Origin of the sequence: Microbacterium ureisolvens (genome assembly GCF_019511645.1) — a bacterium.
GTDB classification, from domain to species: Bacteria; Actinomycetota; Actinomycetes; order Actinomycetales; family Microbacteriaceae; genus Microbacterium; species Microbacterium ureisolvens_A.
The window spans coordinates 55,427-170,769 of record NZ_JAEUAX010000006.1; the positions used below are offsets into that span (position 1 = coordinate 55,427).

The 115,343-nt window shown below is 70.5% G+C and carries 100 protein-coding genes (1 of these 100 cut by a window edge); 35 read left to right on the forward strand and 65 right to left on the reverse strand.

Features of this window, described 5'->3' with window-relative positions; all coding sequences use genetic code 11:
- Positions 1–1,193: the 5' portion of an NADP-dependent isocitrate dehydrogenase gene (locus JNB61_RS12150; RefSeq protein WP_220291079.1), read on the reverse strand. It extends 1,021 nt beyond the left edge of the window; the window shows 1,193 of its 2,214 coding nt (coding positions 1–1,193); the start codon lies at positions 1,191–1,193; the stop codon falls past the left edge of the window.
- Positions 1,194–1,339: 146 nt separating this feature from the next.
- Between JNB61_RS12150 and JNB61_RS12155 the strand changes: the two genes are divergently transcribed.
- Together JNB61_RS12155 and JNB61_RS12160 are read left to right on the forward strand one after the other, a co-directional pair.
- Positions 1,340–1,792 (forward strand): GNAT family N-acetyltransferase, encoded by a 453-nt coding sequence (locus JNB61_RS12155; protein WP_159846067.1) that lies wholly within the window; start codon positions 1,340–1,342, stop codon positions 1,790–1,792.
- Between the two features lie 160 nt (positions 1,793–1,952).
- The gene (locus JNB61_RS12160; RefSeq protein WP_220339770.1) at positions 1,953–2,921 is read left to right on the forward strand and encodes an acetylxylan esterase; all 969 of its coding nucleotides are present in this window, start codon (positions 1,953–1,955) and stop codon (positions 2,919–2,921) included.
- A 16-nt stretch (positions 2,922–2,937) separates the two neighbouring features.
- Here the strand turns inward: JNB61_RS12160 and JNB61_RS12165 are convergent, their stop codons facing one another.
- Together JNB61_RS12165 and JNB61_RS12170 are read right to left on the reverse strand one after the other, a co-directional pair.
- Positions 2,938–5,073, reverse strand: a complete 2,136-nt coding sequence (locus tag JNB61_RS12165) for an alpha-galactosidase (RefSeq protein ID WP_220339771.1) — start codon at positions 5,071–5,073, stop codon at positions 2,938–2,940.
- Positions 5,070–6,095, reverse strand: coding sequence for a LacI family DNA-binding transcriptional regulator (locus JNB61_RS12170; RefSeq protein WP_220339772.1), 1,026 nt, complete (start codon positions 6,093–6,095; stop codon positions 5,070–5,072). Before JNB61_RS12170 ends, JNB61_RS12165 begins: the two co-directional genes overlap by 4 nt.
- 290 nt (positions 6,096–6,385) lie before the next feature.
- Between JNB61_RS12170 and JNB61_RS12175 the strand changes: the two genes are divergently transcribed.
- From JNB61_RS12175 to JNB61_RS12205, 7 genes are all read left to right on the forward strand, one after another.
- Positions 6,386–7,699 (forward strand): ABC transporter substrate-binding protein, encoded by a 1,314-nt coding sequence (locus JNB61_RS12175; protein WP_220339773.1) that lies wholly within the window; start codon positions 6,386–6,388, stop codon positions 7,697–7,699.
- A gap of 21 nt (positions 7,700–7,720) precedes the next feature.
- Positions 7,721–8,710, forward strand: a complete 990-nt coding sequence (locus tag JNB61_RS12180) for a carbohydrate ABC transporter permease (RefSeq protein WP_220339774.1) — start codon at positions 7,721–7,723, stop codon at positions 8,708–8,710.
- Positions 8,707–9,609 (forward strand): carbohydrate ABC transporter permease, encoded by a 903-nt coding sequence (locus JNB61_RS12185; protein WP_220339775.1) that lies wholly within the window; start codon positions 8,707–8,709, stop codon positions 9,607–9,609. The genes JNB61_RS12180 and JNB61_RS12185 overlap by 4 nt, the downstream gene beginning before the upstream one ends.
- Positions 9,606–12,122, forward strand: coding sequence for a glycoside hydrolase family 2 protein (locus tag JNB61_RS12190; protein ID WP_308291258.1), 2,517 nt, complete (start codon positions 9,606–9,608; stop codon positions 12,120–12,122). The genes JNB61_RS12185 and JNB61_RS12190 overlap by 4 nt, the downstream gene beginning before the upstream one ends.
- Positions 12,119–13,090, forward strand: coding sequence for a glycoside hydrolase family 113 (locus tag JNB61_RS12195; protein ID WP_445299351.1), 972 nt, complete (start codon positions 12,119–12,121; stop codon positions 13,088–13,090). The genes JNB61_RS12190 and JNB61_RS12195 overlap by 4 nt, the downstream gene beginning before the upstream one ends.
- Complete coding sequence (locus tag JNB61_RS12200; RefSeq protein WP_220339776.1) at positions 13,087–14,001, forward strand: N-acetylglucosamine kinase; 915 nt, start codon at positions 13,087–13,089, stop codon at positions 13,999–14,001. Before JNB61_RS12195 ends, JNB61_RS12200 begins: the two co-directional genes overlap by 4 nt.
- 260 nt (positions 14,002–14,261) lie before the next feature.
- Positions 14,262–15,155 (forward strand): endonuclease domain-containing protein, encoded by an 894-nt coding sequence (locus JNB61_RS12205; protein ID WP_308291259.1) that lies wholly within the window; start codon positions 14,262–14,264, stop codon positions 15,153–15,155.
- A gap of 409 nt (positions 15,156–15,564) precedes the next feature.
- Here the strand turns inward: JNB61_RS12205 and JNB61_RS12210 are convergent, their stop codons facing one another.
- From JNB61_RS12210 to JNB61_RS12270, 13 genes are all read right to left on the reverse strand, one after another.
- Entirely contained in the window at positions 15,565–17,394 is a 1,830-nt protein-coding gene (locus JNB61_RS12210) for an ABC transporter ATP-binding protein (protein ID WP_220288469.1), read from the reverse strand.
- Positions 17,376–19,235, reverse strand: coding sequence for an ABC transporter ATP-binding protein (locus tag JNB61_RS12215; protein WP_220339777.1), 1,860 nt, complete (start codon positions 19,233–19,235; stop codon positions 17,376–17,378). Before JNB61_RS12215 ends, JNB61_RS12210 begins: the two co-directional genes overlap by 19 nt.
- A gap of 399 nt (positions 19,236–19,634) precedes the next feature.
- On the reverse strand, positions 19,635–20,144 hold the full coding sequence (locus tag JNB61_RS12220; protein WP_220339778.1) for a methylated-DNA--[protein]-cysteine S-methyltransferase: 510 nt from the start codon (positions 20,142–20,144) through the stop codon (positions 19,635–19,637).
- On the reverse strand, positions 20,141–21,715 hold the full coding sequence (locus tag JNB61_RS12225) for a DNA-3-methyladenine glycosylase 2 family protein (protein WP_220339779.1): 1,575 nt from the start codon (positions 21,713–21,715) through the stop codon (positions 20,141–20,143). The genes JNB61_RS12220 and JNB61_RS12225 overlap by 4 nt, the downstream gene beginning before the upstream one ends.
- A 124-nt stretch (positions 21,716–21,839) precedes the next feature.
- Entirely contained in the window at positions 21,840–22,115 is a 276-nt protein-coding gene (locus JNB61_RS12230) for a hypothetical protein (protein ID WP_220288465.1), read from the reverse strand.
- 4 nt (positions 22,116–22,119) lie between these two features.
- Positions 22,120–24,690 carry a WXG100-like domain-containing protein gene (locus JNB61_RS12235; RefSeq protein ID WP_220339780.1) on the reverse strand — a complete coding sequence of 857 codons (2,571 nt, stop codon included), beginning with the start codon at positions 24,688–24,690 and terminating at the stop codon, positions 22,120–22,122.
- On the reverse strand, positions 24,687–24,980 hold the full coding sequence (locus JNB61_RS12240; protein ID WP_159846094.1) for a hypothetical protein: 294 nt from the start codon (positions 24,978–24,980) through the stop codon (positions 24,687–24,689). Before JNB61_RS12240 ends, JNB61_RS12235 begins: the two co-directional genes overlap by 4 nt.
- The gene (locus tag JNB61_RS12245) at positions 24,977–25,306 is read right to left on the reverse strand and encodes a WXG100 family type VII secretion target (RefSeq protein ID WP_159846097.1); all 330 of its coding nucleotides are present in this window, start codon (positions 25,304–25,306) and stop codon (positions 24,977–24,979) included. Before JNB61_RS12245 ends, JNB61_RS12240 begins: the two co-directional genes overlap by 4 nt.
- A gap of 75 nt (positions 25,307–25,381) precedes the next feature.
- Positions 25,382–25,675: a WXG100 family type VII secretion target gene (locus JNB61_RS12250; protein ID WP_109212292.1), complete on the reverse strand. Its 294-nt coding sequence runs from the start codon at positions 25,673–25,675 to the stop codon at positions 25,382–25,384.
- Positions 25,676–25,796: 121 nt separating this feature from the next.
- Positions 25,797–26,537, reverse strand: a complete 741-nt coding sequence (locus tag JNB61_RS12255; RefSeq protein ID WP_220339781.1) for a hypothetical protein — start codon at positions 26,535–26,537, stop codon at positions 25,797–25,799.
- An 88-nt stretch (positions 26,538–26,625) separates the two neighbouring features.
- Positions 26,626–27,288: an FHA domain-containing protein gene (locus tag JNB61_RS12260; RefSeq protein ID WP_220339782.1), complete on the reverse strand. Its 663-nt coding sequence runs from the start codon at positions 27,286–27,288 to the stop codon at positions 26,626–26,628.
- A gap of 118 nt (positions 27,289–27,406) precedes the next feature.
- Positions 27,407–31,738: an FtsK/SpoIIIE domain-containing protein gene (locus tag JNB61_RS12265; RefSeq protein ID WP_220339783.1), complete on the reverse strand. Its 4,332-nt coding sequence runs from the start codon at positions 31,736–31,738 to the stop codon at positions 27,407–27,409.
- Positions 31,735–32,787 carry a hypothetical protein gene (locus JNB61_RS12270; protein WP_220339784.1) on the reverse strand — a complete coding sequence of 351 codons (1,053 nt, stop codon included), beginning with the start codon at positions 32,785–32,787 and terminating at the stop codon, positions 31,735–31,737. Before JNB61_RS12270 ends, JNB61_RS12265 begins: the two co-directional genes overlap by 4 nt.
- An 87-nt stretch (positions 32,788–32,874) precedes the next feature.
- Between JNB61_RS12270 and JNB61_RS12275 the strand changes: the two genes are divergently transcribed.
- Together JNB61_RS12275 and JNB61_RS12280 are read left to right on the forward strand one after the other, a co-directional pair.
- Positions 32,875–33,630, forward strand: a complete 756-nt coding sequence (locus tag JNB61_RS12275; protein WP_220339785.1) for a hypothetical protein — start codon at positions 32,875–32,877, stop codon at positions 33,628–33,630.
- Positions 33,623–34,315, forward strand: a complete 693-nt coding sequence (locus JNB61_RS12280) for a hypothetical protein (protein ID WP_220339786.1) — start codon at positions 33,623–33,625, stop codon at positions 34,313–34,315. The genes JNB61_RS12275 and JNB61_RS12280 overlap by 8 nt, the downstream gene beginning before the upstream one ends.
- A gap of 14 nt (positions 34,316–34,329) precedes the next feature.
- Here the strand turns inward: JNB61_RS12280 and JNB61_RS12285 are convergent, their stop codons facing one another.
- Genes JNB61_RS12285 through JNB61_RS12300 form a run of 4 tightly spaced genes read right to left on the reverse strand, consistent with a single transcriptional unit; the run spans position 34,330 to position 38,581 of the window.
- A complete protein-coding gene (locus tag JNB61_RS12285; RefSeq protein WP_220339787.1) occupies positions 34,330–34,662 on the reverse strand; it encodes a hypothetical protein in 333 nt (110 codons plus the stop codon).
- Between the two features lie 20 nt (positions 34,663–34,682).
- Positions 34,683–36,287: a bifunctional phosphoribosylaminoimidazolecarboxamide formyltransferase/IMP cyclohydrolase gene (purH, locus tag JNB61_RS12290; protein WP_220288457.1), complete on the reverse strand. Its 1,605-nt coding sequence runs from the start codon at positions 36,285–36,287 to the stop codon at positions 34,683–34,685.
- A gap of 27 nt (positions 36,288–36,314) precedes the next feature.
- Positions 36,315–36,917, reverse strand: a complete 603-nt coding sequence (gene purN / locus JNB61_RS12295) for a phosphoribosylglycinamide formyltransferase (protein WP_220339788.1) — start codon at positions 36,915–36,917, stop codon at positions 36,315–36,317.
- A gap of 41 nt (positions 36,918–36,958) precedes the next feature.
- Positions 36,959–38,581, reverse strand: a complete 1,623-nt coding sequence (locus tag JNB61_RS12300) for a cell division protein PerM (protein ID WP_220339789.1) — start codon at positions 38,579–38,581, stop codon at positions 36,959–36,961.
- Positions 38,582–38,706: 125 nt separating this feature from the next.
- Here JNB61_RS12300 and JNB61_RS12305 point away from each other — a divergent pair, with 125 nt between their 5' ends.
- Entirely contained in the window at positions 38,707–40,182 is a 1,476-nt protein-coding gene (locus JNB61_RS12305; protein WP_220339790.1) for an NCS2 family permease, read from the forward strand.
- A 161-nt stretch (positions 40,183–40,343) separates the two neighbouring features.
- Here the strand turns inward: JNB61_RS12305 and JNB61_RS12310 are convergent, their stop codons facing one another.
- The 8 genes from JNB61_RS12310 to JNB61_RS12345 all read right to left on the reverse strand — a co-directional run bounded on the left by JNB61_RS12310 (position 40,344) and on the right by JNB61_RS12345 (position 46,834).
- Positions 40,344–41,087 (reverse strand): formylglycine-generating enzyme family protein, encoded by a 744-nt coding sequence (locus JNB61_RS12310; RefSeq protein ID WP_220339791.1) that lies wholly within the window; start codon positions 41,085–41,087, stop codon positions 40,344–40,346.
- Positions 41,088–41,122: 35 nt separating this feature from the next.
- Positions 41,123–42,685 (reverse strand): polysaccharide deacetylase family protein, encoded by a 1,563-nt coding sequence (locus JNB61_RS12315; RefSeq protein WP_223214820.1) that lies wholly within the window; start codon positions 42,683–42,685, stop codon positions 41,123–41,125.
- Between the two features lie 2 nt (positions 42,686–42,687).
- Entirely contained in the window at positions 42,688–43,215 is a 528-nt protein-coding gene (locus JNB61_RS12320) for a hypothetical protein (RefSeq protein ID WP_220339792.1), read from the reverse strand.
- A gap of 75 nt (positions 43,216–43,290) precedes the next feature.
- Positions 43,291–43,731: a nitroreductase family deazaflavin-dependent oxidoreductase gene (locus tag JNB61_RS12325; protein ID WP_220339793.1), complete on the reverse strand. Its 441-nt coding sequence runs from the start codon at positions 43,729–43,731 to the stop codon at positions 43,291–43,293.
- 79 nt (positions 43,732–43,810) lie between these two features.
- Positions 43,811–44,521 carry an aquaporin gene (locus JNB61_RS12330; protein ID WP_220339794.1) on the reverse strand — a complete coding sequence of 237 codons (711 nt, stop codon included), beginning with the start codon at positions 44,519–44,521 and terminating at the stop codon, positions 43,811–43,813.
- Entirely contained in the window at positions 44,518–44,925 is a 408-nt protein-coding gene (locus JNB61_RS12335; RefSeq protein WP_220339795.1) for an arsenate reductase ArsC, read from the reverse strand. The genes JNB61_RS12330 and JNB61_RS12335 overlap by 4 nt, the downstream gene beginning before the upstream one ends.
- 83 nt (positions 44,926–45,008) lie before the next feature.
- On the reverse strand, positions 45,009–45,518 hold the full coding sequence (locus tag JNB61_RS12340; RefSeq protein WP_220339796.1) for a GNAT family N-acetyltransferase: 510 nt from the start codon (positions 45,516–45,518) through the stop codon (positions 45,009–45,011).
- A complete protein-coding gene (locus JNB61_RS12345; protein WP_220339797.1) occupies positions 45,515–46,834 on the reverse strand; it encodes an NAD(P)-binding domain-containing protein in 1,320 nt (439 codons plus the stop codon). The genes JNB61_RS12340 and JNB61_RS12345 overlap by 4 nt, the downstream gene beginning before the upstream one ends.
- Before the next feature lie 89 nt (positions 46,835–46,923).
- Between JNB61_RS12345 and JNB61_RS12350 the strand changes: the two genes are divergently transcribed.
- Positions 46,924–47,280 (forward strand): ArsR/SmtB family transcription factor, encoded by a 357-nt coding sequence (locus JNB61_RS12350; RefSeq protein ID WP_220339798.1) that lies wholly within the window; start codon positions 46,924–46,926, stop codon positions 47,278–47,280.
- Between the two features lie 79 nt (positions 47,281–47,359).
- Here JNB61_RS12350 and sucD read toward each other — a convergent pair whose 3' ends face one another.
- From sucD to JNB61_RS12365, 3 genes are all read right to left on the reverse strand, one after another.
- Entirely contained in the window at positions 47,360–48,262 is a 903-nt protein-coding gene (sucD, locus tag JNB61_RS12355; RefSeq protein ID WP_159846156.1) for a succinate--CoA ligase subunit alpha, read from the reverse strand.
- Positions 48,263–48,295: 33 nt separating this feature from the next.
- On the reverse strand, positions 48,296–49,459 hold the full coding sequence (gene sucC / locus JNB61_RS12360; RefSeq protein ID WP_220339799.1) for an ADP-forming succinate--CoA ligase subunit beta: 1,164 nt from the start codon (positions 49,457–49,459) through the stop codon (positions 48,296–48,298).
- 175 nt (positions 49,460–49,634) lie between these two features.
- Positions 49,635–51,218, reverse strand: coding sequence for an FAD-dependent oxidoreductase (locus tag JNB61_RS12365; RefSeq protein WP_220288444.1), 1,584 nt, complete (start codon positions 51,216–51,218; stop codon positions 49,635–49,637).
- A gap of 140 nt (positions 51,219–51,358) precedes the next feature.
- Here JNB61_RS12365 and JNB61_RS12370 point away from each other — a divergent pair, with 140 nt between their 5' ends.
- Both JNB61_RS12370 and JNB61_RS12375 read left to right on the forward strand, forming a co-directional pair.
- A complete protein-coding gene (locus JNB61_RS12370; RefSeq protein ID WP_220339800.1) occupies positions 51,359–52,045 on the forward strand; it encodes a TetR family transcriptional regulator in 687 nt (228 codons plus the stop codon).
- Between the two features lie 62 nt (positions 52,046–52,107).
- Positions 52,108–54,828 (forward strand): cation-translocating P-type ATPase, encoded by a 2,721-nt coding sequence (locus JNB61_RS12375; RefSeq protein WP_220339801.1) that lies wholly within the window; start codon positions 52,108–52,110, stop codon positions 54,826–54,828.
- A 72-nt stretch (positions 54,829–54,900) separates the two neighbouring features.
- On the opposite strand, the gene aztD is transcribed toward JNB61_RS12375, so the two are convergent.
- From aztD to aztB, 4 genes are read right to left on the reverse strand one after another with little or no spacing between them, the layout of a single operon-like run.
- On the reverse strand, positions 54,901–56,118 hold the full coding sequence (aztD, locus tag JNB61_RS12380; protein ID WP_220288441.1) for a zinc metallochaperone AztD: 1,218 nt from the start codon (positions 56,116–56,118) through the stop codon (positions 54,901–54,903).
- Between the two features lie 28 nt (positions 56,119–56,146).
- A complete protein-coding gene (gene aztC, locus JNB61_RS12385) occupies positions 56,147–57,070 on the reverse strand; it encodes a zinc ABC transporter substrate-binding protein AztC (RefSeq protein ID WP_220339802.1) in 924 nt (307 codons plus the stop codon).
- A complete protein-coding gene (locus JNB61_RS12390) occupies positions 57,067–58,305 on the reverse strand; it encodes an ABC transporter (protein WP_220339803.1) in 1,239 nt (412 codons plus the stop codon). The genes aztC and JNB61_RS12390 overlap by 4 nt, the downstream gene beginning before the upstream one ends.
- A gap of 56 nt (positions 58,306–58,361) precedes the next feature.
- Positions 58,362–59,204 carry a zinc ABC transporter permease AztB gene (gene aztB / locus JNB61_RS12395; protein ID WP_220339804.1) on the reverse strand — a complete coding sequence of 281 codons (843 nt, stop codon included), beginning with the start codon at positions 59,202–59,204 and terminating at the stop codon, positions 58,362–58,364.
- A gap of 56 nt (positions 59,205–59,260) precedes the next feature.
- Between aztB and aztA the strand changes: the two genes are divergently transcribed.
- Positions 59,261–59,938, forward strand: a complete 678-nt coding sequence (gene aztA, locus JNB61_RS12400; RefSeq protein ID WP_220288438.1) for a zinc ABC transporter ATP-binding protein AztA — start codon at positions 59,261–59,263, stop codon at positions 59,936–59,938.
- Positions 59,939–59,957: 19 nt separating this feature from the next.
- On the opposite strand, the gene JNB61_RS12405 is transcribed toward aztA, so the two are convergent.
- From JNB61_RS12405 to JNB61_RS12420, 4 genes are read right to left on the reverse strand one after another with little or no spacing between them, the layout of a single operon-like run.
- Entirely contained in the window at positions 59,958–60,347 is a 390-nt protein-coding gene (locus tag JNB61_RS12405) for an MmcQ/YjbR family DNA-binding protein (RefSeq protein ID WP_220339805.1), read from the reverse strand.
- 41 nt (positions 60,348–60,388) lie between these two features.
- Positions 60,389–60,811 carry a DUF1801 domain-containing protein gene (locus JNB61_RS12410; RefSeq protein ID WP_220339806.1) on the reverse strand — a complete coding sequence of 141 codons (423 nt, stop codon included), beginning with the start codon at positions 60,809–60,811 and terminating at the stop codon, positions 60,389–60,391.
- A 7-nt stretch (positions 60,812–60,818) separates the two neighbouring features.
- Positions 60,819–62,567: a Dyp-type peroxidase gene (locus tag JNB61_RS12415; protein ID WP_220288435.1), complete on the reverse strand. Its 1,749-nt coding sequence runs from the start codon at positions 62,565–62,567 to the stop codon at positions 60,819–60,821.
- Positions 62,564–63,502 carry a hypothetical protein gene (locus tag JNB61_RS12420; protein ID WP_220339807.1) on the reverse strand — a complete coding sequence of 313 codons (939 nt, stop codon included), beginning with the start codon at positions 63,500–63,502 and terminating at the stop codon, positions 62,564–62,566. The genes JNB61_RS12415 and JNB61_RS12420 overlap by 4 nt, the downstream gene beginning before the upstream one ends.
- Before the next feature lie 144 nt (positions 63,503–63,646).
- Here JNB61_RS12420 and JNB61_RS12425 point away from each other — a divergent pair, with 144 nt between their 5' ends.
- The 5 genes from JNB61_RS12425 (at position 63,647) to JNB61_RS20395 (ending at position 70,045) form a co-directional block, all read left to right on the forward strand.
- On the forward strand, positions 63,647–64,885 hold the full coding sequence (locus JNB61_RS12425; RefSeq protein WP_220339808.1) for an acyl-CoA dehydrogenase family protein: 1,239 nt from the start codon (positions 63,647–63,649) through the stop codon (positions 64,883–64,885).
- Positions 64,886–64,947: 62 nt separating this feature from the next.
- Positions 64,948–66,099: an AI-2E family transporter gene (locus tag JNB61_RS12430; RefSeq protein ID WP_220288433.1), complete on the forward strand. Its 1,152-nt coding sequence runs from the start codon at positions 64,948–64,950 to the stop codon at positions 66,097–66,099.
- Between the two features lie 173 nt (positions 66,100–66,272).
- On the forward strand, positions 66,273–66,467 hold the full coding sequence (locus JNB61_RS12435) for a hypothetical protein (protein WP_220288432.1): 195 nt from the start codon (positions 66,273–66,275) through the stop codon (positions 66,465–66,467).
- A gap of 406 nt (positions 66,468–66,873) precedes the next feature.
- Entirely contained in the window at positions 66,874–67,089 is a 216-nt protein-coding gene (locus JNB61_RS12440) for a hypothetical protein (RefSeq protein WP_220339809.1), read from the forward strand.
- Between the two features lie 31 nt (positions 67,090–67,120).
- Positions 67,121–70,045, forward strand: coding sequence for an ATP-binding protein (locus JNB61_RS20395; protein WP_275952228.1), 2,925 nt, complete (start codon positions 67,121–67,123; stop codon positions 70,043–70,045).
- 33 nt (positions 70,046–70,078) lie between these two features.
- Here JNB61_RS20395 and JNB61_RS12450 read toward each other — a convergent pair whose 3' ends face one another.
- Positions 70,079–71,656 (reverse strand): aspartate:alanine exchanger family transporter, encoded by a 1,578-nt coding sequence (locus JNB61_RS12450; protein WP_220288430.1) that lies wholly within the window; start codon positions 71,654–71,656, stop codon positions 70,079–70,081.
- Positions 71,657–71,802: 146 nt separating this feature from the next.
- Between JNB61_RS12450 and JNB61_RS12455 the strand changes: the two genes are divergently transcribed.
- Together JNB61_RS12455 and JNB61_RS12460 are read left to right on the forward strand one after the other, a co-directional pair.
- Positions 71,803–72,849: an ATP-dependent DNA ligase gene (locus JNB61_RS12455; RefSeq protein WP_220288429.1), complete on the forward strand. Its 1,047-nt coding sequence runs from the start codon at positions 71,803–71,805 to the stop codon at positions 72,847–72,849.
- Between the two features lie 96 nt (positions 72,850–72,945).
- On the forward strand, positions 72,946–74,115 hold the full coding sequence (locus JNB61_RS12460) for a serine hydrolase domain-containing protein (RefSeq protein WP_220288428.1): 1,170 nt from the start codon (positions 72,946–72,948) through the stop codon (positions 74,113–74,115).
- 42 nt (positions 74,116–74,157) lie between these two features.
- Here JNB61_RS12460 and ligD read toward each other — a convergent pair whose 3' ends face one another.
- The 6 genes from ligD to JNB61_RS12490 all read right to left on the reverse strand — a co-directional run bounded on the left by ligD (position 74,158) and on the right by JNB61_RS12490 (position 78,397).
- On the reverse strand, positions 74,158–75,201 hold the full coding sequence (gene ligD, locus JNB61_RS12465) for a non-homologous end-joining DNA ligase (protein WP_220288427.1): 1,044 nt from the start codon (positions 75,199–75,201) through the stop codon (positions 74,158–74,160).
- Between the two features lie 32 nt (positions 75,202–75,233).
- Positions 75,234–75,839 carry a dihydrofolate reductase family protein gene (locus JNB61_RS12470; protein WP_220288426.1) on the reverse strand — a complete coding sequence of 202 codons (606 nt, stop codon included), beginning with the start codon at positions 75,837–75,839 and terminating at the stop codon, positions 75,234–75,236.
- A 3-nt stretch (positions 75,840–75,842) separates the two neighbouring features.
- A complete protein-coding gene (locus JNB61_RS12475) occupies positions 75,843–76,319 on the reverse strand; it encodes an SRPBCC family protein (RefSeq protein WP_220339810.1) in 477 nt (158 codons plus the stop codon).
- On the reverse strand, positions 76,316–76,690 hold the full coding sequence (locus JNB61_RS12480) for an ArsR/SmtB family transcription factor (protein WP_220288424.1): 375 nt from the start codon (positions 76,688–76,690) through the stop codon (positions 76,316–76,318). Before JNB61_RS12480 ends, JNB61_RS12475 begins: the two co-directional genes overlap by 4 nt.
- Before the next feature lie 88 nt (positions 76,691–76,778).
- Positions 76,779–77,957 carry an SseB family protein gene (locus tag JNB61_RS12485; RefSeq protein ID WP_220339811.1) on the reverse strand — a complete coding sequence of 393 codons (1,179 nt, stop codon included), beginning with the start codon at positions 77,955–77,957 and terminating at the stop codon, positions 76,779–76,781.
- Between the two features lie 23 nt (positions 77,958–77,980).
- The gene (locus JNB61_RS12490) at positions 77,981–78,397 is read right to left on the reverse strand and encodes a hypothetical protein (RefSeq protein ID WP_220339812.1); all 417 of its coding nucleotides are present in this window, start codon (positions 78,395–78,397) and stop codon (positions 77,981–77,983) included.
- Positions 78,398–78,478: 81 nt separating this feature from the next.
- Between JNB61_RS12490 and JNB61_RS12495 the strand changes: the two genes are divergently transcribed.
- The gene (locus JNB61_RS12495; RefSeq protein ID WP_220288421.1) at positions 78,479–79,120 is read left to right on the forward strand and encodes a MerR family transcriptional regulator; all 642 of its coding nucleotides are present in this window, start codon (positions 78,479–78,481) and stop codon (positions 79,118–79,120) included.
- A 10-nt stretch (positions 79,121–79,130) separates the two neighbouring features.
- Here the strand turns inward: JNB61_RS12495 and JNB61_RS12500 are convergent, their stop codons facing one another.
- The 6 genes from JNB61_RS12500 to JNB61_RS12525 all read right to left on the reverse strand — a co-directional run bounded on the left by JNB61_RS12500 (position 79,131) and on the right by JNB61_RS12525 (position 89,440).
- Positions 79,131–81,302 (reverse strand): carboxypeptidase-like regulatory domain-containing protein, encoded by a 2,172-nt coding sequence (locus JNB61_RS12500; protein WP_220339813.1) that lies wholly within the window; start codon positions 81,300–81,302, stop codon positions 79,131–79,133.
- Positions 81,303–81,441: 139 nt separating this feature from the next.
- Positions 81,442–83,904 carry an ATP-dependent helicase gene (locus tag JNB61_RS12505; protein ID WP_220339814.1) on the reverse strand — a complete coding sequence of 821 codons (2,463 nt, stop codon included), beginning with the start codon at positions 83,902–83,904 and terminating at the stop codon, positions 81,442–81,444.
- Positions 83,905–83,959: 55 nt separating this feature from the next.
- On the reverse strand, positions 83,960–84,841 hold the full coding sequence (locus JNB61_RS12510; protein WP_220339815.1) for a CHAD domain-containing protein: 882 nt from the start codon (positions 84,839–84,841) through the stop codon (positions 83,960–83,962).
- A gap of 124 nt (positions 84,842–84,965) precedes the next feature.
- Positions 84,966–85,484 (reverse strand): hypothetical protein, encoded by a 519-nt coding sequence (locus JNB61_RS12515; protein ID WP_220339816.1) that lies wholly within the window; start codon positions 85,482–85,484, stop codon positions 84,966–84,968.
- A gap of 91 nt (positions 85,485–85,575) precedes the next feature.
- Positions 85,576–88,608 carry a hypothetical protein gene (locus tag JNB61_RS12520; protein ID WP_220339817.1) on the reverse strand — a complete coding sequence of 1,011 codons (3,033 nt, stop codon included), beginning with the start codon at positions 88,606–88,608 and terminating at the stop codon, positions 85,576–85,578.
- 85 nt (positions 88,609–88,693) lie between these two features.
- Entirely contained in the window at positions 88,694–89,440 is a 747-nt protein-coding gene (locus tag JNB61_RS12525) for an EAL domain-containing protein (RefSeq protein ID WP_220339818.1), read from the reverse strand.
- A 157-nt stretch (positions 89,441–89,597) separates the two neighbouring features.
- Here JNB61_RS12525 and JNB61_RS12530 point away from each other — a divergent pair, with 157 nt between their 5' ends.
- Positions 89,598–89,942, forward strand: a complete 345-nt coding sequence (locus tag JNB61_RS12530; protein ID WP_220339819.1) for a hypothetical protein — start codon at positions 89,598–89,600, stop codon at positions 89,940–89,942.
- Between the two features lie 31 nt (positions 89,943–89,973).
- On the opposite strand, the gene JNB61_RS12535 is transcribed toward JNB61_RS12530, so the two are convergent.
- Positions 89,974–90,414: a MarR family transcriptional regulator gene (locus tag JNB61_RS12535; protein WP_159846250.1), complete on the reverse strand. Its 441-nt coding sequence runs from the start codon at positions 90,412–90,414 to the stop codon at positions 89,974–89,976.
- Positions 90,415–90,646: 232 nt separating this feature from the next.
- On the opposite strand from JNB61_RS12535, the gene JNB61_RS12540 reads away from it, so the two are divergent.
- Positions 90,647–91,996: a sensor domain-containing protein gene (locus JNB61_RS12540; RefSeq protein ID WP_159846253.1), complete on the forward strand. Its 1,350-nt coding sequence runs from the start codon at positions 90,647–90,649 to the stop codon at positions 91,994–91,996.
- 54 nt (positions 91,997–92,050) lie between these two features.
- Here the strand turns inward: JNB61_RS12540 and JNB61_RS12545 are convergent, their stop codons facing one another.
- Together JNB61_RS12545 and JNB61_RS12550 are read right to left on the reverse strand one after the other, a co-directional pair.
- Positions 92,051–92,845 (reverse strand): ABC transporter permease, encoded by a 795-nt coding sequence (locus JNB61_RS12545; protein WP_223214810.1) that lies wholly within the window; start codon positions 92,843–92,845, stop codon positions 92,051–92,053.
- Positions 92,842–93,909 carry an ATP-binding cassette domain-containing protein gene (locus tag JNB61_RS12550; RefSeq protein ID WP_220339820.1) on the reverse strand — a complete coding sequence of 356 codons (1,068 nt, stop codon included), beginning with the start codon at positions 93,907–93,909 and terminating at the stop codon, positions 92,842–92,844. Before JNB61_RS12550 ends, JNB61_RS12545 begins: the two co-directional genes overlap by 4 nt.
- A 61-nt stretch (positions 93,910–93,970) precedes the next feature.
- Between JNB61_RS12550 and JNB61_RS12555 the strand changes: the two genes are divergently transcribed.
- Positions 93,971–94,993 (forward strand): helix-turn-helix transcriptional regulator, encoded by a 1,023-nt coding sequence (locus tag JNB61_RS12555; RefSeq protein WP_220339821.1) that lies wholly within the window; start codon positions 93,971–93,973, stop codon positions 94,991–94,993.
- 118 nt (positions 94,994–95,111) lie between these two features.
- Here the strand turns inward: JNB61_RS12555 and JNB61_RS12560 are convergent, their stop codons facing one another.
- Together JNB61_RS12560 and JNB61_RS12565 are read right to left on the reverse strand one after the other, a co-directional pair.
- The gene (locus tag JNB61_RS12560) at positions 95,112–97,298 is read right to left on the reverse strand and encodes an alpha/beta hydrolase-fold protein (RefSeq protein ID WP_223214811.1); all 2,187 of its coding nucleotides are present in this window, start codon (positions 97,296–97,298) and stop codon (positions 95,112–95,114) included.
- Positions 97,299–97,544: 246 nt separating this feature from the next.
- Positions 97,545–98,510, reverse strand: a complete 966-nt coding sequence (locus JNB61_RS12565; protein ID WP_220339822.1) for an HNH endonuclease signature motif containing protein — start codon at positions 98,508–98,510, stop codon at positions 97,545–97,547.
- Between the two features lie 137 nt (positions 98,511–98,647).
- Here JNB61_RS12565 and JNB61_RS12570 point away from each other — a divergent pair, with 137 nt between their 5' ends.
- From JNB61_RS12570 to JNB61_RS12580, 3 genes are all read left to right on the forward strand, one after another.
- Positions 98,648–99,595, forward strand: a complete 948-nt coding sequence (locus JNB61_RS12570; protein ID WP_220339823.1) for an SDR family oxidoreductase — start codon at positions 98,648–98,650, stop codon at positions 99,593–99,595.
- An 80-nt stretch (positions 99,596–99,675) separates the two neighbouring features.
- Positions 99,676–100,521 carry a helix-turn-helix transcriptional regulator gene (locus tag JNB61_RS12575; RefSeq protein ID WP_220339824.1) on the forward strand — a complete coding sequence of 282 codons (846 nt, stop codon included), beginning with the start codon at positions 99,676–99,678 and terminating at the stop codon, positions 100,519–100,521.
- Positions 100,522–100,561: 40 nt separating this feature from the next.
- On the forward strand, positions 100,562–101,092 hold the full coding sequence (locus tag JNB61_RS12580; RefSeq protein ID WP_220339825.1) for a DUF1697 domain-containing protein: 531 nt from the start codon (positions 100,562–100,564) through the stop codon (positions 101,090–101,092).
- 1 nt (position 101,093) lies between these two features.
- Here the strand turns inward: JNB61_RS12580 and JNB61_RS12585 are convergent, their stop codons facing one another.
- Together JNB61_RS12585 and JNB61_RS12590 are read right to left on the reverse strand one after the other, a co-directional pair.
- Positions 101,094–101,987, reverse strand: coding sequence for an aldo/keto reductase (locus JNB61_RS12585; RefSeq protein WP_220339826.1), 894 nt, complete (start codon positions 101,985–101,987; stop codon positions 101,094–101,096).
- Positions 101,988–102,105: 118 nt separating this feature from the next.
- Positions 102,106–102,573, reverse strand: a complete 468-nt coding sequence (locus JNB61_RS12590; RefSeq protein ID WP_220339827.1) for a hypothetical protein — start codon at positions 102,571–102,573, stop codon at positions 102,106–102,108.
- Between the two features lie 94 nt (positions 102,574–102,667).
- Between JNB61_RS12590 and JNB61_RS12595 the strand changes: the two genes are divergently transcribed.
- Entirely contained in the window at positions 102,668–103,879 is a 1,212-nt protein-coding gene (locus JNB61_RS12595) for a saccharopine dehydrogenase family protein (RefSeq protein WP_220339828.1), read from the forward strand.
- Between the two features lie 213 nt (positions 103,880–104,092).
- On the opposite strand, the gene mmuM is transcribed toward JNB61_RS12595, so the two are convergent.
- The gene (mmuM, locus tag JNB61_RS12600; RefSeq protein ID WP_220339829.1) at positions 104,093–104,989 is read right to left on the reverse strand and encodes a homocysteine S-methyltransferase; all 897 of its coding nucleotides are present in this window, start codon (positions 104,987–104,989) and stop codon (positions 104,093–104,095) included.
- Entirely contained in the window at positions 104,986–106,257 is a 1,272-nt protein-coding gene (locus tag JNB61_RS12605) for a trans-sulfuration enzyme family protein (RefSeq protein WP_220339830.1), read from the reverse strand. Before JNB61_RS12605 ends, mmuM begins: the two co-directional genes overlap by 4 nt.
- Positions 106,258–106,377: 120 nt before the next feature.
- Here JNB61_RS12605 and JNB61_RS12610 point away from each other — a divergent pair, with 120 nt between their 5' ends.
- Positions 106,378–106,821, forward strand: coding sequence for an Lrp/AsnC family transcriptional regulator (locus JNB61_RS12610; RefSeq protein ID WP_159846281.1), 444 nt, complete (start codon positions 106,378–106,380; stop codon positions 106,819–106,821).
- A 31-nt stretch (positions 106,822–106,852) separates the two neighbouring features.
- Here the strand turns inward: JNB61_RS12610 and JNB61_RS12615 are convergent, their stop codons facing one another.
- Genes JNB61_RS12615 through JNB61_RS12625 form a run of 3 tightly spaced genes read right to left on the reverse strand, consistent with a single transcriptional unit; the run spans position 106,853 to position 110,690 of the window.
- Entirely contained in the window at positions 106,853–108,232 is a 1,380-nt protein-coding gene (locus JNB61_RS12615) for an aspartate ammonia-lyase (RefSeq protein ID WP_220339831.1), read from the reverse strand.
- On the reverse strand, positions 108,229–109,638 hold the full coding sequence (locus JNB61_RS12620; protein WP_220339832.1) for an aldehyde dehydrogenase family protein: 1,410 nt from the start codon (positions 109,636–109,638) through the stop codon (positions 108,229–108,231). The genes JNB61_RS12615 and JNB61_RS12620 overlap by 4 nt, the downstream gene beginning before the upstream one ends.
- On the reverse strand, positions 109,635–110,690 hold the full coding sequence (locus JNB61_RS12625; RefSeq protein ID WP_220288401.1) for a homoserine dehydrogenase: 1,056 nt from the start codon (positions 110,688–110,690) through the stop codon (positions 109,635–109,637). Before JNB61_RS12625 ends, JNB61_RS12620 begins: the two co-directional genes overlap by 4 nt.
- Positions 110,691–110,971: 281 nt before the next feature.
- Here JNB61_RS12625 and JNB61_RS12630 point away from each other — a divergent pair, with 281 nt between their 5' ends.
- Genes JNB61_RS12630 through JNB61_RS12640 form a run of 3 tightly spaced genes read left to right on the forward strand, consistent with a single transcriptional unit; the run spans position 110,972 to position 114,455 of the window.
- On the forward strand, positions 110,972–112,495 hold the full coding sequence (locus JNB61_RS12630; RefSeq protein ID WP_220339833.1) for an amino acid permease: 1,524 nt from the start codon (positions 110,972–110,974) through the stop codon (positions 112,493–112,495).
- A 22-nt stretch (positions 112,496–112,517) separates the two neighbouring features.
- The gene (alr, locus tag JNB61_RS12635) at positions 112,518–113,663 is read left to right on the forward strand and encodes an alanine racemase (protein ID WP_220339834.1); all 1,146 of its coding nucleotides are present in this window, start codon (positions 112,518–112,520) and stop codon (positions 113,661–113,663) included.
- A gap of 39 nt (positions 113,664–113,702) precedes the next feature.
- Positions 113,703–114,455: an IclR family transcriptional regulator gene (locus JNB61_RS12640; RefSeq protein WP_220339835.1), complete on the forward strand. Its 753-nt coding sequence runs from the start codon at positions 113,703–113,705 to the stop codon at positions 114,453–114,455.
- A 12-nt stretch (positions 114,456–114,467) separates the two neighbouring features.
- Here JNB61_RS12640 and JNB61_RS12645 read toward each other — a convergent pair whose 3' ends face one another.
- Complete coding sequence (locus JNB61_RS12645; protein ID WP_220339836.1) at positions 114,468–115,262, reverse strand: IclR family transcriptional regulator; 795 nt, start codon at positions 115,260–115,262, stop codon at positions 114,468–114,470.
- Positions 115,263–115,343: the final 81 nt, after the last annotated feature.

Consider the following 115,343-nt stretch of genomic DNA (forward strand, 5'->3'; position numbering starts at 1 on the left):
GGGTCGAGCGGGCCGTGCGCGATGACGTCGTCGATCACGGTCTGGTAGACGCCCGCGTACGACGAGTCGGGGATGACGGCCAGCGTGTCGGCCTCCCCGCCGTCGGCGCCCCACAGCTTGCCGCCGTTTCGCACGAGCGCGGGCATGGACGCGTCGACGATCACGTCGGACGGCACATGGAGGTTCGTGATGCCCTTGTCGGAGTTGACATACGACAGGCGGGGGGTGTCGGTCGCCGCGGCGAACGCGGCGGCGATCTCGTCGCCGCCATCGACGCCGGCAAGGCCCGCGAGGATCGCGCCCAGTCCGTCGTTGGGGGTGAGGCCGGCCTCGGCGATCTTGTCGCCGAACTTGTCGAACACGTCGGCGTAGTACGCCTTCACGACGTGGCCGAAGATGATCGGGTCGCTGACCTTCATCATCGTGGCCTTCAGGTGCACCGAGTACAGGACGTCCTCCGCCTTGGCGGTCTCCAGCGTCTCGGCGAGGAACGCGTCGAGCGCGGCCGCCGACAGGAACGTGCCGTCGACGATCTCGCCCGGGAGCACCTTGATGCCGGACTTCAGCTCCGTGGAGGTGCCGTCGGCGGCGACGAAGCGGACCGAGAGCACGTCGTCGGCCGGGATGACGACGGTCTTCTCGTTCGACTTGAAGTCGTCGTGGCCGAGCGTCGCGACGCGCGTCTTCGAGCCCTCGCCGAATGCCTTGTTACGGTGCGGGTGCTTGCGCGCATAGTTCTTGACCGACAGCGGCGCACGGCGGTCGCTGTTGCCCTCGCGGAGCACGGGGTTGACGGCCGAGCCCTTGATGCGGTCGTAGCGGGCGCGCACGTCCTTGTCTTCGAGGGACTCCGCCTCGTCCGGGTAGTCCGGGATGTCGTAGCCCTGCGCCTGCAGCTCGGCGATCGCGGCCTTGAGCTGCGGGATCGAGGCCGAGATGTTCGGCAGCTTGATGATGTTCGCCTCGGGGAGCGTCGCGAGGCCGCCCAGCTCGGCGAGCGCGTCGCCGACCTGCTGCTCGGGCGTGAGGTTCTGCGGGAACGCCGCGAGGATGCGGCCCGCGAGCGAGATGTCGCGCGTCTCGACGTCCACTCCCGCCTGGCGGGTGACAGCCTGCACGATCGGCAGGAACGATGCGGTCGCGAGGGCCGGCGCCTCGTCGGTATAGGTGTAGATGATGGTCGAGTCGGTCACCAGTCACGTCCTTCTTGCGGGTCGGCGTTCAGCCTACCGCAAGCACCCGAGATATCTCGACGTCAAGATACTTCTCCGCGTGAACACCGTGTTAATCCGTCGCACGGACGATGCCGGATGCCGTCATCCGGGCTAGCCTGTGGTCCATGGGTGAACTGCGACTCGTCGAACTGTCCGCCGCGACCATCGTGGCGGTCAACAATATGTCGCTCAAGCCCGGCCAGGAGGAGTTCCTGTCGCCGGTGAGCTACGGCATCGCGGCGACGGTCGTGAACCCGCAGACGACCTGGCAGCGTGTCGTGCTCGACGGCGAGGAGGTCGTCGCCTTCGTCAGCGGCAATTTCGACCCCGACGCCCCGCAGGAGCACTTCCGCTCCGTGCTGTGGCGCATCAACGTCGACGCGGACGACCAGGGGCGCGGCGTCGGCCGGTTCGCGGTGGCGGGGCTGCTCGAAGAGGCCCGCAACCGCGGAATGGACCACGTCAACGTCATCTACGAGGCCGGCGAAGGCGGTCCGCAGGCATTCTTCGAGCGCGTGGGCTTCACACCGGTCGGCGAGACCGAGTACGGTGAAGTCATCGCAGAGATCCGTCTCTGACGCAGCGCCGCAGATCTTCCCGAAGACTTCCCCACACAGCGCCCGCCGGGCGCTCAGAGACCGGCGGCGGGGCCTCGAATACCCCTCCCCCATCGAGACCCCGTCGCCCTCTCGGTCCGCGGCGTCGAAACGCTTCCGCGTGACACGCTAGGGTGAGCGCGTGCCGAGATTCGATCTTTCGCCCGCGGAACTCGCGGACTACACCCCCGACGTTCGCGAACCCGCCGACTTCGACGCCTTCTGGGCCGACACCCTCGCGCAGTCGCGGCAGTGGGATGCCGCCCCCGACCTCGTGCGCGTCGACACGCCGCTCACACTGGTGGACATCTTCGACGTCACGTTCCCCGGCTTCGGCGGCGACCCCGTCAAGGCGTGGCTGACGCTGCCCGCGGGCGCCGAGGGCCCCCTCCCTGCGGTCGTCGAGTACCAGGGCTACGGCGGCGGACGCGGTCTCGCAGGCGAGCGCCTCGGCTGGGCCGCCGCGGGTTACGCCCACCTGTTCATGGACACGCGCGGCCAGGGCTCGATGTGGGGCTCGGGCGGCGACACGCTCGACCCGCACGGCACCGGGCCCTCGTCGTCGGGCTTCATGACCCGCGGCATCGAGGACCCCGAGACGTACTACTACCGCCGGGTCTTCACGGATGCTGTTCGTGCCGTCGACGCCGTGCGCGCGCTGCCGCAGGTCGATGCCGACCGCGTCTCGGTGTGCGGCGCGAGCCAGGGCGGTGGCATCGCGATCGCGGCGGCGGGCCTGTCGGACGGCATCGTCGCGACCATGCCCGACGTGCCGTTCCTGTGCCACTTCGAGCGCGCGGTCGGCCTCACCGGCGACGACCCGTACCAGGAGGTCGTGCGTTATCTCGCGGTCCATCGCGGCCGCGACGAGCGCGTGTTCGAGACGCTGTCGTACTTCGACGGCGTGAACATGGCGAAGCGGGCGGATGCCGCGGCCCTGTACTCCGTCGCTCTCATGGACACCATCTGCCCGCCGTCGACGGTGTACGCGGCGTTCAACCGCCACACCCACCCGATGAAGCAGATCGAGGTCTACACGCACAACGGCCACGAGGGCGGCCAGGCGTTCCAGTTCTTGAAGCAGGCCCGCTTCCTCGCCAACCTGATCTAGCCCCTCCTCCGCGGGGTCAGAGGCCCTCGAGGTGGAGCACGAACGCCTGCACGGGCCACAGTGTCGGCAGCTGAAGGCCGACCTCCGCGAGGAGCGACCCGGGCAGCTCGATCTCGCCGGCGGTGAACCATTCCGGCGCGATCCACCCGTACTCCGCCGCTCCGATCTCGCGGCGCACGCGCACGCGGTAGCGGCGCTGCGGATCGAGTCCGGGCACGCGCAGTCGCTCGGCGCGGGCGTCCTCGAGGCTCGCGACCGTCGCGATGATCACCACTGCCGCGTCGTCCGCGACGAAGGCGGTAGCCCGCCACGCGGGATCGCGCAGCTCGGGATGCAGCATCCGTCCGCCGTGCACAATGGGCCGCAGTTCCTTGTAGAGCGCGGCGAAGCGCCTGATCGCGGCGGTCTCGTCGTCGTCGCACGACAGGATGTCCCACTCGAACCCGGCCGACCCCATGAGGCTCGTCGCCATCCGGTACGACAGCGCCGTGGTGCGTCCCGACGAGTGCGACGTGGTCGGGCCGACGTGGGCGCCGACGAGCTCGGGCGGCAGCAGCAGGCCGGTCCAGCGCTGGATGTCCTGGCGTTCCACCGGGTCGTTCGAGTCGCTCGCCCACACCCGGTCGGTGACCTCGAGAATGCCGAGGTCCGTCCGAGCGCCGCCGCTCGAGCACGACTCGATCTCGAGCGACGGATGCCGCGACTTCAGCTCCGCGATGAGCTCGTAGACCGCGGTCATCTGGGCGTGCCCTCCGGGGCGCCCGTCGTGCACGCTCTCGACGAGGTCGCGGTTGTGGTCCCACTTGATGAAGTCGATGTCGAGCTCGGCCACGAGCGCGTCGATCTGCCCGAGGACGTGGGCGTACGCATCGCGGTTCGCGAGGTTCATGACGTACTGTCCGCGCCACGACACCCCGGGATCATGATCGAGGTGACCGGGCTCGTGCAGCAGCCAGTCAGGGTGGGCGCGGGCGACGTCGGAGTCGAGGCTGATCATCTCGGGCTCGAACCACAGCCCGAACTGCATGCCGAGCTCGTGCACGCGCGTCGCGAGCGGGCCGAGCCCGTCGGGCCACACGGACCGATCCACGACCCAGTCACCGAGGCTCGTCGAGTCGTCGCGGCGACCGCGGAACCATCCGTCGTCGAGCACGAACCGCTCGATGCCCACCTCGGCGGCGCGATCCGCGAGCGCCGCGAGCCGATCCGCGTCGTGGTCGAAGTACACGGCTTCCCACGTGTTGAGCACGAGCGGACGAACGGAGGACGGATGCTGCGGCCTGGCCCGCAGCCAGCTGTGCACGCGGTGCGCGAACCCGTCGAGGCCTTGCGCCGTGTGCACGAACGCCGCGCGCGGCGCCCGGTACTCGTCGCCCGGCGCGAGGCGGATCTCGCCAGGCCGCAGGAGCTCGCCGGTGCCGATGAGCGTCACCGCGTCGGTGACGCGGTCCACCCGCGTCGTGAGGTCGCTCGACCACGCCAGGTGCACACCCCACAGTGCGCCGTCCTGCCAGCGCGGAGTCCCGATCCCGGCGATGGTCGCGACGGGGTTGTCGTGCCCGGGGCGACCGCGACGCGTCTGCCGCACCGTGCCGCCCGCGGGCATCGGTGTCACCACCGGACGCTTCTCTCGCGTCCAGCGCCCGTCGAACGTCAGCAGCGTGTCGGTCGTCGACGGCACCGGCAGCGTCGCCTCGAGCCAGTCGACGTCGACGGGCGCCGCTTCCGGGTCGCCTCGGTGCGCGAGCGCGTGCCGCACCCACACCACCCCGCCGGCCTGGATGCCGACCGTGATCGACAGATGTAGAGCGGATGCCGCGTCCTTCGCGTCGACCGTGAACGACCGGTCGTCGGCCTCGATCCCGGTCACGTCCCACCGCGCGTGGTGCACAACGCCGTCGCGGCGCAGCTGCATGCCGGGGCGTCCCGTCCATCCGTCCCCCTCCTGCGGCGACAGCGAGACCTGCCAGGCCGCGTCGAGCGTGCCGGGTCGGGTCTGACGGCTCAGCGCCTTCGCGAGTGCGTCGGCATCAGCATCCGTGATCCCGCCGATCGGCGCGCCCCAGTGCAGCACGTGGGGAAGACCGGGGCTGCGCGCGTCGACGAGCACGCCGACGCCCTCGCTCTCGAGACGGATGAAGCCGGGGGTCATGCGGTGGTCCTTTCTGCGGGGATGCGTTCGCCCGTGCCGCGCTCGACGATCCACGTCGGCATCTCGAGCTGACGCGTGAAGCCCGCAGGGTCCTGCATGCGCTCGATGGCGAGCGTTGCGGCCGCCTTGCCCAGCGCGAGCGGGTCGTAGCTGACCACGGTCACCCCGAGCACGTCGGCGGTGTCGAAGTCGTCGAAGCCGACGAGGGCGGTGCGGCCGTCGTCGTGAAGATCGCGCAGCACACGCAATGCGCCGATCGTCACGCGGTTGTTGCCTGTGATGATCGCGGTCGGCGCGTCGTCGCGGTCGAGCAGGTCGGCGATGAGGTCATCCGCGGGCCGGGACAGGTCGTCTGCGAGTCGCTCCCACGCCGACGAATCGTGGATGCCGTAGGCGGCGAGCGCGTCGCGATACCCGCGGAGGCGCTCGACCTGCGTGTAGACGGATGCCGGATTGCAGATGTAGCCGATGCGCCGATGGCCGCGCTCGAGCAGGCGCGTCGTGGCGTCGAACACCCCGCGGTGGTTCTCGAGGACGATCGAGTCGGCGACGAGATTGCGGGCCGGCCGGTCGATGGCGATCACGGGCGTGCCGAGGTGTCGCTCGCCCTCGAGGTAGGACTGGTCGTCGGCGACCGGAATCAGCAGGAGAGCGCCGAGTCGCTGGCCGAGGAGGGCGTCGGCGACCCGCTCCTCGCCCTCGGCGGTGTCGTCGGTGGTCGCGACGACCAGCGAGAAGCCGTGCGCCGACAGCTCGCGCTCGATGCCGGCGGCGAGCTTGTAGTAGAAGGGGTTGTTCAGCTCGCCCATGATGAAGCCGATCGTGTTGGTCGGTCCACCGCGGCGCAGATTCCGCGCCAGCGGATTGGGCCGGAAGCGCAGCCGCTTCGCGGCGCCCAGTACGCGCTCGACGGTCTCGGGTGCGACGAGGTCACGGTGCGTGAAGACGCGCGAGACGGTCTTCGAGCTCACGCCCGCGAGCCGTGCGACGTCTTCGAGCGTCGCGCGCTGCTGAACCGTCATCGGGGCCTCCTTGCCGTGCCGGGCCCCACGCTAGCACCCTGCATGAAGAAATGTCCACGTGGGACATTCTGAAGACATCGAGACGTCCCATCCATCGTCGATCACAAAATAACCCCAGTTCAATATAACTATTTCCTGGAATAGATACCTTCGGACAGAATAAGACAGCGCTGACATCACGCGCTTGCGGAACCGTTTCGAAGGTGCCTATTCTGACGGCGCGACGAACCACGCAACGGTGCGACGACGCGCACCGGCAGTTCAAGGGCGAACCTGACAAGGAGAATCACATGGCGAAGAAGGCATTTGCGGGCATCGCGCTGCTGGCGACCGCCGCGGTCGCGATCAGCGGCTGCGCGGGCGGCGGCGCCGGCGACGCCGACAACACGATCGACGGCGAGGTCAAGGGCGACATCAAGGTCGTCACGTGGCGCACCGACCTCGTCGAGGACGGCACGTTCCAGAAGTACGCCGACGAGTTCAACAAGAAGTACCCCGACGTGAATGTCACGTTCGAGGGGATCACCGACTACGCGGGCGAGATGCTCACGCGTATGAGCACCACGAACTACGGCGACGTCATCGGCATCCCGGCGATCAAGCCGGAGCAGTACGAGCAGTTCCTCGAGCCGCTCGGCGACACCGCCGACTTCGAGGACACCTACCGCTTCCTCCCCGCGGCGAGCTACGACGGCACCCAGTACGGCATCGCGTGGGGCGGCAACGCGAACGGCGTCGTCTACAACAAGAAGGTCTTCGACGAGGCCGGGGTCACCGCGCTGCCGACGAACGAGGACGAGTGGCTCGAGGCACTGCAGCAGGTCAAGGACAACACCGACGCCATCCCGCTGTACACCAATTACAAGGACGGCTGGCCGCTGACGCAGAGCTTCGGCAACCTGGGCGTCGTCACCGACGATGCGGACGCACCGATCACGATGGCCGAGGACCCGGCCCCGTGGACCGAGGGCACCGACGTCTACGCGATCGACTCGCTGCTGTACGACAGCGTCGCCGCCGGCCTCACCGAGGACGACCCGCTCACCACCAACTGGGAGCAGTCGAAGGTCGACCTCGGCACCGGCAAGATCGCCGCGATGACGCTCGGCTCGTGGGCGATCTCGCAGATGCAGGCCGCAGCCGAAGACAACGGCGGGTCGGCCGACGACATCGGCTACATGGCGTTCCCGGCGAATGTCGACGGCACGCAGCTCGCCGTCATCGGCGGCGACTACAACCTCGCCGTGAGCAAGCACTCCAAGGCCAAGGCCGCCGCGTGGGCATGGATCCAGTGGGTCGTCGAGGAGTCCGGCTACACCGAGGCGCAGGGCATGATCTCGCCGGTGATCGACAAGCCGCTCCCCGACAATCTCGCCGGGTTCGAGGAAGCGGGCGTCGAGCTCATGGAGATCAACCCCGCTCCCGCCGGCAAGGAGGGCCTCATCAACAACGTGGCCGACGACGCACAGATCGACCTCTACGGTCCGATCTACCGTCAGAAGCTCATCGACATCGCCCGCGGCGCCGCCGACGGCGACAAGGAGAGCTACTTCGCCGAGCTGAACGAGCGCTGGGGCGCCTCGGTCGAGAAGCTCGCGGGCTGAGCGGACGGGGACGGCAGCGACATGGCCATTGCGACACCCGGTGCGGCACCGGCGGATGCCCCTGCCGTCCTCTCCGCGCCCATCCGTGCGCGCAGGTTCGGCGGGGGCTCCCGCCGGACCGGCCGGCGCGGCGGCTCAGCCGGACGGAGCGTCCTGCAGCACCTCACGCCGTGGTTCTTCCTGGCCGCGGCGGTGGGGTTGCTGCTCCTGTTCACCTACTGGCCGGCGGTGAACCTCCTCTACTTCAGCGTCACCGACTGGGACGGCATCGACCTCCAGAAGAACTTCGTCGGACTCGACAACTACGTGCAGGTCTTCACCGACCCGCGCATCTTCTCGGTCTTCGGTGTCAGCCTCTACTACTTCTTCGCGTCGTTCGCGCAGATGGCGGCCGCGCTGTACTTCGCCACGCTCCTCAGCTTCTCGACGCGATTCTCGAACCTGTTCCGCGGCATCCTGTTCTTCCCGTATCTGATCAACGGCGTCGCGATCGGGTTCGTGTTCCTCTATCTCTTCCAGCCCGGCGGCACGCTCGACACAGTGCTCAGCTGGTTCGGCGTCAGTGACCCGCCCCAGTGGCTCGGCAACCCCGACGTCGTCAACTGGTCCCTGGCCGGCACCTCGGTGTGGCGCTACACCGGCATGAACTTCGTGCTCTTCCTCGGAGCGATCCAGTCGATCCCGCACGAGCTGTACGAGGCGGCCGAGCTCGACGGCGCCACACGCTGGCAGCAGTTCTGGGCCATCATCTTCCCCGGCATCCGCCGCGTGATCGGACTGTCGTTCATCCTCGCGATCGCCGGCAGCCTCAGCGTCTTCGAGATCCCGTTCATCATGACCGGCGGCGCCAACGGCTCGGCCACGTTCGTGATCCAGACACTGCAGACGGCGTTCAGCTTCCGGCAGGTCGGTCTCGCATCCGCCATGGCGGTCGTGCTGCTGGCGATCGTGCTGGTCGTCACGTGGATCCAGCGAAAGGTGTTCCCCGACGAGAAGGTCGACCTGACATGACCACCACCGAAGACCTCCGCACCATGCCGCAGCGCACGACCCCGCCGCGCACCGCCCGCGGCCGTTCGCCGCTCGAGCGCCTCCACGGCGTCAGCGCGACCACGGCGAAGTACCTGAGCCTGATCGTCGCTGCGGTCGTGACGCTGCTGCCACTGTCGGTGCTGCTGTTCGCCAGCCTCAAGACCGCTCCCGAGTACGCCCAGACCGGCCCCTTCGATCCGCCGGAGAACTGGTTCAACTTCGACAACTTCGTCACGGCGTTCACGAGCGGCAAGATGCTCGAGGGCTTCGTGAACACGACGATCGTGCTGGTGGTCTCGCTTGCCGGAACGATCTTCATCGGCACGATGGCCGCCTACGCGCTCGACCGGTTCGCCTTCCGCGGCAAGAAGCTCGTCTTCGGGCTGTTCCTCGTGGCGACGCTCATCCCGAGCGTCACGAGCCAGGTCGCGACATTCCAGCTCATCAACGGGCTCGGGCTCTACGACACGAAGGCCGCGCTGATCCTGCTCTTCATGGGCACCGACATCATCGCGATCTACTTGTTCATCCAGTTCATGCAGTCGATCCCCGTCTCGCTCGACGAGGCGGCGATGATCGACGGCGCCAACCGCTGGACCATCTACTGGCGCATCGTGCTGCCGCTCCTGCGCCCCGCCATCGCGACGGTCGTGATCATCAAGGGCATCGCGGTGTACAACGAGTTCTACGCCCCGTTCCTCTACCTGCCGTCGGAGGGCCTCATCTCCACGTCGCTGTTCCGGTTCAAGGGACCGTTCGGCGCCCAGTGGGAGGTCATCTCCGCCGGCACCGTCCTCGTCATCATCCCCACTCTCATCGCCTTCCTGCTGCTTCAGCGCTGGATCTACAAGGGCCTCACCGCAGGAGCCGTCAAGTGACCTCTTCCCTCTCCGTCCGTCCGATCGCCTCTGCCGTCTCCGTCCGTCCGATCGACAGCGGCTGGACGCTGCGCGCCTCTGCGGGGCCGGTTCCGGAGGGATCGATCGCGGATGCCACCACCACCGTCCCCGCCAAGGTGCCCGGGTGCGTGCACACCGATCTGCTGGCGGCGGGCCTCATCCCCGATCCCTTCCTCGACGACAACGAGTCCGCGCTGGCCTGGATCGGACTCGTGGACTGGACGTACGCGACGTCGTTCGCCTGGGCCCCGGATGCCTCGGACCGCATCGATCTCGTCTTCGGCGGCCTCGACACAGTGACGACGATCCTCCTCAACGGCGTCGAGATCGGGGCGACCGCGAACCAGCACCGCTCGTACCGGTTCGACGTGAGCGAGGTGCTCGTCGAGGGCGAGAACGAGCTCGTCGTGCGGTTCCGCTCGCCGGTGAAGTACGCCAACGAGCAGAGCGTCGCGCTCGGGGTGCGTCAGCGCCCGTACCCCCTCCCCTATGACGCGATCCGCAAGTCGGCGTGCAGCTTCGGGTGGGACTGGGGCATCGCGACCTACACCAGCGGCATCGTCAAGCCCGTCGGGCTGGAGTCCTGGTCCGTCGCGCGCCTGGCGCAGACGCGCGTGGCCGCCGCCCCGTTGGGCGACGGCGGCACGATCACCGTGGAAGCGGAGCTCGACCGCGCACAGGAGGACGCGGTCACCGTGACCGTGCGTTCCGGCGGGTTCGCAGCATCCGTCGATGTTTCCGCGGGTGAGACCCGGGCGACCGTCGCGCTCTCTCTCGCTCATGCGGAGCGGTGGTGGCCGGTGGGCTATGGCGCGCAGCCGCTGTACGACGTCGAGGTGGAGCTCGCGACCGGCGACGGCACGGTGCTCGATCACGCCGTCCGCAGGGTGGGCTTCCGCGACGTGCGGTGGGACATGACGCCCGACGAGGCCGGCACGCCGTTCACGCTCGTCGTCAACGACCAGCCGGTGTTCGTGAAGGGCGCCAATTGGATCCCCGACGACGCGCTCAGCGTGCGTGTCACGCGCGACCGCCTGCGCCGTCGCTTCGAGCAGGCGCTCGACGCGAACCTCAACCTCATCCGAGTGTGGGGCGGCGGCCTCTACGAGTCCGAAGACTTCTACGAGCTCGCCGACGAGCTGGGCCTCTTGGTGTGGCAGGACTTCCTGTTCGCGTGCGCGGCGTACGCCGAGGAGGAGCCGCTGCGCTCCGAGGTCGAGGCGGAGGCGCGCGAGAACATCGCGCGCCTCGGCCACCACGCGTCCCTCGTGCTGCTGACCGGCAACAACGAGAACCTGTGGGGCTACGAGGACTGGGGCTGGAAGCTGCGCCTCGACGGCAAGACCTGGGGCGCGCACTACTACTACGAGCTGTTCCCTGCGCTCGTCGCCGAGCTCGCGCCGCACGTGCCGTACGCCCCCGGCAGCCCGTTCAGCCCGGGGGCGGGCTGGGACGGCTCCGCCCAGACGGGTCCGCATCCGAACGACGAGCAGCACGGCTCGATGCACCTGTGGGAGCAGTGGAATCGTCGCGACTGGCACACCTATCGAGAGCACCGGCCGCGCTTCGTCGCCGAGTTCGGCTGGCAAGGTCCGCCCGCGTGGTCGACGCTCGTGCGCTCCGTGTCGGACGCTCCGCTCACTCCCGAGTCGCCCGGCATGATCGTGCATCAGAAGGCGTTGGAGGGGAACACCAAGCTCTCGAACGGCCTCATCCCCCACTTCCGGATGCCGGAGGCCATGGAGGACTGGCACTGGGCGATGCAGCTCAACCAGGCGCTCGCGGTGCGCACCGCGCTGGAGCACTTCCGCTCATGGGCGCCCCACACGCAGGGTGCCATCGTGTGGCAGCTCAACGACTGCTGGCCGGTCACCTCGTGGGCCGCGATCGACGGCGACGAGCGCCCGAAGCCGCTCTACTACGGCCTGAAGAACGCGTTCGCGCCACGCCTGGCGACGATCCAGCCCCGCGAGGGCGGACTCTCCGCGGTGCTCGTCAACGACACCGCCGAGCGATGGGAGGGCGAGCTCGTCGCGCGGCGGCTCGGCTTCGCCGGTGAGGAGCGCGCGCAGTTCGCGACCACTGTCTCGCTCGCCCCGCGCGAGACGGTGACGGTGGCGCTGCCCGCCGCGGTCGCTGTGGCGGCCGACCAGGCGTCCGAGCTCGTGGTCGCGGGCGTCGACGACGTGCGCGGCTTCTGGTTCTTCGCCGAGCCCCGGGATTCGACGCTCGGCGCCGCCGAGGTCGAGATCCGCACCGAGCCGGCTGCGGACGGCACGCGGGTCACGCTCACGGCCGCGACGCTGGTGCGCGAACTCACGCTCCTCGTCGACAAGGTCGACCCCGACGCTGTGGCGTCCGATGCGCTCGTGACCCTGCTGCCCGGCGAGAGCACGACGCTCGTCGTGCGGCACCGCGGCGCGGGGCTCGCAGCATCCGTCCTGTCCGATCCGCGGGTGCTGCGCACCGCCAATGAGCTGGTCGTCTCGTGACCGCCGAGACCACCCAGGCACTCGCGCCCTACGTGGCCGGAATGACCTGGGGATGGACGGGGGTGCGCGGAACCTGGGCGACCACCGAGGCTGCTGAGTCGATGCGGCTGATGGCAGACCACGGCGTGAACTGGACCGCGCTGGCGTACTCGGCGCTGCAGGACACCGCGCAGTCGACCGAGGTGCGGTTCGGCGACGAGCCGACGGTGACCGTCGACGAGATCGTGTGGGCGATCCGCGAGGCGAAGGCGCTCGGGCTGAAGGTCTGCCTGAAGCCCGTCGTCAACGTCGCCGACGGCACATGGCGCGCCTACATCGGGTTCTTCGACCAGGATGTGCCGGGTGAGCCGACCTGGGACGAGTGGTTCGCGTCGTACCGCGCGTTCATCGTGCACGCCGCGCGCATCGCCGAGGCCGAGGGCTGCGAGATGCTCTGCGTGGGCTGCGAGATGGTGCGCGCCGACGCTCGCGAGACCGAGTGGCGCGAGCTCATCGCCGCCGTGCGTACCGAGTACTCGGGGATCGTGACGTACAACTGCGACAAGTACCAGGAGGACCGCCTCGGCTGGTGGGACGCGGTCGACGTCGTGAGCTCGAGCGGGTACTACCCCATCGACCGATGGGAGGCCGAGCTCGACCGCATCGAGGCGGCAGTCGCCGCCACGGGCAAGCCGTTCTTCTTCATGGAGGCCGGATGCCCCTCGCGAGAGGGCTCTCCCGACCGCCCGAACGACTGGTCGCTGCCCGGGGAGGTTTCAGGTGACGAGCAACTGCGGTATTACAGGGTCATGTTCGAGGCGTGCGCGCAGCGCGCGTGGGTGAGGGGTTTCATGTTGTGGGACTGGCCGGCGCGCCTGTACTCCGCTGAGGAGGCGGCCGCGAACGACGACTACTGCCCGTACGGCAAGCCGGCCGGCGAGTACCTCCGCAAGCAGTACACGGCGCTCTCGGCGAGGGTCGCGCGATGACCGCGGCCGTGCTCGCGATCGATGCGGGGCAGACGGGCATCAAGGTGCGCGTGCGCGAGCACGACATCGTGTTCCCCGGCATCCGCACCGGCGAACCGCTCCTTCCCCAGCTCGCGGCCGTCACGCACGCCGCCATCGAGCGCACGGGCGCCGAGGTGTCGGTCGTGAGCGCGGGCGTGTCGGGACTCACGACACGGGAATCGGATGCTGCCGCCCTCCTCGCCCGCATCGACGACGCCGCCGTGCACGAGGTGATCCTCGCGCACGACTCGACGACGTCGTTCCTCGGGGCGCTCGGCGACACGCGCGGCGCGGTGGTCGCCGCCGGCACCGGCGTCGTGACTCTCGCCGTCGGCGCTGAGCGCGTGGCCCGGGTCGACGGGTGGGGCTACCTCATGGGCGACGCGGGCAGCGGGTACTGGATCGGCCGCGAGGCGCTCGACGCCGTGATGCGCGAGTACGACGGCCGCGGGCCCACGACCGCGCTCCGCGCCGTCGCCGAGGACCGGTGGCCAGACCTCAGCCAGGCGTACATCCACCTTCAGTCCGACCCCGAGCGCGTGAGTGTCGTGGCCTCCTTCGCCGCGCACGTGGCGCGGCTGGCGTCCGAGGGCGACGCGGTGTCGCAGAACATCACGGTTCGCGCCGGCGGCGAGCTGGCGCACAGCGTCGAGACGGCGCTGCGCCGGGTGCGCTCCGAGGAGGTGGGCGAGCACTTCGCGGCGTGCGCGATCGGCGGGGTCTTCCGCTCCCCCCAGCTGCGCGAGGCGTTCGCGTCGCACATCGCCGCGAGCGAGTTCGACGTCACCCTCGTCGAGCCCCGCGGCCACGGCATCGACGGCGCCGCGGCCCTCGCCGGCCTCGCGCCGCAGCATCCACTGGCGCATGCGGTCTCAGTCGCGCACACCTGAGGGTTCCCCCGTCCCAGCGTCCCCCTCGCCTCATCGGGATCCGGAATTCGGACATTCGCACGGTTTCCGGATCTTGGGCGGTTGCCAGATCCGGAAAGCGGCAGGGAGTCCGAATTCCGGATCCGAGGATTAGGGGCTGACGAACGGGTCTACCGAGCGACCGGCGACGCCCTTCCTCCCCAAGCGGGGTCTGAAGACCATCGTGGAGAGTGCCTGTGGACTTCCCGTCGACGACGACGAGGGGGGCAAGGATGCTGCGTGTGAGCCTTGTTCGACGCGCCCCAGCAGAGCCCGCCCAGCGCATGGCTCGAAACGTCGACCGACTCGTCCAGTGGGTGGCTGCTCAGGGCGGACTCGTGCACCGGGAAGCTGCGGGGAACGCGGGGTTCCCGCTCGGCGTGCGCCGCGCGGCCGCGCGATGCGGAGCCATCCGTCGGGTCCGTCGCGATTGGCTGGCGACGGATGCCGCGCCCGCGGATCTCCTCGTCGCTGCCGAGAACGGGGGCAGCCTCACGTGCGTGTCGGCTGCTCGACGCCGCGGTTGGTGGATGCCCGAAGGGCTCGACGACTCCATCCACATCCGACTTGAGCCCCACGCCGCATCGCCGATCTCGCTCGTCACGGCGCATTGGACGCAGCGCGTCTCACCAGCGCCCGGGCACGGGCTCGTGGAGTCGATCGAAGACATCCTTGCCCACATCGCCGTCTGCCTGTCGCCGGAGGACGCGCAGATCGTGTGGAACTCAGCGCTCCAGGTCGAGAAGATCACCCCGACCGCGATTCGGCGGGTTCGCTGGCCCCACCGACAGGCACGTGAGTGCGCCGAGCGCGCCTCGACTCAGTCGGATTCCGGGCTGGAGACGATCCTCGTGGTTCGCCTCGGCGGGTGGGGCGTTCCGATGCGTCAGCAGGTGGTTCTCCTCGGGCGGCCGGTCGACCTCCTGATCGGCGACCGACTGGTGATTCAGGTCGACGGCTTCGCCCATCACTCGTCCTCCGCGCAGCGCTCGAAGGACGTCGCATTCGACGCGGAACTCACGCTCAACGGTTACACGGTCTTTCGATTCACGTACGCGCAGATCATGCACGACTGGGACACCGTCGAGCGGACGATCGCGCGCGCGATCGCCGCAGGCGCGCATCTCGCCGGATGATTCTCAGTCACTGACCCACACGCGTCGCGGTCTCACCGGTGACGGGGTGCAGCCTGGGCGACCCGTCGGAGTTCGCTCACTCGGTGACCCGGAATTCGGACGCCTGCTCAGTTTCAGCGACGCGCGCTTGCGCGGACCTCGCGCCGCCGCATCCGCCCGCCGGTCGCCATGTCGTGGCGCATGCCTCGACGCGCCTCTATCACCCCGATCCGGAGTTCGGATCTTTGCGCCGTTTCCGGACCATTCGAACAGGCTCGATCCGGAAAACAGCACGAAGTCCGAATTCCGGATCGGCGGGGGTGCGGGAATGACACCAGCACGCGGACTGTGCGCTGATCCCGGAGACGACGGATGCCCCGGCCCTGAGTGTGGACAGGGGGCCGGGGCATCCGGGGGCGACGCGGGCGGGCTAGACCAGCGATTCGCGCCAGGCGGCGTGGAGCTGGGCGAACTTGCCGGAGCCGCCGATGAGCTCCTCGGGGGTGTCGTCCTCGATGATCTCGCCGTGCTCCATCACCAGCACGCGGTCGGCGATCGCGACCGTCGACAGGCGGTGCGCGATGATGATCGCCGTGCGGTCGGCGAGCAGCGTCTGCAGGGCGTCCTGGATCTGCCGCTCCGACGGGATGTCGAGCGAGGCCGTGGCCTCGTCGAGGATCAGCACCGCCGGGTCGGCGAGAAACGCGCGCGCGAACGAGATCAGCTGCCGCTGCCCCGCCGACACGCGGCCACCGCGCTTGTTGACGTCGGTGGCGTAGCCGTCGGGGAGTGCCTGGATGAAGGCATCCGCTCCCACCGCCCGCGCCGCGGCCTTGATCTCGTCCATCGTCGCGTCGGGCTTGCCCAGCGCGATGTTGTCCGCGACCGTTCCGCTGAAGAGATACGCCTCCTGGGTGACCATGACGATCGCGCGGCGGAGATCCTTCGGGTGCATGCTGCGCAGGTCCACGCCGTCGAGCGTCACCGCACCGCGCGTCGGGTCGTAGAACCGCGACACGAGCTTGGCGAGCGTCGACTTGCCGGCACCCGTCGTTCCGACGAGCGCGATCGTCTGCCCGGCCGGGATGTCGAGTGAGAAATGCGGAAGGATGACGCGATCCGCGGAGTACCCGAACAGCACGTCGTCGAACCGGATGTGCCCCTTCGCCTCCCACAGGTCGACCGGGTGCTTGGGGTCGGGCACCGTGGGCTCCTCCTCCAGGACGCCCGACACCTTCTCGAGCGCCGCCGTCGCGGACTGGTACGAGTTCAGGAAGAACGCGACCTCCTGTAGCGGCGAGAAGAAGTTGCGGACGTACAGCACGGCGGACAGGAGGAACCCGATCTCCATCGCACCGCCGACGACACGGATGCCGCCCCATGCGATCACGATCGCGAGGGTGAACGACGCCACCGCCATAAGCCCCGGCTCGAACGTGCCGAACAGGCGGATCGAGCGCATGTTGACGTCGCGGTAGTCCATCGCGAGACCACCGAACTCCTCGTCGTTGCGGCCTTCCTTGCGGAAGGCCTTCACGGCGCGGATTCCCGTCATCGTCTCGACGAACTTGACGATCACCTTCGCGCTGATGACGCGCGACTCGCGGTAGACGAGCTGCGAGCGCGTGTAGAACCAGCGCATCAGGAGGAAGAGCGGGATGCCCATCACCGTGAGGATCAGACCCGACTGCCAGTCCACGAGGAACAGCGCGACGAGCGTGAACGCGCCGTAGAGGATGCCCGAGACCAGCTCGTTGAGTCCTCCGTCGAGGAGCTCGCGGATGGTGTCGAGGTCGCTCGTCTGGCGCGAGATGATGCGCCCCGACGTGTACGACTCGTGGAACTCCAGGCTCAGGCGCTGCGTGTGCAGGAAGATGCGCTTGCGCAGGTCCAGCATGATCGCCTGAGTGAGGCGGGCCGCGACGACGACGTACCACCCGATGAGGGCGGCGCCGCCGAGCGCCGTGACGAGGTACACGAGCACCACCAGGATCGTCGGCGCCCAGTCCATGCGCTCGACCGCCGCGGGCAGCGCGTTGTTGATGCCGATGCCGATGAGCCACGGCCCTGCCACGCGCAGCGCGGTCGAGACGACGAGCACGACGCCCGCGAGGATCAGCTGGCCCCGGACCGGGGTGATGAGCGAGCCGAGCAGGCGCAGCGAGCGCTTGCGGATCGTCTTGCTCTCGGCGCGCGTGTAGTCGGAGCGGTCTTCCCCGCTCGTTCCGGTCACCGTGGTGCTCACAGGGTCACCTCCCATTCCTGGTCTTCCTGTCTCGCCCGTATGCGGGCTTCCTCGACCTCCAGACTCGAGATCACGTGCCGGTAGTGCTCGCTGGTGCGCAGCAGCTCGGAGTGGGTGCCGACGGCCGTCACCCGTCCCGCCTCGAGGAGCGCGACACGGTCGGCGAGCGTGACCGTCGACGGGCGATGCGCGACCACGAGGGCCGTCGTCTCGTGCAGAACCTCACGGAGCGCGTCCTCGACGAGCGCCTCGGTGTCGACGTCGAGCGCCGACAGCGGGTCATCGAGCACGAGCACGGCAGGCCGTGCCGCGACGGCACGAGCGAGGGCCAGACGCTGACGCTGGCCGCCCGAGAGCGACAGCCCCTCTTCGCCGATGATCGTGTCGACGCCGTCCGGGAGGTCGTCGACGAACGACGCCTGCGCGACGTCGAGCGCCTCGCGCAGCACGCGCTCGGCCTCCGGGCTCCCGGGCACGAGGTCCTCGCGCCCGAGCAGGACGTTGTCGCGCACCGACTGCGAGAAGAGGGTCGCATCCTCGAACGCCATGCCGATGTGCCGGCGCAGCTCGCCCAGTGTCAGGTCCCGCACGTCGACGCCGTCGAGCGTCACGCGGCCGCCGGTCACGTCGTACAGGCGCGTCGGCAGCGTGGTGAGGGTCGTCTTGCCCGAGCCGGTGAGGCCCACCAGCGCCATGGTCTCGCCCGGTCGCAGCACGAGGTCGACGCCGTCGAGCAGGTCGCGCTCGCGCTCCGCAGCATCCTGATACCGGAAGTGCACGCCCTCGAACGCGAGTTCGCCGCGCGGCTTCGCGAAGGTGACGGGGCTCTCGGGGTCGACGATCGTGTTCTGCTCGTCGAACACCTCGAAGATGCGGTCCGTGGCGGTGCGCGCGTCGAGGAGGAACGAGAAGAGGAATCCGATCGACTCCATCGGCCAGCGCAGCACCGTGGCCATGGCGAAGAACGCGATGAGCTCGGCGCCCTGGAGCTGTCCCATCGCCGTCAGGTAGATGCCGGCGCCGAGGCACAGCGCGAACGCGATGTCGGGCAGCAGCACCAGCCAGAACCAGATCCAGCCGACCGCCCGCGCCTTGCTCAGCTCGGTCTCGCGCAGGGTCTCGGCCTGGCGCGTGAACTTCTGCAGCGCGTGCTTGCCGCGGCCGAAGGCCTTGAGCACGCGGATGCCGTGCACGCTCTCCTCGACCGAGGTGGCGAGGTCGCCCGCCTGGTCCTGCGACTGGCGCGCGAGCGTGCCGTACGACTTCTCGAACCGGTATCCCGCGTACCAGAGCGGCGCCGACGTCACGAGGAAGATCGTGCCGAGAGCCCAGTGCCAGCGGAACAGCAGGCCTGTGCCGACGACGATCGTGATGACATTGACCACGAGCAGCACGAGGCCGAACGCGAGCCAGCGGCGCAGCATGCTGATGTCCTGCATCATGCGGCTGAGGAGCTGGCCTGACTGCCACCGGTCGTGGAAGGCGACCGGCAGTCGCTGCAGGCGCGAGTAGAAGGTCTGGCGCAGCTCGTACTCGACCATCGTCGCGGGTCCGAGTACGAACCAGCGACGGAGCCACACCATGGCGGCCTCGGCGAGGCCGAGCGCCAGGATCGCGGCCGCGCCCCACGCGATCAGGGCGATGTCGCCGGAGGCGATGGGGCCGCTGACGACCTGCTCGAGGACGAGCGGGATGGTGAGCGCCAGCAGGCTCGCGACGAGTGCGCTGGCCGCACCCATCGCGAGGCGCGGAAGCACCGGCTTCGCGAACGGAAGAAGTCGGGCGAGGGCGGCGAAGGTGGACAGTTCGGACCGTTGCGGCTGTTCTGATCGCTCAGGAAGGGCGGTGGTGGTCATGATCCTTGAAGGGGTGTTGCGGTGACCCGTCGTCGGGTCGCGAGGCGACAGCGACGCGTGGGAGCGCTGTCATGAGAGAAGGAGCTTCCCCGGGGAGGAACGCTCCCGGGCACGGCGGTATGCCGCATCCGGCAGGGCCGGCGGAGGTGCGGTGAGCGGCTCAGCCCCGGACGCGAGGACGCGGCAGCCAGGAGATGGTGCGGGGTCCTGCGGGACGGAGGACGAGAACGGTCTTCGCGGCGACGGCGGCCTGATACATTTCTTCCTCCTTGGGCTCAACGAAAAGGGGCTGTGCGCGTCGCTAGGTCGTAGCGACGCGACAGCCCTCCAGCGTATACCTGAGAGTTACCTGAACGCAACAACCGCTTTCCGGTCCCCCGGAAGGCGGGAGCAGGCGGTTCAGACGAGCGCGGGCACCGCCGCCTCGCGGTCGAGCAGGCGCTGCTTGACGGGAAGGCCCCATGCGAACCCGCCGAGGGTGCCATCCGTGCGCAGCACCCGGTGGCACGGCACGAAGAGTGCCGGGGCGTTGCGGGCGCAGATGGATGCCGCAGCACGCACCGCGCTCGGAGATCCGAGCTCCACGGCGAACTCGCTGTAGGTCAGCGGCCGACCGGGAGCGATGCGGCGCAACGCCGCCCATCCCGCGAGCTGCAGCGCCGTGCCGTGCTGCGAGACCGCGACCTCGTCGATCGCGGCGAGCTCGCCGGCGTAGTAGGCGGTGACGGCGGACGCGGCGTCCGTCTCGCCCTTCTCGACGGATGACGGGCGCACGCGGGCCGAGAGACGCGCGAGGATCGCGTCGGCGTCAGCGGTCCACCCCGAGGCGAGCACGCGGCCCTCGTCGTCGGCGAGGATCGTGAACGCGCCGTCGGGGGTGTCGAGCGTCTGGATGGTGGCAGTGGTCATGAGATGCCTCCGGCGGTCGTGAGGGATGGGGATGCGAGGGATGCCGAGCCCCGGCGCGGTGCGGCGGTTCTGGGCGGGACGGCGCGCCACAGGTGCGCGGTGAGGTAGCTGCGCCAGGGAGCGGTGCGGGCGGCCCACGCGTCCAGCGCTCGCGCGTCGCCGGGAAGGCCCACCGCAGCGGCCCCTGAGCGCACCGCGACATCGCCCGGGAGGAAGACGTCGGGGTCGGCGAGCACGCGCATGCGCACGTAATCGGCGGTCCACGGGCCGATGCCGGGCATGGCGAGGAGAGCGGCGCGCTGCTCGCCGGCGTCGTCGCCCGCGGTGAGCGTGAGCGAGCCGTCGGCGAGGGCGGCGGCAGCTCCGGTGATGGCCCGGATGCGGGCGGCAGGTCCGCGCAGCACCCCGGAGCCGCGCTCGGCGATCGCGGTCATCGTGGGGAACAGCCGGGCAGCGTTCTCGTCGGAGTCCGCGCCGGTCGAGAGCACGCCCGCGAACTCCGGCACCTCCTCGCCGAGCGCCGCGGTGAGCGCGGTGAGAGCGGTGCGCGCGGCGACAACCGTGATCTGCTGGCCGACCATCGCACGGATCAGCATCTCGTGCGGATCGGCAGCACCCGGCACGCGGATACCCGGCAGCGCGGCGACACGCGCAGCGAGCTCCGGATGCCGAGCCAGGGACTCGTCGACCGCGTCCGGGTCGGCGTCGAGGTCGAACAGGCGCCGCGCTCGCGTGACGAGCGTGGACAGGTCGGCGAGGTTGGTCAGTGCGGCCCGCAGCCGCACACGCCCGAGGTCGTCGAGGCGCAGCTCGAACCACGCGGGACCATGCCGCAGGCGGAGCGTGCGGGCGAAGGTCGACGCGGTCGCCGCCTCGGCGCCCGAGACGGCACGCGCCGCCATCCAGGCGAACAATCCCGACGCATCCAGGGCGCCGCGGTGAGGGAGGGCGAGGTCGATCGTGACGCCGGGTGCCGGAACGCCCGGGCCCTCGTGCCGTGAGACGCGACGTCGTGCGCGCAGTTCGAGCGGGGGCATCCCGAACACCTCGCGGATGGTGTCGTTGAACTGTCGCACGCTCGCGAACCCGCTCGAGAACGCGACCTCCGCGGCCGACAGGTCGGTGCCGACGAGCAGCATGCGGGCGGTCTGCGCGCGATGGGCGCGGCTGAGCGCGAGCGGGCCGGCGCCGAGCTCGGCCGTCAGCAGCCGCGTCAGGTGCCGGGGCGAGTAACCCAGGCGGCGGGCGAGCCCGGGCACACCCTCGCGCTCGACGACGCCGTCGGCGATGAGCCGCATCGCGCGCCCCGCGGTGTCGCCGCGGAGGTTCCACTGCGGCGAGCCCGGAGCCGCCTCGGGCAGGCAGCGCTTGCACGCGCGATAGCCCGCCTCGTGCGCGGCGGCGCTCGTCGGATAGAACGTGACGTTCGACGGCTTGGGCGTGCGCGCGGGGCAGCTCGGGCGGCAGTAGATGCCGGTCGAGCGCACCGCTGTGACGAACTGCCCGTCGAAGCGGGCGTCGCGCGAGTCGATCGCGCGGTACCTCTCGTCGAACGTCATGACCAGGCTCATGCCCCTAGCCTGACACGCTCCCCCGACGTCGGCTCGCGGAAATCGGACACGGCTGTGCGACTGGCAGCCACGCCACGGGCGCCCGACACGGCGTCGTGGGCGTCCGGTCACGCACAGCGCGGGATCAACGCCATTCGAACGTGATGAGCGCCTTCAGCGCATCCAGCGCTTCGGATGACAGCTGCGGGTACTGCTCCCCCACTCGCTTCGCGACCTCCGAACCCCACACCCAGAGGCCCTGGTCGCCGGGTTCCTCGCGATCGACGGTCGCGACGATCGCCAGCACTTCGCGACGAAGCCCCTCGTCGGCGATGCGGTCCGGATGACGCCCGGGGATCGCGGTGTCGGTGTCGTAGCCGACATAGGTGATCACGGCGCTGCTCAGGGCTTCGTCGATCATGTCATCACCTTTCGAACAGGGAACGCATGCCCCCCGTGGCGGGATCGATCGCGATGATCTGAGACACGTTCGGATTGTTCTTCAGCGCATCGAACTCGTACTGGAGCCACACCGCGTCGGGCCTGATGTTGCGACCGAGAACGACTCGTACAATACCCTGCGCCGATTCCGCATACTTGCGCGAGACCTCGCCCCACATCGCCTGCACCTGCGGGTCGTCCGACCACCGGGGCATCTTGATGCCGTTCTCGCTGAGATACAGCTCCAGCGTGGTGGCCCCCTTGCCCTGTGCGAGTCCGGTCGCGAGATCCGAACTGCCGACATAGGGTCTGCCGGTGGGGTTGGGCATCTCGGTACGACCGGTCCAGAACAGCTGCGAGTCGGGCGGGGTGTTGAACGTGATCTGAGACAAGTCGGTCCATCCCTGAGGTGGTTCGGGGGTCTGCGCACCGAGCGCGGCGGTGACGTCGACATAACCCTGTTCGCCGCCCCAGGAGAGCGACATGTCCGCTTGCGGCGGCTCGATCGCCAGCGGTCCGGTGGGCTTGACCTCCGGCTCGACGCCGAGAGCGGGCAGGTGATCGCCGTCCGGGTGCCCCGCGGTCGCATTCGCGTCGGGCTCCAGTGCCGCGTCCGACGGGGATCCGTCCCCCGCGGTGTCCAGGGCATCGGTCGCACCGTCCGCTCCTGCGGCGTCGCCGCCGAGCTCGTCGAACTGCCGGTCGATGTCGGCCCCCAGCTCGTCGAACTGGCGGTCGATGTCAGCCTCCAGCTCGTCGAACTGGCGATCGATGTCCGCCTCCAGCTCGTCGAACTGCCGATCGATGTCGGCCTCCAGCTCGTCGAACTGGCGCGAGATGTCGTCGGACGTCGGCGCGTCGGCCGCGCTGCCCGGCAGATCGCCGGAGCCGTGCGGAGCCGTCGGCGCATCCGCGCCACCGGTCGGCACGTGCGGGGCGTCCACCGTCGGTGTCGGGCTGTCGCCGATCGGCGGGGTGGGGTCCGCCGACGGCGAGTGCGGAGCCTGACCGTCGGGGACACGGATGCCGCCACCGTCGCCGCCGCCGCCACCCGCGTCGTTGCCGCCTGTCACGTGGGGGCCGTCGTAGTCGGGACGCGTTCCGGAGCCGCCGTCACCGGCGCCGCTGCCGCCGCTGTCACTCCCGCCGGTCACCTGTGGCCCATCGTAGTCCGGCTGCCGGCCGATGCCGCTGCCGTCAGCGGTGCTCGGGCCGTCCGAGCCACCGACCCGCGGACCCTCGGCGTCCGGCGTGCGGACGCTGCCACTGCCCGGGTCGGCCGCATCGGCGGTCCCGCCGCGGCGGCCGCGGATCGAGGTGCCCGCACCGAGGAGTCCGCCGCCCGCACCGCTGATGAGAACCTGGCGGATGTCGATGCCGTCGCCGTTCAGCAATCCGTTCGACGCGCCGCTGGACGCACCACCCAGGCCGTTCGCCAGCGCCTGCACGGCGACCCGCTGCCCGTACTTGCCGAACGCGAGCGCGACGGTGTCGGTGACCGCTCCGCCGACGAAGCCGCTGCCCATCGCGACCAGCAGGTTTCCGTCTCTGCCCTTCACCAGCAGCTCCGAGGATCCGGCCGCGAGGGTGCCCGACGAGACGCTGATGACGATGCGGGCCGTCCGCTGGAAGCGGTTCGCGAGCGGTGCGATCCGCGCCGTGATCGCGGCCAGGCGCGCGACGATGCGCGCTGCCGTGCCGGACACCTTCATGAGGAACGTGACGATCCGCTGCGCGACCAGGATGATGCGGGCGGTGATGCCGCCGCCCGCGACGACGGCGCTGGCACCGAAGGTGAAGACGCTCAGGGCCGCCCCGATCGCGACGGTCGCCGCGATCTCGATCGCGAGCTGCACGAGCATCTGGATGACCTCGCGGTGGGCCTCCTCGACGTCCGCGGCGTACTCGCGGCAGAGGTCGCCGACCTCGGAGATGTCGGTCGCCGCAGCCGAGACGTCGGTGGCGAAGTCGCCGACCTCTGAACGCAGCTTGGCCAGTTCGATGCTGTTGAGGCCCGTGAGCGCGTCGTCGGCCTGGCGGATCTCGGTGGCGAGCGCTCGGACGTCCCGTTCGACGCCGTCCCACGTCGCGCCGGCGCTGCGGAGCTTCGCGGTGTCGGCGTTCGGCCACATCATGCCGACGAAGTCCTTGACGACGTCCCACGCCTCCGGGGTGTCGTCGCTGCCGCCGAATGCCGACGGCGGCGCCGCGACCGAGACGGGCGTGCGAGCCGGACGGACCGTGAACGCGCCGCCGGCGGGCTTGCCGCCCGCGGCCTCTTCCGCGGCCGCGTGGTTCCAGCCGCTCTGCATGATGGCGCGGTCCATCGTGTTCGCGAGCACGGCGATGTCGGACAGCGCCTGCAGCGCGTCGCGCGCCATGTCGTCGTAGCCCTGTGCGAGCTGCTCGCCGCCGGGGTCGTCCCCGGCCATCCGCGCGTACTGACCGAGCGAGCTGCGCGCGTCGGACAGCCGGCTCGCGGCCGACTCGCTGATCGCGCGGAACTCGTCGGCCGCGGCGATGTACAGCGTCGGGTCGATTCTTCTCTGATTCACAGGCTGGCCCACATCGTCTGGGTGTCGGTCTGCGCCGTCTCGTACGCCGTCGCCGCGCCGCCCGCCCAGGTCTTGAGATCTTCGGCGAAGGCGCGCAGCGACACGGCGCCGACCTGCCACGTCTGCACGCGCGTGAGGAACTCCACGCTGGCGACACCGGACCACTGTCCGGTGGCGGCGGCCGTCGCGCCTGCCGCGTGGGTCTCGAGGTCGGTGCAGTACTCGACGAGGTTCGACAGCGTGGTCTCGAGTTCGCGCAGCTCGGCGATGTCGAAGGTGTGCTGACTCACGCCCGGCCCTCCGTCCGGCGTGCGTCGACGCGAGAGGAGCGGGACGCGGCGGTCAGTCCGGCCTCCGTGCTCGCGTAGCCCGCTTCGGCGCCCTGCAGCCGCGCGACGATGTCGGCCAGCGCCGCACGCGTCGTCGCGGCGCCGGCGAGCCAGTCTGCCCACGCCGCGGCGAACTCGTCGGAGGCGTCACCGGTCCACGATGCCCCCACCACGGAGTTGACGGATGCCGAGACCTGGGCCACTCGCGCGTCGAAGTCCGCCAGCGCGGCAGCCATCGACGCCGCCGAGTACCCGAGCGCCGGGGTCGATACCGAGAAGTGCGCCACGACTGCGCTCCCTTCGCGTCACCGCCCCGTCGGGGGCGGTCGGACCGGGCGGATGCCCGGTCCTTCACGGACAGGTCAGGCGCGGAAGCTGTTCGAGATGTTGTTCTCGGACTCTTCGTAGGCCAGCGCAGCCTTCGACAGCTGGTCGCTGATGCCGTTGAGAGACTCCTTCAGCTGCAGACCCGCAGCATCCCACTGCTCGTAGAGCTCGTTGAACGACTGCGAGGCCGCGCCGCCCCAGTCGCCCGCGATCAGGCCCTGCACCAGGGACTTCAGGTTGCTCAGCTGCGACTCGATCGCGGTGGCGCCCGACGCCAGCTGGTTCGCGACGCCCGAGAGCGACTCGGAAGTGACCTTGATGTCCGCCATGGGATCCTCCGTGGGTCGAGGGCGGTGTCCGCCCGCGTGAAACTTTCGGTCTCATCCTGACATGCCCCCTGCCAGGTGCCATGGGGACAATTCCCCATGGCGCGTTCCGGACGCCGCCGCGTCAAGCGACGGTGAGTCGGTCGCCCCGGCCCATCTCGAGCGTCGCCTGGGCGACGTTGCCGTTGTCGGAGGTGAACCGGAAGGGAACGCCGTTCAGTGCGGTGGCGGCGCGCAGCGCCTCACGAACCTGATCGCACTGCTCGCGCTCGAGCGCGACGTCGAGGTTCAGCACGACCGCGCCGTGGTCGTGCATCCCCAGATCGAGCGACGCGACACGGGGCCCGCTGGCCGCCGCCCGCACGGAGCGCATGTCGCCGAGGCCGATGACGACGGAGTTCAGCGAGCCGCCGGTGCCGTATGTGACCTTGCGCAGCCGGCGTCCGAGCCCGTTGCCCTGGTCCATCGTCGCCCGGTTGTCGGAGACGACGACGCCGAGAGTCTGACCCCAGGTCAGCGGCGGCACACCCGCCAGGCGCACGCCGGTCGCGTCGACCTCGATGAAGGCGTCCTCCACCGCCAGCGTCTTCAGCACGCGGCGGCGCGAGATGAGACCGAGCCCGACGTTGCCCAGCATCACCGCGAGCAGGATCGCGAGCAGGACGTACGTGACAGCGCGCCCGATGCCCGTCGCGAGCAGCGCGACCAGGACCCCGAGCACCACCACGCAGATGCCGCCCGTCACCAGCAGATAGCGCGTGTTGCGCTTCAGCGTCGCCGTCACCTGCAGACGGTCGACCTCCAGTCGCAGGGCGCGGCCCGACTCGATGAACTGACGCCACGGATCGGCAGAGATGTCGGTCACGGTGTCTCCTCGTTGCGGAATGGGGGTTGCGATGCACGGTGGCGCGGCGCGGACGCGAGCCTCATCGTGGCCGCCGGCGCCCTCGAGCTCACGCCACGTCGACGATCACGTCGCCCAGGGCGAGCCGGTCGCCCGCGGCCAGCTCGAAGGGCACGTCGCGGATGAGCGGATGCTTCTTCCCGGCCCGGACGACGACCGTGCCGTTGCCCGATCCCGGGTCGGTGGCGGTCGTGCCGCCGTCGGCCCGCGTCTGCACCACGAGGTGCACGCGCGACATGGAACGCGACGGGTCGGTGACCTCCACCGGCACTCCCCCGCGCTGCGCCGCCCCGGCCGCCGGCTGTCGTCCGAGCACGAGCACCCTGTCGACGGGGATCCGGGCGCCCCCGGGAAGCAGCAGAGCGAGCGGCGACCCCGCCGATGCGGGCGGCGGCGTGCGCAGCGGGCCGGGCGCCGGCCGGGCGGAGGGCATGGCCTGCGCGAGCGAGGTCGGCGCCGCCACCGCCGGTGCGGCCGCGCGTGGCTGCGCCACCGGGCGCACCCAGGCGGGCACGTCGGGCAACGGCACCGGTGGCAGCTCGGCCGGCGCCTGTGCCGCGGCCGGTGCGTCCTGCCGCGGCCCGCCCGTGGTGGGGAAGGGCGGCGCGCTCTGCGGGCGCGGGGCGTCGCCGACGATGATCTGCCCGCATGAGGGACAGAACATCGTGTTCGGCCGGACGGCCTCGCCGCAGAAACGGCAGTGGGTGGTCATGGGCGAGATCCTCGAGATCGCGAGAGCGGCGGCCCGACCGTGTCCGATGCACAGCGGTCCGGGTTCCACAGTAATCGGTCCATCAGAACGACGGCTCGCGGCATCCGTCCGCCCTCTGTCACACGCGCAGGTCCGGCACCTGCACCGCGCGGTACTCGCCGCCGAGGAACAGCACGCCGCTGCCGGGGCCCCCACGGCCGACGAGGTGGCGCGGCAGCTGCGCGCCGAACACCTGCGTGCCGATGATCGACGTGGGCGGTGACAGCACGATCCCCGCACGGCCGCGCTTGGCGTCCGAGACGGGGCCCGACACGGCGGTTCCCGCGGCATCCGCGGCGATCGAGACCACGAATCGCAGGCGCGCCCTCGCGCCGACGAACGCACGCTCCAGCGCCGAGTCGCGGATCGACTCCGCGTCGTCGATCACTGCGGTGAGCACGTCGTCGCCGGTGAGCACGGCCTCGATCTGCGCCGCGTCCGAAGCGGTCGAGAGCACGGGCGTGCCGTGGGATGCCGCGACCTCGGCGAGGACGGAGCCGGCCGCGGCGACCACCACCATGCGCTGGCCGGCCCAGGCGAGCTGGTGCGCGATGAGGGCCAGGGTGTCGGTCTTGCCGCTGCGGCGATCGCCGACCACGACGAATCCGCCGGTGCCGGGCCAGTCGACGGTGAAGCGCGACAGCGTGTCGCCGCCGACACCGACGATGGGCGACTCGGGCATGTCGGGCGCGGCGATCGGCAGCGCGTAGGCGCGGGACAGCCCGATGTGCGAGGGAAGGGGGTCGACCCGCAACGGCACCGGCAGCTCGGCGAGCTGCGGGAACCGCGCGAAGTGCGCTGCGACATGCTCGACGGTGCCGCGCAGACCGCCGTTCTGCGCCTCGCCGCTCGTGTCGGCCGACAGCACCGCGATCTGGCCCTCGGCCCCGGTCGGCCCGAACAGCACGCGGCCGGGCGGCATCTCGGGGGCGATGTCGCGGACCATGATGCCGGCCGCGCGGTAGTCGTTCACATCGCGCATCGGCAGCGCGTACTGCGTGTCGATGAAGCCGGCGATCTTGTCGGACGGCACAGCGCGATCGGCGGTGATCACGACGCGGATGCCGACGGCGGGGCCTTCCCGCAGCAGGCGCATCACCTGGTCGCGGACGGCGAGCATCTCATCGGGCGTCATCGACGCCGCGAGGCGCTCCCAGCCGTCGATGACGACGACGGCGTACGCCAGCGCGTCGCGCGGCGTCGCCTGCCGGCGCTGCTCGGCGATGCTGCCGACCGCGGCCTGAGCGAGCACGCTCTGCCGCCGCGAGAGCTCCGTCCCCAGGCGCCCGAGCAGACGCGGCAGCCGTTCGGCGTCCTGCGGGGTGACCACCGCACCGGTGTGCGGGTCGGCCGCCAGCGGCAGCAGCGCACCGTTGCCGTAGTCCACGACGTAGAGGTGCAGATCGGCCGGGGTGAAGCGGAGGATCGCCTGCGACACGATCGTCCGCAGCGCGGTCGTTCGGCCGGAGCGGCTGCCGCCGAACAGGAGCAGGTGCGAGTCGTCGTGGATGCTCCACAGCAGCGGCTCCTGGCGCTGCTGCGCGGGCACATCGGCAAGGCCCAGCACGACGGCGCCCTCGGGGGCGGCGCTCTCGTCGAAGCGGTCGAGCGGCAGCACCTCGGGAAGGGGCATGAGCCACGGCGAGGGGCTCTTGGCGATCCCGAGGATCGTGGCCGCCTGGGTGGCGAGCTGCACCAGCGCGCGCAGGTCGGTGTCGTCCTGGTCGGGACGGTGCACCCCGGCCTCGGCCGCCGCCGGGAACCGAGGCGGGAGGCCGAGCGTCTGCCAGCCCACCTTCGCCACGGGCGGCAGCACACGGGCCGACCGCTGGTGGCCGACGCGGAGGGCGGCCACCCGCGCCGTCTGGAATGCGATCGGCGAGGCGTCCAGGCCCGCGCGCACGTACCCGCGTCCGGGAGACCCGGCGGGGATGAGCGCGGCGTCGGGAGTGCCGATGACGTCCGCCGAGTCCCCGCGGTCGGTCACCCGCAGGGCCACGCGGAGGTTGATGTTGGACTGCATCTCGGGCGTGATGACGCCCGAGGGCCGCTGCGTCGCCAGCACGAGGTTCACGCCCAGCGAGCGACCCACCCGCGCGATGCGGACGAGGCCGTTGATGAAGTCCGGGAGCTCCGTCTTCAGCTCGGCGAACTCGTCGACGACGATCATCAGGCGCGCGAGGCCCAGCCGGGCCGCGGCATCCGGATCCTTCTCCCATGCGGCGTCGACGTCCTTCGCGCCGATGTCGTCGCGCAGCACGCGCTCGCGCCGCTTGAGCTCGGCGTCGAGCGATGCGAGGGCGCGCTCGGTCTCGCGGGCGTCGAGGTTCGTGACCATGCCGACGGTGTGGGGCAGCCGCGCGCAGTCGGCGAATGCCGACCCGCCCTTGTAGTCGATGAGGACGAAATTCAGCGCGTCCGGGCGGTTGGCGAGCGCGAGCGAGATCACGAGGGTCTGCAGGAACTCGGACTTTCCGGAGCCGGTCGTTCCGGCGACAAGTGCGTGCGGGCCGTCGGCGGCGATGTCGATCGCGAACTCGCCCTCGGTGCCGGCGCCGATGACGACGTACGACTGCCGGGGCACGAGCTGCCACTGCTCGGCGATGGGCCGGGCATCCTCGAGGTCGATGCCCATGAGCTCGGTGTACCGCACGCTGGAGGGCAGGGTCGCGTCGTCGCCCACGCCGCGCACGTGCTCGATGGGGCACAGTGCCCGGGCGACGTCCTCCGCATAGGCGGTGGTGACCTGGTCGACCAGCACGGGCGCGAAGTACTCCTCGGCGGTCTCGACGCGGCCGAGCAGGGGGTCCGCACCGTCGACGGTGATGACGGATGCCGCCTCCTCCGGCAGTCGCGTGCGGTCGGAGTCGATCGCGATGACGTGGATCCCGAACTGCGCGCCCTTCTCGAGGATCGTCACCATGCCCGGGAGCATGCGGTAGCGGCGCGCACCGTCGACGACGATGATGAGCTGCGCGTCGGAGCGGCGATCGCCGCCCGAGCGCATGCGCGCCTCGAGGAGCGCTCCCGCCTCGCGCAGCCGCTCGCGGCGAGTGAGGTCGGTGTTGCCGATGAGGGCGACGGGCCCCGCCCCGGGCTGCACGTGGGGCAGCCACTGCACCCACGACCACTCCGCGTCCTGCTCGCGGTCGCACAGCACGATGAGGTGCAGGTCGCGCGGCGAGCGCAGCGTCGCGAGCCCGGTCACGATAGAACGGGCGATCCCGCCGGCGACATCGGCCGGACCCGAGATCGCGAGCGGCCCCGCGGAGAGGTCGACCGACACGGGCGAGGGCGACGTGCCCACGCGCCGCTCGGCCGTGCGCTCCTTCTGCGGGCCGCCCTCGAAGCGGACGTCGAGGGGCACGTCGGCGACGCCCACGCGCACCCGGAGCGAATCCTCGTCGCTGCGCCGGCGCTCCCACAGCCGGGCGAGCGGCCGCGTGGCGATGTCGCGGATGAGCACCGGATCCAGCGCCCGGTACCAGGCGTCGAGCCGCTGCGACCGCACGAGTTCGGCGATGCGTGTGCGCGCGGTCTCGATCTCGGCCACCCACTCGGCCTCGGTGCGCTCGCCCTTGCGCCGGGCGAGGCGCTTGTTGGCCATGAACGAGCCGACGACCATCACCGGCGACGCCGCAGCCATGATGAGCATGATCGGCCGCTGGAACACGATCGCGAGCGTCACGCCCAGCACGATCGGCACGATAGCCGACAGCCACGGCAGGGGTGACGCGTCGGTCTCAGCGGGCTTGTCGCCGGGAAGCTGGACCACCGGCGTCGCGGACGGGGTGCGGATGCGCGAGGGCCGGTTGAACGCGCGGGCGCCGAGCTCGTCCACGGTGATGTCGGCGTCGGATGCGGGTGCCATGCCGATGCGCACCACGCTGCTGCCCAGCTGCACCAGGTCGGCCGGCACGACGCGCACGGGGCCCTCTGCCGCCTGCCCGTTGACCAGCACCTGCGCCGACGGGTCGCCCGGCTCGACCAGCGCGGACAGCGGCTGGAAGCCGCCGTCGGCGGCATACCCGCCGGTCGCGGTGATCGTGACGTGACGGGGAGCCAGGTGCGGGTCGGCGACCACGACGTCGCCTCCGGTCTCGCGGCCCACCGACACCGCCCGGTCGGGCTGCAGCGGCACCGCCTCGCCCGCGAACGCGCCGGCGACGAACTCCAGCCGGAGGCGGCCGGGCGAGATCACCTGCGGCGATGCCGCCGGCACCACCTGACCGCTGCGCAGTCCGGATCCGGCGAGCGTCTCGACGGCGTCGGCGGAGGGGGCGAGGATCGCGGGGTCGACCCGGAGGGATTCGGCCAGCTCCGAGACCGTCGTGGCCTCGTCGACCTTCACCACCCAGGACTCGGCGGACGTGGATGAGTGCCGATCGGCGATCGTCAGGCGCAGGGTCATGGGGTGGGCACTTCCTGGAGGATGCGGGACAGGCGGGACAGCACGCTCGCGCCGTCGTCCTCCTCGTCCGAGGGCGGCGCGGGAACGTGGATTCCGAGCGGACTGGACCGAGACCAGTCGACGGGTACGGGAGAGACGGATGCTGCGCCCCCGGCGTCCTGCGAGAACGTGACGCTCCCGACCGACTGGAAGCCGCGGCCGTCGACGACGCGGAAGGAGAGCTGATCGCCGGGAGCCGGGTCCGCCGGGAACGAGACCACTCCGTCGGCCTCGCACGTCGCGCCGCCGATCGTCGTCGGGCAGGAGAACGAGAGCTCTTCGCCCCAGGCGAGGTCGGCGAGGTCGATCGCCCTGGCCGGCCCCGAGCTCACGTGGAGAGCGAGGGGCGCAGCATCCGTCGTCTCCTCCACGATGCTCACGACCACCTCGGCAGTCGCCGATTGACCGGCGTCGTCCTCGACGGTGAGCTCGACGCTCACGTCGCCGGAAGAGTCGGAGCGCACGGCGAGATGCGTCGGCCCGACGCCCGCGTGCGCCGTGGCGGGTGACACCGCGCCGACGTGCACCGAGGCCGTCTCGGGGCTGCAGAGCGTGCACGTGATGCCGAGCATCGACAGCGGGATGAGGACCTGGTCGCCGGCGGCGAAAGGGGCGTCGACGCGGGGGGTCGTGATCTCGGGTGCGGGCGGCGGGGCGAGGGCGACGCGGTAGTTCACGACGGTGCGCGTGGCGCCGGAGACGAGGGTGACCAGCAGGGCGCGCTCGCCCCAGTCGGGATCGTACTCCGCCACGCTCAGCGCGATGCCGGTGGGCTCGCACGAGGTCTCGAAACCGTCGCCCGGCGGCAGCGCGGCGCAGTCGAACGTGACCCCCTCGGCAACGGGCAGTTCGGCCGGCTCGCCGTAGGGGATCTCGATCAGAGCGGTGTTCTCTGCCTGCCCCTCGTCGGCCCGGTCGGCGGACGATGCGGCGGATGCCGCAGCCGGCATGATCGCGGCCGCCACCGCCAGGAGCACCGCACCGAGCGCCGCCGTCGGTCTGCGGAACATGGGACTCCAGGGGCCGGGGGCGGCGGACGACACTATAGTAATCGGGTGTCCGGACCCCACTCGGGCACCCGACGACGCCGGAAGCACATGACCGACAATCCCTCGACGCGCCGCCTCCACCGCCGTTCGGCGACGCTGGACGCGCCGCAGGTGCTCACGGCAGACGCCGAGCAGCCGGCCACGGACGCGATCCCCCTCGCCACGATGTCGCGCCCGCCGCGCCGCCCCACGGCGATCGTGACGGCCGCGCCGGTGTTCGCACCGGCGCCCGTCGAACTGCCGCCCGCGGGCTACGGCCCGGTGCGCGTGGGCTGGGAGGCCGGCCGCGCGAGCCTGGCCACCACACCCGGCCCGATCCGGCCGCTCGAGACGAGCGCCGACATCCTCCCCGAGCTCACCGAGGCGGTCGAGAAGCCGCGGCCGCTGTGGCGCCACCCCGCCTCGCTCGTCTCCATCGGCACGACGCTCGTCGCGCTCATCGCCCTCGGCGTGTTCCTCGTGATCGGCATGCTCAACCCCGGAGCCGCCGCATCGGGGCTCGCTCTGACGGTCAGCCCCGACAACGTCAGGGCCACCTGGTCGGGCCCCGATGTGCCGTATCAGCTGCTCGTGGTGGGCGGGCCGGGCGGCGAAGCGGTGGACGTCTCACAGCTCGTGACCGGCGAAGAGGCATGGATCCCCGGCTCGGCCGGCCTCATCGACGCACGCTCCTGCGTCGTCGTCCGCCCCGCCTCCGCCGCGGAGGCGCCCGTCACCCTCGACGCCGACGCGCTGGCCGCACAGGGCGCGTCGTCCGCGTGCGTCGCGGATGCCGCCGAGGCCGGCGCCCCGGCCGATGACTGAGCTTCGGCGTACCGCGGCGCTGGGCGTCGCGGCTTCGCTGCTGCTGCTGACGGGCTGCGCGAGCGCCCCTGCCGCACCCGTGCCGTCGCCCACCTGGGTGGACCTCACCGGCTACGACCCCGAGCGCGACGCCAACGGCCTCTCGCTCCTGGCCCCCGCCGACGCGCGCACGCAGATCCTGGCGGACGCCGCCACCGCCGACACCACCATGACCGTGACGTACCAGGACGCCTCGGGGCGGCCGCTCGAGGTCGTCTTCACCGGCGGCGGGGAGCGCTTCAGCGCGGAGGTCACGGCGGACGCAGAGACGACGTCGATCGTCGTGGACGGCGCACGCGCGGCGGTCACGCCCTCGAGCGCGATCGCCGCCGAGTCCGGCATCGAGCCGGGCGCGATCGCGTGCGTCGCGGCGACGGACGAGCTCGTGACCCGCTGGCAGCCGCTGCTGGACCCGGCCGGGTTCATCGCCGACGCGACGACGGATGCCTCGGGTCTGGGCGCGCCACAGGACGGGGCGGTCGAGCTGCTGCTCGGCGAAGACGGCACCGCCGGCGTGCTGAGCGTGAGCACGACCGGGCCGGCCCTTCCCTCGGAGCTGATCCGGGCGGACGAGTCGGGCACGGTGCACGCTCTGTTCAGCGGCTGGGGTGCCGCCGAGCCGCTGGCGCTGCCCGACGACTGCTGATCAGCGGCCGCTGATCACCAGCGAGGCTGGCCCGCGCACGCGGTGCCGAGCCGGTGCAGGCCCGCCTGCGGGTCGGCGAACGCCGCCCACACCGCCCGGCTGTCGCGGCGCTCGGCCGCCTCGGCCATCTCGGCGAGCAGGCGCGGGGCCGCCGCGCTCCACGCGACGTAGTCGGCCTGGGCGATCCCGTCGCTGCCGCGCTCCGCGACCCGCCGCACCTCGGCGGCGAGATCCGCCACGCGGGCGAAGGCATCCGCCTCGCCCGCCTGGCACTCGATCGCGGCGGCCATGAGGTCCACCACCGGCTGCGCGAGCGTCGCGCAGCGGTCGGCCAGTGCGTCCGTCATTGCGTCGGCGTCCTCTCGGATCAGTGGAAGAAGTGGCGCTCGTTCGTGAAGAACATCGTCACGTTCGCGGCCTTCGCCGCGGCGATGACCTCGTCGTCGCGGACGGAACCGCCCGGTTGGACGATCGCCGAGATGCCCGCGTCGAGCAGGATCTGCGGTCCGTCCGCGAACGGGAAGAACGCGTCGGATGCGGCGACCGATCCGGCCGCGCGGTCGCCCGCCCGCTCGACCGCGAGGCGGCACGAGTCGACCCGGTTGACCTGGCCCATGCCGATCCCCACGGTCGCCGAGTTCTTGGCGAGGACGATGGCGTTCGACTTGACGGCGCGGCACGCCTTCCAGGCGAAGATGAGGTTGGTCATCTCCTCGTCGGCGGGACGCTCGCCCGAGACAAGCTGCCAGTCCTTCGCGACGGACTCGATGTCGTCGGGGAAGCGGTCCGCGTCCTGCAGCAGCAGGCCTCCCGAGACCAGGCGCACGTCCATGCGCTCCTGCTGCCAGTCTGCGGGCAGCTGCAGCAGGCGCAGGTTCTTCTTCGCCTTGAACACCTCGAGCGCCGCGGGCTCGAACGACGGAGCCACGATCACTTCGGTGAAGATGTCCTTGAGGTTCTCGGCCATCTTGAGCGTCACCGTGCCGTTGGCGGCGATCACGCCGCCGTACGCCGACACCGGGTCGCACTCGTGCGCGCGCAGGTGCGCGCTCGCGATCGGGTCGAGCGCATTGGGCGCCGTCACCGCGATGCCGCACGGGTTGGCGTGCTTGATGATCGCGACGGCGGGCTTGACCATGTCGAAGGCGGCCCGGAGGGCGGCGTCGGCGTCGACGTAGTTGTTGTACGACATCTCCTTGCCCTGCAGCTGGATCGCCTGGGCGATGCCGTGGCCGCCGTCACGGGTGTAGATGGCGGCGCGCTGGTGGGAGTTCTCGCCGTAGCGGAGCGTCGCGAGGCGCTCGGCCTTGATCGTGAGGTGCGCGGGAAGGTCCTCTTCCAGCAGCGTGCCCTCGGTGAACCACGTCGCGACGGCACGATCGTACTCGGCGGTGTGGGCGAACGCGCGGGCGGCGAGCTCTCGCCGCTGCAGCAGGCTCGTACCGCCGGCACGGACGGCCTCGATGACCGCCGGGTACGACGACGGCGAGACGACGATCGCGACGTTGGCGTAGTTCTTCGCCGACGCGCGCACCATCGCCGGGCCGCCGATGTCGATCTGCTCGACGACGTCGTCGCCCTGCGCGCCCGAGCGCACGGTCTCGACGAACGGGTACAGGTTCACCACGACGAGCTCGAACGGCGCGATGCCGAGTTCGCCGAGCTGACGCTCGTGGTCCTCGAGGCGCAGATCCGCGAGGAGGCCGGCGTGCACGCTCGGGTGGAGGGTCTTGACGCGGCCGTCCAGGGACTCGGGGAACCCGGTCACGCTCGACACGTCGGTCACCGTGTAGCCGGCCTCGCGAAGCAGCGTCGCCGAGCCGCCCGTCGACACGATCTCGACACCGGCGGCGGCCAGCGCCTCGCCGAGGACGAGCAGGTCGGTCTTGTCGCTCACCGACACCAGTGCGCGGCGCACCGGCACGACATCGCGGGGGCGGTACAGGGCGGGGTCGTGGCTCGGTCCGGCCATGGAGGATCTCCTCGGGTGGGGTGGGGGTCAGAGCTGTGCGCTCGCGGACACGGCCGCGAGGTCGAGGTCGCCGGTCGCGACGCGGCGCACCACGTCGATGAGAAGACGGCGTTCGACGGGCTTGATGCGCTCGTGCAGGGCGTGCTCGTCGTCGCCGGGGAGCACGGGCACGCGCTCCTGAGCGAGGATCGGCCCCGAGTCGACCCCGTTGTCGACGATGATGACGCTGGCCCCGGTCTGGGCGACACCCGCGGCGAGCGCGTCGCGCACGCCGTGCGCACCGGGGAACTCCGGCAGGTACGCCGGGTGGGTGTTGATGATCCGCGGAGACCACGCGTCGACGAGGTCCGCCGGCAGCAGGCGCATGAGGCCGCTGAGGACGACGAGGTCGGGCCGCCAGACGTCGAGCTGGGTGGCGAGCTCGGCGCCCCACTCCTCGCGGCTCGCGAACTGCGCGAAGGGCACCATGAAGGTGGGAATGCCGTACTCCTCGGCGTGCGCGAACCCGTCGGCCTCGCGGTCGGCGCCGACGACGACGATGCGGGCGGGGAACTCGGGATCGGCCGCCGCGTCGAGCAGAGCGCGCAGGTTCGACCCGGTGCCCGAGATGAGAACAGCGACCGTCAGCACCGGCTCAGTCTAATCGGAACCGTCCCTCGCGCCGGGCGGCGCTAATCGGAACCATCCCTCGCGCCGGGCGGCGCCGGCCTCGGCAGGTCGATCGGCTCGGTCGTCGCTTCCGACGTGACGGGAGGGGACGGGTGCTGCTCCCCGGCGTCGCCTTCGGGCGCCGCGCCGCCCCACCGGGCGGTGAACGCCGCGACCGCGGCGAACGCCGCCGCCTCGGGAGGCTCGGGGTGAAATTCATCCTCCCGGGTCGTCTGCTCGGCCGCGGCCGGCAATGGCGCGAAATGCTCCGTGGTGTCTCGCCCGCCGACCGACCGCGGCGACAGCAGCAGGATCGCGGCGCCGAGCAGCACCTCGAGCCCGACCGCCAACGCGACGGGTCCCGGGTCGGGTCCGAACTCGGCGAGCCGTCCTGGTCCGAGCGAGCCCGACGCCGCCCACGCCAGCAGCGCGGCGGCGCCCCCTGACAGCAGTGCGATGCCGGCGGTGACGACGAGGCGCGCGGCGATCGGATCCTCGGGGGCTTCGGCGTGGTCGTCGAGGTGCGCCTCCCCGGCGGGCTCGGTCGTGGCCGAGCCCGACAGGAGTCCGCTGAGCGCCGCCGTCCTGCCGGCGTCGAACCGGGAGGACGCCGAGCCCGCCGAGGGGGCGGGATGCGGCATCCGTCCGCGGGGGCCTGGCCCGGCGTGCAGCAGCCGCGAGCGCGCGATCCATCCGGCGAGCGCGCCGAGGGCGACCGGCAGCAGGGCCAGCAGGAGCAGCCACGACGTCGTCGACTCGGGCACGGCACCCAGCGCCGGCAGACCCGGGATGACGCCGACCTGGGTCCCGGCGGGCGAGACGGACGTGCCGGTGCCGACGGCGAAGCCGGGTCCGGCGACGAAGCTCATGCCCCATACCGCGAGCATCGGCACGTAGGCGAGCTGGGCGAGCGTGATGACCACCGCGCCGAGCGGGTCGACGTCGCCCGCCTGGAACAGCGCGACGATCTGGCCGGCGCGGGCGAACAGGGCGACCGCGGCCACCGCGGCGCCGATGCCGACGAGCCCGACCACGACCACGGCCGTCCCTCGGGCGACGAGCGCCGGCACCTCACCCCAGCCGTGCGGCGCGGCCTCGACGTGATCGCGCAGCCGCGCGATCGCGCCCGACCCGGCCTCGGACCACTCCGTGACCAACGCCGCGACGAAGGCGGGAACGGCGAACAGGAGCGTCGGCACGAGGATCGCCTGCCAGGGTTCGGCGCGGGCGACGTCGTTCGCGCCGGTCAGCGCGGCGCCGGTCGTCACCGCAGCGAACACGGCGCTCGAGGTGAGCACGCCCGTGAGCCATGCGTCGGCGTGCGAGGCGCGGGCCCCCGAGCGGGCGGCGAAGATCACGGTGAACCCGGCGAACGCGAGCGGGGCGAGCGAGAGGACGAAGGATGCCGCGCCCGCATCGATCCCCGTGGCCGCGAGGTACTCGGGCGGCAATGCGATGGCGAGCGGCACGAGGTTGCCGAGCTGCCACACCGACACCGCCGACGGCCACAGCACGCCCCAGTCCGCTTCGCCCCCGAACCCGAACACCCACAGCAGGGTGAGCGGCGCGAGGGTCACGGCAAGGCCGACGGCCGCCGCGATGACGGCGTCGACGGAGGCGAGAAGGGCGACGATGAGGCGATGCATGCGCCATCGACCCTACTTCGGCGCACCGCCTCGGCCCGGGCGCCCGCGCGCGGGGCCGAGGCATCCGTCCAGCGAATCCTCAGGTTGAGGCGAGAGCGACTAACGTTTCATCGGAGGTCCCCCACATGAGCACTACCGAGTCCACGGCGCCCCACACGCCCGACGAGACCGAGACCCCAGAGCCGAAGAACGGGTTCGACAGGTTCTTCGAGATCACCAAGCGCGGATCGACCATCCCCGCCGAGATCCGCGGCGGCGTGGTCACCTTCGTGACGATGGCCTACATCGTCATCCTGAACCCGATCATCCTGTCCAGCGGCACGGACGTCGCCGGGAACACCCTCGGGTTCACGCAGGTCGCCGCGACGACGGCGCTGACCGCCGGCGTCATGACGGTGCTGTTCGGCCTCGTGACGCGTCTGCCGTTCGCGTTCGCCGCCGGCCTCGGCATCAACTCGTTCCTCGCCGTCTCGGTGGTCGGGCAGGTGACCTGGCCCGAGGCGATGGGCCTCGTGGTCATCAACGGTCTGATCATCGTGCTGCTGGCCGCGACGGGCCTGCGGCGCATGATCTTCGATGCCGTCCCGATCCAGCTGAAGCTCGCCATCACGGTGGGCATCGGCCTGTTCATCGCGTTCATCGGCTTCGTCGACGCCGGCTTCGTCACCTCGACCGGCGCGTCCTCTCCCCCGGTCGGGCTCGGCGTCAACGGCTCGGTCGCCACGGTGCCGACGCTCATCTTCGTCTTCACGCTGCTGCTCACCGGCATCCTGGTCGCGCGCAAGGTCAAGGGCGGCATCCTCATCGGCCTCGTCACCGGCACCGTCGTCGCGGTGATCGTCGAGGCGATCTGGAACATCGGCCCGAAGTTCGCGGGCGACGACGTCAACGCCGGCGGCTGGGGCCTCTCGGTCCCCGAGCTGCCCTCGTCGCTCGTGAGCGTGCCCGACCTGTCGCTCGTCGGCCAGGTGTCGTTCGGCTCGTTCGAGCGCATCGGCGTGCTCGCCGCCCTCATGCTCGTCTTCACGCTCGTCTTCACAAACTTCTTCGATGCCATGGGCACGATGACCGGTCTGTCGAAGGAGGCCGGCCTCGCCAACGAGAAGGGCGACTTCCCGCGCATCAAGTCGGCGCTCATCGTCGAGGGCGTCGGCGCGGTCGCGGGTGGTCTCACGTCCAGCTCGTCGAACACCGTGTTCATCGAGTCGGGTGCCGGCATCGGCGAAGGCGCGCGCACCGGCTTCGCCAACGTCGTCACGGGTGGCCTCTTCCTCGTCGCGATGTTCTTCACCCCGCTGGTGTCGATCGTTCCCACCGAGGTCGCAGCATCCGCTCTGGTCATCGTCGGCGCGCTGATGATGTCGCAGATCCGCTTCATCGACTTCTCGGACTTCTCGATCCTGCTCCCGGTGTTCCTCGCGGTCACGGTCATGCCGCTCACTTACTCGATCGCGAACGGCATCGGCGCCGGCTTCATCTCCTGGGTCGTCGTCCGCTCGCTCTCGGGCAAGGCGCGGGAGATCAGCCCGCTGCTGTGGATCGTCGCCGCCGGCTTCGTCCTCTACTTCGCACGCGGACCGCTCGAGGCACTGCTCGGCTGAGTCACGCTTCGAGGGAACGGATGCTGCGGCCCCGCGGCATCCGTTCCCTCCGCGTCTCTCGGGACGGGTGCTCGCGTTTGGGGCGCGCGGCGTCCGTTCGGGGCGCGCGGGACGCGCCCCGAACGATCGCGACGCGCCCCGAACGCGAAGGATCTCAGGTGTCAGCGCAGCGGGGTCCAGCCCGGCGGAGTGGGACCGTGGTCGGCGGCGCGTTCGGCGTCGGCGCGAGCGGACCAGCCCTGCGCAGCATCCGTGCCGTCGAAGCCGCCCCGCGCGACGCGGAAGCCGACGTCGTCGTGGTGCATGCGCGGGGCACCGCCCCGGCGCGTCGACGCGCGGACACTCCACGCGTCGTCGGCGAACCCGCCGCCGCGGAACACGCGATAGTCGCGGTAGCGGGCGGGATCGAGCAGGTCCCACGTCCACTCCCACGCGTTGCCGAGCATGTCGAACAGTCCGTTGAGGTTGGGCAGCTTGCCGCCGACGTCCTGCGGTGCGCTCACGCCGTCGGCGCTCGTCCATGCGACCTCGGCGAGCGGGCCGTAGTGCGGGCCGGTCGAGCCGGCGCGGCACGCGTGCTCCCACTCCGCCTCGGTGGGAAGCCGGAAGCCGTCGGCGTCGACGTGCCACGTGACGTCCTCGCCGTCGAACGAGTACGCCGGATCAAGGCCCTCCCACTCCGACGCCGCGTTGCAGAACCGGATCGCGCGCAGCCAGGTGACGTCGGTCGCGGGGCGCCGCGGGTGCGACGCGGGCTCGCCGAGCAATTCCGCGAGCTGCTCCTGCGTGACGGCGAACACGCCGATCTCGTACGGTGCGAGTTCGACGCTCCAGCGAGCGTTGCGGCGGGCGTCGTGCAGAGTGACCGATCCGCCGTCGATGCGGGCGAGTTCGATGTCGGTCACCGCGGAAGTATCCCACGGGGTGCCGGGTCCGGACGCTAGGGGGCGCGACGCCAGGAGCCCGAGACGGGCAGCTGCCCGCCGAAGAGCTGACGCACGGTGACGAGCTGGAACCCTCGGTCGAGAAGACCGTCCAGGATCGCGCGCGTGGTGCGCGCCGTGCCCGGGTGGATGTCGTGCAGCAGGACGATCGATCCCGCGCGGGGCTGCTCGACGGCGCGCGCGATCAGGACGTCGTCGGCGGGCCCCTGCCAGTCGAGCGTGTCGATGTCCCACAGGATCGCGGGCATCCCCGCCGCCGCGAGGACCCGCGGCGTGAACTCGCCGTACGGCGGACGGAACGCGGTGATGTCCTGACCGGACACCGCCTCGAGCGCCCGGGTGGAGTCGACGATCTGCGCGGTGATCTGCGCGTCCGTCAGCTGCGGAAGATGCGGGTGGTTCCACGTGTGGCCCTCGAGCTCGTGGCCGTCCCGCGTCATGCGGGCGAGAGTGTCGGCGTGGCCCTGCGCGTTCTGCCCCATCGCGAAGAACGTCGCCGCCGCGTCGCGCGCCGCGAGGTCATCGAGGATGCCGGCGGTGTAGGCGGACGGCCCGTCGTCGTAGGTCAGCGCGACGCAGGGGACGAGTCCGCAGTCGACGGTACGCGCTCCGGCGGGCGGCGCGGCGGGTCCGGTGTAGGGCTGCCCGGGGGACGCGAGCACGCGCGCGCCGAGCGGGGAGACGAGGCCGGCGGCGACCTCGGCCGGCACCAGGATGTCGAGAGGCGCGGTCGTCGGGGGCACGCCGAGGCCGGCCAGGTCGGGTGCGGTGAATCCTGGCGCGAGGGTGATGACGAGTCCCTCCTCCGAGGGGACGGTCGTGGCGAGGGCGGCATGGATCGCTGCGAGCTGTGCGTCCTCGCCGATCACCGCCGGGCGCTGACTGAGGGCTCCTGCGTCGCGACGGAGCGCCTCGACGATGTGCGCGCCGAGCGCGGCGGCCGCCCCCTCGGCCCACAGAGCGTCGGCCGTGGCCGTCTCGCCGGTCGAGACGTCGGCGTAGAGCGTGGTCGTCGTATCGGAGTGGACGCCGGCCGGACCGCCGGTGACGACCCGGATGCGCTCGCCCACCACCGAGCCGCCCGCGGCGACGATGCCGCACACCACGGCGGTCCCCGAGCCGGCCGCCGGGCCGAAGGCGGGGTCGGCCAGAAGCTCGGCGGCAGGAAGCCGCGTGCTGCCCGCGGCACAGCGGCGATCCCCCAGGCCTGACCCTGCGGGCGAAGGGCTGGGCACGAACGCGGTCCCCGCCGCGACCACGCGATCTGCGATCGCATCACGGACGAACTGCTCCACCTGGGTGTTGAAAGGGTCGGCGGTGGCGCCGGCCGCGAGGAGGGCCACCCGGGCCTGGACGCCGATCGTGTCATTGCGCAGGCGAAGCGGCACAAGGCCCGCGCCGAGCGGTCCTGCCGCCCCGGCAGGGATCTCCGGGACCGGATCGGCCGCGTGCACCGCCTCGGGCGCCCAGGCCGGGGGCTCCCAGCCTCGGCTCGAGGCCGGCGCGCAGGCCGGCAGCGCCAGGGCGGCCACCGCGAGCATGACCACGACCGCGCGCATCCTCACCGCCGGACGCCTTCCAGCAGGTCTCCGATGGCGGAACGGTACGCCGCCGGCTCACCGCCCTCCGGCGGGCGGACCTCCACGACGACGCGCACGCTGGGCGCGGCATCCGGCTCCCCCACCCCCGCTACCACCCCGCCGTCGTCGAGGTCGACGTGGAGTGCGGTCAGGCCCGACGCGAGCAGTTCGGAGCGAGGTGTGCCCGCTGCGGCACGGGCGACGACGTCGGCGGGACTCTCGTCGACCGACTCCACCTCGGCGCGCAGCGCGCCGTCCGGTGTGCGCACGGTGATCGCGTGTTCCGAGTCACGCGTCACGACCCAGTCGGCGGGGACGACGACCGAAGCGTCCCCGAGGTCGGTCGGCTCCCTCCCGTCCGATACCTCGCTCGAGAGGTTCGCGACCGTCGGTGGAACAGCCACGATGGCGGCGACGGCGACAGCCGCCAGCACGAGCGCGGCGGCCGCGCATGCCAGCGCGATCTCCCACCGCCGTGCGGCGGATCCGACATGCGCGTCCGGCGACACGGCCACCCCCTGACGGGGCCGAGTCTAGGAGCGGGCGGCGCCTGGAGCGCTGAGGAACGCCTCGGTTTCGCGAGATCAGCCCTCGCGCGGCTCGAGAAGGAAGATCGCGATCCGCCGGTCGGTGCGCTTCTGGTAGTTGTCGTAGTCGGGCCAGACCTCCGCGGCCCGCGCCCACCACTCGGCGCGCTCGTCGCCCGACAGCTCGCGCGCGGTGTAGTCGCGCTTCTCGTCGGCGTCCTGCAGTTCGACGTGCGGGTGCCGCCGCATGTTCTCGGCCCACTTGGGCTCGTCGGGGGCGCCGCCCTTCGACGCGACGACGGCGTAGCGCCCGTCGTGCTCGACGCGCATCAGCGCGGTCTTGCGGAGGGCTCCGGACGCGGCTCCGACCGTGGTCAGCACGATGATCGGCACGCCGCGCAGCGTGTTGGCCTTCTCGCCGTTCGACGCCTCGAACTCCTCCGCCTGCTTGCGGGCCCAGTCGGACGTGGACGGCTTGTACTCTCCGGTCAGCGGCATGCCACCAGCGTACGGCGGCCGAAACCGGGGCCGGGCCATCGTCGGCCGATCGCCGTGGTGCTCGACTGCGCGGAGGGTGCTATCTCGGATCCGATCGTGTGAACAGCGCGACGGCGATCGCTGTCCCCGCCAGGGCGCCGACGAGCTGGGCGGCGATGAACGGCACGCTGGATGCGGGTGCGATGCCGGCGAAGGTGTCGGTGAAGATGCGGCCGATGGTGACGGCCGGATTGGCGAACGCGGTGGAGCTGGTGAACCAGTAGGCCGCGCCGATGTATGAGCCGACGGCCGTCGCGATCACGGGGACGCTGCGCCCGGTGCGGGAGAGCCCGATGATGAGCAGCACCAGTCCTGCCGTCGCCACGATCTCGGCGAGGATTGTCGCCGGCGTGGCCCGATCGGTGGCCGAGAGCGTGGTCGGGATCGCGAACATCGCGTTCGCGAGGATGGCCCCGCAGATCGCACCGGCCACCTGAGCGAGCAGGTAGATGCCCAACGCGGGTGCGGTGAGGCCGGATCGATCGCGCCGGCCCAGCACGACATCGGCGAGGGACACGACGGGGTTGAAGTGGGCTTCGGAGACGGGCGCGAGCAGAAGGATGAGCACGCCCAGCCCGAGGGCGGTCGCGATCGAGTTCTCCAGCAGCTGCAGTCCGGTGTCCGTCGACAGCTGCTCCGCGGCGATGCCGGATCCGACGACCACGGCGACGAGCAGCGCGGTGCCGAGGAACTCGGCGAGGGCGCGCCGCCACAGCGGTTGCCGGCCGAGGACGGGCGCGTCGACGGTCACGTCGTGGGGGCGAGTTCGCCGATGAGGGTCTCGACGCGGATGCGGATCTCGTCGCGGATGCGGCGGACTGTGTCGGCGTCCTGTCCGGCGGGATCGTCGAGCTGCCAGTCCTCGTAGCGCTTGCCGGGGAAGATCGGGCACGCGTCGCCGCAGCCCATCGTGATCACGACGTCGGATTCCTTCACAGCGTCGACGGTGAGCAGCTTCGGCGTGTTGCCGGCGATGTCGATGCCTTCCTCCGCCATCGCGTCGACGGCGACCGGGTTGATCTGATCCTTGGGCTCGGAGCCGGCCGACAGAACCTCGATGCGGTCGCCGGCGAGCGCCTCGAGATAGCCGGCGGCCATCTGGGAACGGCCGGCGTTGTGCACGCAGACGAACAGGACGGTGGGCTTGCTGCTCATGCGGGAACTCGCTTCCTTCTCAGGGAAAGCATAGACGACAATCTATTGATATTCGGCTCGGGCACCACCGCACATTCCCGGCGTCACGTCCCGTTGTCGGCGCTCCGGCGCTCGACCACCACCGTGTCGCGCCACTGCCCGGCGTGCGGGCCGAGCGCGGAGCGGGCGATGCGCTCCCGCCGGCCCACGATCCGGAATCCGGCGCGTTCGTGGAGTCGGAGGCTGGCCGCGTTCTCGGGGAAGATGCTGGACTGGATCGTCCAGTACCCGGCCTTCTCGGCGGCATCGATGAGGGCGTCCAGAAGCAGGCGCCCGATCCCCCGGCCATGGTGGGCGGGGTCGATGTACACGGAGTGCTCGATCACGCCCCGGTACGCCGCTCGGGTCGAGACCGGCGATGCAGCCGCCCACCCGGTGACCGTCCCCGTCTCGTCGACGGCGACCAGCCGCGCCTCGCGGACCTTCCCGGCATCGAACTGCTCCCAGGTCGGGGTGGCGGTCTCGAAAGTCGCCTCGCCCCCGACGACCCCCGCCGCGAAGATCGCCTCCACCCGCGGCCAGTCCGCCGCCGTCATCTCGCGGACCTGCGTCATGAGCAGCAGGCGCTTGCGCCGGTGAGACCGGTCGAGCAGACGCCGGTCGCAGGAAGGGTGAGCTGAACCTCGGTGGCAGCACGCATATCGCCGTCGACCCAGGCGACGACGGAGCGGACCTGCTCGTATCCCGTGGCGAGCAGGAACGTCGGCGCGCGGCCGTAGGACTTCATCCCGACGAGGAAGAACCCGGCTTCCGGGTGACGAAGCTCATCGAAGCCGTGCGGGGCGACGGTGCCGCAGGAGTGCAGGTTCGGGTCGATCAGCGGCGCCAGCCGCACCGGGGCCTCCACGGTCTCGTCCAGGTGCAGCCGGACCTCGCGGAGCATGTCCAGGTCGGGCCGGAACCCGGTCGCGCCCACCACGACGTCGGTGTCGTAAGACGCCGGTTCGCGGCGGCGTGACCCGATCAGCCGAACCCCGTCGCCGTGGCGTTCGATGGCGGAGATCTCGAACGAGTCGATCTTCTCGATCGCCCCGGCGTCGACGAGCTGGTCGACTCGCGAGCCGAGGCGAGCCCGATCTGCCAGCTCGTCATCAGCCGACGACGACACCCGGACAGCGGATGCGTTGCGGATCAGCCACGTCACGCGCGTGCCCGGAGCGTCCTTCGCGAGTTCCGCCAGCGCGATCAGGGTGTTCGCGGCCGAGTGCCCCGCACCGACCACCGTCGTGTGGCGTCCGGCGAACCGCTCTCGCTCGGCGCCGAGCACGTCCGGGAGCGCGTGCACCAGGCGACCGTCGACGTCGGAGTCGCCGAGCGGATCCAGCCCGGACGAGCTCAGCGGATTCGGCGAGGTGTACGTGCCGGACGCGTCGATCACCGCCCGCCCGACGAGCTCCTCGACGCGGCCGTCCGTCGCTCGGACACGGATCAGGAAGGGCGTGGTGTCGCGGCCCGCGGTGCGGGTACGGTCCATGCCCTCGCGCGACACCGCGACCACCCGGGTTCCGAACCGTATCCGGGACCGGATCGCGTCCAGCTCGGCCAGCGGCGAGAGGTAGAGGTCGACGAGTTCCCGTCCGGTCGGTGCGGCATCCTCGTCGACCGGCGCGCTCCAGCCGGCGGATTCGAGGAGCCGCCGGGATGAGGGGTCGATCAGGTGACGCCACGGCGAGAACAGCCGGGTGTGGCCCCAGAGCCGGATCGAGGCGGCGGCCTGCTCGCCCCTCTCCAGGATCCTGAAATCGATGCCTCGCTCGACCAGGTTCGCCGCGGCCGCCAGCCCGATGGGCCCGGCGCCGATGATCACCACCGGCAGCGACGCCAAGCGGTCGGTCACGACCATGCGGGGTGTCAGATCGAGCAGCGTCACGATGTGCCTCCAGCGAAGATATTGATGAACGTCGATGTTCAGTATGGATTGCTGTATCGATGAGTGTCAATATCGACTATCGTCGATGCATGGTCACGATGCTCGAGGTCACCGACATCACCGCCGACGCGGGCGAGGTGTGCTGCGCCCCGCTGGTGAAGGAGCCGATCGCCCAGCGCGACGCCGAACAGCTCGCAGCCACCCTGAAGGCCCTCGCCGACCCGGCTCGGTTGCGGCTGCTGTCGATCGTGGCGTCCTCCGAAGGGCAGGAGGCATGCGTGTGCGACCTCATCGAACCCGTCGGGCTGTCCCAGCCGACCGTGTCTCACCACCTGAAGATCCTGACCGAAGCGGGATTCCTGTCCCGTTCCAAGCGCGGAACCTGGGCGTACTACCGGCTGCAGCCGGACGCGCTCACCGGCGTGGCGGACTTCCTCACGATCTGAAACGCCGAAGACGAGGAACGGATGCCGCAGCCCTGGGCTGCGGCATCCGTCCCTGTGTTCGAGCTCGGCGACCGAAAGGTCAGAGGCTCTCGATGATCTCGCGCATGAGCGAAGCAGTCTCGGACGGGGTCTTCCCGACCTTGACGCCGGCGGCCTCGAGGGCCTCCTTCTTGGCCTGCGCGGTGCCGGCCGAGCCCGACACGATGGCGCCGGCGTGGCCCATGGTCTTGCCCTCGGGGGCGGTGAAGCCGGCGACGTAGCCGACGACCGGCTTGGTGACGTTGGCCTTGATGAAGTCGGCCGCGCGCTCCTCGGCGTCGCCGCCGATCTCGCCGATCATGACGATCGCCTTGGTCTCGGGGTCTGCCTCGAACGCGGCGAGGGCGTCGATGTGCGTGGTGCCGATGATCGGGTCGCCGCCGATGCCGATGGCCGTCGAGAAGCCGATCTCGCGCAGCTCGTACATCATCTGGTAGGTCAGGGTGCCCGACTTGGAGACGAGGCCGATCGGCCCCTTGCCGGTGATGTTCGCGGGCGTGATGCCGACCAGGGACTCGCCGGGCGTGATGATGCCGGGGCAGTTCGGCCCGATGATGCGGGTCTTGTTCCCCTTCGACTGCGCGTACGCCCATGCCTCGGCGGTGTCGCCGACGGGCACGCCCTCGGTGATGACGACCAGGAGCGGGATCTCGGCGTCGATGGCCTCGACCATGGCGTCCTTCGTGAACGCCGGCGGCACGAACGCGATCGAGACGTCGGCGCCCGTGGCGTCGATGGCCTCCTGCACCGACGCGAAGACGGGCAGCTCGACGGGGTTGCCGTCGGCGTCGGTGTGCAGCACGGTCGTGCCGGCCTTGCGGGCGTTGACGCCGCCGACGACCTGGGTGCCGGCCTTCAGCATGAGCGCGGTGTGCTTGGTGCCCTCGCCGCCGGTGATGCCCTGGACGATGACCTTGGAATCCTTGTTCAGGAAGATCGACATTTCTGGAGTTCCTCGTTCTTTCAGATTCTCAGATCACGCGTTGGCGAGCTCGGCAGCCTTGTCGGCGCCCTCGTCCATCGTCTCGGCCAGGGTCACGAGCGGGTGGTTGGCCTCACGCAGGATCGCGCGGCCCTCCTCGACCTTGTTGCCGTCCAGGCGCACGACCAGCGGCTTGGAGGCCGACGAGCCGAGCTCGGCGAGCGCGCCGACGATGCCCTTGGCGACCGCGTCGCAGGCGGTGATGCCGCCGAAGACGTTGACGAACACCGACTTGACCTGCGGGTCGCCCAGGATGACGTCGAGGCCGGCGGCCATGACCTCGGCCGACGCGCCGCCGCCGATGTCGAGGAAGTTGGCGGGCTTCACGCCGCCGTGGTTCTCACCGGCGTACGCGACGACATCGAGCGTCGACATCACCAGGCCCGCACCGTTGCCGATGACGCCGACCTCGCCGTCGAGCTTGACGTAGTTGAGGTCATTGGCCTTCGCCTTGGCCTCGAGCGGGTCGGCGGCGTCCTTGTCTTCGAGCAGCGCGTGGCCGGCGTGACGGAAGTCGGCGTTCTCGTCGAGCGAGACCTTGCCGTCGAGGGCGATGATGTCGCCCTCTTCGGTGAGCACGAGCGGGTTGACCTCGACGAGCGTCGCGTCCTCGCCCTTGTACACGTTGTAGAGCTTGACGAACACATCGCTCACCTTGTCGACCAGCTCCGCCGAGAAGCCGGCGGCCTCGGCGATCTCGACGGCCTTCGCCTTGTCGATGCCGGTGCCGGGGTTGACGTCGATGCGGGCGAGGGCCTCGGGGCGCTCGACGGCGAGCTCCTCGATCTCCATGCCGCCCTCGACTGACGCGAGCGACAGGTACGAGCGGTTGGCGCGGTCCAGCAGCACCGAGAAGTAGTACTCCTTGTCGATGCGGGCACCCTGCGCGACCATGACGCGCTTGACGACGTGGCCCTTGATGTCGAGGCCGAGGATGGCCTTCGCGGCCTCGTAGGCCTCGTCGGGGGTCTTCGCGACCTTCACGCCGCCGGCCTTGCCGCGACCGCCGGTCTTGACCTGGGCCTTGACGACGACGACACCGCCGATCTTCTCGGCTGCGGCAAGCACCTCCTCCGGCGTGTCCGCGACGATGCCGGCGAGCACCGGCACCTCGTACTTCTCGAAAAGGTCTCGTGCCTGGTACTCGTACAGATCCACAGTGATTTCCTTCGCAGGTGGCGAATGGGGGTGGGGACGACGCTCAAAAGCGTCTCGACGTCGAGATATCGACCAGTCCCCCAGCCTACTACCGGTCGTCGTCCGGTTCTGACCGCAGCGACGCGCCGCCGGGTTCCCGAAGAGCTGAACAGATGCTGCGACCCGGCGGCCGCCGTCACCGCACGGTGGCTGCCTGAGGCGTCCGGACCTCGGCGGGGTCGTCATCGAGCTCTTCGCCCGGGACACGGGGCAGACGCGCGAGGTCCCGGAGTGCCGGCCCCTCGATGCGGCATCCGTCCGCCGTGAACCGCGATGCGTGCAGCGGGCAGTCCCAGGTGTGTTCGGCATCGTTCCACCGCAGCACGCCGCCGAGGTGGGTGCACACGGCGCTCACCGCACACGTCCGTCCGTCGACCGTGGAGATGCCCACCGGCTGCCCGGCGCGGCTGGCGACCACACCCTCCCCCTCGGCGGGGCGACGGATCGGGGTCGGCACGGTCTGCGCACCGATCCACCCCGACGCCGCCTCCCAGCCGACGCGGAGGTTCTCCACGCCGCCGCGGGCGAGATCCGCCGGCACGGTGAACCGCGTCGCGATGACGTTCATCCAGTCCGGGCGGTCGCGTCGCGGAACACGGCAGATCTCCGCCGTCAGCCGCAGCGCCGCCGCCGGCGCGTTCGAGAGCCCCCACTTCGCGTACCCGGTGGCGAACCGGATGCGGCCGAGCGCGCGCGGCATCGCTCCGACGAACGGGATGAGGTCGTGCGACTCGTAGTCCTGGGCCGACCACGAGGCCACGGGTGCGGCGCCGGGGAAGTGATACTGCGCCCACGACACCAGACCGTCCACGCTCGCGCGGGCCGAGGGTGCGCGTCCCACGGGGAAGCCGTTGCCCGCGACGATGAGCTGGGCGGCGCCGGCAGGGCCGTCCTCGGGGGTGATCGAACGCACGGACTTGGTCTCGCCGTCGACCGAGATGTAGAGCCCCTCGGGGAGCGGTCCGTCGGTCGCGAAGGCCACGCAGGAGGAGCGCAGCCCACGCACCTTGGCGAAGTACAGGCCCCGGTCGGTGATCGGCGTCGCCGTCGCGAGCACGACGTGGTTCGCCGCGAGGAAACCCCTCGTCGTCTCGACACCGGACCACGGTGCTGCGTGCACGCGGGTGACCCGTACGCCCGTGTGCAGCGTGCCTCCCTCGCGCAGCAGCGCCTGTGCGAGCGCGACCAGGAGGCGCTGCGGATCGATCGCGACCTGGCGGTCGAGCGCCACCGCGTCGACCATGTCGAACGGGGACTGCGCGAGCTGATCGGGCTCGACCCGCCGTACCGGGAGCCCGGCCTCGACGGCTGCGCGCAGCTCCGCGTCGATGCACGCGGCACCCTGCGGCGTCTGTGCATACGAATACGCGGCACGGCGGGAGTACGGGACGCCGAGCTCGTCGGCGATGCCCGTGAGCCACTCGGCACCATCCTGGTTGGACTCGACGTACGCACGCACCAGCCGCGCGGGATGGTGTCTGCGCAGGCTCGAGAGCACTGCACCCTGCAGCAGCGTCAGCTTGCCGGTGTTGCCACCCGAGGCGAGCGCTCCCACCTCTGCGGCCTCCACCACGGCGACGTCCAGCCCTCGACGGGTGAGCAGCAGTGCGGTCGAAAGACCCGTCAGGCCGGCGCCGACGACCACGACGTCGCGCCGCCGCCCGGATGCGAACGGGGTGCCCACGACCTCGGGGGCGTCTGTCTTCCAGATGGGCGTCATGACCACAGTGAAGTCCGGTCGCCGCCCGCGCGGCGACGGGGTTGACACCGGGCGACCGAGTGCCACCGCGTCGAACCGGGCACGCGCCGCCGCGAGCGCATGCCCGCTCGCGGCGGCGCGCGCACTAGGCTCTCCCCGAGATGTCCGACACCGCCGCCTCCGCCGCACAGGCCGCGTCCCGCGCGACCGTAGTCGCCGCCGCGCTCGAGCTGTTCGCAGAGCAGGGGTTCGATCAGACGTCGGTGGAGCAGATCGCCCAGGCGGCGGGCGTGTCCCGTTCGACGTTCTTCCGGCAGTTCGGCGGCAAGGACGACGTGGTGTTCACCGACCACGAGCTGCTCCTGGAACGACTGCGCGAGTTCTTGGCGCAGCCGCATCCCGATCCGTGGGCGGCGGTGTGCGAGGCATCCGTCTTCGTGTACGCGCACTTCGCGGCGGACCCCGAGCTCGCACGGCGACGCTACACGGTGGTGCGGGGTGTCCCGGCGCTGCGCGATCGCGAGATCGTCACGGTGTTCCGCTACGAGCGGCTCTTCGACGAGTATCTGCGCGCGTCGCTGCCCGGCCTCGACCCGCTGGACGCCGTGGGGTTCTCGGCTCTCATCACCGCGATCCACAACCACGTCCTGCGCCGGCTCATCCGGGGTCCGAAGAAGGTGCCGGTCTCGGTGCTGCGCGCCGCCCTCGATGACGCTCGCCGCAGATTCGGCGTGCTTCCCGACAGTGAGGCGGACCCTGCCGCCGAAGAGGTGGTCGTCGCCGTGTTCCCGCGGTCGATGCCGACCGCCGAGGTGGCCCGTCGGCTGCGTGAGCGTCTCGACGATTGACCTCGGCGACTCGTCTTCGGAATTCGTCTTCGCACGTGTGAGCACGGCGGTATGTTCGAGCTATGAGCACAGTGGACACCTCGCCCGAGACGGCAGGGAGAGCCCCCTGGTACACGCAGGATCCGGACGCCGTCGTCGCCGCACTCCGCAGCGACCGCGACCGAGGCCTGACGGCCGCCGACGCCGCACAGCGACTCGCCGAGCACGGCCCCAACTCGATCGCCGCTGAGAAGCCGCCGTCGACCTGGCAGGTGGCGCTCCAGCAGCTCGCCGATTCGATGAACGTCATGCTGGTCGCCGTCGCGGTCATCAGCCTGTTCATCAACCAGGTGAGCGTCGGCATCCTGGTCGGCGCCCTCGTCGTGCTGAACATCGTCCTGGGCACCCGGCAGGAGCTCAAGGCGAAGGCATCCGTCGACGCCCTCGCCAAGATGCAGATCCCGCAGGCGAAGGTCGTCCGCGACGGTTCGCTGGTGCAGGTCGACGCCACGACGCTGGTGCCGGGCGACATCGTCGCCCTCGAGGCCGGCGACATCGTTCCCGCCGACGGGCGCATCGTCCGCTCGGCGACGCTCGAGACGCAGGAGGCGGCCCTCACCGGCGAGAGCGCGCCGATCCCGAAGGACGCCGGCACCCTCACGAACCCAGAGACGACCCTGGGCGACCGCACCGACATGGTGTTCCAGAACACCCAGGTGACGCGGGGCACGGCGACGGTGGTCGTCACCGACACCGGCATGCAGACGCAGATGGGCCAGATCGCGTCGATGCTCTCCGCAGTCAAGCCCGCCAAGTCCCCGCTGCAGCGCGAACTCGACTCGCTCACCGGCGTGCTGGGCTGGATCGCGTGGGGCGCGGTCGCGATCATCATCATCACGGGCCTGCTGCGCGGCCAGGAGATCACGTCGGTGATCCTCCTGGGCATCTCGATGGCGATCTCGGCGATCCCGACGGGCATGCCCTCGTTCGTGCAGGCGATGCTCTCGTACGGCTCGCGCCAGCTCGCCGAGCACAAGGCGGTCGTCAAGAACCTGACGGATGTCGAGACTCTGGGCGCGACGAGCGCCATCAACTCCGACAAGACCGGCACGCTCACGATGAACGAGATGACGGTCGAGTCGCTGTACTACCGCGGCGAATGGTTCACCGTCGCGGGCTCCGGCTACGAGAAGTCCGGCGACGTGCGCCACGTGGCGGGCCTGCCGGTGCCGCAGTTCAACCAGCTCGCACTCGGGCTCACCCTCTGCAGCGACGCCACGGTGTCCGACGACGGCGCCGTGATCGGCGACCCGACCGAAGCCGCGCTCGTCGTGCTCGCCGCCAAGCTGGGCGCCGATGCGGAGCTCACCCGCGCGCAGTTCCCGCGCGTCGCCGAGGTGCCGTTCGACTCCGCGTACAAGTTCATGGGCACCTTCCACGAGATCCCGGTGGAGGGCGTCGAGACCCTGGTGGGCTACGTCAAGGGCGGCCCCGACGTGGTGCTCGACCGCTGCAGCTCGGTCGCGACGATGGAGGGCGTCGTGCCCATCGCCGACCGCCGCGACGCGATCCTCGAGGCCAACCGCTCGCTCTCGGAGCAGGGGCTGCGGGTGCTCGCGTTCGCGTTCCGCCGATACGCCGCCGACGCCCCGGTGGTCGACGACCCCATGGCGGCCGTCTCCGACCTGACGTTCGTCGGCCTCGTCGGCATCATCGACCCGCTGCGTCCCTCCTCGAAGGAGGCCGTGCGCATCGCGCGCGAGGCCGGTATCGAGGTCCGCATGATCACGGGCGACCACGCGATCACCGCCGCGGCGATCGGGGCGAAGCTCGGGCTCGGCGAAGGCGCGGCCAGCGGCGCCGAGATCCAGGCGATGAGCGACGACGAGCTGAAGGCGGCACTGCCCCGCCTGCACATGTTCGGCCGCGTCACCCCGGAGGACAAGCTGCGTCTGGCCCGACTCATGCAGGAGCAGGGCGCCGTCGTCGCGATGACCGGCGACGCCGTGAACGACGCCGCGGCCCTCAAGCAGGCCGACATCGGTGTCGCGATGGGCTCCGGCAGCGACGTCACGAAGCAGGCGGGGAAGATGATCCTCGTCGACGACAACTTCGGCACCCTGGTGACCGCGGTTCGCCTCGGCCGCTCGATCTACGAGAAGATCGTCAGCTACGTCCGGTTCCAGATGTCGCAGCTGTTCTCCCTCGTGCTGCTGTTCCTCGTCGCGAGCATCTTCGGGATCAATGAGGGGGTGCCCCTCACGCCGATCATGGTGCTGTTCCTGAACTTCTTCATCGCCATCTTCCCGGTCATCGTGATCCTCCTCGACCCGGTGCCCGACGGCATCATGCTCAAGCCGCCGCGCGACCCGAAGAAGACGATCGCCAACCCGGCCGCGGTCACACTCTGGTTCGTCTACGGCGGTCTGATCTTCGTCACCACCCTCGTGCCGCTGCTCCTCTACCCCGACCTGCTGAGCTCGACCGAGCCCAACGTGCCGGTCACGATGGCGTTCGTCGTCTGCGCGCTCGGCTCGATCTTCGGCGGCCTCGTCATGCGGCGCGATCCCGAGTCCGGCCTGGCCGCCCCGATCATCGACGCGGTGAAGTGGCTGTCGATCCCGCTCGCTCTCACGGTCGTCGCGGTCGAGGTCCCGTTCATGCAGCGCCTCGTCGGCACGATCAGCCTCTCGGGCGACGAGTGGCTGACGGCGCTCGGCCTGGCCCTGCTCGTGCCCGTGCTGATCGAGCTCGAGAAGTGGCTCCGCCGCGCGAGGCTCCGCCGCCGCGGCGTTCACGTCTGACGCACGTGCAGAGAACGCGCGCCACCCGAATGGGGGCGCGCGTTCTCCGTTCGAGGTACGGTCGCCCGATGGTCAGCCTGCCGCGACCGCGACCTCGTTCGGAGTGACGTCGAGCGTCGCCGAATCGACGATCTTGCCGGAGGTCAGGTCGACGGCGTGGATCGCGTCGGCGGCCGGCTCGGTCACGTAGGCGATGTCACCGGCGACGACGATCGCGGGGTGCGCGTCCTGCCACTCGGCCGGCCCTTCCCATGCCTCGATCACGGGGAACACGTCGATGAGCTCCCCGCCGGCGGGATCGAACACGTGGATCGAGCCGTCGGTGGCGAGGATGTAGGCGAGGTCCTCGGGGCCGCGGGCGATGTCGCGGAACGTGTACTCGACGCCCTCGGGGAGGTCGACAACCTCGAGCGTGCCGGCCTCGGTGTCGATCACCGTGACCGCTCGCAGGAGGTAGCCCTCGTCATCCGGGTCGCTCTTGTAGTCGCCGACCACGAGTGGGCTGGTCTCGCTCACGTACGCGTTGCCCATGCGACCGTACGGCTGGTCGGGTGCGTCGAGCTTGAGGATCTCTCCGTCGCGGTAGAGCAGGGCGCCGTTCTCGCAGCCGAAGACCACGGCCTCGTCGGCCGCCGTTCCCTCGCCGTGCACGCCGGGGCACGCGTCGCTCGTGGCGACGACCGCGCCCGAGGCGTCGGTGGCCGAGATGCCGGTGCGGCCGTCGGCATCGCCGACGGTCGTGAGGAACGTGCCGTCTTCGAGCACGACCGAGACGCCGTGATGCGCCTCGACTCCGGGAACCGTCTCGGTCGCAGGCAGCTCGTCCCCGGCCGAGAGCAGGGCGTCGGTGTCGAAGATGGTGGTGTCGCTGGTGCCGTCGGCATAGAGGACCGTCTTGCCACCGTGACGGACGACGTGCCCCGGGGTGTCGGCGGCGAAGATCAGGTCGGTGAGCGCCGGCTCGTCGGTGCTCCCCGCCGCAGTGTCGAGCACCTGGAAGCCCTCGCTCATCGTGACCATCACGTGGCGGCCGTCGCCGGCCGGGTTGAGGCGCGTGAACTCCTCCGACTCGAGGTCGGCGACGGGCTCGAGGCTCTCGCCGTCGAGCACGAGGATGCCGCCCTCGTACGAGACCGCGATCCTCGCCCCCGCCGGTTCCGCGGTGGTCGTCGGCGTCTCCGAGCCGGCGTCGACGGACGCCGACGGCGTCGACGAACAGGCCGCGAGGGTCGCGATGGCACCGGCGGCGACGGCGATCAGCCCGGCGCGCCGCAACGTGCGTGTGCGCATGTGGTGTTCCTCTTTCTTGGGTGGGGGCTCACTCGGCGAGCCCGTCGGCGATGCGCTGCGTGTTCTCGCGCATCATGGTCAGGTAGTCCTCGGCGCCGCCGCCCTCGGCGGTGAGCGACTCGGTGTACAGCTCGATCACCTCGACGTGCGTGTCGGTCTCTTCGGCCAGCGCCCGCATCAGGCGGTCCGGCGATGAGGACTCGGCGAACACCGCTCGTACGCGGTTGTCTTCGATCGCCGTGACGAGTCCCGCGAGGTCGGACGCGCTGGGTGCCGCCAACGTCGTGCCGCCCGGGATCGCGGCGCCCACGACGCGGAAGCCGCATCGCTCGGCGAGGTATCCGAAGACGTGGTGGTTGGTCACCAGCGCCCGCCGCTCGGCGGGAATGGCCGCGAATGCCGTCGCCATGTCGTCGTCGAGGCGCTCGAGCTCGGCGAGGTAGTCGGCGACGCGCGCATCGACGACGGCCGGATCGACGCGTGGCAGACCCGACAACCGCGGCCCCAGCGCGTCGACCACGTCGACCATGCGTCCCGGGTCGGTCCAGAAGTGCGGGTCGGGGGTGCCGGCGGCGTCGCCCGCCTCGTATTCGAGCACCTCGATGGCCTCACCGGCGACGAAGCTGTCCACGCCCTCTTCGACCGCGGCGTCCAGGTGCTGCTGCAGCCCCTCCTCGAGGCCCAAGCCGTTCGAAACCAGCAGGTCGGCGGCGCGCAGGCGCGCAGCATCCTGTGCAGAGATCTCGAACGAATGCGGGTCGGCTCCGGGCCGCATGAGGGTCATCACCTCGACGTCGTCGCCCACGAGTTCGTCCACGACATCGCCCAGGATGTTGGTCGACACCACGACGAGCGGGCGATCGCCGGCGGTCGGCGCGCAGGCGGAGAGGACGGACGCTGCGATCCCGGCCACCACCAGCGCCGCAAGCGTTGCGGGCCATCGGCGGCTCATCGCCCCGTCTCCGCGAGCAGGGAGGGCTGAGTCGGCGTCTGGAACGTGCGCGAGATACGGGCGGCATCGGCGAAGTCGATCTCGTACAGGGTGTGCTCGGCCGGGCCGTTGAGGTATGCGCGCTCCTGGTCGGCGACGAGCGTGAGGATGCCTGTCCCCGCGGCGAGCGACTCGGCGACGAGCGGCTCGGTCTGCGACAGCAGCGCCCCGCTCGCCCCGTCGATCACGAGCACCCGGCCGTCCGCGGCGACGGCGAGCACGTGCTGGGCCTCGTCGTCGACGGCGGTCGCCTGCAGGATGGGGCGGTCGACGGGCAGAAGCGTGAAGGTGCGCTCGCGGGTGTCGAGCAGCCAGATGCCCTGTTCACCGGCGAGCCCCGCGACGGTGGGTCGCCCGTCGCGTCCCGCGAAACCGGTTGCCCGCGGCGCCGTCGTGTCGGCGGGGTAGGGAATCCTCTCGAGCTCCACCGCACCGTCGACGACGGTCGCCAGAAGCGCACCGTCCGCGCACCCGATCACCGCGCCCACGCGGGTCGTCACGGTGCCGCGCGCGTCCTCGCACTCGGCGGTCCCTCCGGGCTGCGCGACCCCGTCCTCGTCCAGGACGGAGACGGATGCTGCCACCCCGTGCTGCGGCTCTGTGATGAGCGCGTGCGAGCCGATCGGCACGAGCATCCCGTCGTGCGGGTCGGTCTCGAGACGGAAACGCTCCACGAGCTCGCCGTCCGCCATCGCCGCGGTGTCGAGGAGCACCGCCTCGCCGCTGCCGGCGAAGAACACCCCGGTGCTCCCCGTGGTGGAGGAGGAGGTGGTCGCCACGGCGGCGGCGCCGCGTCCCGGCACCTCGCCGAGCATCGCCGGTTCGGCGAGGTAGTAGTGGAAGTGGTCGACGTGGTCCCACGTCCACCGGCCGCTGTCGATGATCGACAGGCCCTCGCCCGTGTCGGCGAAGACGTAGCGTCCGTCGGTGCTCGCCCGCGACGCCGCCGGCACGCCGCCCAGCTCGTCGACCGACTCGTCGAGCAGGTCGAGCTGCCGCACGACGCCATCCGGATCGATCGTCACCGCGGCCACCGGGGCCTCGCTCACCTCCTTCGCGCCATCGACCGCCCCATGGCCCGCGGCGGTGGGGCTCGCGGGGGGCGCAGCGGGGGCGGCGCTCCCGCAGCCGGCGAGCGCGAGCACGAACGCGGTCAGCGTGAGCATCGCTGTGAGCGGAGCGGATCTGTGGAGCACGGGCTCGTTCCTTCGTCGAGTAGCGGGAGCGGATGCTGCGGCACCCGGGTGTCGGGTCATGCGAACGCCTCCCGAGGGATGCGCATGCGGACACGGGCCGCGTGCGCGGCCCACGAGGTGGCCGCGAGGAGCACGGCGATGAGGGCGATGGAGGCGCCGGCGGCGGTGCCCGCGTGCCACGACAGCAGAAGGCCGATCACGACGGCGGCGACTCCGAATGCGCACGCGACGGCCATCGCCGACGGCAGCCGGTGGGTCCACTGGCGGGCGGCGACCGCCGGCGCGATGAGCAGTCCCACCACCAGGAGAGATCCCACCGCCTGGTACGACGCGACGACCGCGAGTGTGACCAGGCCGACCAGTGCGGCCTGGGCGATCCGCGGCCGGAGTCCGAGCACCGCGGCCACCCTGGAGTCGACCGCGAGGGCGACGAGCGACCGGTGTGCGGCTGCCGCGACCGCAAGCCCGGTTCCGGTGGCCCAGGTGAGCACGACCAGGTCCTCAGGGGAGATCGCGAGGATGTCGCCGAAGAGGATGGCCGTCGCATCCGTCGCGAAGCTTCCCGACTGCGAGATGACGATCACGCCTGCCGCGAGCATGGCCACGAAGAGCATGCCGATGCTGGTGTCGTACGACAACCGGCCGCGCCGCTCAAGCGCCCCGATGCCGAGGCTCATCAGGGCCGCACTGACGCCGGCGCCCAGCAGGACAGGGACGCCGAGCAGGGTCGCAACGGCGACGCCGGGCAGCATCCCGTGCCCGAGCGCCTCCCCCAGGAACGCCATGCCGCGGGCGACGACCCACGTCCCGACCACACCGCAGAGCAGGGCGATCAGGATGCCGCCCAGGAGGGCGCGCTGGACGAACTCCAGCACGAACGGATCGGTGATGAGGGGCACGAGCCACGACCGTAGCGTTAATGAGAACGATTCTCAAAATCAACTAGAGTGTGTCCGTGCCTTCGGACCAGCCACCCCCTGCCCTGGTTTCAGCGCGCGGAGTCCGCGTCGATTTCGCGGGGAGGACGGTGCTCCGAGGGGTCGACCTCGACGTGATGGCCGGCGCGATCTGCGTCATCGCCGGGCCGAACGGCGCGGGCAAGTCCACGCTCCTCGAGGTGCTTGCCGGCACCCTCACGCCCTCGGCCGGGATGGTCGAGCGCCGGTCGGCGTCGAGAGCCTTCGTGCCGCAGCGCACCGCCGTCCCAGCCACGCTCCCCCTCACCGTCCGCGATCTCATCACGGTCGGCGCCTGGGGCCGCACGGGCGCGTGGGGTCGGCTGGACCGGGCTGCACGGGGCGCGGTGGACGAAGCCGTCGGGCGACTCGGTCTGGGCGCCCTGCAACGCTCGCCGTTCGACGCCCTGTCCGGGGGACAACGACAACGAGCGCTCCTCGCCCAAGGCCTCGCGCGGGGAGCTGACGTCCTCCTCCTCGATGAACCCACCACGGCGCTCGACGACGACAGCGCGGAGCGCATCCTCGTCGCAGTGAGATCGGAGGCGGACCGCGGCGCCGCCGTCGTGTGCGTCAGCCACGATCACGCGCTGATCGAGGCGGCGGACGTGGTCGTCCGCTTGGAGGCCGGACGCGTGGTGTCCGCCCGCCGCGCCGTCTCGCCGACGCCGACCTGAGCCGCACGAGGCTCCGGAGCTATCGACCGTTCTCGTCCAGCTCGCGCCGCAGGTACCGAGGCGCCTGCACACGCCAGGCTTCGGTGACGAGTTCGGCAAGGTGGTCGACGGTGATGCCGGCCATGCGGAACGCAACCTTCGGCTCGCCCCACGGCGTGGTGGTGCGCAGGAACACGTCGGGTTCCATCTCGACCAGGGCGAGGGCATCGATCGGGTCGGCGACCTTCACGCCGACGACGAGCTCGGCGGCGATGATCGCGCGCATGTCGGCGGGGATGCTCGGCCAGGGATGGCACTCCCACGCATAGAGCTTCGACCGCACGAACCAAGCGGCGCCGCCCGTGGTCGCGCGCTCCTCGCTGCCGGGCAGCGAAACCGCCGTGCGGCGCAGATCATCGAGTGTGGCCACGGCCCGAGCCTACGGCGGGCCGCCGACACGGGCCGGGCACGTCAGGGCAGCGGGTCGTCGCCGCGCCCCCATGCGATGGCGATCAGCCGGCGCAGCACGTCGAGGTCGATGTCGTCGAGCTTCTTCACGTAGACGCACCCCGCCCCCTCGGTGTACTTCCCGAGTTCCGGCAGCAGCTCGGCCCCGGCGGGGAGATCCTTCAGCCCGTACAGCGAGAGCGATGCCTTGCGCGGCGAGAACGCCGTCTTCGGCCACTGGCCCTGCCGCTTCGGATCGGACGGCGACACGTACCGGTAGCTGCCGTAGCCGACCATCGACGGGCCCCACATGACGGGGTCGACCCCGGTCACCTCGTGGAAGATGTCGGCGAGGGCCAGGCCGTCCTCCCGTCGCCGCTGCGGCGTCGCCGCCTCGAGGAACGCCGTCACGTCGGCATCGGTCGCCTGCGTCTTGATCTCGCTCACGCCGCCATTATCCTCGGCCGGCATCCGGGTGTTCGGCGGTGCTGATCCCCGCGCCGGCCAGGTGGCCGCCGACAGCGGAGATCGCGGGCGCGAAGAAGTAGCCGCCGCCGGTCGGCGTCACCCATTCGCGGTCGAGGATGAAGGTCCTCGACTGCCCCGACGACGTGCGAACGTCGAACGAGCGGTCGCGGGCGCCGTACACGTCGGCCTGGCCGATCACCGGGTCGTGCCCGCCGGCGTTCGGCTGGTGGGCGGAGTTCGCCCACCGCCGGGTGACGAACTCGAACTGGTCCTCGATCGAGGCCATGTGCGCGACGAACATGAGGCCGCGCTCGGCGGCGACGAGCTCGGGCGACGGATCGGCGACGCCCGCCAGCACAGGACCATACGGGATGCCGCGCCGCAGCATGAGCCGCATCATCGTGTCGGCCGGGGCGCCGAAGTCGGTGCCGCTGTCGCGCGGGTTGACCTTGCGGATATGCCCCGCCATCGGGCAGGTATCGCCGAACACGTCGGCCCTCGCCTTCGAGTGGCCGTCGCCGCGGTATCCGCCGGCGACGAGACTGGGCACCGGCGTCCACGCACGGGTGTCGTCGTCGAACTGGAAGTGGTTGTGCGCGAACTCATCGCCGGCGAGGTCGAGGTCGTCGCGGTCCGGCGTCCGCGAGACGGGGGCACCGCTGGGCCAGCGGCCCACCATCAGCGAGGCGAAGTGCACCGGATCGGTGCCGTATTCGGCGCTCGCGGTGGCGGCGAAGTCCCAGAAGGCGGGCACGTCCTGTGCGAGGCGGCGGCAGACCAGGTACGAGCCCAGGCGCGCCCAGTCGGGGAAGACGCCGTCGTCGACCGCGGGAAGGAGCGGATCCGCGGGATTCTGGCGCGGCATCCCGAGCACGAACTGCCCCGGCCAGACGAGCGGTTGACCCGCCTTGCCGAAGATGCGTGCGTGCGGGTTGCGCGGGTCGAGGTAGCGCGGGGCGAGCAGCTCGCCGTCGGCCGTCGCGCCGCGTACGCCGGGCTGCGAGACGCCGTCCTTGAAGCCGAAGTGCTCGTGCCCGCCGAGGTTTCCGGGCAAGTTCTCCCCCGCCTGGGCGAAGACGACCGAGACGCCGTTGCGGGCTGCCCCTTCGAGGATCGCGGATGCCTCCGCCTCGGCATCCACGGCGGAATCGGCCGCGACCGTCACGAGGAAGTCGGCCTCGGTTCTTTCGCCTCCGACGCGCCAGCGGTCGCGATGCCCAGGGGCAGCGGGATCGGCGGGGTCACCGAGGTAGGTCGAGCGCGCGGCGAGCCCCTGCCGGAACGCCTCATCGCTCATCTCGGCCAGCGCGTCGTCGCCGAGGAGCTTCGCGACTGCCGGCGCCGACAGCGCGAACGCGACCCACGTCGCGTTCGTGGTGGGCTCCCTTGCCCCTGTGCGAAGACGCTCCCGCCGGAACTCGCGCCGGAAGTCGAGCACTTCCTGCATGCTGCTCAGCCGAGGCGCGAGCCACCTCAGCCAGGCGCGGGCCCCCTCGAGGTCGTCGATCCGGAGGAAGAGGAACCGCTGGTGATCCTTGTTGAACCCGGGGATGACGTTGCCCTGGATGTCCGCAGTCGTCGCCGGATCGAACCTCGGCTCCCCCGCCGGCCACTCGTCAGCCTGGAACGACCGAGCGATGGGAGCCGGCTCAGGCGCGGGCAGCTCGATGCCGGAGAGCCGCGGTACTCCCTCCGCCATCAGCCCCGCGAGCGCCTGTGCTCCCTCATCGCTCATGCGCCCCCCTCGCTCACGACGTGCGCCGACATCGTGATGTGCTCGGCGATCTGCCCGCCGAACTCGATCTCCCGCCCGCCGATGCGGATGTCACCCACCAGGAACCCCTCCTCGGCAGGCACCTCGTACGACACCCGCACGGACGCGCCGGGGGCGCCGCGCTGTATCGTCCAGTAGTCGCCGACCGGCGAGCCGTCGGGCTTCGTCCAGCCGGAGTCGTCCCAGCCGATCATGTAGAGCCCGGGGGGATCCGCGGTGGCGATGGACAGCCCGAGCCGCGAGATCGCCCACACGTCGAAGTTGATCCGGGCGTCGGCGCCCGTCGCACGCGAGTACGGCAGCGCGTCGTAGCCGTCTACGGCGTGCTGGGACGGTTCGATCTCCTGCGAGACGCCGAGCAGATCGCCCATCGAGTTGATGGGCATGATGTAGTGCACGATGCCGTCCGTCGTGTTCCACCGGTTTCTCGGCTCGTATGCGCCGCCGTCGGGGAAGAGGTCTTCTTCCGCCACGTCCGGGGATACGAGACGCCGGTACAGCGCAAGGACGACATCCGGGTGCACCTCGGCCAGCAGCGTCCAATACTCCGGCGTCTCGGTCGTGAACGTGACGCGCGAGATCCTGCCGCCGGTCTTCTCGACGTGCCATTCGAGGTACTCGATCTGCACATCCCGCGACTCGGCTGCGGCGTATGCGGCGCGTCGGTCGTCACGATGCTTCATCAACAGCGGTCGCGAGAGCCCCGTCCACGTGATCGCCCGCTTGCGATCGCGGGCTCCGGGTCGCAGTGCGGGGTTCACGTATGCGCCGCGGCCGCTCACCTCGGTCGATTCGGCGATGAGCGCGCTGACCAGCCCGTGCCACCGCACGGGGAAGTCCGACCCCGGTCCGACGTCATCGATGTGCGCGGGTGCCGAGAACCGGGCCAGTTCCATGTTCGAGAAGCTAGCAGCGGATGCGAGGCGTTCGCACGCGACATTCCCATGGCGGCACATGACACTGAGTACTATTGATCGTGGTATTCAGTTCCACGAGAATCAGATACCGCACCACCCGCACCCACCGCCAGGAGTCCGACCGTGACCGACTTCCAGCCTCGCCCAGGCCAGCGCGTCGAGGGCTACGACGTCACCCGCCGCCGCGGCACCGACTACTACGCGGTGTTCGCTGACATCCCCGCAGCCGATCGCGAGGTGTGGGAGCGGGCCCAGGCGTACGTCGACGAGGTCGGCACGCGCATGCAGGACGCGTGGGACACCGGTGAGTACCCGCTCGACGTCGCGATGCGCGCCGGCGAGCTCGACCTCTTCAACGACGGGATCGCGCATCCGCAGCTGACGCGGTTCTCTCCGCTGGCGGCGGGCCTGGTGAACATGGAGATCTCGCGCGGCGACGGCTCCCTCGGCACCGTGCTCGCGGTGCAGGGCGGCCTGGCCCTGCGCACCCTCGCGCTGTTCGGCAGCGACGAGCAGCAGGCGCGGTGGCTGGTGCCGGTCGCACGGGGTGAGGTCGCAGCATCCTTCGCCCTCACCGAGCCCGACCACGGATCGGACTCGGTGTCGCTCGAGACGACCGCCCGTCGCGACGACGTCACCGGCGAGTGGGTGATCGACGGCGCGAAGAAGTGGATCGGCAACGGCGCCTCGGGCGGCATCACGTTCGTGTGGGCGCGCGTCCAGGCCGACGATGACGAGTTCCACGGCGCGGTACGCTGCTTCCTCGTCGAGCAGGACACCGCCGGGTACACGGGAACGGTGATCCGCGGGAAGGCGTCGCTGCGCGGCATCCATCAGGCGCATATCGTGCTGGACGGCGTGCGGGTGGCGTCGGATGCGGTCCTGCCGGGCACGAAGAGCTTCAAGGATGCCTCCACCGTGCTGTACTCGACCCGCTCGGGTGTCGCGTGGTCGGCGCTGGGCCACGCCACCGCCTGCTACGAGGCGGCGCTGGCCTATTCGCAGCAGCGCATCCAGTTCGGAAAGCCGCTGGCGAAGTTCCAGATGGTGCAGGAGCGCCTCGCGAACATGCTCGAGGAGCTCACCGCGATGCAGCTCTACTGCCGCTGGATGGCCGATCTCGAGGAGCGCGGCGAGCTGCGCCCGACGCAGGCGTCGCTCGCGAAGTACCACAACACCCGCGCCGCGCGCCGGATCGCGTCGACCGCCCGCGACATGCTCGGCGGCAACGGCATCCTGCTCGAGAACGGCGTGATGCAGCATCTGGCCGACATCGAGGCCATACATACCTACGAGGGCACCGAGAGCGTGCAGGCCCTGCTCATCGGGCGCGACATCACAGGCATGAGCGCCTTCGCCTAGTCGTCACGCGACGCGCGCGCAACCCGCACCGCCGGAGCGCCGCGCCCGCATACTCTCGGCGCATGGGACTGTTCCGGAACGATCCTCAGCGCGTGGTCCTCGAATCGAACGACGTCGAGCCGAGGGCGACGCGGGCGCCGTGGAGCCTGTGGGCTGACGGGTTCGGCAAGCTCAGCATCCGCGCCGTCCAGATCCTCGTCGTGGTCGCGGTGCTGACCGGCATCATCTACGCGATCCAGTACCTGACGCTGGTGACCATCCCCCTCACCATCGCTCTGATCCTCGCGTGTGCGTTCGCACCGGTGATGCGATGGATGCGGCGGCGCGGCGTGCCCTCGCTGCTGGCCACCGTCATCACTCTGCTGGCCATCACCATCCTGCTGGCCGGGGTGGGCTGGCTCATCGTGTGGGCGGTCCGCGATCAGTGGGATGAGCTCTACGCGCAGGCAGTGGACGGCAGTCAGGAGCTGATCGCGTGGGTGCAGACCCTGCCCTTCGCGCCGTCGCAGGATCAGCTCGACGAGTGGCTCGCGACCGTCATCGACTTCATCACCAGTGCACAGTTCGGCTCTGGTGCTCTCCGCGGCGTCAACGCCGTGGTGAACTTCGTCACCGGGTTCGTGCTGATGGTCACGATCCTCTTCTTCTTCCTGAAGGACGGCCCGCAGATGTGGGAGTTCGTGCTCCGCCCGTTCCGCGGCGCGAACTACCTGCGGGCAGAGCGCATCGGCGACAAGACGGTCGGCGTCCTCGGCTCGTACATGCGCGGGACCGCGACCGTCGCCCTCGTGGATGCCGTCGGCATCCTGATCGGCCTGCTCATCCTGAACGTGCCGCTGGCGATCCCGCTCGCGGTGCTGACCTTCCTGCTGGCGTTCATCCCGATCGTCGGCGCCACGCTCGCGGGCATCATCGCCGCGCTGGTCGCGCTCGTGGCCAACGGCTGGGTCAATGCATTGCTGGTCGTGGGGGTCGTCGTGCTCGTGAACCAGCTCGAGGGCAACTTCCTGCAGCCGTTCCTCATGGGTCGCTCGATGAAGCTGCACGCGTTCGTGATCCTCGTCGCCCTGACGATCGGCACCGTTCTGGGCGGCATCGTCGGAGCCGTGCTGGCCGTGCCGATCGCCGCGGCGGCGTGGGGTGCGGTTCAGGTGTGGGACGGTACCGACCTGCCGGCCCGCTGGGCTCGCCCCAAACACCCGATCGCCCACTGAGAGCGCGCGAGGCCCGGCCGCGCGCGTAGGGCACCCGTGACCGGCGCTAAGGTACCTGCGGCCACCAAGACAGGGTGAACACCCGATGAACCGCACCTGCCTTAGCGAGGATCGTCGTACCTGTCAGCACAACCGGAACCGATCAGAGGTTCCGCCGCATACAGGAGACCCTCATGTACGACACCACCTACGCGGGCCAGATCATCCACCGGCAGCGCGTCGACGAGCTCGAGCGCGAACTGGAGATCAGGCGCTCTCAGGCCGAGCGCGGCTATGTCCCCGCGCGTCTCGCCGGCCGGCCGCTGTCCGCGTGGTTCCGCGGAATCCTCCACTACGGCGGGCGCGCCGCAGCGATCGCGGGGCACTGACCCCGATTTCAGAGACCCGGGGGGCGCACACCCCGAACTGTCCACTCGAGTGCGCACGATGGGGGCTGAGCCGGCACCGGCTCCGCCCTCATCCGTTTCACGGGACTCCCTAGGGATTTCGCGCCATTCGCCCGATTGCCCGCGCGGGTCGACCCGAGCATCGTGGACGCAGAGGTGTGAGATGAGGTGCATGTGCACGCGGCTGACGGCCGGGGCCGCCGGCTGGATGGAGTTGACCGCCGCGCTGGCGAGCCTGCTGGCGTGGGTGCTGCACATCTGACGGACGGATCTGAGGAGACGGATGCTGCGAATAGGGCATCCGCCCGATGAGCGCCCCACCCCTTAGCGAGGACAGTCGTTCCTGTAAGAAGCCCGCCCTCGGCGGGTGGCCCGACAGGAGACGCACATGAACGACACCACGTACCTCGCCTCGGTGCTCGACGCGCACCGCGCGGAGGACCTGCGTCGGGAGGTGGAGCTGCTCGCGCAGCACGCCGAGCGCGACGCCGAGTCCCCCTCGACGCCGGCCGCACCGCACAGGTCGGCGACAGCATCCGTGCACCACCGTTCGTGGTGGCCGCACCGCTCCGCCCGGCGCACGACGTTCGTCGCCACGCGATGAGGGTCCGCCGGCGCCGGGAAGGTGCCACGATATGACCATGCCCGCTCTCCCCTCGAGCCCGCGCATGGTCGGCCGGCACACCGAACTCGCCGCCCTGCTCGAGGCGTACGACGACGGCGTGGGCGGCGTGCCGCGCACCGTCGTCGTGCGCGGCGAGGCGGGCGTCGGCAAGACGCGGCTGGTGCAGGAGTTCCTCGCGCTGGTCACGGCCGACCCGCTCGGCGCGCGGACCGACGACGCACCCGTGATCGCGTTCGGGCAGTGCGTCGACCTCGGGCCCATCGGCGCCGCGTTCGGCCCGGTGCGCCGGGTGCTGCGCGACCTGCACGCCGCGGTCGGCACCGACGCGCTGCGCGACGCGGCGGGATCGGCGGCCGCGATCGCGAGCCTCGCCGCCCTCGTGCCGGGCATCGCCGACGAGACGCCCGACGCCGACGAGCCGGCGGGCGAGTTCGCCGAGGCGATCGAGGTGCTGCTCGAGCGCCTGTCGCAGCGCCGTCACGTCGTCGTCGTGCTCGAGGATCTGCAATGGGCGGATGCTGCCACGATGGCACTGCTCAAGACCCTGGCCAGCACCCTCCGAGGGCGCCGCCTCACGATCGTCGCGACGTACCGCTCCGACGACATCGACCGTTTCCATCCGCTGCGCCCCGTGCTCGCCGAGCTCGACCGGACACGTTCCGTCGTGCGCGTGGAGGTGACGCCGCTCACTCCCGACGAGGTCGCCGAACAGGTCGCCCAGCTGGCGAGCGGCCTCGACCCGCGTGTCGTCGAGGCGCTCGCGGAGCGCAGCGGCGGCATCCCATTCCTCGTGGAGGAGCTCGTCGATCTCGGCGACCGCGCCCTCCCCGACACCCTGCGCGAGCTGGTGCTCGCGCGGTACACCCGCCTCGGCGACGACGCGCAGCAGGCCGTGCGCACGATGGCGGCGGGCGGCGTGCACGTCGACGACGACGTGCTCGCCGCCGTGACCACGCTGGACGAGAGCGCGCTCGCCCACGCCCTCCGCGAGGCCATCGACACGCGGGTCATCGTGGCCGACGGTCCCGGCTACTGCTTCCGGCACGCGCTCACGCGCGAGGCGGTCGAGGCCGAGATGCTGCCGAGCGAGCGCGTACGCGTGCACCGCCGATACGCCGAACACCTGCGCGACCACCGCGGCGACTCCCCCGACGACGCGTCGGCGGTCGCCGAGCACTGGCTCGCCGCGCGTGACCTGGCCGCCGCGTTCGACGCCACCGTGATCGCGCTGCAGCAGTCGCGGTCGCAGTTCTCGCCGGCCACCGCAGCGAAGCTCACCGAGCGTCTCGCGGAGCTGTGGGATCAGGTCCCGGATGCTGAGACCCGCGCCGGCACGACTCTCCCCGCTCTGCACCTCGACGCCGCGCAGGCATGGCACGACCTGGGCGACCCGGAACGCGCCCTGCGATCCGCGAACGAGGGGCTCGCCGTCTGCCCGGACGATCCGATCACACGTGCGGCGCTGCTGCGGCAGCGGTTCGTCGAGACGTTCAACTTCGAGCACCGCGGCCGTCGCGAGGACCTCGACAAGGCCGTCGCGCTGCTCGAGGGTCTCGACGACCGGCGCGCACGGACCCTGCTCTCGCGCGTGCTCACGAACATGGCGATCGACGAGCACGGCACGGATGCCCGAGAGCACGCTTACCGTGCGATCGCGCTGGCCGAAGAGGTCGGCGACGACGCCGCCCTCGCCGTCGCGCTGACGGTCGAGGCCTGGCGCATCGCCGCCGACGAGGACGACGAGATCGGCGCGCTGGTGCCCCTCGAGCGCGCCATGACGCTGCGGCTCGACCCGCCGATGCGCGCGTACGCCGGCCAGGCGCTCACCGACATGCTGCTGCGCGTGGGCCGGTTCGACGAGGCCGCGGTCGTCGGGACGCAGCAGTTCGAGGAGGTCTCGCGTGCGGGGATCGAGCGCGGCACCGGTGCGTCGATCGCCCACTCGCTCTCGTTCGCGCTCTTCGCGACGGGGCGCCCCGAACCGGCGGTGCGGTATGCGCAGCGCGCCCGGCGGCTGCTGAGTCCCGTCGACGGCGCCTCGGTGGTGCGCCGGCTGGGGTCGCACCTGTCATGGGACGACCGCGCACAGGAACGCGACGACCTGTTCGCCACCGAACGCGGCCGGATCGACGAGTCGCGGGCCCGCTACCCCGAGAAGGACGACTGGTGGTCGATCGAGCGCGCGGAGGCTCGGCTGACGCTGCATGGCGGGGATTCGACATCGGATGCCGCGACCGCCGTCCTCGCCGTCGCCACGGGTGAGAAGGGTTCCCCGGCGGTCCGGCGGTACGCATTGCTGACAGCCGCGTTGCTGTGCCTCTCGCCCGGCCGGCCCGTCGACCCTGCGGTGCGCGCTCAGATCGACGCCGCGGTGGAGGCGCTGCCGGAGGTCGGCCTCGCGCAGTCGGTCGCGGGGTTCGTGCGCGCGCTGCTCGCCGACGCCGACGGGGCTCGCCCGGTCGAGCGGGTCGGACTCTGGCGCGGTGTCGTCGACGACCTCGCCGGCGGCGGCCTGCCCACGTGGCACCTGCAGACCGCCCGCTGCCGCCTGGCGTGGGCGCTCATCGACGCGGGCGAACGCGCCGAGGCTGCGGCGTTGCTCGGCGCGGTCGCCGCGGAAGCCCCGGCGCTCGGCGTCGCGCGCGCCGCACGCTGGGCGAACGAGCTCGCGGCGCAGGCCCGCCTCTCACCGGGGTCGTCGGATGCCGAGGCGTCGCACGGCGTCGTCGCGACCCTGACCCCGCGCGAGCTGCAGGTGCTCGAGCTCATCGCCGAGGGCCTCACCAACCCGCAGATCGGCCAGCGCCTGTTCATCAGCCCGAAGACGGCGTCCGTGCACGTGTCGGCGATCCTCGCCAAGATCGGCGCTGCCAACCGCGCCGAGGCCGCCGCGCTCTACGCCGCGTCCGCGTCGGCCACGGCAGCGTCGACCTGATCCACCTGGCGGGCGAGAGGGCGGCGTCCGTCGTCACAGCTCCACGAGCACCTGCGCGAGGAGGATCTTCACGACCATGGCCGCGGGGTACACCAGCGAATAGCCGAGGGCGACACGGACGTCGTAGTCGGTCCGGGAATTGGCGAAGCCGAGGATCGCGGGGTTGGTCTGCGCGCCGCCCACGAGACCCGACAGACGCGTGCCGCCGAGCCGGAAGACGTGGCGCGCGAGGAGGAAGGTCGCGGCGATGAAGAAGGTGGTGAGCACGGCGCCGAGCAGCAGCAGGCGCACCACCTCGCCGGAGGCGATCGCCGATAGGATCTGGGCGCCGGCCTTCGTGCCGGCGTACGCGAGGAAGATCAGGAGGCCGAACTCGGCGAGCACGCTCGAGGCTGTGTTCGGCAAGGACGTGACGACCCGTCCGATGCGGCCGATGCGGCCCATCACCAGCCCTACGACGAGCACGCCCGCAGCGTAGCCGAGGCTGAACTGCCCGCCGCCGGGGAGCGGGACCGCGATCGAGCCCAGCAGCAGGCCGAGGAGGACGCCGAGCCCGAGCGCCACCGGGTTGATGTCGGCGAAGCCCCGCTCGGAGTCGCCCAGGAACCGGGTCACCTCGCCCATCGACCCGGTCGGGCCCACGACCCGCAGCCGGTCGCCCTGGTGCAGCACGAATTCGGGGGTCGCGACGAAATCCACATCTCCGCGGCGAACCTGCGCGATGGTCGCGCCGAACCGCTCGGGCAGGCCCAGCTCGGCGATGGTCCGGCCGGCGAGGCGGGCATCCGACAGGATGATGCGCCGGAAGTCGAGCCGGCTGCGGTCGCGCGTGAGATCGATCGCCGACGTGTGCCCGAGCTCGCGCGTCACCGCCTCGACGTCGTCCTTCGGGCCGATCACGTTCACGATGTCGCCGGGTTCGAGTGCCGCGTCGGGTCCGACGATCTCGACGTCGCCGTCGGCGGAGCGACGGCGCGAGAACGCCACGCGATCGCCGCGCCCCGCCGCGACCTCGCCCACCGTGGGGCGTGAGCCGGTGTCCACCTCGATCGGCTTGCCCACGATCGGGGCCTGGGCGTCGGTGTCCTTGTGCCGCGACCGGAGCGCGAGCGCGACGCCGATCATCGCCGCGATCACCCCGTAGACGTACGCGCTCGCATAGCCGACGGTGGCGTCGGGGCTCCCACCGGTGGCAGCGAGCGCGGGCGTGTTGTTGAGCGCGCCCGCGAACGTTCCGGCGATGGTGATCGGAGGGATGCCGAGGGCCGAGCCCACGAGATAGGCGATGGCCGCGGTCGCCACCAGCACCCCCGTGACGACCAGCATCAGCGGGTACGACGTGCGCAGCGCGTTGAAGAAGCCCGGCCCCGCGATGAGCCCCGTGCAGAACGCGAAGACGACGAGCCCGAGGTCGCCGACCGCCGTCGGCATCTCGATCGTGACGCCTGCCGACACACCCCACGCGGTGATGCCGATCGCCACGAACAGCACGCCGACGGCGCCCAGCGAGACGCCCGCGACGCGCACGCGCCCGAAGGCCGCGCCGACGCCGATCAGCACGAACAGCACGACGATCGGATGCTCGGCGAGGAACTGGAAGACGGTCGCCACGGTCACCCTCCGTTCCGGACGCGCACGCGCCCGCTCCCGAGTCTGCCGACTCTCCGGCCGTCGCGCATCCGATCTGTGCGAGGTGTGGGGTCTCGGCTCGTGGGGCGGGGTGTCGGCTGTCGGCGGGGAGCGGCAGGATGAGACGCATGCCGTACGAGATCCCCGCGCCGATGCTCGCGAAGTCCGTGCCCGACGTCCCCGATCCGGCGAAGGTCCCCGGTGGGCTGAGCTACGAGCCGAAGTGGGACGGGTTCCGCGCCCTCATCTCGTGGGACGGCGAGAACGTCGAGATCGGGTCTCGCGGCGCGAAGCCGCTGACCCGGTACTTCCCGGAGCTCGTCGAGGCGTTCGCCCGCCTCCTGCCCGAACCGTGCCTCCTCGACGGCGAGATCGTCGTTCCGATCGACCGCGACGGCCGGCGGCGGCTCGACTGGGAGTCGCTGTCGCAGCGCATCCACCCCGCAGCATCCCGGGTGAACATGCTCGCCGAGCAGACGCCGGCGATGTTCATCGCGTTCGACCTGCTCGCCGTGGGCGACCGCGATCTGCAGAACCAGCCGTTCGCCACGCGCCGGCAGACGCTCGTCGAGCTGCTGCGCGACGTTCCGGACCCGGTCCACGTGACGCGCACCACCGACGATCCCGAGCTCGCGCGCCGCTGGCTGGCCGAGTTCGAGGGCGCCGGCCTCGACGGCGTGGTCGCGAAGCCTCTCGACCAGCCGTATGCCCCCGGCAAGCGCACGATGTTCAAGATCAAGCACGCCCGCACCGCAGACGTCGTCGCGATGGGGTACCGCATCCACAAGTCGGGTGAGGGGGTCGGCTCGCTGCTCGTCGGGCTGTACGGCGAAGACGGCACGCTCTATCCCGTCGGCGGTGTCGCCGCCTGGAGCAACGCGCGCCGCCTCGAGCTCATCGACGAGCTCGCCCCGCTCGTCGAACGAGACGCCGACGGCGAGGCGCTGCGCGGCGAAGGCGAGAAGTCGCGCTTCCAGGCCGGTCGCGCCGACTCGTCGTTCGTGCGGCTGCGGCCCGAGCGCGTTCTCGAGGTGCGCTACGACCAGCTCGAGGGCTGGCGCTTCCGCCACACCGTGCAGTTCGAGCGCTGGCGCCCCGACCGCGACCCGCGTTCGTGCACGTACGAACAGCTCGAGGTGGTCGCCGCATACGACTTGGCCGACGTGCTGGTCTGACCCCGTCGGCGGAGACCTGCTGCCGCTGCTGTGGCCTGTTCGCCGGCTCGACGCGGGTGTACCGTGCGGACAGGGTCACAGCTGTTGGAGGCATCCATGGCCCGCCGAGACCACCAGGATTCCCGCGGTCGTACCGGCACACGGGTCGCGCTGATGTGCGCGGTGATCGCGGCTCTGCTCGGCGGGTGCTCATCTGCCGTGTCGTTGCCGGAGGAGCGGCCGCCGGCCGAGGCCATCCGCGAAGACATCGAGACCATCTTCAGCACCCTGTACGGCGAGGCTGCCGTCCGTGCGGTGCTCGTCCAGCAGCACGGCAAGCTCGTGTACGAGCAGTATCAGGAGTCCACCGCGCAGGATACCTGGGATGTGCGAGGCGTCACCCGTGCGGTGACCTCGACCCTCATCGGCATCGCCATCGATCGCGGGCTCATCTCCGGCGTCGATGCCACACTCGGCCAGCTGCTTCCCGACTACGCGGGCGTCCTGACGCCGGAGACCGCGGCCATCCAGCTCAAGGCCGTGCTCACGCACACGGCGAACTTCGCGCCGATGTCGGAGGAGCGCGACATCCGAGGGACGCCTGCCGACCTCTCCGCGCAGGCGGACTGGGTGGCCGCGATCCTCGCGGATCGCGCATCCCGCGGTCCGGGCGACGGGAGGTTCCTCTTCTCCGACCCGGGCACGCACATCCTCGCCGCCATCGTTGCAGAAGTCACCGGGATGTCCCCGTTCCGCTTCGCGGACGAGGTGCTGTTCGATCCGCTCGACATCGACACCGCGCCCCTGTGGGAGGAGCGCTTCTCCCCTGACGGCGACCCCCAAGAACTCCTCCGGGAGTATCAGGAGGCCGAAGTGGCCTGGCCGGCCGACCCTCAGGGGGTGAACCTCGGCTACACGCACCTGCGCCTGCGCGCGACGGACCTGATGCGCATCGGCCAGCTGATGCTCGACGAGGGCGTCTGGGACGACGAGCAGGTGGTGTCGGCCACGTGGGCCGTCCAGGCGACCAGCCCTGTCGTCGCCACCGTCGGGTACGGAACGATCGCCTACGGCTATCACTGGTGGGTCGACCCGCAGCGCGGCATGTTCTACGCCCAGGGCGAGGGCGGAACGGCTGTCGTCGTCGATCCGGTCAGAGATGCCGTCGCCGTGATCGCCTCCGAGGTCACGATCGACGATCCGCGCGGAAACCACGGCTTCGCGAGCGCGACGGCGGTGGGACTCGCCGCGCTGCTCCTCGCCGACCTGTCCTCGGACTCCCGGTGAGGCCGGCCGATCGCACGGACTCCCGCGGGTGCCTCCCGGCGCTCAGCCCTCGTCCTTCGGCCAGTTCGCCTCGTTCTTGCGGCTGGGCTGCACGCGCGGCGGCTCGCCGGGCATCTTCGGGAAATCGGGTGGGAACGGCAGCTCGCCGAGGCCGCCATCGAGGTCGCGCTGCCACCACTCCAGCAGCGTGTCGATGCGGCCCGGCTTCGCGAGCAGGTCCGACCACGGGTCGCCCACATCGGCGAGTCGCTGCGGAACCGTCCGCACCGTGAACGCCGCCGGGTCGACCCCGGACTCCAGCTCGTCCCAGGTGAGCGGCGTCGACACCGTCGCGGTCGGCAACGCGCGCGGGCTGTAGGCGCCGGCCATCGTGCGGTCGCGGTTGGCCTGGTTGAAGTCGATGAAGATGCGCTCGCCGCGCTCCTCCTTCCACCAGTTCATCGTGACCTTCTCGGGCATTCGACGTTCCAGCTCGCGACCCGCGGCGATCACCGCATGGCGCACATCGAGGAACTCCCATTCGGGCTCGATAGGGCAGAACACGTGGATGCCGCGGTTGCCGCTGGTCTTCAGGAACGCCGTCAGCCCCGCCTCGGCGAGGACGTCGCGCATCGCGGGGGCTACGGCGGCGGCATCCGCGAAGTCCGTCCCCGGTTGAGGGTCGAGGTCGATGCGCAGCTCGACGGGATTGTCGGTGTTCGCCGTCAGCGACGCCCACGGGTGGAACACGATCGTGTTCATCTGCACGGCCCATACGGCCGCGGCGATCTCCGTGAGGATGATCTGCGGATGCCGCCTCCCGCTGTTGTAGGTGACGGTCTGCGCCTCGACGAAAGCCGGCGCCCCCTTCGGCGGGTTCTTCGAGTAGAACCGCTCGCCGTCGACGCCCTCGGGGAACCGCTCGAGCGACACCGGCCGGTCGCCGTTCGCCGCCAGGAACGGCTGCTGCACCGCGATGAGGTACTCGGCGAGCTCGCGCTTCGTGATCCCGACCTCGGGCCAGATCACCCGGTCGGGGTTCGAGAGGCCCACCTCGCGATCGCCGTCGGGGCCGGGCACGGTCAGGGTGATGCGCGGGGACGCCATGGTCCGACGCTAGCGGGGAGCCGCGGCATCCGTCACCCCGCTCGCCGCTCGACCGGGAACACCATGTGCGTCACGCGTGCGCTCGGGATCACCACCGTCGGGTCCCCGAGTCGCACGGCCGCGGGATCGACCTCGGCGAAGTACCGATGGCCCTGCCCGAGCACGACCGGCACCAGGTCGATGGCGACCTCGTCGACGAGTCCTGCGGCGAGCGCCTGACCGGCGACGGTGCCGGCGGCCACCGCCACCGCCCTGTCCCCCGCCAGCTCCTGGGCCTTCGCGACCGCCGCCTCGATTCCGTCGGTGACGAAGTGCGCGTTCCCGGTGTGGGCATGGGCCCAGCTCTCCGGCGCCTCATGCGTGAGCACGACGAACGGCACGCCCAGCGGGTGCACGCCGCTCCAGCCGTCGGTGATGTCGAAGAGCAGGCGGCCGACCACGAGGCATCCGAGTTCCCCGATGAAGCTACGCCAGTAGTCCGCGCTGATCGGCGTCAGATGGAATGACGCCGGCTCGCTGGCGGTGACCACCTCGACGTCCCCCGCCTCGTACCAGTCGAAGAGGCGCCCCGGATCGTTGTTCTCGTGGGCGACGAAGCCGTCCAGCGACATCGACGCGGATGTCACGACCTTGCCCATGGCTCAGCCCTCCGCCGCGAGCAGCCCGTCGAGCTTGTCGTAGCCCTCGCGCATGCCGCGCTCCATGCCCTCCGACTGCATGTTCGCGAGCACCTCGACGGTCGAGAACACGCTGTGGTCGACGATCCGCGAGCGACCGCCCTCGAGCGCCTCGAAGCGGATGCAGTCGATGCTGACCTCATCGGGCCAGCCCTCGAACTCGAACGTCTGGATGATCAGCTCGTTCTCGCGCACCGTGTGGAAGACGCCGCGGAACGCATACTCGCCGCTCGCGTCGCGCTGCACGAAGCGGTAGCCGCCGCCCGTGCGGAAGTCCCAGTGGGTGATCTCGGTGCGCTCCTCGCCGGGTCCGATCCACTGCTGGAACAGCCGCGGATCGGCATGCGCCCGGAACAGCGCCTCGACGGGAGCGTCGAACTCCCGCGTGATGTCGGCATACGACGTGCCCGGAACGGCTTCGATGATGAGCGGGTTGCTCATGGTTCCTTCTCCTTCGTGTCGGTTCTGCGAGGGTCTCCTGTCGAGGGGACGGATGCTGCCGCCGCGAGCACTGCGTCGAGCCGCCGGTAGGCGCGCTCGGCGTCGAGCCGGTAGCGGTCGATCCACGCGGTGAGTTCCTCGAGCGCCGCGGCGTCGAGGTGGACGGGTCGCCGCTGCGCATCGCGCGACCGCGTGACGAGCCCGGCGTCTTCGAGCACCTTGATGTGGCGGGACACCGCCTGCATGGTGATGGGGAACGGCTCGGAGAGCTCGCCCACCGTCGCCGGCCCGCGGCTCAGGCGCGCGATAATCGCGCGGCGGACCGGGTCGCCCAGCGCCACGAACGCTCGATCGAGTCGGTCATCGTCCATTGCTCAACGTATCCCTTTATCAACGTATATGTTGAATAGAATACGTGCGTTCGGAACGGTGTCAACCCCTCGCTGAGCCGGGGCGACCTCAGTCCGCGAGGGCTAGGAGCGGTGCCAGATCGTCGCGGCTCAGGCGGATCCACGGTCCCGCCGGGTCGACCAAGAGGCCGGTGAGCCCCTCGTCGGTGCGCAGCGCCTTCGCGAGCTGGGCGGGAGTGATCGGCCCGGCGTTGTCGCCGCGCCCCATGACCGCCACCTCGAGCGGGTGCGAATACACCTCGAGGAAGCGGCGGCCGTCGGCATCGCGCCCCTCCGCGATCCCCGGCGCGCCGGTGTCGGAGACGCCGACGGCGACCCACAGCGGAACACGCGTGAGCGCCTCGGCGACCTTGGCGGTGATCTCGCTCGTGCGCTCGGCGGCCAGGAGCGTCTTCACGGTGAGCTGCGGGTCGGCCTGCTCGACGGCGCGCTGCAGCAGCTCCTTGGGCAGCACTGCGCGCGAGGGCGATGAAGCGGGGTCGATGATGATCCCGTCGTACGAGCTCGCGAACACGTGTCGCAGCACCGTGAGAACGGGCTGACCCATCGCCGAGGTCTCGGTGTCGCCGTCGGCCTTGACGCTCGCCTGCAGCGCGGCGCCGCTCGAGTAGACGAGCGCGAACGTGCGGTCTCCCGAGTTCGCGATCGCGAGCGGCAGGCCCTTGCCCTCGGCGAGAAGAGCCCGCGCGTCACCCTTGACCCGCAGGAACACGTGCCCCTGCAGCAGCTGTCGCGTGACATCGAGCAGCGCCTGCGACGCGGGTGCGTCGCCGATCCGCCCGAGTGCGGCGCGCAGCAGCACGTTGTCGCGCAGCCCCGGCACGGTCTCGGCCGGTTCGGGCGCCGTGCGCATCCACTCGCGGGCGCCCACTCGCGGCTTCGGTCCGGGCGGCACGGCCTCCCCCGCCTGCGGCTCGCGCGGCTCCGCCCGCTGAGACGTCGCCGGTGACACCCCGAGCCCGCCGAACGACGAGACGGAGATGGACACGGATGCTGCCGCATCCGCCTCCGTCGCATGACCGGGCGCGTCGGGCGCGGGGCCTTCCTGCGTGGGCTCGGCCGCGGCATCCGTCTCGCGTGCGGGTGCGTCGCCCGCGGACTGCTCGGCCGGCGCGGCCTCGACGGGAGCGCCCACCGTGTCGCCCGCCACCTCATCGGCCGGTGACGGCTGCGGGGAGGTCGGCGGCTGCTCGGCGGGCTTCTTCGGACGGCGCGAGAACAAGGCCATTGTGCGAGCCTAACCCGCGGACGTCATCCCAGGGCGGCGACTCCGGCGGCGATCACCCCGATCCCGACCGCCAGAAGGGATGCTGCGAGCACGACGACTCCGGTCCACAGGAGCGCGATCGCCGGCCCCGGGCGCTCAGGGTCGCGTCCCAGCACCGAGAGGAAGAACCCGCCGGGGATGAGGAGTGCACTCGCGAGCACGCCGACCGATGCCCACTGCCATGGCACGGGCACGCCCACCGCGGACACCAGCAGCATGCTCACGAGTCCGAGCATGACGAGCACGCCGGCGTGCGCGTGCCCGGCGCGGAAGAAGGTCTTCTGCAGCCCGTTGAACGGCAGGCCTCGCGTCGTGATGCGCAGCAGGAAGGTGCCGCCCGACATGATGCCGATGACGGTGAGGATCGTCGCGCCGGCGACGATCGTGAGGATCGGGTTCATCGTGGCCTCCGTTGGATAGTTAGGCTCTCCAATAGTGGATAGCTATAGTATCCAATGTCAAGACGGAGGAGGGTCTGTCACATGAAGATGTCTGAGCTGTCGGAGCGCAGCGGAGTTCCCGTGGCCACCGTGAAGTTCTACATCCGAGAGGGCATGCTGCCGCGAGGCGAGGCGATCTCTACGACGCGTGCCGAGTACGGCGACGAGCATCTCGCCCGCCTGCGACTCATCGCCGCGCTGGCCGACGTCCGCGGGCTCCCGCTGTCGCGGGTGCGTGACATCCTCGAGCTGATCGACGCCCCCTACGACGATCCGATCGCAACGCTCGGGAGCGCGGTGGGCGCCCTCCCCCCGTACGTCGAGTCCGATCGTCAAGACTTTCCCCGGGCGCGCGAGGCCATCGAGGCGCTCGGCCTCACCTACGACCCGGATTTCACCGCCGTCGCCCAACTCGACGACGCGTTGCAGGCGCTGGAGGCGGCGGGATTGGATGCCGCCCCCTCCGTGCTCCGCCGCTACAGCGACGCCATGCTCCGCATCGCCGCCGACGAGCTGGCCCCCATGCCGGGCATGCCTCGTCCCGAGGCGGTGTCCTACGCCGTGCTCGGCACCGCGCTCTATGAGCCGGTGATGCTGGCCCTCCGCCGGCTGGCGCACCACCACCTGCTCGTGACGGCAATGGACGAAGGCCGGCTCTCCGAAGAGAAGCCGGCCTCCGTGTAGTGAGAGGCTGCTACCGTGCGGCCACCGGCGCCGTGGGAGCGGACGTCTCGACGACCGTCTGATAGCCGGCGAGCGTGCCCGTGACTGCGACCGTGAGTCGGGCACCCTTGAGCTCCGGCGTCAGCACGAGTCCCGTCTCGGTCGCGTTCGGGATGGGCGCGCCATCAGCCGACCACTGGTAAGTGAACTGGGTGCCGTCGGTCCATTGCCGCACGTTGGCTTTGACGGTCTTGCCCACTCGCAGCGGCCCGGTGATCTTGGGGCTCGACGACTCGAGCACGGGTAAGACTTCCGCACCGAGTACTGCGTCGATTCCCGTGCGCTGCTCGCCGTTGCCGAGGCGGATCACGGTCGCCGAATCGCGGTCCGCCGCGTCATCCCACCACTCACTGACGAGCGCGCCGTCGATCTCCGTCGAGAACGACACGCGGTACGAATCGGAGGGAAGTCCGAGCGATGTCCACCAGCCCTCCGCATCGGTTCGAGCTCCATCGCCCCAGTAGCCCGCGTCGATCGTCACCGAGACATCCTCGAGCGGGTTGCCCAGGGCATCCGTCACCACTCCGGAGAGTGTCGCGGTGTAAGTCTCGAGCACTGAGCCGTCGTCCAGCGAGAGCACCGCGTCGATTTCCGCGACCGTCTCGGCGGTGCCGACCACGATGTCATCCGCCGAGGCGACGTCGGCTGCGTTGTCCCACCACTCCTTGAGCGAAGAACCGTCGCCGTTGTCTGCGGTGAATCCCGCCCGATAGGTGCCGGCCGGGAGCCCGCGGAGTTCGTACGTGCCGTCGGCGCCGGCTCGGCCGCTGCGCAGCCACTGACCGTCGGTGTCGTAGAGGGCGATCTGGGAATCCGCCAACGGCGCCCCGTCGCCGTCGCGGAGAGCACCCGTGATCGACGATCCCGCGGCCAGCTGCGCGCTCACGTCGCTCGCGATCTCGCCCGCCGACAGGGGCAGCACGGTGGCCGCCGACTCGCTCGTGGCGTCGTCCCACCACTCGCCGACGACGTTGGAGGAGGCGTTCTGCGTCGCGAACTCCACGCGGTAGTCGCCCGGGGCGAGGCCAGCGAGAGTGTATGCGCCGTCAGACGAGGTGCTCGCGCCACTGGCGTAGATCGGGCCACCGGTGCTCACCGGACGCGCCCACACCTCCACGCCGGCAACGGGTTCTCCGGCCTGATCCGTGACCACACCCGTGACGGTGGCGCCGATGGTGAGCTCCGCGTCCGCCGTGGCCGTGGCCCCAGCGCCGATGCTCACCGTCGTGGCCGTGTCGGCATAGGCAGCGTCGTCGAACCACTCGCTGAGGAGCGATCCCGAGGACGAGAACGCGACCTTGAATTCGCCCGCCGGCAGGCCGCCGACACGGTACGCACCGGTCTCGTCGGTCATAGCAGAACCGGCCCATTCGCCGGCACCCGACGTCTGCGCGTGGTACACCGAGACGATGACGCCCGAGGCGGGAGTCCCGTTGCTGTCGGTGACAGTTCCTGCGACGGCTCCCGCAAGCGAGAGCACGGCATCGTAACCGGAGACCTCGGCCCCAGCGGCGACCGAAACCGACGTCGCCTGTGCGCGCGAAGCGGCGTTCTCCCACCACTCCCCCGCGAAGGCGGTGCTCAAAAGGGCCGGAGCGAACTCCAGCAGGTAGGAGCCCGTCCGAAGACCCGCAAGCCGGTAGACGCCAGCCGCGTTGGTGAAGCCACTGCTCGCCCACCTGCCCATCTCGTCGATCGCCCGGACCGACACCCCCGCGATCGGTGCGCCGGCTTCGTCGGTCACCGCGCCGGAGATGGCCGCACCCACTCCGAGCACCGCATCCACGTCAGTGACGGCCGCACCGGACGCGACGGAGACCGTCTTCGCCGAGAAGATGTCGCCGGCGTCTTCCCAGAACTCCGCGATCAGGTCGGAGGTGTCGGAGAAGGGGCGGAACTCGATCCGGTAGTCCGCGTCCGGCAGACCCGACAGCGTATACGAACCATTCGCATCCGTCGCGACGGAGGTGTGCCAGGCCCAGTAGCCCCACGCCGACTGGTACCGATGAGCGATGACGGAGACGCCGCCGGCGCCCCCGCCGTCCGCTGAGGTCACGACGCCGGAGATGGCCCCCGTGTCAACGGCCCGTGCCGGGGATGCGCCGAGCACCCCCGCGATCACCACCAGAAGAGCCAGCACCATACCGAGAAAACGAGAACCAGAACGGTCCCAGACTGCAGTCATCGACACCCCATCGCGATCGCACAGGGCGCGGCGGATGCCGCGCGCGATCATCCTGGCAGACTCGACAGGCACCGGAACCTGGGCTGTGGATAACGCGTCAGAGCTTCGTGATCGGGGCGATCTTGATCAGCAGCTTCTTCGGGCCCGCCGAGTCGAAGCGGACGTGGGCGACGCGCTTGGCGCCCTCGCCGGTGACGGCGTCCACGCGGCCCTCACCGAAGTCGTCGTGACGGATGCGGTCGCCGGGCGCCAGCTCGAGGTCGCCGTTGTCGCGCACCTTCGCGGGGATCTTGTTCGCGAAGCGCTCGAGGTTGCCCGACTGCTCGCGGCGCGCGAGCGGGACCAGGTCGTCGCCGTAACGACGCCCACCGCCGGAACCCCCGAATCCGGATCCCGACCCGGATCCTCGGCGCGCGTTCAGCGCCCGCGACTGCGTGCCGCCGCGCGAGTTCACGTCGCCCGGTGACTGGCGCCAGTGCAGCAGCTCGCCCGGGATCTCCTGCAGGAACCGGCTGGGCATCGCCACGGTCACCTCGCCGAATTGCGCACGGGTCATGGCCAGTGACAGATACAGGCGCTTCCTCGCCCGCGTGATGCCCACGTAGAACAGCCGCCGCTCCTCCTGGGGACCGCCTGGCTCCCCCGCCGAGATGCGATGCGGAATGAGGTCCTCTTCGACACCCGTGACGAACACGGCGTCGTACTCGAGGCCCTTCGCCGTGTGCAGGGTCATGAGCGACACCGAACCGGAGGCGTCCTCGAGGTCGTCGGCGTCCGAGACCAGGGCGACCTCGGTGAGGAAGTCCAGCAGCGTGCCCTCGGGGTTGTTGCGCGCGAACTCGCGCGCCACGGCGACCATCTCGTCGAGGTTCTCGATGCGCGCTTCGTCCTGCGCGTCCTTGCTGGCACGCAGCGCGTCGTAGTAGCCGCTCTTGTTCAGCAGCAGCGTGAGGCCCTCGGCGACCGCGGTGGGAGGAGCGAGTTCGCCCGACGACGGGAGCATGATCTCGGATGCCTCGGCCAGCACCGCGTCCAGATGCGCGATCGCCGCCTGGATCTTGGGCCCGACGCCCAGCGCCGACGAGTTCGCGAGCGCGTCGCGGAACGTGATCTGCTGGTCTGCCGCGTACCGCGAGATCGTCTCGATCGTCACGTCGCCGATGCCGCGCCGCGGCCGGTTGATGATGCGGCGCATCGCCATCTCGTCGGCCGGGTTCGCCACCGCGACGAGGTACGCAAGGGCGTCCTTGATCTCGGCGCGCTCGTAGAACTTCGTGCCGCCCATGATCTTGTAGGGCAGTGCCGAGCGGATGAAGATCTCTTCCAGCGCACGCGACTGGGAGTTGGTGCGATAGAACACGGCCATCTGCGAGTAGTCCACGCCGCCGCGGCGCAGCGCCTCGATCTCGTCGGCGACGAACTGGGCCTCGTCGTGCTGCGAGTAGCCGGTGAAGCCGATGATCTGCTCGCCGGCGCCGACGTCGGTCCAGAGCTTCTTGTCTTTGCGGTCGAAGTTGTGGCTGATGACGGCGTTGGCGGCCGACAGGATGTTCTGCGTCGACCGGTAGTTCTGCTCGAGCAGCACGACCTTGGCGCCCGGGTAGTCCTTCTCGAACTCGCTGATGTTGCGGATGTCGGCGCCGCGGAACGCGTAGATCGACTGGTCCGAGTCGCCGACGACGGTGAGCGACGCGCCCTCTTCCGCGGCGGGCTCGGGCTCGAAGATCATCATGCCGCCCGACGCGGCCAGCGGCGCAGCATCCGATCCCGGCGGCCTGGTCAGTTCGTGGATCAGCGCGTACTGCGCGTGGTTGGTGTCCTGGTATTCGTCGACCAGCACGTGCCGGAAGCGCCGCCGGTACACATCGGCCACCTGTGGGAACGCGCGGAACAGGAACACCGTCTGCGCGATGAGGTCGTCGAAGTCGAACGCGTTCGCCTTCTGCAGCTCGCGTTGGTAGGCACCGAACAGCTCGACGAAGACGCGTTCGGCAGGGTCGCTCATGTTGGCCGAGCGGGCGTAGGACTCAGCATCCGCCAGCTCGTTCTTCAGACGCGAGATCTTCGACTGCGTCGCCGCCGGCGTGAGCCCGAACGCGTCGGCCTCGTGCTCTTTGACGAGGCGCTTGATGAGCGCCCGCGAGTCGCCCGAGTCGTAGATCGTGAACGACTTCGTGAAGCCGAAATGCTCGGCCTCGCGCCGCAGGATGCGCACGCACGCGGAGTGGAAGGTCGAGATCCACATGCCGCGCGACGAGTCGCCCACGAGATGCTCGACGCGCTCGCGCATCTCGCCCGCGGCCTTGTTGGTGAAGGTGATCGCGAGGATCTGGCTCGGCCATGCCTCGCGACCCCGCAGCAGCGACGCGATGCGTCGCGTCAGCACGCTGGTCTTGCCGGAGCCCGCGCCGGCCACGATGAGCAGAGCCTGCCCGCGGTACGTCACGGCCTCCCGCTGCTGCGGGTTGAGCCCTTCGAGCAGGTCGTCGTCGGGGCGTGCGCCGGGGGCCTGCGGGCCGATGTCTCTGCCGACGATGATGGGGGTGCTGGCGTCCGTCATTGCCCGTCAAGTCTAGGCGCGCGCGCCGACACCCACGCCGTCGACGTCATGCCGCTCACGGGAGATCGGATGCGGCGTCCTCCAGTCGCCGCAGCGCTTTGGGAACGTCGGCCAGGTGCTCCTCGGCGGCCTTCTGCGCGAGGTCGGCGATCGTGTCGTAGACGTCCGCACGTTCGCCCGCCCGTCCGGCGAGGGCGCCCTCGTGCCGCGCGCGATACGCGAGGAGCATGCCGTCGCGGTGATCCCCGAGGGCGTCGTGCAGATCGTCGCCGGCTTCGGCGAGCGCCTCGACCTTCTTGGTCCACAGTCCGGGAGCCGCTTCGGCGACCGCCTCCGCGACGTACTTCGCGCGGCGCGCAGCCTTGCGCAGGTCGTGGTAGCGCTCGTCCGACTCGTCGAGATGACGTCCGACCCTGAGCACGCGCTTCGTCTGCGACTGCAGCACGTCGGACAGCACGGGCGCCGCGTCCCGCTCGGGCTCGGCCACGACGAGGGCGTCGACGAACTCCCGGAGACGTTGATTCCTCTCCTGCGCCCGCGTCCTGTTCGCGAGCTCGACCAACCGCGCATGCGCTGCGACGTACGCCTCGCGCTCGCTGTCGATGAGCCGGCGCACCACCTCGGCATCCTCGATGCCGGCCTCGCGCATGGTCTCCTCGGCGACGGCCGCGCGCACCTCGATGTCGCGCACCACGCCGAGCTCGCTCCCCCACTGGGAGAACGCGACCCGCAGACGCTGCGCCGAGCGCGTGTCGAGCGAATCCTGGAACCCGGCCAGCACGCTGCGCAGCCGCCGCACCCGCACACGGTGCTGATGCACGCCGTCAGGCTCGTCGGAGAGCGCCGCCGCCGCGGTGGCCTCGACCTCCTCCGCCGCCCGATGCACGATCTGGTCGAGCACCGCCCCGATCGTGAGGTCCTTCTCTGCACTGCTCACGGTGCCGAGCCTAAGCCGACCTCTCATCGGCGGGCGTCCAGGAACGCCGTCGCGCCGTGTGCCCGAAGGCACACGGCGCGACGCCGGCACTCGGGCACCGGCCGCAGGGCGGCCGGTGCGAGGTTCACTCGGCGGTGAGGCTGCTGCAGCCCTCGTCGCCCGAGCCGACGCAGAGCACCAGCGTCGACGCGTCGACGAGGTCCTCGGGCACCTGGAAGCTCCACACGAAGGTGTAGGACTTCTCCGGCGTCATCGGCACCTCGACAGCGCGCTGGGAGACCGCGTCGGCCGAGAACGACTCGTCGGCGGTCGAACGCAGGACCGGCGCGACGTCGACATCCGACTGACCCTCGTCGGTCACCCACTGGGCGACGTTGACGGTCACCCACTGGTTGCCCTCCGCAGGCTCCTCGAGTGCGGCGGCAGCGCTCTCGTCGGGGACGATGGCGCTCCACACCTCGAGTTCGTTGCCGTCGGCGCCGACGCGCTCACCGGCGGCCGCGGGGTCGGAGACCGAGGACTCGACGACCGAGTCGGCGGCCGACGTGGACGTCGGCTCGGACTCGGCGGTCGACGCGCAGCCGGCGAGGAGAAGGCCGGCAACGGCGGCGATGGACAGGAGTGCTGTGCTTCGTGAGCGCATGGCGAATACCTCTTCGAATCGTTTCGGGGGTGCCTCTACGCTACTCCTCCGAACCGTGTGGTCTTACCACTGCTGCCGCACACCCCCTCCGTCAGGAGGGAACGGATGCTGCGCCCCGACGCTGTCGCCACGGCAGCGCCAGCAGCAGGCCGACGACCAGCAGCGCGCCGCCGAACGCGGCCGCCACCCACGGGGTCTCAGAAGGGATCTCGAGGTACGTCGTGATGCCGAGGATGCGGGCCAGGCCCCACGGCAGCAGCCCCATCTCGTCGTTCCACAGCGTCAGCGCGGACTCCAGTCCCGCAGACCCGACGACGACCGCGGGCACGAGCAGGCCCGCACCCACCGCGGCGAGCACATAACCGGTCGCGCGCCGCGCGCGCACCTGCGCCGCCAGCGCCCAGCCGGCCGCGACGAACACCCAGGCGAAGAGCGCGAACGCGACGGTGATGTACACCGTCCGGAGCACGGGGTCGGTCCAGAACGCGAACCAGTAGCCGCCGGGCCCGGTGAACGACAGGGCGAAGAGCGTCACGATGCATCGCAGCATCACGACCCCGCCGACCGCGGCGATGACGGGCCACGGCGAGCGGTTCCACACCAGCAACCGCAGCGCGAGGGCGAACACGACCCAGGCGCCGATGATGACGGCGAGATGCGTCCACGAGAGGAACGACGTCTGCACGGCCCGTGTGGCGACGAGGAGACCGGCCGGCACGATGAGCAGCAGCCACCGGTCGAGCTCCAGCATGCCGAGCGTCGACTCGCGGGCGCGCCACGGGCGCGTCGACGCGATCCACGTCGCCCGCGCGGCCGCGGCACCCGGCTTGGCGACGAGCCGCGTGCGCGCGGCGAGCATGCCGATCACGACCCAGGCCACCGCGAGCACGAGCAGCACGCGCGCGAACCACGCCATCGCCTGGTCGCGCTCCCCGCGCTCGACGCCGAGCTGTGCGGCCGTCAGGTTGAACGCCGGGTAGTCGATGTTCCCCTCGTACCTGTCGAGGTGCTCGGCCGCACGCTCCTCGTAGACGACCCGGTCCGCGTCCCATCGCGCGTGCGCCTCGGGCGAGAGCGTGTCGTGCCACTGCCCCTGATGCAGGATCATCGCGCGGTACGCCTCGAGGAGCCGCAGAGTGTCGAGCTCGTAGTCGAGGGTGTCGAGGAACGCGGCCCGGATGTCGGCGGAGTGCCAGGTCGAGGCATCCGTCTGCGAGACGAGCTCACGCATCTGCTCGACCGCCGCCACGGCGTCGGCGCCGGAGGCGATCGCCGCCTCGACGCCGTCGGGGCCGCTGTCGCGGACGATCGAGTAGAGCACGTCGAGCACCGCGGAGTCGCCGGTGAGGATGTCCCACTCGAAGATCCACATCATGGGCGGCGGCTCGAGCCCGATGGCGAAGACCCGCTGCTCGGCGAACTGCGGCACGTACATGCCCTGGGCGATCGCGTCGCGCGAATGCGTCATCGCCGCGACGATCGCCTCGACGGTGGCCGGGTCCGCGGAGAAGTACTCCCGGGCCCACGCGGCGGTGATGCCGGCGACGTCCGCGTCGGCGTCCTGTGCAAGCCCTGCCGCGAGCCGCGTGTTCAGCTCGTACAGCTGCCAGAAGCCGGACTTGAGGTACAGCGACATCGGCCCGGCGCGCCACGGCCCGCCGTCCTGCGTCCACACCCACACACCCTCGACCTGGTCGTTCGCGGCGAGCAGCTGCTGCAGGGCCCACTGGTACTCGGGGCCGAGGTCGTTCGGGAACGCACCGAAGTTCTCGAACTCGCGTCGGCTCTGGAACTCGACGACGCGCCGCTGCTCCCCCTGCTCGAGGGTGTCGTTGAGAGGCAGCCAGGTGTAGAAGTCGCCGAGCGTGTACTTCGTCGACACGATCAGCGCGGGCGAGTCGATGCCGCCGAGCACCGCCTCGTACGATGCGCTGTTGGTGTGCATGTCTCCGACGGCGCCGACGCCCACCGACCACGTACGGAAGATCACTTCGCGATCGGATGCCTCGGCCTGTCCCGTGAACGCCTCGAGCATGGTGCGCACGGCGTCGACCGAGGTCACCTCGAGCGCGGAGTAGTAGTCCCAGCCGCCCACGTCGTAGACAGGACCCGCCTCGCCGATGCGGATGAGCACGCCGTCGAGTGCGGGCACGGCGTCGTAGAGCTCGTCGAGGCCGGCGGTGTACACGCTCCACAACTCGGGGTTCTCGGTGTCGAGCGAACCGAACTCGGCGGTGAGGTAGTGATCGAGCGGGCCGGTGAGGGCGAGCATGTCGGTGCGCAGGAACACCTTCATGCCGAGCTCATCTGCACGGTCCCAGAACGGGGCGAACGCGTCGCGCAGAGCCAGCGCCTTGTCGCGGTGGTCATCGCCCTCGGTGTAGACCGGGCCGCCCGCTGCGCCGTCGAACGTGACGTACTCGACGAACCCGGGGAACGCGACGGCGTTGAATCCGTTCGCGAGGGAGTGACGGAGGAATCCGTCGAAGTCGTCGTAGGCCGCGGCGAGCGCCGTCTCGTCGACGTACGGCGGCTCGGGCTGGATCACCGCGGCGAACGCCTTCGACGCGTGCGAGTAGTCGTCGCCCGCCTCCCACTCGGCGGGATCCGGGATGACGCCTACCGCGCCGAGATCCGTCAGGCGCAGCGGCAGGCGTGAGGCCTCGTGCTCGCCGATCAGCTCGGTGAGGGGTGCGGCCGCGCGGATCTGGTTGCTGAGCGCATAGATCCCGCGGGTGGCGCCGTCTTCGTTTCCGGCCCGGATGAGCCACGCTCCTCCGTCGCCCTCGACCGCATAGGCGTCGTCCGTCGCGATCAGGGTCGGAACGATCTGGACGGTGAGCACGGCTTCGCCGGAGGTAGCGGATGCGGCGGCCACAGCATCCGTCACCTCCTCCAGTGCGACCGACACCCGCTCCGAGTCGGGTGCATCGAACGTGAAGGAAGGCGGCAGAACCGGCTCGGCGACCGTCGGGACGACCGGGGCGGCCGGGTCCATCTGCGCGGACGACTCGGTGCGGATACCGAGCGCGTCGCCGACGGCGAAGGCCACGCCGGCACCGAGCGCGAGGAGGATGATGGCGGTGACGACAGCGAGGATGCCTCGCCGTCGCGCCGTCGTCATCCCTTGATCCTAGATCCGCGGCCGGGGGCCTTTTCGACCGGTGAGCCGAACTGTTGCGGACCTGTTGCCGAGCCGCGGGGACGGCTCACGGGATCACGATCTCCGAGTCCGGCTGGCGGATCAGGAAGCCTTGCGCACGATCGCAGCCCAGAGCCACCGCGATGTCGAGATGCGTGAGCGTCTCGATCCCCTCGGCCACCACGCGCAGCCCGTACGCGTGCGCGGCCTCGACCTCGTCCCGCAGCGCCGCCCGCGAGTCCGCATCGGCGGACCGCACGAGGTGCCCGGGCAGCTTCACCTCGGTGAGCGGCAGCCCGGGAAGGAGGTCGCGCGACGAGTCACCCGTACCGAACCCGCCCAGGGAGACCTCGACGCCGATGTCGTGGAGCATCTGCAGCTGGGACACGAGCGCCCGGTCGGCGACCGGATGCCGATCGGAAGGCAGCTCGAACACGAGCGAACCCCGAGCAAGTTGCCGTCGTGTGAACTCGGCGGTGACGTGGCGGGCGAACGACGCGTCCGCGAACTGGACAGGCGAGACGTTGACGGCGACCGCCCAGTCGCGGCCCGTCTCGCGCCATCCGGCGAGCGTGCCGAGGCACTCCTGGAGCATCCGCCGCCCGAGCGGGTGGATCTCCCCGCTGCGCTCAGCGACGCGGATCATGGTCACGGGATCGATGTCGCCGAGAAGCGGGTGCGACCATCGGCACAGCGCCTCCGCGGCAACGATCGATCCGCTCTCCAGCGACACCTGCGGCTGGTAGACGGCGAAGATCTCGGGACCGCGGACGGCGGCCGCCAGATCGTCCGCGAGGTCTCCAGTAGGGGGCATCCCTCAAGTCGACCCGATCGTGCGCACGATCGCAAACGCCGACATGAAGGACCGCGATCGGCTACAGTCCGCCCCGTTCAGGCATGGATCGGTCGCAAAGGACGGCTCCGCCCTCTCCCTATACTTTTCTCGTCGCAGAGCTCGCAGGAGGATGGCGATGGCGTTTCGTAATCTGGAGACGTTGGAGTCTTGGCTGGCCGAGTACCGGGCACTCGGGAAGCCCATGGCCGATGCTGCACGCGTGATGGTGCAGGACGGCGACGGCGGAGCGAACACGGGCCTGGTGTTCTTCCGACTCGGTCACGCTCCGACCGGCGTTTTCATCCAGCCGGTCACGCAGGATGCCTCCGACTGGGTCGCAACGTTGGAGCCCCGCGAAGAGAACCTCGTCCTGGACGCGCAAGAATTGCTCGAGCTCGCCGGAGAGCTCGCCGCTGTTTCCGAACTGTGCGCGTTCCTCGAGGCGAAGTCGCAGGTGTATCGGGGGATCGACATCGCCTGAAACGGCGTCAGCCGTACCGCGTGAGCGCGAGTCAGCGCCGGGCGTCGACGGTCGCGGCGGTCAGCGACTCCAGCAGAGCGGCCGAGTCTCCGAGCCGCACCTGATCCGCGGCGGCGCAGGCGACGTCGAAATCGTCGTCGAACCGGTTGAGAGCCGACCACGGATCCTCCGTGATGTCGATCGTCGCGGTGATGCGGTTCACGCGCCGGTCGTCGGGGTCGATGTCGCGCCGCACAAGAGAACGGCCGACCAGGCGATCGATCAGCGTCGTGACGCCCGCTGAGGTGATGCCGAGGTACTCGCGCAGCGCCGTCGGGCGCGTGCCGGGGTTGCCCACGATGAACAGGAGGGCGCGGGCGTCGATGTCGCTGATGCCGAGGCTGGCGCGCGCGGTCACCAGCGCCGCATTGCGTGCATCGAGGTACTGGCGCAGCGCTTGACCGAGGGTCAGCGCCGGGGTTTCGTTCGCCATGGCGCCATTCTCCCAGCCGCTGCGAGAGCCGAACAGCTCTGAAGCGATATTTAAGAAAACTAGCTAACTTTGCGAAGTATCGCTAGGCTGGATCAACCCTCGCCGACGAGACGTCGCATGTCGTCTCGCCACCACCCATCGCCTCGTGCAGAAGCTAGGAGGCAATCGTGACATACGGCAGGGCTTCGATCGTCAGTCGCCGACTACGCGCCATCCCCGATGCGGGCATCCCGTGCTAGGTCTCGAGACCTGCGGGCTGATCGCCGTCGACCACGAGTCGACCATCCTCGACGTCAACCCCCAGGTGCTGGGGTGGCTCAACTGCGCCCGGCACGAAGTGGTCGGCCATCCCCTCGAAGAGTTCCTCACCCTCCGGATGCCGCTCGCCGAAGCTGATGGGCAGCGCCCGACCGATGCCACGCTGCACGGCGTGTCCGGAGTCGTCCGCCCCGTCGTGGTGGGCTCTCTCGGCGAGAACGATGGCGGCGTGGAGCGCATCGCCATCTATGACGTCTCACCGCGCTCGTCCTTCAACCTCGGCTTCCGCGGCGCGGAGGCGAAGACCGAGCGCGGCCGGCAGCGACTGCAGATCCTCCTCAACGCCGCGGTCGGCTTCGGCAACGTGCGAACCGAACTCGACGCCGCGGAGCTCCTGGTGGATGTCGCGCAACGCGCCTTCGCCGCGAGCTCCGTCAGTGTCCACCTCACGAAGACCGGCGGCGGACTCTTCCAGGCCGCAGGCGTGAACCCGCTCGCAGCCCACTGGCCCTCCTGTCTGCGGCCGGCCGGTATGGTGACTCTGCTCGGCGGCAAGGTGCTGATCGTGCGCTCCCCCGAGGAGGCCGACACCTACGTCCCCGACGCCGGTATGAGCGACATCTACCGCGCAGGCGGCGTGCACGCGGCGATCGCCTCGCCGATGCGGTCCCACGGCGATGCGGTCGGGTCGATGATCTGCTTCTTCGACCACCCGCGGGAGTTCGACGAGGAGGCCGTGCCGCTGGCCGAAGCGCTGTCCAATCAGGCGGCGCAGGCCATCGCGCGGATCCGGCTCGAAGAGACCCTGCGCCGTGCGGCGATGCACGATGAGGTGACCGGCCTGCCGAACCGGCGCCTGATCGAGGAGGACGTGACCCGCACCCTCGTGCAGGGCTACTCGACACTGACCGTCATCTTCATCGACCTCGACGGCTTCAAGGCCGTGAACGACCTGCTCGGCCACGCCGCCGGAGACGCCCTGCTGCGCGAGATCGGGCAGCGGCTGCGCGGCGTGATCCGCGATACGGATGTGCTCGGGCGATTCGGCGGGGACGAGTTCATCGCGGTCGCCGCCGTAGACGACGTGAAGGACGCCGAGGCGCTGGCCGACCGCATCCGTTCGGCGGTCGCCGAGCCGTACAGCGACCTGCCGCCCGTGCTCACCATCACCGCGAGCATCGGTGTGGTCACCGTCGGCAACGACGGCGCCCCCGTCATGGATCAGCTCATCCGCGCGGCGGACCACGCCATGTACCAGGCGAAGATGGCCGGCGGAGACCGCGTCGCCGTCGTCCACGCCGCCTCGGCCCCGGTGCTGCAGTAGACGGCAGATGCCCCGGCCCGGCGAGCCGCGCCGGGCCGAGGCATCCGTCCGCCGTCAGCTGCTCTTGCGCATCGCGCGGATACCGACCGTCAGCCCGACCACGGCGAGCACGACGGCCGCCACCCAGCCCCACAGCACCGTGATGTCCCCGAGATCGCCGGCGAACAACGCCCGCTCGGCCTGCACCACCCAGTTCACCGGGTTGACCGTGGCGACCGCGCGCATCCAGGCCGGACCCTCATCGAGCGGCAGGAGCATGCCCGACAGGATCAGCAGCGGGAAGATCAGCGTCTGCTGCACGCCCCAGAAGAGCCACTCGCGGTCCTTCGTCTTCAGGGCGAGCGTGTACGACAGAGAGCCCAGCCCGACCCCGAACACCGCGAGCAGCGCGAGCCCGATCACGAGCCCCGGCAGGTCGATCGTGAACCCGAACGGCCACGCGATGAGCACGATGAGGAGCGCCTGCACGACGATCGGCGCGATCTCCTTGAGCGCGCGACCGACCAGCAGCGACGAGCGCGCGAGCGGTGCGACGAGCGTGCGCTCGTGCGAGCCCGTCATCATCTCGTACTGCAGGTTCGACCCGGTCGCGCCGGTGCCGAACAGCACGATCATCACGAGCACGCCCGGCACGAACCACTGCAGCGTCTCCCCCACGGGTGCACCCGACGAGCCGACCAGCAGCGGGGCGAACAGCCCGAGGAACACCAGCGGCTGAACGAGGCTGAAGATGAGGGTGAACGGATCCCGCACCACCGGCTTGAGTTCACGCGTCAGCACGTTCCACGTGTCGCGTGCGGGGTTCGCCCGCACGACGGTGTCGGGTCGGGTCTGCATCTGAGTGGTCATCGCTTCGCTCCCGTCTTCTCGCGCGCCGGTTCGGCGGTGACGGATGCCGCAGCCTCGGCATCCGTCTGGTCTGAGGTCTCTTCCGGCTCGCTCTCGCTCTCGCCCGCTTCGCGCAGCGTGCGCCCGGTGAGTGCCAGGAAGACGTCGTCGAGGGTCGGCGGAACGCCCGTCGCCGTCTGCACCGTGAGCCCGGCGGCATCCAGCGCGCGGACCGCGGCGGGGAGGAGCGCGTCGCCGCCGAGCGCGGTGACCGCGACGGATGCCGCATCCCGAACCACCTCGCGATCGGTGAGTCGCTGCACGACGGGGACGGCGGCTGCCGCATCCGTCTCGGAAGCGAAGCCGAACGTGAGCACGTCGCCCGCGAGCTCCGCCTTCAGCCGCGTCGCCGTGTCGTCGGCGATGACGCGGCCCTTGTCCATGACCATGACTCGCTCGGCGTAGCGGTCGGCCTCTTCGAGGTAGTGCGTCGTGAGGAAGACCGTCGTGCCGTACTGCGCGCGCAGATCGAGGATGTGCTGCCAGAGATTCGCGCGGCTCTGCGGGTCGAGCCCCGTCGAAGGCTCGTCGAGGAAGATCAGCGGCGGGGCGTGCATGAGTCCGAGCGCGATGTCGAGCCGGCGCTTCTGTCCCCCCGACAGCTGCTGCACCGACCGGGTCGCGAACCCGGCCAGGTCCAGGGACTCGATGAGCTCGTCGGCGCGTTTCCTCGCCGCCGGCTTGCTCATGCCGTAGAACGCGCCCTGGCTCAGCAGCTCGTCGCGCGCGCGCTGCGAGAAGCTGCCGCTCGTGAGCTGCCCGACGTAGCCGATGCGGGCGCGCACCTCGGCGGGGTGCCTGAGGATGTCGAAGCCGACGACGCGAGCTGTGCCGGAGCTCGGCGGGATCAAGGTGGTGAGCATGCGGAGGCTGGTCGATTTGCCGGCGCCATTGGGTCCGAGGAACGCGACGAGCTCGCCGCGCGCCACCTCGAACGCGAGGTCGGTGACGGCCTCGACGGTCCTGCCTTTCACGGTGAAGCGCTTGGTCAGACCTTGCGCCTGGATGATCGATTCGTTCGCCATGCCCTCACGCTACGAACGGATGCGGACAGATCCTGTCCGCGATACATGAGAATCTTTGTGCATGTCCGACACGACCACCCGAGCCCTCTCCCTGCTCAACCTCCTCCAGACGCACCGGCATTGGCCGGGGTCCGAGCTGGCCGCGCGGCTGGGCGTCACCGAGCGCACCGTGCGGCGCGATGTGGAGCGGCTCCGTGAACTGGGCTACCGGATCGAGTCGATCCCTGGTGCGGCGGGCGGATATCGCCTCGAGGCCGGCAGCGCCGTGCCGCCGTTGCTGCTCACCGACGAAGAGGCGGTGGCGATGGCGATCGGCCTGCGGGTGGCAGCATCCCAGCGCCTCGTGAGCGGCCCCGAGACGACCATCACGGCGCTCGCGAAGCTCGAGCAGGTGCTGCCCGCTCCCCTGCGCCGTCGGGTCGCGGCGCTGGCCGAGGCCGTGCAGCCCGCCGGACGGAACGCCGGCGCCGCCGTGTCGGGCGAGGTGCTCGGCGAGCTGGCCCTCGCCACCCGCGACCGCGAGCGCGTGCGCTTCACGTACACCGCGGCGTCGGGCGAGACCACGCACCGCCGCGTCGAGCCGCACGCCCTCGCCCCCGCCGACCGGCACTGGTACCTGCTCTGCTGGGATCTCGACAAGGGCGACTGGCGCACCTTCCGCGTGGACAGGCTGACGGATGTAGCGCACACGCGCGTGCTCTTCACGCCCAAGCCGCTCACGCCGGAGCAGGTGGAGGAGTTCATCTTCGTCGCGCGCTCGTGGGTGCGGCAGGCGGTGGAGGCGGATGCGGTGATGGAGCTGCCGTGGGAGCAGATGCGCGAGCACTTCGGCCAGTGGGGCCAGGGCGCTTCTGCCGAGGACGCGACGCACACCCGGTGGCCCGTCGGCGGCGCGGACTTCCGCGAGACGATGTACGGCCTGTCGTGGATCCCTGCCGGAGTCGAGTACACGACGGACCTCGCCTCGCCGGCGCGGGAGGAGCTGCGAGAGACGCTGGAGCGGATGCTGCGCGCCCTCGATGCGCCGGCGCCTCCGGTCCCGCCGCGCCGTGCGATGGAAAGGGAGCGGCAGCTCCCGGCGTGACCCTGGCGCGTCCGGGGTCGCGCCGTCGGAACGCACCGGCGCCCCTCCACGCGAGCGGAGGGGCGCCGGCGTCGGTCAGCTCAGCGGTGGCGCACCGCACGCCGCCGATCCACGCGCATCACTGGAACAGGCGCGGGGCGAAATCGATCAGGTTCTTCTGCCAGGTGTCCCAGCCGTGGGGACCGACCGTCACGCCGTTGAACTCGTACTCGATGCCCAGCTGGTCGAGCACCGGCAGCGAGTTCATCACCGATGCGTACGTGAAGTCGGTGATGTCTCCGGTGTACAGGCGGAACAGCTCGGTGCCCGCGTTGATCGCTTCGACGTCGACACCGGCGGTCCCGCCGAATCCTGCGGCGAAGGTGCCGATCCAGGCGAACTCGCCCGGGTGCGCCTTGAGAACGGAGACGGTCCGCGCGCCACCCGCTGACAGACCGGCCAGCGCGCGTTCGGCAGGATCCTGACTGACGTTGTAGCTCGCCTCGGTCGCGGGGACGACGTTCTCGAGCAGTTCGCGCGGGTAGTCGTTCACGTTGCCGTTGGGCATCACCACCACCATCGGAGCCAGCTCGCCGTCACGGAACAGGTTGTCGAGGATCTGGCGGGCACGGCCGACCTCGACCCAGTCCGTCCAGCTCTGACCGCCACCGTGGTTCAGCACGAACAGCGGGTAGGGCTCGGCACGCTCGGCGTCGTAGCCGGGAGGCGTCCACACGTACGCACTCCGCTGCTGGTTGGCAACGGTGCTCTGGTACGTCAGCACCTCGAGGCCGCCACCCTCGCCCGCGGGAACATCCGTGAGCAGGCGCGAGCCCTCGCCCTCGATGAGGAAGGTGCTCCATGCCGGCTCGGACGTCACCTTCGTGGGGTTGGAGGCGTCCTTGACGGACTGACGGTCCACGATGAGCCGGTAGTGGTAGAACTTCTCCTCGAGCGGGCCGACCGTGGCCCGCCAGCGGTCGCCGACCTTGTTCATCTCCACGCGCAGCCAGCTGCCCCCTGGCGCCCAGTTCGCCCACACCGAGACGTACTGCGCGTCGGCGAAGTCCGTCGTCGTCTCGAAGGTGACGAATCCCTCGCCGTCGATGAACGGCGTCGGGGTCGTGCCGGAGGCGGGCGGCTGGAACCGCTCGGTGAGCGCGGTGTGTCCCTCGCTCGGCGCGGGGTCGGACGCGGTCTTGGTGAACAGGCGCGGCGCGAAATCGATCAGGTTCTCCTGCCACGCGTTCCAGTTGTGGCCCGCGTCGGGGTTGACGCCGTCGAACTCGTAGTCGAGCCCGAGCGCGTCGAACTTCTGGAACGAGTCGTAGACGTCGTTGTAGGCGATGTCGGTCTTGTTGCCCACATAGACCCGGAAGAGGTCTGTGCGGTTGTTCATCTGCGCCACGGGGATGCTGTCGAGGTCGCCGAATCGGCCGGCCCCGAACGTGCCGATCGCGGCGAACTCGCCGGGATGACGGCTGAAGACCTCGAACGCCTGGCCGCCGCCCATCGAGAGGCCGGCCAACGCCCGCTGGTTCTTCGAGGGCGACGCATTGTAGGTCTGCTCCACGGCGGGGATGAGGTTCTCCAGCAGCTCTGCGGAGAAGTCGGAGACGTTGCCGTTGCCCATCACCACGATCATGTCGGAGAGGCTCCCCGACAGCCACAGGTTGTCGAGGATCTGCTCGGCGCGACCGACCTCCACCCAGTCTCGGTAACTCTGGCCGCCGCCGTGCTGCAGGTAGAGCACCGGGAACTTCTTGCCCTCGGGCTTGTAGGTCGGGGGCAGCCAGACCAGCGCGTCACGCTGCTCTCCGGCCACGTGGCTCTCGTAGGAGAGGGTCTCGATCGTGCCCGCCTGCTCCGGCGCGTCGGCAAGGAGCGCGGCCGACTCACCGGGGATGAAGAAGGTGCTCCACTCCGGCTCCGACGCGACGCTGGTGGGATTGCTCGCGTCCTTGAGGACTTTGCTGTCGTCGCCGGTCACCTGGTAGTAGTACAGGCCCGGTGCGAACGGGCCGTAGGTCGCCGTCCAGTTGGCCCCGCTGCGCTGCAGGCCGATCTGGGCCCAGTTGTGCGACGGACCGAAGTTGCCCTCGACGACCACCTGCGACACCGGGCCGACCGCCTCTTCGACAGCGGCGTTCGGCACGGCGATGCGCAGGTAGCCGTCATCCTGGACGGTGATCCATGGCTCGGCAGCCGCGGCTGGAGCGGCCACGGCCAATCCGGTGAGAGCCAGAAGGGCGGCCAGGAGCGCTGCCACCGCCCGTCGAGTTCGTGTGAGCCGGCTGGGGATCCGGCCCTCCGATGTGAACTGCATCGATTCCTCATCTCGTGTTCGACCGCGCCGTCGACGGCGGACGAGCGCACACCGGCGGCGCGAACTGGGGACGGATCCACGACATCGAAGACTGATTTACAACGTCGTAAATCCTGCTCGCCGCCCACTCTGTCAGCCGCAACATGTCCTGGTCAAGACCGAATTGCAACGTTGTGCATATTCAGCATCGGCGCGTCGGCGGCGCGTGAGCGCGTCAGCGCCTCAGCGAGGATGGAACCGCCGGGCTCATGCGGACCTGGCGCGCCTGAGCCGGTCGAGCAGGAGCCGGTTGGGCCCACGCCATCGTCGCTGCGGGTCGATCCATCCGGGTGGTCGCACCTGTGGCATGCCGTCGACCATGCGGATCTCCCACCCGCTGGTCTCGATCCCGTGATGATGGTGCCAGCACAACAAGACGCCGTTGCCGACCGCGGTCGGACCACCCTTTGCCCAGTCGACGACATGATGCACCTCGCACCACGCGGCGGGAACGGTGCAACCGGGGATGACGCAGCCGCCGTCGCGCGCACCTATCGCCTTGCGCTGCCAGTGGGTGAACACGCGGTCCTCGACGTGGAGCGCTTTGATGGCGCCGCTGGGGGCGAGCGTGAGCCGGTGGATGGTGCCGTGACAGCCGACGTGCCGTGCGAACGACGCCGGCACCGGCACCGGACCGCCCGCGCTCTCGACGAACGCCACCCCGCCCGGGTCACCCAAGTCCTGCTCGGTCGTGGTCACGATGAGCGTCGGCGCGGCACCGCCCAGCGTCGGCGTGCCGGCGGCGCCGGCCGCGGCGGACAGGATCGAGGCGAACGCGTCGTGCCGCTTCTGGTCCACTGTCCGCGGATCCAGTACACGCTCCTCCGCATCCGCGTCCGACTCCGGATCCGCGACCGTGGCGTCCACGAACCGGGGTCGGCGGTCCTGCACCCGCGGGTTGAGGTGCGCGTCCATGAGGCGGTCCAACTGTGCCGCGACGTCGTCGGTGACGTCACCGGACAGGCGCCGCAGCCCACGGTACGACCTGCGGCTGATCCGGATCCCCCGCGCCCGCTGCGCATACTCGTCATCGGGCAGCGTTCCATCCGGGTCCAGGAACAGCGCCCAAGTGGTCGCCATCACCTTCAACTCGTGGATGCCGCAACCCGCCGCGTCCGCATCCCCCACCGCCGCGGCGACCAGTTCGATCTCAGCCGCTTCGATCTCCTCCACCGCGCATCGGCCCAGCAGCGGCCTGAGCGCGTCGACGATCGTGGTCGGATCCCCAGTCCCCGGATAACCGCGCCCTGAATCCTCCTCGCGACCGCGGCCAGCATGAGGAGGAGCATCCACCGACCCAGGAGCCCCTCATGCCCCAGCCTCTCGACATCCCCGTGCCCGACCTCACCGGCAAGTTCGCCCTCGTCACCGGCGCCAGCGACGGCGTCGGCGTCGAGATCGCCGCGCGTCTCGCCCGCGCCGGCGCCGACATCCTTTTGCCCGTCCGCAACCCGCAGAAAGGGCAGGCAGCGGCAGCCCAGATCGCGGAGCGAACCCCGACGAGCAGCATCCGTGTCGTCCCTCTCGACCTCGCGTCGCTCGACTCGGTCGCGGCCCTCACCGCCCGACTGAACGACGACGGCCGGCCGATCGACGTCCTCATCGCGAACGCCGGCGTGATGAACCCGCCCGCGCGTCGGCTCACCGCCGACGGGTTCGAGCTGCAGCTCGCGACGAACCATCTCGGTCACTTCGCGCTCATCGCGCAGCTGCTGCCGCTGCTGGTCCAGGCGAAGGCGCACGTCACCAGTCAGGTGAGCATCGCCGCCGATCAGGGCGCCGTGAACTGGGACGACCCCAACTGGGAGCACGGCTACGACCCGATGAAGGCGTACAGCTCGTCGAAGATCGCGTTCGGCCTGTTTGCGATGGAGCTGCAGCGGAGATCGGATGCTGCGGCCTGGGGCATCCGCAGCAACCTCTCGCATCCCGGCGTCACCCCGACGAACCTGCTCGCTGCGCAGCCGGGGATGGGGCGGTCCGCCGACACGACCGCGGTGAAGCTGATCCGGGCGCTGTCGCGGCGCGGCATCCTGTTCGGCACACCGTCGACGGCGGCCCTGTCGGCGGTGTACGCGGCGACGAGCCCCGACGCGCAGGGCGGCCGGCTCTACGGGCCGAAGGGCTTCCGCCACCTGAGCGGGCCGCCGGCCGAGCAGCCGATGTATTCGCGCCTCGAGGGCGAGGCCGACGGCCGCCGCGTGTGGGAACTCTCCGAGCGACTCACCGGCGTGCGGGTCGCATCACTGGGTCGTTGAGTGAGCGAAGCGGGCCCACACCCGTGTGGGGGGATCCCCGGTCCCTGGATGAGGAATGACGGATGCCGCAGACTCAGGTGATGGACAGAGCACAGCTGGCCGATTTCCTGCGTCGGCGCCGCGAAGCGCTGCAGCCGGAAGACGTCGGGCTGCGCCGCGGACCGCGGCGCCGGACGGCGGGGCTTCGGCGCGAGGAGGTCGCCGTGCTCTGCGACATGTCGACCGACTATTACAGCCGGCTCGAGCAGGCCCGCGGTCCGCAGCCGTCGGAGCAGATGCTCGCCGCGATGGCCCGCGGCCTCCGGCTCACGCTCGACGAGCGCGACCACCTGTTCCGCCTCGCCGGTCATACCGCGCCTGCCCGTGCCCTGCGCAGCGAGCACGTCTCGCCCGGTCTCATGCGCATCCTCGACCGCCTCGCCGACACACCCGCGCAGGTCATGACCGAACTCGGCGAGACGCTCGCCCAGACACCGGCAGCCCGCGCGCTGTTCGGCGACGAGACGCGCTTCGAGGGGTTCATGCGCAGCGTCGGCTACCGCTGGTTCGTCGACCCGTCGGCCCGCAACGTGTACCCGGCCGAAGACCATCCGGGCCTCTCGCGCGCGTTCACCGCCGACATCCGTACCGCCTACGCGAAGTTCGGCGCGGATTCGCGTGCCGGCGCGATGGTCTCGGCGCTGCTGCAGGAGAGCCCGGAGTTCGCGGAGCTCTGGGCCGAGCACGAGGTGCGCTCGACGCACGCGCGCGAGAAGCGCCTGCAGCACCCCGAGGTGGGCGTGATGGACATGCAGTGCCAGTTCCTCATCGACCCCGAACAGGGCCAGACCCTCCTCGTGCTCACCGCGACGCCCGGCACACCGAGCTCCGAGAAGCTGCAGCTGCTCTCGGTGATCGGCACGCAGGAGATCGCCGCCGGCCGCTGACCCGCCAACGCCCAGAGCACCGCTCCTCTACTCTCGGCGTATGCTCTGCGTCGCCTTCATGCGAAACGTCAACCAGCGTCAGCGCGGCCATCCCTCCACCGCCGACATCGTGGCCGGCTTCGCCGATGCGGGATGCCCCGAGGTTCAGACCTTCCAGAGCAACGGCACGATCCTGTTCGACTCCGATGAACCCGCAGAGGTCGTCGCGAGCGCAACCGAGGCGATCGCCGCTCGATCCGGCCACGAGCGCGACATCCTCTGGATCTCGCTCGCCGACCTCGTGGCCGTCGTCGACGAACACGGTGAGACACCCGACCCGCGCCGGCACGAGATCACCCTGCACCGCGCCGGAACGGTCGACGCCGAGACGCCGGATGCAATCAGCCTCATGACGCGCGCCGGCTGCTCGATCGTCGACGCCGGTCCCGGCTGGGCCGTCGTTCGCAACGACGTCGACGGTCAAGGCAACGCCACCCCGGTGCTCGAGCGCCTCACCGGCGATCGGGCGACCTCCCGCGGGCTCCTGACGCTCCGCCGCCTGGTCGCCCGCTTCGGCTCCCCGTCCGCGTGAGTCAGTCGTCGAAGATCCCCACCGACTCCGACAGCCGCGTGACCTCGTCCGCGCTGAGCTCGAGGTCTGCCGCCTGCGCCGAGTCGATGATGGATGCTGCGCGCCGCGCTCCCGGGATCGGGATCACGTGCGGGCCCAGCGCCAGCTCCCACGCGAGCACCGCCTGCTGTGGGCTGACGCCGTGCGCGTCGCCGACCTCGCGGAACGCCGAGAACCGGTCGCCGACGCGACGCGCTCCCCCGCCGGTGCCCCCGAGCGGGCTCCAGGGCAGGAACGCGATGTCGCGCTCCTCACAGAACCGCAGCTCGTCGATGCTCCCCGGGTGCTTCGGCGAGAACTCGTTCTGCACGCTGGCGAGGTTGCCCTCGCCGAGCACCTCGATCGCGATCTGGATCTCCTCCACGCTCGCGTTCGAGATTCCGACGGCATGGACGAGTCCGTCGTCCTGCAGCGCCTTCAGGCCGGCCATGATGTCGCCGTAGACGAGCCAGCGATCGGGACGGTGGTACTGGTAGAGCTCGATCTGGTCGACGCCGAGGATGTCGAGCGACTTCTCGACCGCGGAACGCAGGTACGCCTCCGAGCCGTCGCGGCCCCAGACCTCTCCTTCGCGGCGGGTGATGCCGCCCTTCGTCGCGACGAAGATGCTCGACGCGTCGCCGTCCCAGCTGCGCAGAGCCGCCGCGACGATGCGCTCGTTGTGCCCCATCTCGTCCCACGCCGGCGCGTAGACGTCGGCGGTGTCGATGAGCGTCACGCCGGCGTCGAGTGCGGCGTGCACGGTGGCCACCGCATCCTGGAACGACGGATACACCTTGTCGTTGTTCATCGACAGCGGCATGGCGCCGAGCCCGATCGCCGAAACCTGTCGCCCTGCCAGCGTGCGCTGCTTCATCGCATCTCCTTCTCGCATCGCACAAGACTGCCAGGGCCATGAGACACGAGGCAGGGACTGGACACCGGCCGCCACGGGCGGATACAGGCCCACGCCGCAGGCTCCGCCGGCTCACGCTTCAGCCGAGCGCTGACATCGCCTCTCGCCACAGCTCGCGCAGGCGCCGATTCGGCTCGGGCGCGATGCGGTTGCCCGAGCGGAACTGGAACCGCCACGCCACCTCAGGCACCACCACCTCGAGCACGTCGCGCGGCACGCGGTCGCTCTCGACCACGAGCTCGTCGAACGCGACATCGACGAAACTCGCCGTGCGCCGCGGGTCGGCGAAGTGCACGTCCTCGTACGGGTCCGTCAGGACGGTGCCGTGCCCGATGAGCCCGTACGACCCGCCCTGCCGCAGCAGCCACGTGTCGGTCCCGGGCTCGACCTCCTTGCGCGCGCCGACCGACCACTGCGTCACGAACGGCGTGCCGGTCGCAACGCTCGCCACAACCCCCGCGTACGTGCCGGGCCATTCATCCCACAGGCTCGGATTCCAGCCCAGGACGATGCCCGCGTCGCGCCAGTGATCGGATGCCTCCGCCATGAGCCCGACCCTAACCCGCGGAGGCGCCGCAGGGGCCGGGTCGCCCCCGCAACGGGGTTCCGATGAACTGCCGCCACGCCTACGCTCGCGTGGCATGAGGACGAACGACCGCGACCACGACATCGTCCTGCTCGGCGCCTCGGGCTTCGTCGGCAGGTACACCGCACGGCACTTGGCGCGATCCGCGCCCGACGGGGTGCGAATCGCGATCGCTGGTCGCTCCCGCGCACGCCTCACCGATGTGAAGCGCGAACTCGGCGTCGACTGGCCCGCCATCCAGGTCGACACCTCGGACGAAGCGGGCGTCGCCCGGGTCGCAGCATCCACCGCCGTCATCGCGACCACCGTCGGACCGTATCTGCGCTACGGCACGGAAGTCGCGGCTGCCTGCGCCCGCGCCGGCACGTCGTACGCGGACCTGTCGGGCGAGAGCATCTTCGTGGCGCGCAGCATCGAGCGCAATCACGCGGTCGCTGAGACCACCGGCACCAAGATCGTGCACTCGTGCGGGTTCGACTCGATCCCGTCCGACCTCGGCGTCGGTCTCGCCCACGCCGCGGCCGGAGGCGTGCCGATCGTCGCGGCGACCCTGAAGGTGCGGTCGCTGCGAGGCGGCATCAGCGGCGGCACGATCGACTCGCTTCGGCAGCAGTTGAAAGTGGCGAAGACGGATGCCTCGGCCCGCCGCCTGCTCGCGAACCCCTACGCCCTCACGCCCGGGCCGTCGGCGCGTCTACCCGGTCAGGCAGGCAGCGGCTGGGGCAAGGTGCGCGGATCCTGGCAGGCGCCCTTCGTCATGGGCTCGTACAACCAGCAGATCGTGCAGCGCAGCAACTACCTCACCGGCTGGAGCTACGGCCAGCTCATGCAGTACCGGGAGGTGGTCGCCACCGGGGGCGGACCTGCCGGCTTCGCGCGAGCGGGGGCGATCGCCCTCGGCACGGCGAGTCTCGTCGGCGCACTGGGGTTCCCGCCGACGCGGGCGGTGCTCGATCGGGTACTGCCGTCCCCCGGCGGCGGGCCCAGCGCGGACGTGATCGAGCACGGCCGCTTCGCCCTCGACGTCGACGTCTACCCGGTCGAGGGGCAGCCGGTGCGCACACGGGTCACCGCGCCGTACGACCCCGGCTACGGCGGCACCGGCGTGATGCTTGCAGAATCCGCCCTGAGTCTCGTGCTCGACAACCTCTCCGACCGCGCCGGCGTGCTGACCCCCATGGTCGCGATGGGCGAGCACCTCGCCGACCGCCTGCGCACCCACGGCTTCACGCTCGACGTCGGCCCGTTGCCGTACCCGCGCTCGTAGACCGCGCGAAGCGGGAGGAGCGCCCCGGGCCGACGAGACCCCGGGCCGGCAGCATCCCCTGCCCCGAGGACGCTGGTCCCCATGGCCCGCATCTCTTTGCCCGAGGGCCTCCTCCGTGTCGTGCGGGCCGTCGGCAGTGAAGCGAAGACGAGCGCCACGACCCGCACCGGCTGGGTGCGTACAGCGCCTGCCGCGACCGGAGAGGTCGTGCCCTCAGCCGAGCGCCCGCGCGATCGCGGCGATGGCTGCCGGGCAGACGCGACAGCAGCCGCCGATGAAACGAGCGCCCGCATCGACCCACGCCGTCGTGGGCGCGAGGTCGAATTCCGGGTCGCCGACCCACCGACGCGCAGCGCCATCCCACGTCTCGCCCGAATTGGGGTATGCGATCCCAGGCTTCCCGCTCGCTGCCGTCGCGGACCGCACGGCCGGCAGCACATCGTCGGGCGTGCAGCAGTTCACGCCCACGGCCACGATGGAATCGTGGCCGGCGGCGAGCGCGAAGGCCTCGGCCGTGGGGGTGCCGTCGCGCAGCCGGTCCCCAGAGACCGTGCAAGACAGCCAGGCGGGTATCGCGAACTCGTCGGCGAGATCGAGAAGAACCGCGACCTCGTCGAGATCCGGGATCGTCTCGAGCGCGAGCAGATCCGGCCCTGCGCTTGCCAGCAGCTCCATCCGTGGGGCGTGGAAGTCGCGCAGCGCAGCGCGGCTCAATCCGTACCGGCCGCGATACTCCGATCCGTCGGCGAGCACGGCTCCATACGGACCGACGGATGCCGCCACCAGACGCACCACGTCGCCGCCGGCTGACTCGGCCACCTCGTCGCGCACCTCACGGGCGATCCTCACGCTCCGCGTGATGAGGCCCTCGGCTTCGGCGCGCGTCAGGCCGTTGCGTTCGAACCCCGCCACGCTCGCCTGATAGCTGGCGGTCGTGGCGACCTGCGCGCCCGCGTCGAAGTAGGCGCGGTGCACCGCAGCCACCTCACCGGGCGCGTCGCGCAACAGGCGGGCGGTCCACAGTTCGTCGGTGAGATCGTGGCCGCGTTCGGCGAGGGCGTTCGACAGGCCACCGTCGAGCACGACCACGGGAGATGTCGAGGTGGTCACCGGGACATCATCTCGGATCGGGTCGAGGTCGAGTCCGCGACACGAGACTCGACGAAATACATCGACGACGGAAAGGTCGCGTCGAGGGCGGCTTGGAGATCTGCGAGCAGGTCGGAGGTCTCCTCGATGCCGACCGAGAGGCGGAGGTGGCCGAAGGTGCGGAAGGGCAGCGGGTAGGTGGCCACGCGACCGCCCTCGGTCCCGGTGTGCACGATCAGCGAGTCGTCGTGCCCGAGGGAGAAGCCCGACGTGATGAGTCGGAGGTTGGCGACGAACCGGTTCTGCGCGTCGGGATCGCCGACGACGGCGAAGGCGATCATGCCGCCGTAACCGCGACCGCCGAATTGGCGCGCGGCGAGATCGTGCTCCGGGTGAGAGGTGAGGCCTGGATAGTAGACGTACTCCACCCGTGGATCGCGCTCGAGGAACTCGGCGACGGCCTGCGCCGAGGCCATGTGCTGCCTGAGCCGCAGCGGGAGGGTCACCGACCCACGATGGATCTGCCAGGCGTTGAAGGGCGAGATCACTCCGCCGACATCGACCATGGCGTCGGCCTTGATCGGCTCGATGAGCTCGCGCGAGCCGATGACGGCCCCGCCCATCGCGTCACCGTGGCCGTTGATGTACTTCGTCAGGGAGTGGACGACGAGATCGGCGCCGTCGTCGAGGGGACGGTAGAACGGCGGCGGTGTGAAGGTCGAGTCCACCATCAAGATCGCACCGGCGGCGCGGGTGATCTCTGCGATCGCGGCGACGTCCGCCACCTTCGTGGTGGGGTTCGCGATCGCCTCGATGCAGACGAGCCGGGTGTTGGGGCGGAAGGCCGCGCGCAGGGCGTCGATGTCGCCCACGTCGACGAACGTCGCCTCGATGCCGTATCGCTGCGGCAGGAGCTCGCTCCACAGGCGCCAGGTCGCCTCATAGGTGATGTCGCTGACGATCACGTGGTCGCCGACGCGGACGTGTGTGAAGAAGACGGCGTGCAGGGCGGCGACACCGGATGCGAGCGCGACGGCGTCTTCGCCTCTCTCGAGGGCCGCGAGCTTGTCCTGCAGGCCGGCCTGATTGACGCCCGTGTTGCGGGTGTACAGCCCCGGCGCGGAGGCGGACCAGCTGATGTCGCTCGGGTCGTCAGGAAGCTCGTAGGAGTTCGCCATCACCAGCGGGGTGCGCAGCGCCTTGGTGGAGTCGAGGCGATTGCCGCCGTGCACGGCGAGGGTGAGATCTGACAGGGTCTCGGCCCGTCGGCGGTCCGGCCGTTGCGACATTGCGTTCCTTACTGTGCGGCGAAGGGGATAGGGTGCCAGGGTCGGCGACCGAATCAGGTCCCGACCTACGTTAATGTGTGCAATTGACACTCGCAATTGCTAATCGTGCACGGAGGCATTGTGCCCGGACCGCACCTGGATGACATCGACCAGCAGCTGCTCACAGCGTTGACCGCGGACGCGAGGCTGCCGATGGTCGCCCTCGCCAGCAAGGTCCACCTCTCGCGCAACGCGGTGCGCCAGCGCATCGAACGGATGGAGCGCGATGGCATCATCGCCGGTTACACCGTCGTGAGAGGCAACGCATCGCGGCCGCGCGTGACCGCGCTGGTCATGGTCTACCGCGTCGACCGGATGCGAGACGATCGGGTGATCGCCGCCTTGCGCGGCATCCCCGAGGTCGTTCGCTGCGATGTGCTGTCGGGGGCGTACGACCTCTTCGTGACGCTGGAAGCCGACTCGATGGATCGCGTCGGCCAGATCTGGGAGCAGATCGCCGCGCTGCCGGGCGTGGCCGACACCGTCACCGCGGTCTCGCTGTCGACGGCGATCGACCGGCGATGACGCTGCCGCCCGGGAGTCCGGACGGCAGCGACTAGTGAGCCAAGAGTTCGGCGACCTCTTCCCGAGACAAGGCGGTGTGCTGCGACACCGCGTCGGCGATCGGGATGCCGGTGCGAAGCGCGTCCTGGGCCGCATGTGCGGCTGCCTCGTAGCCGATCGACGGCACCAGCGCGGTCACGGCGCCCACGGACGAAGCGACGTACCGCGCGAGAACGGTCTCGTCGGCTTCGATGCCCTCGACGCAGAACCGGCGCAAGGCCGAGACGCCGTTGGTCACCCAGGCGATCGACTGCAGGAGCGAGTGCGCCATGATCGGCTCGAACGCGTTCAGCTGCAGCTGACCGCTCTCGGCGGCGACGCCGATCGTCACGTCGGCACCCATCACCGCGAAAGCGATCTGGTTCATCACCTCGGGGATGACCGGGTTCACCTTTCCGGGCATGATCGAGGATCCGGCTTGGCGAGCAGGCAGGCGGATCTCGCCGAGACCTGCCTGCGGGCCGCTGGCGAGCAGCCGGAGATCGCTGCTGATCTTCGAGAGCTTGATCGCGGTGCGGCGGAGCACGGCCGAGGACTGCAGGAGGGCGCTGACGTCCCAGCTGGCTTCGAACAGGTGCGCCGCCGGGGTCATCGGAAGGCCGGAGCGCTCGCGGAGCCGCTCCAGGGCGACATCCCGATATCCGGGCGGAGCGGTCACGCCGGTGCCGACGGCGGTGCCGCCCAGGCTGCATTCCAGCAACAGCGGCACCGTGTCGCCGATGCGCACGACGTCTTCCCGGATGGCGACCCCGAACGCGGCGAACTCGTCGCCGAGCGTCATGGGCACGGCGTCCTGCAGCTGCGTCCGGCCGATCTTGACGATGGAGCGGAACGCGGCGCCTCGCTCCTCGAACGCCAGGGCGAGCTCCTCCAGGCAGGGCACGAGCCGCAGGAGCCCCTTCGCCACGGCCATCTTGACCGCCGTCGGGTACACGTCGTTGGTCGACTGGCTCCGGTTCACGTCATTGATCGGGTGCACCACGTCGTAGCGGCCGCGCGGCAGCCCCAGGTTTTCCAGGGCGGCGTTGGCGATCACCTCGTTGGCGTTCATGTTCGTGCTGGTGCCCGCACCACCCTGGAGGACGTCGACGCAGAACTGGTCGTGCAGCTCGCCGTCCCGCACCCGCCGGCAGGCGAAGGCGATGGCTTCCGTCACGCCCGCCGGCAGAAGCCCGAGCTCGCCGTTGGCGGCGGCAGCAGCATCCTTCACCGTGACGAGGGCGCGGACGAGATCCGGATGCTGCGAGATCGGCGTGGTGCTGATCGTGAAGTTCTCCCGGGCGCGGGCCGTGTGGATGCCCCAGTAGGCCTCGGCCGGCACTTCCAGCTCGCCGAGCGAATCGCGCTCGAGCCGCGTTTCGACCGTGCTCATGCGTTGATGCAGATGACCTTGGGCTGGGTCATCTCCTCGTACGCGAATCGCACGCCCTCGCGGCCCATGCTGCCGTACTTCGCGCCGCCGAACGGCATGCTGTCGACCCGGTAATCGGAGGAGTCGTTGATCATCACTCCCCCGGCCTCGAGCTGCTCCGAAACCCGCAGCGCCCGGGTGATGTCGCGGGTGAAGGTGGCGGCGTGCAGCGCGTAGTCGATCTCGTTCGCCTGCGCGATCGCCTGCTCCTCCGTCTCGAAAGGCGACAGCACGACCACCGGCGCGAACGCTTCGTCGGCCCAGAGCTCGCAGGAGAACGGCACTCCCTCGACGACGGTCGGCCAGTACACGGCGCCCTCACGACGGTGGCCCGCGAGCACGCGGCCCCCTGCCGCCACTGCGTCGTCGACGAGCCGCTCGGCGGCTTCCGCAGACGCGACGGAGATCATCGGCCCGACGTCGGTGGCCTCCTCCCGCGGATCGCCCGCGGTGAGGGCGATCGTGCGGGCCGCGAACCGATCGCGGAACTCTTCGTACACCGCACTCTGCACGAGGATGCGCTGCGCACCCACGCAGTTCTGCCCGGCTGCCCAGAACGCACCGGACACACAGGCCTCGACGGCAGCGGGGATGTCGGCGTCGGAGAAGACGATGACCGGAGCGTTGCCCCCCAGTTCCATCGCGAGCTTCTTGAGGCCGGCGTTGCGCGCGATCGCTTCACCGGTGGCGAACCCCCCGGTGAACGACACCATGCGCACCTCCCGGGCGGAGATGAGCGCCTGCGCCAGTTCACGGTCGCCGTGCACGACCGTGATGATCTCGTCGGGCAGGCCCGCGTCGATGAGCAGGTCGACCAGGAACCGCGCGGTGAGCGGGGTCAGCTGGGACGGCTTGAGCACGACCGAGTTGCCACCGGCGATCGCCGGACCCAGCTTGTGCGCCACCAGGTTCAGCGCATCGTTGTAGGGGGTGATCGCGACGATGATGCCCAGCGGCTCACGGGTGAACCAGCCGCGCCGGTTCTCCGAGCCCTCGAACGCGTCGAACGGGACGACTTCGCCCGAGTCGGAGCGGGCCGCGTCGGCGGACAGCGAAAGGGTCATGACCGCACGGGCGACCTCCTTCCGCGCCTGGCGGATGGTCTTGCCCGCCTCCCGCACGATCAGGTCGGCGGCGGTCTCGGCCCGCTCGCCCAGCAGTGTGGACGCGCGCTCGAGGATCTTGTGCCGCGAGAACCGCGACAGCGAACGCGACAGCTGGAACCCGGTGCGAGCGCGCTCGAGGATCCCGTCGAGCTGGCCCGGTCCGTTCTGCGGGACGGCACCGATGACTTCGCCATCGAATGGGCTCGTGACGACCAGGTCTGGGTACCCCGCGATGATCGGTGCGCTCTCCACGATGCTCATCGGACGGCCTCGACGCGAGCGCGCTGGTGGGCGTCGATCGCGATGATGTCGGACAGCAGCGCGTAGGCGGTCTCGATGCGCCCCGCTCCGGGGCCCGAGACGGTCACGGTGCCGAGCAGATCGGTGTCGAACGAGACCGCGTTCGTCGGACCGCTGACGCTGGCGAGCGGGTGGGTGAGCGGCAACGCCACCGGCTCGACCTTGGCGGTGACCGTTCCGGCGGCGTTGCGGAACGCCGACCCGATCAGCTTGTAGCGCTTGCCCTGCGCGGCGGCGTCGATGATGTCGGCGGCCGAGACCTCGGAGATGCCCCGCCGGGTCACGTCGGCCGTGGTGATGTCGGCACCGAGGAGCTCGTTGGCCAGGATCACGACCTTCAGCTGCACGTCGGAGCCTTCGATGTCGGCCGTCGGGTCGGCCTCGGCGTAACCGAGAGCCTGGGCCTCGGCGACGGCGGCGTCCAGCGTCATACCGGACTCCATCTGACCGAGCACGTAGTTGCTCGTGCCGTTGAGGATGCCTTCGACCGCGTTGATGCGCAGTCCCTTGAGCGTCTCGGACGCGAACCGCAGGATCGGTGTTCCGCTGACCACCGAACCCTCGTACTGGAAGGTGACGCCGTTCGCTGCCGCGAGACGGTTCAACTCGAGCCCGCCCAGGGCGACCGGCCCCTTGTTCGTCGTGGTCACGCTCTTGCCGCTTTCGAGCGCGGCGCGCACGTGCGAGATCCCCGGCTCGCCGTCGATCGGGTTGGTGAAGGTGGCCTCGACGACGATGTCGGCCGTGCTGTTGCGGATGACGTAGTCGTTCTGCGGCGCCGCCGTTCCACCCGGCTTGCCCGCGAAGGTCTCGCCGGCCGACATCGCGAACACGTCGGCCAGGTCGATGCCCTCGGCCTGCATGAGGGACCCCAGTCGGAGGTCGGTGATGGCGACGACTCGCAGGCTGAAGCCGAGGTCGTCGGCGAGTTCGTCGCCGCGGTCGAGGATGATCTGCGCCAACGCACGGTTGACGCCGCCGAAGCCGATCAGCGCGATGTCATGACGGTCCACGTCGAGCTCCTTCAAGAGGTTCGGGAAGAGGTTCGACTCAGCATCTCGGGCGGTCGCGTCAGTGCGCGCCTGCCAGATCGCTCGGGCAGGATGTCAGATTGACCGCCGCGCAGGACGTCTGCCCGAATCACCCTCGCGAGTCGCGAAGTTGCGCGGCCGCCTTGTGCACCGGTCCCGCGCCCGGTAACGTGCCCGACACATCATGCGTGCACCATAGACACATTGTTGTGATGATGTGGCACAGTTCCTGACACCTGATTTCACCCCGAATGCGAGAAGCCATGAGCCCGCTGCCCCAAGAGAGTGCGCTTCCGAACGCCCTCCCCCACACCACCGCGACCCAGGTGCCGCTGCGACGACTGCAGCGTTCCATGGACGCGCGACACCTGATCATGATCGCCCTCGGCGGCGTGATCGGATCAGGGCTCTTCCTGAGCTCCGGCTACACCATCAGCCAGGCCGGCCCGCTGGGGGCGATCATCGCGTACCTCATCGGCGCGTTCGTGGTCTGGCTGGTGATGGCGTGCCTCGGCGAACTCGCGCTCGCCTATCCCGTCTCGGGCGCCTTCCACATCTACGCGGCACGCTCCATCGGCCCCGCCACCGGCTTCACCACCGCGTGGCTCTACTGGCTGTGCTGGGTCGTCGCGCTCGGCTCGGAGTTCACGGCATCCGGCATCCTCATGCAGCGCTGGTTCCCCGGCGTCGACGTGTGGGTGTGGTGCCTGATCTTCGCCCTCGGTCTCTTCACCATCAACGCCATATCGGCGCGGGTCTTCGGTGAGACGGAGTTCTGGTTCTCGCTGATCAAGGTGGTCGCGATCGTCGCGCTCATCGTGTTCGGCGGCATGGCGATCTTCGGTTTCACGCCGCTGTCGAGCGAACACCCTGCCGCCCCGCTGTTCAGCAACTTCGTCACGCCGGAAGGCCTGTTCCCGAACGGCGTCGCCGGCGTCGTCGTCACTGCGCTCGCGGTCTTCTACGCGTTCAGCGGTTCGGAGCTGATCGGCGTCGCCGCCGGTGAGACCAAGGACCCGGGCAAGAACATCCCCAAGGCCATCCGATCGACCGTCCTCCGGCTGCTGATCCTGTTCGTCGGGTCGATCACGGTGATCGCGGCGCTTCTGCCCTACGAGGACGCGGGCCTCACCAGCAGCCCGTTCGTGGACGTGTTCGAGTACGTCGGCATCCCGTACGCCGCCGACATCATGAACTTCGTCATCATCACGGCGCTCCTCTCCGCCGGCAACAGCGGTCTGTTCTCCTGCGCCCGCATGCTCTTCTCGCTCGCCGAAGAAGGCCACGCGCCGCGGGCGCTGCAGCGCCTCACCCGCCGGGGGATCCCGCTGGTCGCACTCACCGTCAGTCTGGCACTGGGCCTGGTCTCGCTGATCTCCAGCGTGATCGCGCCGCAGACCGTCTACCTGGTGCTGGTGTCGATCGCCGGATTCGCCGTGGTCGCCGTGTGGATGTCGATCGTTGCCTCGCAGTTCTTCCACCGCCGGCGGTTCGTGCGCGAAGGCGGCGACATCACCACGCTGCCGTACCGCACGCCGCTGTACCCGGTGCTCCCCATCCTCGCCTTCGTGCTGCTGTCGATCTCGCTCGTGGCGATCGCTTTCGACCCGAACCAGGTCGCCGCCCTGTACTTCGGAGTGCCGTTCGTCGGCCTCTGCTACCTGTACTTCTGGTGGCGCTACGGACGCCGCGGCGCGCGCCGGGTCGTCGCGGTGTCGGAGGAAGCGTTCGTGGACGAGGCGGACGACCCCGCCGCCGAGGAACCCGTCCGCCGACCTCGCGGCTAACACGGAAACGGAGGCTGCGCCGATGAGCACGTCGCCTGCTCGGGTCGAGATCGACGCCGGCGCGATCGCGCACAATCTCGACCTCGTACGCGGCGAGCTCGGACCTGCCTCGCGGCTGTGCGCCGTGGTGAAGGCCGACGCCTACGGACACGGCATCTCGGTGACGCTTCCGATCGTGATGGCGGCGGGCGTCGACGTCATCGGGATCACGTCCAATCCGGAGGCCGACGAGGCGCGCCGGCTGGGCTTCGCCGGACGCATCATCCGGTTGCGGGCGGCGCTGCGGGAGGAGATCGAGGACGCGGGCCGGCTCGACATCGAGGAGTGGGTGGGCGGCGGCGATCACGCGCATGCCGTGATCGCTGCCGCCCGCTCGCTCGGGCGTCCCCTCCGCATCCACCTCTCCCTCAATTCCACGGGACTCTGTCGAGACGGAATGGACTGGGGCGACCCGCAGTCGGAGGCCCACCTTCGTCGCATCGCGGCGAGTCCCGAGCTGAGCGTCGTCGGGATCTGCTCGCACTTCCCGTGCGAGGACGCCGATGATGTGATCACCGGCGCCCGCACGTTCCGGGATCAGGCGGGTGCGGCAGAGCGGCTGCTCGGCGCTCCTCGCGGGCTCTTGGAGAAGCACTGTGCGACCTCGTACGCGGCGCTGAGCGTGCCCGGCTCGCGTATGGACATGGTGCGGATCGGCGCGGCGCTCTACGGGGACACATCAGCTGCAGCCCCCCGGCTCCGGCCGGCCATGCGGCTCGTCTCCCGCATCGCGGCGATCAACCCGTACCCCGCCGGCAGCACCATCGGATACGACCGAGCCGGACGACTCGACCGCGCCGGCCGACTGGCCGTCGTGCCTCTCGGGTACGCCGACGGCTACCCGCGGACACTCGGTGGCCGCGCCGGCGTGCTTGTGCGCGGCGTGTTCGCGCCGGTGGTCGATCGGCTCGCCATGAACAGTCTGATCGTCGACGTCACCCACGTGCCCACGGCCGGCGCCGGAGACGAAGTGGTACTTTACGGACGACAGGGATCGGCACAGATCAGCTCGGCCGACATCGAGCGGGCGAGCGGCACGATCGCCGCCGCCGCGTACACCGCGTGGGGTCGGCTGAACCCACGGGTCGTCGTCAACGTGCCGGTCTCCGAGCCGACTCCCACTCCGTGACGCGACGGTGACCGTCCCCGGCCCAGAAAGCACCGAACCATGAGCGCTCCCTCCTCGCTGCTGCAGGGCATCGCGCTGCTCGACGCGGCGGTGGTGCAGGAGCGATCCGGGCGCCAGGGCCACAATGCATCCCGCCTTTCGGAGGCGACGGGGATCGAACGCAGCCGCGTCTCGCGTCTGACCCGGGAACTGCTCGACCTGGGATATCTCGAGCGCGACGACACTGCGGTCTTCCACGCCGGTGACGAGTACTTCCGTGCCGCCGGTGCGCTGAGCCGGCCGTGGCTGCGCGCGGCCCGGGAGGACCTGCGCGTCCTCGCCTCCCGGCTGGGAGTCTCGGCGCAGCTGATGGCGGCCGAGGGGCCCGGCGCGATTCTGCTGCGCTCCGAGAAGGGTCCCGGGGTGTCCGCCGACTACCTCCGCCCGGGCATCGTGACCCCCATCTGGTGCACGGGTCCCGGCAGGGCGCTGCTCTGGGACCACACCCGTGAAGAGCTCCAGGTCCTCCTCGACGACGTCCAGTTCGTCGGCGTCGGTGGTCCCGGTGCGGCGCGGTCGGTCGACGAGCTCCACGGGCTCCTCGAACGGGACCGGGAGCGCGGGATGGTGGACGCGCACGAGGAGTACGTCGAAGGCGTGCAGGAGTACGCGCTGCCGATCCGCGATGACCAGGGCATCGTGGCATCCATCGGCGTCAGCGGCGCGGCTCTCTCGGCGCGTCGTGTGCGCGAAGCGCGGGGCGCGCTTCACGATGCCCACGCGCACCTGACCCGGCTCGTCCAGGAGCCGTGACGCAGAGCGGGCTCAGCCGGCGCGTGCGGCAGCGGCGCCCAGCGCCATCGACAGGCGCCGCGCTGCGTCGACGCACGCCGCACCCAGGGCCTCCGACCTCGGCTCCAGCCTGGGGCGCTCCCCCACGATCTGCAGGCCCGCGATGACCTCGCCGCGAAAATCCCAGACCGGCGCCGACACCGAGTACAGCCCCGGCTCGGCCTCCTCCGCCACGATCGCGTAACCCCTGGCCCGCGCCTCGGCCAGCCGCGTCAGGAACTCGTCGACCGACGTGGCGGCGTTCGGGCCCGTGCCTCGGAACTCGGTGCGGCTGAATACTCCGCGGATCTCGTCGTCCGAGGCATCCCACAGCACCGCCTGGCCTGCGTCACTGCAGAACGCCGGGTACCCGCGGCCGATCCAGGAACCGATCATGCGCGCGGCGGCTGGCACGCTCTCGACGACGGTGACCGTCGCGTCTCCGGCCAGGACGCCGAGAAAGCATGCCTCGCCGACGGTCGCGGAGAGGTCGTCGAGGATCGTGAGTCCTTCGCTGCGCAGGCGCCGGTCGACCAGCTGCTCCGCCGCCGCATACCAGCCCCACGACAGGCGGTATCGCCCGTCCGGACCCCGCGTCACGAGCCGCTCGGCTGCCAGTGCGGCGAGGGTGCGCGAGATCTGCGAGCGGTCGCGCTGCAGCTCACGGGCGATGTCCTGGACGGATGCGCCGTACGCACTCGACGCCGAGAGCCGGGCGACGCAGGACAGCACGTCGATCCCTCGACCCATGCTGGTGCGCTCGGGCACGAGATCCTCACGAAGCGACACAAGGAGAGGATATCCAGCGGATCCGAGGCGTGTCCTCGAGACCGCCTTCCGGCCGCGACTGCGCGGGTGACGCGCGGCGCC

Coding starts and splice junctions, on each gene's coding strand:
- JNB61_RS12165 (WP_220339771.1), bottom strand. CDS start 5,073: ATGACCCCCGGCTTCATCCGTCTCGAGAGCGAGGGCGTCGGCGTGCTC.
- JNB61_RS12570 (WP_220339823.1), top strand. CDS start 98,648: ATGCCCCAGCCTCTCGACATCCCCGTGCCCGACCTCACCGGCAAGTTC.
- JNB61_RS12335 (WP_220339795.1), bottom strand. CDS start 44,925: ATGAGCAGCAAGCCCACCGTCCTGTTCGTCTGCGTGCACAACGCCGGC.
- JNB61_RS12210 (WP_220288469.1), bottom strand. CDS start 17,394: ATGGGAGGTGACCCTGTGAGCACCACGGTGACCGGAACGAGCGGGGAA.
- JNB61_RS12495 (WP_220288421.1), top strand. CDS start 78,479: ATGAAGATGTCTGAGCTGTCGGAGCGCAGCGGAGTTCCCGTGGCCACC.
- JNB61_RS12605 (WP_220339830.1), bottom strand. CDS start 106,257: ATGTCGCAACGGCCGGACCGCCGACGGGCCGAGACCCTGTCAGATCTC.
- JNB61_RS12590 (WP_220339827.1), bottom strand. CDS start 102,573: ATGGCGGAGGCATCCGATCACTGGCGCGACGCGGGCATCGTCCTGGGC.
- purH (WP_220288457.1), bottom strand. CDS start 36,287: ATGGCCGGACCGAGCCACGACCCCGCCCTGTACCGCCCCCGCGATGTC.
- JNB61_RS12260 (WP_220339782.1), bottom strand. CDS start 27,288: ATGACCACCCACTGCCGTTTCTGCGGCGAGGCCGTCCGGCCGAACACG.
- JNB61_RS12480 (WP_220288424.1), bottom strand. CDS start 76,690: ATGGACGATGACCGACTCGATCGAGCGTTCGTGGCGCTGGGCGACCCG.
- JNB61_RS12340 (WP_220339796.1), bottom strand. CDS start 45,518: ATGACGCAGGTCCGCGAGATGACGGCGGCGGACTGGCCGCGGGTGGAG.
- JNB61_RS12560 (WP_223214811.1), bottom strand. CDS start 97,298: ATGCAGTTCACATCGGAGGGCCGGATCCCCAGCCGGCTCACACGAACT.
- JNB61_RS12545 (WP_223214810.1), bottom strand. CDS start 92,845: ATGACCACTCAGATGCAGACCCGACCCGACACCGTCGTGCGGGCGAAC.
- sucD (WP_159846156.1), bottom strand. CDS start 48,262: ATGTCGATCTTCCTGAACAAGGATTCCAAGGTCATCGTCCAGGGCATC.
- JNB61_RS12265 (WP_220339783.1), bottom strand. CDS start 31,738: ATGACCCTGCGCCTGACGATCGCCGATCGGCACTCATCCACGTCCGCC.
- JNB61_RS12595 (WP_220339828.1), top strand. CDS start 102,668: ATGAGGACGAACGACCGCGACCACGACATCGTCCTGCTCGGCGCCTCG.
- JNB61_RS12490 (WP_220339812.1), bottom strand. CDS start 78,397: ATGAACCCGATCCTCACGATCGTCGCCGGCGCGACGATCCTCACCGTC.
- JNB61_RS12620 (WP_220339832.1), bottom strand. CDS start 109,638: ATGAGCATCGTGGAGAGCGCACCGATCATCGCGGGGTACCCAGACCTG.
- aztD (WP_220288441.1), bottom strand. CDS start 56,118: ATGCGCACACGCACGTTGCGGCGCGCCGGGCTGATCGCCGTCGCCGCC.
- JNB61_RS12215 (WP_220339777.1), bottom strand. CDS start 19,235: ATGACCACCACCGCCCTTCCTGAGCGATCAGAACAGCCGCAACGGTCC.
- JNB61_RS12180 (WP_220339774.1), top strand. CDS start 7,721: ATGGCCATTGCGACACCCGGTGCGGCACCGGCGGATGCCCCTGCCGTC.
- JNB61_RS12505 (WP_220339814.1), bottom strand. CDS start 83,904: ATGACGGACGCCAGCACCCCCATCATCGTCGGCAGAGACATCGGCCCG.
- JNB61_RS12275 (WP_220339785.1), top strand. CDS start 32,875: ATGACCGACAATCCCTCGACGCGCCGCCTCCACCGCCGTTCGGCGACG.
- JNB61_RS12430 (WP_220288433.1), top strand. CDS start 64,948: ATGGGACTGTTCCGGAACGATCCTCAGCGCGTGGTCCTCGAATCGAAC.
- JNB61_RS12300 (WP_220339789.1), bottom strand. CDS start 38,581: ATGCATCGCCTCATCGTCGCCCTTCTCGCCTCCGTCGACGCCGTCATC.
- JNB61_RS12615 (WP_220339831.1), bottom strand. CDS start 108,232: ATGAGCACGGTCGAAACGCGGCTCGAGCGCGATTCGCTCGGCGAGCTG.
- JNB61_RS12640 (WP_220339835.1), top strand. CDS start 113,703: ATGAGCGCTCCCTCCTCGCTGCTGCAGGGCATCGCGCTGCTCGACGCG.
- JNB61_RS12230 (WP_220288465.1), bottom strand. CDS start 22,115: ATGATCGACGAAGCCCTGAGCAGCGCCGTGATCACCTATGTCGGCTAC.
- JNB61_RS12530 (WP_220339819.1), top strand. CDS start 89,598: ATGGCGTTTCGTAATCTGGAGACGTTGGAGTCTTGGCTGGCCGAGTAC.
- JNB61_RS12315 (WP_223214820.1), bottom strand. CDS start 42,685: ATGCGCGCGGTCGTGGTCATGCTCGCGGTGGCCGCCCTGGCGCTGCCG.
- JNB61_RS12475 (WP_220339810.1), bottom strand. CDS start 76,319: ATGAGCAACCCGCTCATCATCGAAGCCGTTCCGGGCACGTCGTATGCC.
- JNB61_RS12170 (WP_220339772.1), bottom strand. CDS start 6,095: ATGACGGTTCAGCAGCGCGCGACGCTCGAAGACGTCGCACGGCTCGCG.
- JNB61_RS12350 (WP_220339798.1), top strand. CDS start 46,924: ATGGTCACGATGCTCGAGGTCACCGACATCACCGCCGACGCGGGCGAG.
- JNB61_RS12415 (WP_220288435.1), bottom strand. CDS start 62,567: ATGAGCGATGAGGGAGCACAGGCGCTCGCGGGGCTGATGGCGGAGGGA.
- ligD (WP_220288427.1), bottom strand. CDS start 75,201: ATGGCGTCCCCGCGCATCACCCTGACCGTGCCCGGCCCCGACGGCGAT.
- JNB61_RS12200 (WP_220339776.1), top strand. CDS start 13,087: ATGACCGCGGCCGTGCTCGCGATCGATGCGGGGCAGACGGGCATCAAG.
- JNB61_RS12285 (WP_220339787.1), bottom strand. CDS start 34,662: ATGACGGACGCACTGGCCGACCGCTGCGCGACGCTCGCGCAGCCGGTG.
- JNB61_RS12250 (WP_109212292.1), bottom strand. CDS start 25,675: ATGGCGGACATCAAGGTCACTTCCGAGTCGCTCTCGGGCGTCGCGAAC.
- JNB61_RS12550 (WP_220339820.1), bottom strand. CDS start 93,909: ATGGCGAACGAATCGATCATCCAGGCGCAAGGTCTGACCAAGCGCTTC.
- JNB61_RS12515 (WP_220339816.1), bottom strand. CDS start 85,484: ATGCGCTCACGAAGCACAGCACTCCTGTCCATCGCCGCCGTTGCCGGC.
- JNB61_RS12455 (WP_220288429.1), top strand. CDS start 71,803: ATGCCGTACGAGATCCCCGCGCCGATGCTCGCGAAGTCCGTGCCCGAC.
- JNB61_RS12525 (WP_220339818.1), bottom strand. CDS start 89,440: ATGCCCCCTACTGGAGACCTCGCGGACGATCTGGCGGCCGCCGTCCGC.
- JNB61_RS12420 (WP_220339807.1), bottom strand. CDS start 63,502: ATGGAACTGGCCCGGTTCTCGGCACCCGCGCACATCGATGACGTCGGA.
- JNB61_RS12555 (WP_220339821.1), top strand. CDS start 93,971: ATGTCCGACACGACCACCCGAGCCCTCTCCCTGCTCAACCTCCTCCAG.
- JNB61_RS12630 (WP_220339833.1), top strand. CDS start 110,972: ATGAGCCCGCTGCCCCAAGAGAGTGCGCTTCCGAACGCCCTCCCCCAC.
- JNB61_RS12485 (WP_220339811.1), bottom strand. CDS start 77,957: ATGGCCTTGTTCTCGCGCCGTCCGAAGAAGCCCGCCGAGCAGCCGCCG.
- JNB61_RS12500 (WP_220339813.1), bottom strand. CDS start 81,302: ATGGTGCTGGCTCTTCTGGTGGTGATCGCGGGGGTGCTCGGCGCATCC.
- JNB61_RS12325 (WP_220339793.1), bottom strand. CDS start 43,731: ATGCCGCTGACCGGAGAGTACAAGCCGTCCACGTCCGACTGGGCCCGC.
- JNB61_RS12585 (WP_220339826.1), bottom strand. CDS start 101,987: ATGAAGCAGCGCACGCTGGCAGGGCGACAGGTTTCGGCGATCGGGCTC.
- JNB61_RS12535 (WP_159846250.1), bottom strand. CDS start 90,414: ATGGCGAACGAAACCCCGGCGCTGACCCTCGGTCAAGCGCTGCGCCAG.
- aztC (WP_220339802.1), bottom strand. CDS start 57,070: ATGAGCCGCCGATGGCCCGCAACGCTTGCGGCGCTGGTGGTGGCCGGG.
- JNB61_RS12520 (WP_220339817.1), bottom strand. CDS start 88,608: ATGACGACGGCGCGACGGCGAGGCATCCTCGCTGTCGTCACCGCCATC.
- JNB61_RS12470 (WP_220288426.1), bottom strand. CDS start 75,839: ATGGGCAAGGTCGTGACATCCGCGTCGATGTCGCTGGACGGCTTCGTC.
- JNB61_RS12575 (WP_220339824.1), top strand. CDS start 99,676: ATGGACAGAGCACAGCTGGCCGATTTCCTGCGTCGGCGCCGCGAAGCG.
- JNB61_RS12440 (WP_220339809.1), top strand. CDS start 66,874: ATGAACGACACCACGTACCTCGCCTCGGTGCTCGACGCGCACCGCGCG.
- JNB61_RS12175 (WP_220339773.1), top strand. CDS start 6,386: ATGGCGAAGAAGGCATTTGCGGGCATCGCGCTGCTGGCGACCGCCGCG.
- JNB61_RS12460 (WP_220288428.1), top strand. CDS start 72,946: ATGGCCCGCCGAGACCACCAGGATTCCCGCGGTCGTACCGGCACACGG.
- JNB61_RS12155 (WP_159846067.1), top strand. CDS start 1,340: ATGGGTGAACTGCGACTCGTCGAACTGTCCGCCGCGACCATCGTGGCG.
- JNB61_RS12375 (WP_220339801.1), top strand. CDS start 52,108: ATGAGCACAGTGGACACCTCGCCCGAGACGGCAGGGAGAGCCCCCTGG.
- JNB61_RS12305 (WP_220339790.1), top strand. CDS start 38,707: ATGAGCACTACCGAGTCCACGGCGCCCCACACGCCCGACGAGACCGAG.
- JNB61_RS12185 (WP_220339775.1), top strand. CDS start 8,707: ATGACCACCACCGAAGACCTCCGCACCATGCCGCAGCGCACGACCCCG.
- JNB61_RS12220 (WP_220339778.1), bottom strand. CDS start 20,144: ATGACCACTGCCACCATCCAGACGCTCGACACCCCCGACGGCGCGTTC.
- JNB61_RS12365 (WP_220288444.1), bottom strand. CDS start 51,218: ATGACGCCCATCTGGAAGACAGACGCCCCCGAGGTCGTGGGCACCCCG.
- JNB61_RS12370 (WP_220339800.1), top strand. CDS start 51,359: ATGTCCGACACCGCCGCCTCCGCCGCACAGGCCGCGTCCCGCGCGACC.
- JNB61_RS12225 (WP_220339779.1), bottom strand. CDS start 21,715: ATGAGCCTGGTCATGACGTTCGACGAGAGGTACCGCGCGATCGACTCG.
- JNB61_RS12435 (WP_220288432.1), top strand. CDS start 66,273: ATGTACGACACCACCTACGCGGGCCAGATCATCCACCGGCAGCGCGTC.
- alr (WP_220339834.1), top strand. CDS start 112,518: ATGAGCACGTCGCCTGCTCGGGTCGAGATCGACGCCGGCGCGATCGCG.
- JNB61_RS20395 (WP_275952228.1), top strand. CDS start 67,121: ATGACCATGCCCGCTCTCCCCTCGAGCCCGCGCATGGTCGGCCGGCAC.
- JNB61_RS12270 (WP_220339784.1), bottom strand. CDS start 32,787: ATGTTCCGCAGACCGACGGCGGCGCTCGGTGCGGTGCTCCTGGCGGTG.
- JNB61_RS12580 (WP_220339825.1), top strand. CDS start 100,562: ATGCTCTGCGTCGCCTTCATGCGAAACGTCAACCAGCGTCAGCGCGGC.
- JNB61_RS12280 (WP_220339786.1), top strand. CDS start 33,623: ATGACTGAGCTTCGGCGTACCGCGGCGCTGGGCGTCGCGGCTTCGCTG.